The following is a 110,912-nucleotide window of genomic DNA, read 5'->3' on the forward strand; positions in this document are numbered from 1 at the left end:
TCGAGGGCGTGGACGTTTTGCGCCCACGCCTCTGCGCACCCCTTCGACATAAAACCCAGCCCCGCTCCCGTCCTCCCTCGGGACTCCTCCTCACTCCCTCGGGCTGAAACGGCGAAACACGAGTCTGGGAAAGGGAAAGGGTGAGGGACGTACGCCCTAGTCCCGGTCCGGCGCCCCGAGCGGGAAGTACTTCCGGAACGGCCGCGCCTCGTCCACGGCGCGCGCGACGGAGGGCCGCGCGAGCAGGCGCTTGCGGTAGGCGCGCACGTGCGGGAACTGCTCGCCGATGGGCTGGGTCCAGTCCGCGTAGAAGAGGAAGGGCGCGGCGGCGCAGTCGGCGAGGCTGAAGGTGCTGCCCGCGGCCCACTCGCGCTTGGCCATCACCTTCTCGAGCCACGCATAGGAAGTCTCCAGCATCGCGCGCGCTTCGGCCACGCCGTGCGGGTCGCGCACGGACTCGGGGCGCAGCCGGTCGAACACCACCTTCTGCTGCGGGGTGGAGACGTAGTTGTCGAAGAAGCGGTCCATCATCCGCACCTCGAGCGCCTCGCGCGGGTCCGGCGGCAGCAGGCGCACCGGGCCCGGGTGGTAGAGGTCGAGGTACTCGATGATGCAGGTGGCCTCGAGCACCGTGCGCTCTCCGTCCACGAGCACGGGGAAGCGCTTGTGGGGCGAGCGCGCCGCGAGCTCCTTCGCGTAGGGGGCGTCGGGCCCGCCCACCAGGAGCCGCTCGAAGGGCGTACCGTTCTCGTAGAGCGCGATGAGCGCCTTCTGGGAGTAGGACGAGAAGGGGTGGGCGAAGAGCTGCAGGGCCATGGGGGATTCTCCTGGAGGGGCAGACTACCGGTTACACAGCGGCGACGAACGGGCCCCGCGCAAATCGACAGCGCGCTACTCCGTGCCCCACCAGGCCTCCGCGAGTCCCTCCAGGGTGTCGCAGCCGGGAGGCGGCGGCACGGTCTCCAGGTACCAGCGCAGGTTGCTGTAGCGGTGCAGCAGTGCGAAGGCGAGCGCGCGCCGGCGCACGGCCCGAGGCAGCGCTCCGTCCGGCCACCCGTAGCCCTCGCAGAAGGCGCGCAGCAGCGCGGGCTCGCCGCCCGAGAGGAACACGCCCACCGAGGCGAGCTCGTAGTCGGGATGGCCCTGCATCGCGGGCTCGAAGTCGAAGAGCCCGCTGAGCGTCCAGCGCCCCGCTGCGTCCGCCTGGACCAGGGTGTGAGCGCGCATCACCTCGGTGTGCAGCAGCGCGGTGGGCGCCGCGCTCTCGGGTTGTGCGAGCGTGCGCTCGAGGAAGCCCGGAATCTGCAGCAGCCACGCGTCGGCGAGCCCGCGCGAGCGCTGGCGCTCCACGCACCCCTCGCGCTGTGTCCGCACGAAGCGCTCCCAGCTGCCGTGAGGCGGCGGCACGTCGAGAGGCGGCAGCGCGTGCAGGCGCGCGAGCGCCGCACCCAGTTGCGCGAGCAGCGCCTCGCGCTGGGCAACAGGGATGCGGGGCCACGCCTCCTCGAGCGACACGCCGGGCAGCTGGCTCATCACGAGATAGGGCCAGCCCTCCAGCGTCCCGCTCGCGCGCAGCGTCGGCGTGGGCACGCCGAGCCGTCCGTCCACGTGCGCGAGGACGCGCGCCTCGGTGTGCGCTCCCTCCGCAAACGGAGGCGCGAAGAGCTTCACCACGTGCGCCTCGCCCACCGCGAACACGATGGCGTTGCCCGCGGGGTACTTGCGGCGCGGAACGTCGAGCGGCAGGCCGTGGCGCGCACACAGCTCCGCGACGGCCGCCTCGTAGGGCGCCGCGTGGCGCAGGTGCTGGTAGTAGTGCGCGGCGCTCGGGACTTCGGGAAGCAGGGGCATGGCGGACCGCGCACAGCGTGCCCCCGGAGCCCGCGGTCGCACAACCCGCCCCCGCATTCCAGGGGGGATGAAGGTCCCCCCTCACCCCGCTCGCAGCGCCGCGCGCACTCCGGGCAGCAGCCGCTCCCGCGCGGTCGCGTCTTCCCCCTCCTGCAGCGCTACGTACAGCGACTGCAGGAAGCCGAGCACGTCATGCCGGCGCGCGAGCCCCGCGGAGGTCTTCAGCGCCTGCATCCCGCCAGGCAGCGCCGTGACGCGCGAGAGCCACGCGGTCCACTCCGCGGGTGTGTAGAGCCCCTTGCTCGCGATGGCGAAGACCGGGCGCGCAAGGCGCCCCGGCTCTCCGAACACGTAGGCGTGGCCTCCCGCCGGGGCCACCTGCACCGCGAGCGCCTCCAGCATCCGGTCGGCCTGCGAGCGCGTGAGGGCCGGGTGCATCGCGAGCTGCAGGAGAAGATCTGCCCCGTGCGCCACGCCGTGGCGCCAGCCGCTGCGCTCCTCGAAGCCCCGGTAGTCGCGCACGCGCGAGAGCGACTGCGCCGCCGCCTCCACCAGGCGCTCGCGCTCCTCCGGCGTGAGGAAGGGCTGCAGCCGGTCCACCCGCGCGACCTCCGAGAGCACGAGCGCGCTGAAGGGCTGGCGGAAGCCCACCGCATCCGTGCGCGAGAGCTCAGGCAGCAGCCGCACGTAGAGCGCGTGCACCGTGGGCACGGAGAGCAGCTTCCCGCGCATCCACGTGGAGAGCGCCTCGAAGGCCACCTCGTCGCGCAGCAGCGGGTCGGGTGAGCCGAGGCAGTCCACCAGCGCGAGCGCGAGCGCCTCGCGGCGTGCGGGCTCCTTCACCTCGAAGCCCGCGACCTTCAGCGCTTGCAGCGAGCTGCGTGTCTCGCCGCGCGGCGGGCACGCGGCGCGCGCACCGAGGGGAAGCAGGAGCAGGGCGGCGAGCAGGAGGGGCTTCGTCATGCGCGCCGCAACCGCCTGCCCCGGAGGCCATTCCCGCGGGGGTGAGCGCGGGCACGGTGCAGGACAGTGGCCTCGTCCCCGGGTCGTGCGCAGACTCGGCGGGAGGCGGGAGGCGCGCGCGATGTCCGAGCAGGTGCAGGAGGGGGAGCCCGGGCTGCTCGCGGTGGACCTGGGCCTGCGCGCGGGGCTCGCGCGCTACGGGCGAGACGGGCGGCTGCGCTGGTACCGCTCGCAGAACTTCGGCACGCAGACGCGGCTCAAGCGCGCGGTGCCGCAGGTGGTGCTCGCCGCGCAGCCGCTCGGCTTCATCGCCCTGGAGGGCGGCGGTGCGGTGGCGGACGTGTGGGAGCGCGAGGCGCTGCGCCAGGCGCTCCCGGTGCTGCGCGTACAGGCGCACGACTGGCGCCCGCGGCTGCTGCTGCCGCGCGAGCAGCGAGGCTCGGAGGTGGCGAAGCGCGCGGCGGACGGGCTCGCGCGCCGGGTCATCGAGTGGAGCGAGGCCCCGCGCCCCACCAGCCTGCGCCACGACGCCGCGGAGGCCATCCTCGTCGGGCTGTGGGCCGTGCTGGAGCTGGGCTGGCTCGCGGCGCTGCCCGCCCCGCTGCGACGGTGAGCTACCCTCGCGGCCAGCCGAGCAGCACCGCGCCGAGCACCACCAGCACCACGCCCGCGAGCTGGCGCGCCGAGAGTCGCTCTCCCTGCAGCGCCCCGAGGCCGACGGCAAACGCGATGGACGTGTTGCGCAGGGTGAGCACCGCGCCCGCGTTGCTGTGCACCAGGGCCATCAGCATGAGCGAGAAGGACAGCGTGCACACCGCGCCCGCCACGGCGACGAGCAGCGGGCGGGCCAGGAGCTTTCGCCAGAGCGGCGCCCAGCCTCCTCCCGCGCGCACGCGCAGCAGCACCATGGGCGGCAGGGCCACCGCCATGGAGACGGCGAAGACGGCGGGCGGCTGCGCCCCTTCGGAGAGCGCGCGCTTGTAGCCGAGGTTGTAGGCGGCGATGCACGCGCCGCTCGCCAGCGCCCACAGCACCCCGCGCGCCACGCCCGGAGCGGGCCTGCGCAGGTTCATCACGCCCAGGCCCAGCGCCACGCAGCCTGCGCCCAGCACGGCGCCCGGCCACAGCCGCTCGCCCAGCCACAGCACCGAGGCGGGCCACACCAACAGCAGCGCCCCGCCGCGCGCGACGGCGTACGCGAGCCCGAGCGGCGCGCTGCGCAGGGAGAGCGCGAGCGTCAGCAGGTAGGCGCAGTCGAGCAGCCCCGAGGCCAGCGTCCACGCGAGCGCGCGCGGCGTGGCGAAGGCCGCCCCGTGCAGCCCGAGTGCCCACAGTCCTCCGCACACCACCGCCACGGCGATGACGCCCACCAGCGCAGAGTCCGGGTCGCCGTGGTGCTTGAGCAGCGCATTCCACGTGGCGTGGAAGAGCGCGGAGGCGAGCACGAGGGCGAGGGCGAGGGGCTCCACGGCTGCTTCATCGCACGCGCGCGCACGGAATGGGGCGCCTGCGGGGGCGGGGCCTCCCCGCGGGTGCGCGGGGACCCGGTGGGCGGCCGCGGACCCGGGCCCCGCACGCGCAACCCCCGGTCGCCACGGCCGTGAGGGCGCTGGACCGCAACTTGAAAGAGGTTGCTGACATGAGCGCTCCCAAGGTGCTGATCGCGGACGACGACGAGGTGATGCTGCGCGCGCTGGAGCGTCAGGCGCTCAAGCACGGGCTGCGGCCTATCACCGCGAGCGAGGGCCAGGTGCTGGAGCTCGCGCTCGAGCACCGCCCGGCGGTGGTGGTGCTGGACATCCACCAGCGCGGCTTCGACGGGCGAGACGTGCTCGCGCAGCTCAAGCGCGCGCCGGAGATGCGGCGCACCGAGGTGGTGGTCATCAGCGGGCAGGAGGAGCCGAGCACGCAGGCGGAGTGCCTCATGCTCGGAGCGGCGGCCTTCCAGCGCAAGCCGGTGGAGTGGAGCTTCATGGAGGAGGTGGCGCGGCTCGCGCGGCAGGTGAGCGCGGGCGCGAGCGAGGCCTCCTGGCTGGAGGCCTTCGGCGGCGGAGGCGACCTCGCGCTGATCGAGATCGAAGAGTCCTCGCCGTCGTCGATCGAAGTGCTCCCCTGGGTCGCAGAGGAGTAGCGATAACGGCGAAGTGCAGCCCCCGGGCGAAGCTGTCCCCTCGCCCTTTGGGAGCGGGTCAGGGTGAGGGAAGGTCGAACGACTCAGCGCCCGCGATACACGTCCGTGCTCAGGTACTTGAGCCCCGAGTCACACACCAGCGTGGCGACTCGTGCACCTGGCCCCAGCTTCTCGGCGACGCGCAGCGCCGCGACCACGTTGGCGCCGGAGGAGGTCCCCGCGAACAGCGCCTCCTCGCGCGCGAGCCGCCGGGTCATCTCCTTCGCGTCTGCGGTGGAGACCGGAAGGAGCTCGTCCACGAGCGAGGGGTCCCACAGCGGCGGCGTGTAGCCGATGCCCACGCCCTCGATCTTGTGCGGCCCCGCCGCGCCGCCGCTCAGCACGGCAGACTCCGCGGGCTCCACGGCGACGATGCGCACGCGGGGGTTGTGGCGCTTGAGCACCGAGGCCACGCCGCGCAAGGAGGCCGCGGTGCCCACGCTGTGCACGAAGGCATCGACCTGGCCTCCGCTCTGCCGCCACAGCTCCTCGCCGAGCGCCGCGTAGCCCGCGATGCTGTCCGTGTTGTGCAGCTGGTCCGTCCAGTAGGTGTGGGGCTCCTGGCTGAGGCGGCGCGCGGTCTCGATCATGTCGAGGATGAGCTTCTTCGTGGTGAGCCCGCCCTCGCTCGGCACCAGCGTCAGCTCGGCGCCGAGCGCGACCATGTGGTCGCGCTTCTCCTGGCTGAAGGCATCCGAGGTGACGATGCGCAGCCGGTAGCCGCGCGCGGCGCACACCAGTGCGAGTGAGGTGCCGGTGCTGCCGCCGGTGTACTCGACGACGGTGCCTCCAGGCCGCAGGCGTCCGTCCTCCTCGGCCTGGCGGATGACCGCCTCCGCCATGCGGTCCTTCATGCTGCCGGTGGGATTCTCCCACTCGAGCTTCACGAGCACCTGTGCGCCTCCCGAGGGGACGACGCGGCGCAGCTGCACCAGGGACGTGTTTCCGATCGCTCCGAGGATGTCCATGCGCCCTCAGGTATCGAGGGCCGGAGACATTACGGCAAGTCCCCTCTCCCTCTGGGAGAGGGCCACGGTGAGGGACTGGCTTTCGGAGCTCTTACGGAAAGCGCACGAGCACGGAGGCGCTCGTGGGCCCGAGCAGGACCACGGGCTTTCCGGTGCGCGCACTGCGCGCGGAGTGCCGATCCGACCAGAGCAGGTAGCCGCCGCCCGCGAGCAGGCCCGCGCCCACGATGCCGCTCGCGAGCGAGAGGCGCTGGCGGGAGTCGGCGCGCTCGCGCAGCTGCGTGGCCTCCGCGAGGTCCGGTAGCTGGTAGCCGCGGTCGCCGTGCAGGGCATCGAGCGAGTCGAGGGCCTGGTTGGCCTGGTGCAGGAAGAGGCCCGAGGCGCCGAGCGCGAACGCACCGGCGACGACGCCGCCGATGCCCGTGGGCGTGCGCCACGAGCGCGGCGGCCCGGCGGGAGCGGGCGGGGTGACGGCGGCGACGGGAGCGCTCGCGGCGGGGGTGACGGTGGGGGCCGGAGGGGGCTCGGGCTTGGGGTCCTCGGCGACGAGCGGGGCGATCTCCACGGGGTTGAGGTCGACCTGGGCGAGCAGCTCCTCGACGCTGCGGCGCACGTAGGCGGCAGTGGACTCGCCGCGCTTGCGCTTCACGGGGAGCTCCTTCGAGGTGGCGGTGCCCATCCGCTCGACGATGAGCGCGCGCACGAACGGGGTGCGCGCGAAGGGGGCGAGCGTGATGAGCAGCGCGCGCGCGGCCTGGGTGGAGCGGGCGAGGCGGGTGAGGCACTGCTCGGGCTCGGCCTGGCCGGCGCAGGACTGCTCGGGCTCCTTGGCGAGGAACTCGCGCACGGCGGTGGAGCTGGTGAGCTCGACGTCGCGCTTGGCGACGACGGTGGCGCAGGTAGCAGCGAGGTTCTCGGCTTCGGCGCCGGCCTCGCCCACGATGACGCACGGGTGCAGCGCGATGGTCTCGGGCGTGGGGGCGGCAGCGGCGCTCGGCGCGGCGAGCGCGGCGCACAGCAGGGTGCAGACGAGGATGAAGCGCGAGGTGATCACGAGGTCTCGCCGGAGCAGGTGGTGAGCGAGTGCGGACCGTACTCGCGCGAGCGGAGCGCTGGAAGATTTCTCCGGCGCCCTCGGGTGCGTCGACGGTGTCGAAGCAAAATTACGGCAGCACGGGTGCACGTGCAGTGCGCAGCGGCCACGAACTTTCGGACGCCGCGAGCCGCGTGCTATGCGCGCAGGCTGCACGCTGGACCAACACAAGCGCGGAGCACTTCGATGCTGAGGAAGTTGCTGGGGGCAGGGGCGGTGCTGACGGTGTTGCTCGCGGGTTGCCGCGAGCCGCTGAGTGCCTGCAGCTCGCAGGAGGACTGCGACCAGGGGCAGACCTGCGATCCCAAGGCGAAGCTGTGCGTCGTGGTGGAGACGCCCGATGGGCTCGCATGCGAGACCGCCTGTGGTCAGTTCGAAGCCTGCAAGGACGCCGCGTGCACGGCGCGTTTCTCCGGATACTCGTTCGTCCTTCCACGCGAGAACGGCGGTGTGAAGAGCGGTGACGTGACGCTGAAGGTGCAGCTGGTGAAGCGCACGGACATCGTCGCCGAGCCCCACTATCCGGACAGCATCAACTTCACCATCACGCCGAAGAGCGGTGCGGCGGCGAGCAGTGGCACGCTTGCGCACCAGGGTCAGGGGCTCTACGCCGGCGTGTGGAAGGCGCCTGACGGAACCTCGAGCGACAAGTTCGACCTCGAGGTGCGCAGCGAGGCCCTCGCGGTTCCCGGCAAGACGACGTTCAGCCTCGACAACACGCCCCCTAGCTTCACGGTTGCTGTGACCACGCCGCTTCCGGGGCCGAACGTCGGTCAAACGATCTACGTAGACCCCGCTCCGCAGGGCCCTTACTACCGCCGCGATCAGGTCGTCACCGTGACCATCGCCTCCGATGAGGCGATTGACGAGAGCACCGTGCGTCTGACCGTGACGGGCATTGGTTCGGGAACGCAGATCGACCCGCTGACTGTGACCAACGCTGGCTCCGCTTGCGGCAAGGCCTACTGCGGCGAAGTCCAGGTGGACCTGTCCAAGCCGCCGATGAATGACTTCCGCGGCTCGTTCGGCTTGGTTGCGAGCGGAAACGATGCGGCTGGCAACCCGGGCACGAAGCCCGGCTCGATCAAGGTCACGCGATGGAAGTGGCGTAGGGCGACAACCTCCGTTGGATCTGTTGAAGCCTCGCCCGCAGTGGGTGCTACTGGCCTTATCTACGTAGGCTCAAACCTCGCTGGCAGCGATGGCCAATTTGTTGCCGTCCGGCCCGACGGCACAGAGGCGTGGAGCGCGCGAGGTGGCTCTATTCGCGCGAGCCCAGCGGTAGGTGAAACGGCATCCTCCAGCGAACGCGTCTATGTTGCCCAGAAGGTAGGAACGAAGTCGGCGGCTGGGTACTTCAACAGCACGTCGAACTCCTTCGTCGAGGTGTGCCAGCACTCGGAGGCGGGGGTTTCCGTTGAAGCCAGCCTTGCGTTTACCAAGGCAGTCCCCGGCACAACTTCGGAAACCGTTTACGGCTCCTATCGAGGGTGGAATGGCGGGACTCTCTTCGCGATCCGGCCCGAAGCCGCTAACACGTGTCCCACGAAGGGCGGTGTCGGCGACGTAATTTATCCGAGCAATATGGTGGTCTTCGGCGACTCAGTGGCATTTGCCGAGGCAGCGGGAACTCTCAAAACTCGCAGCCTAGACGCTGTCGGCGACTGGGGCTCGACGGGCTTGCTGAAGGCTGTGCCTCTTAAGGCGACGTCTTTGGCTCTAGCTGGAACTCAGTTCTGGGGAGGGAGCAATGACGGCAGCGCCAGTAAGGTCTACACGGTTGGTACTAGCGAGGCGGCGACGCCAGTACTCACAGCTGCGAGCGATGCCGCATGGAATGTGAGTGTTGGCACAAGCGGGACTGCAATCATCGGGCTGGCGGAAAAGAAGCTGCTTCGTCTATCGGCAGCTGGAGTTGCTGAACAGCCAGTCGTAGTCGACCCCGATGTTTTCAAGGGCGCTCCTGTCTGGGGGGAAGACGGGGTTGTCCATGTCGCGAGTTCTACGACGGGAGAGGTGCAGGCTCGGTTTGGTAGCAGCATCGTCTGGCACCTGACCGCACCCGATGGCGACGTCTTTGAGGCCTCGATGAACCTCGACTGCAGCCGTAACGCCGCAGGTGAGGTCGTCAAGGGCGCTCCCGGGGTTCTTTACGCCGCCAGTGCTTCGGGCAATCTCTACGCGCTGATTACCGACAGCCGCGGGCTGGATCCCAATTCACCCTGGCCCAAGTACCAGCACGACTCCCGGAACACGGGCAACCCAGCTACCCCCGTCACCAACTGCAAGTAGCCGTAATCCCTCACCCTAGCCCTCTCCCAGAGGGAGAGGGGACACGCCCTGCTGCCCTCCAGGCGGCGGGGCGTTTTCGTTCGTGGCAGCCCTGACAGCCTCGACTTGCACCAGAGACATCCTGTGCCTATTCTTTCCCAAGAAAGGGCACCCCATGTCCTCCCCGCAGCTGGTCGAACAGGCAGATGCCGAGGCCGTCCTGGCGAAGGCCTCGCTCCGCGCCGCGGAGCGCCTCGGCCTCAACCAGGGCTCCCTCGCGGAGATCCTCGGGGTCAGCCCGGCCTCCGTCTCACGCATGGCCCAGGGCCAGTCCGTGGACCTCCGGGGCAAGGGGCGCGAGTGCGCGCTCTTCCTGGTCCGCATCTTCCGCAGCCTCGATGCGCTGATGGGCGGCGACTCCGCGAAGGCGAGCGCCTGGTTCCATGCGAATAATCGCCACCTGCATGGCGTACCGGCGGAGCTGGTGCGGAGCATCGGGGGGCTGACGCGTGTCGCAGAGTATCTGGACGCAATGCGGGGGACCCACTAACTGCCGGCCGCTGCAGCTGCGCGTCTGGCGCACCGTCGAGGCGCAGCACGAGAGCGCCACCCGCAAGCTCGTGGACTCCGACGCGGAGCAGCTCCTGCTCGAGCAATTGCTCGAAGAAGTGAAGCCTCCCGTCCCCGGCAGCCACCGCTTCCGCGCGGGCCCGCTGCACTACCTGCTCTTCACCCCGTTCCGCTACCCGCCGCTGCGGGGCGGCTCGCGCTTCGGCACCCGCCTCGAGGCGAGCCTCTTCTACGCCTCCGAGCTGCTGCCCACCTCGCTCGCCGAGGTCGCCTACTACCGGCTCGTCTTCCTCGACGGCACGGACGCGGCGATCGACTTCCTCCAGACCGCGCACACCTGCTTCGACGTGGACCTCGACGCCGAGCGCGCCGTGGACCTCACCGAGCCCCCCTTCGACGCCTTCGAGGCGCGCATCTCCTCCCCCACGCAGTACGCGGACGCGCAGCAACTGGGCCGCGAGATGCGCGAAGCCGGAGTCGAGGCCTGCGTCTTCGTCTCCGCCCGGGCGAAGGACCGCGCCCGCAACGTGGGCCTCTTCGAGCCCTGCTTCGCCACCTCCCGCCCGCGCACCCTGCAGGGCTGGAGCTGCTACGCCACCCGCAAGCGCGTGGAGTTCACCCGCAGCAACACCTTCACCCCCACCTCGCACGCCTTCCTGCGCGCGCACTTCGAGGTGGAGGGCGTACTCCCCACGCCCGCCCTCTGACGGCCGCCTGCCAGGCACTGTGGCCGTGATTGAAGGCCCCCGGCCTTCCTGCTACGGACTCTCCCGCCATGAGTGACGAGAGCGCCGCCGCCCAGAAGGACTACAAGGACACCGTCAACCTGCCCAAGACCGAGTTCCCGATGAAGGGGAACCTCGCGAACCTCGAGCCGAAGATGCTCGCCTGGTGGGCAGAGCGGGGCATCTGGGGAAAGATTCTCGAGAAGAACGCGAAGGGGCCCAAGTTCGTCTTCCACGACGGGCCCCCGTACGCCAACGGCCACCTGCACGCCGGGCACGCGCTCAACAAGGTCCTCAAGGACATCGTGGTGAAGTACCGCAACATGTCCGGCCAGCTGTGTGACTTCGTGCCCGGCTGGGACACGCACGGCCTGCCCATCGAGCAGGCGGTGGAGAAGCGGCTCAAGGACAAGAAGATCGACAAGCGCACGCTGGGGCGCGACGAGTTCCTCGAGAAGTGCCGCGTCTACGCGCTCGAGTTCATCGACATCCAGCGCTCCGAGTTCCAGCGCATGGGCGTGTTCGCGTCCTGGGACAAGCCCTACGTCACGCTCGACTTCGCCTACGAGGCGCAGGAGATCCGCGAGCTCGCCACCTTCGCGCGCCGCGACAAGCTCTACCGCCGCAAGAAGCCCGTGTACTGGTGCCTCACCGACCAGACCGCGCTCGCCGAGGCCGAGGTCGAGTACGAGGACCACGAGAGCCCCAGCGTCTACGTGGCCTTCGACAGCACGAAGGACCTCGGGGACAAGGTGCCCGCGCTCAAGGGGAAGAAGGTCTCCTTCGTCATCTGGACCACCACGCCGTGGACCCTGCCGGCGAACCTCGCCATCGCGCTCAACGCGTCCTTCGAGTACGTGTTCTACGCGCTCGGCGAGCGCGTGGTGATGGTGGCCAAGGACCTGCTGCCGCGCTTCCTCTCCGAGGTGAAGCCGGACGAGCTCGCGGTGAAGGACGTGAAGCTGCAGGGCGGCGACGTGCAGACCGCGGCGCTCGCGGACCCCTCGCGCGTGCTCGGCTACGCGACGGGCGAGGAGCTCGAGGGGCTCGAGTACCAGCACCCCTTCTACGCGCGCACCGGCAAGCTCATCCTCGGCGAGCACGTGACGCTGGAGGCCGGCACCGGCCTCGTGCACACGGCGCCCGGCCACGGCCAGGAGGACTACGAGGTCGGCCTCAAGTACGGGCTCGACATCTACAACCCCCTCAAGCAGGACGGCCGCTACGACGACACCGTGGGCCCCGAGCTCGCGGGCAAGAAGGTGTTCGAGGCGAACCCCATCGTCATCCAGACGCTGGTGGACCGGGGCGCGCTGCTCAACGCGCCCACCGACCGCGTGAAGCACAGCTACCCGCACTGCTGGCGCTGCCGCAACCCGGTCATCCTCAGCGCGACGTACCAGTGGTTCATCAGCCTGGACAAGGACGGCTTCCGGCAGAAGGTGCTGGAAGAGGTCGACAAGGTGAAGTGGGTGCCGGCGTGGGGCCACAGCCGCATCCGCGGCATGCTGGAGAACCGCCCGGACTGGACCATCAGCCGCCAGCGGACCTGGGGCGTCCCCATCCCCATCGCGTACTGCCAGGGCTGCGAGCACCCGGTCATCTCGGGGCAGCTGATGGAGCGCGTGGCGGACGCGGTGGAGAAGAGTGGCGCGGGCATCTGGTACAGCACGCCGGTCGAGGCCTTCCTCGGCCAGGGCTACCAGTGCGAGAAGTGCGGCAAGACGAGCTTCCGCCGCGAGACGGACATCCTCGACGTGTGGTTCGACTCGGCTTGCTCCTTCGCGGCCGTGGCGGCCCGTCGCCCCACCATGGGCGTGCCGGTGGACCTGTACCTCGAGGGCAGCGACCAGCACCGCGGCTGGTTCCACTCCACGATGCTGGTGGGCGTGGGCACGCGCGACCACTCGCCCTACAAGACCTGCCTCACCCACGGCTTCGTGGTGGATGGCGCGGGCGAGAAGATGTCCAAGAGCCGCGGCAACGTGGTGCTGCCGGAGAAGATCATCACCCAGTACGGCGCCGAGGTCATGCGCCTGTGGGTGGCGGCGAGCGACTACCGCAACGACGTGCGGCTCTCGGACCAGATCCTCAAGGGCCTCAGCGAGGGCTACCGGAAGATCCGCAACACGCTGCGCTACGCGCTGAGCAACCTCTACGACTACGACCCCGCGACGAACGCGGTGCCGGCCGCGGAGCTGCTGCCGCTGGACCGCTGGGCGCGCGGCCGCCTCGCGGACCTGGTGCAGAAGGTGCGCGCGGCCTACGAGGCCTACGAGTTCCACCTCGTGTACCAGGCGGTGGTGGACTTCTGCGCGGGCGACCTCTCGGCGCTCTACTTCGACATCCTCAAGGACCGGCTCTACACGCTGAAGGCGGACGGCCGCTCGCGCCGCAGCGCGCAGACGGTGCTGCACGAGGTGGCGGTGACGCTGCTGCAGCTGCTCGCGCCGGTGATGAGCTTCACCGCGGAGGAGGCCTGGCAGCAGCTGCCCGGTCACAAGGAGGAGAGCATCTTCCTCTCCGGCTTCCCCGAGGTGCGCCACGGCGCGACGGACGCGGGGCTCGCGGACACGTACGCGAAGCTCTTCGCGGTGCGCAGCGAGGTGCAGGGCCTGCTCGAGGCCGCGCGCCGCGACAAACTCATCGGCTCGTCGCTCGAGGCGCGCATCGTGCTGAGCGCGCAGGGTGAGACGCGCGCGTTCCTCGAGCGCCACCTCGCGGAGCTGCCCGGGCTCTTCATCGTGAGCCAGGTGCAGCTTGCGGACAGCAAGGGCGAGAAGGCCCACGCGCTCTCGCTCGCTCAGACCTTCGGGGACGCCGTGCAGGTGAGCGCCGAGGTGCTGCCTGCACTCGGCGAGAAGTGCCCGCGCTGCTGGATGTACCAGACCGAGGTGGGGCATGGCGGCGACGTGTGCAACAAGTGCCGCGAGGCGCTGGGCTAGGTGGAGGTCGCCGAGGCCACGGAGACTACAGAGGCGCCGCTCTCCCGGGGGCGCCGCCTCGCCGTGGTCCTGGGCACGCTCCTGTGCCCCGCCGGGACGGGGCAGCTCTTGCTCGGACGGCCCCGCCGCGCAGTGAGCTGGACGTTGGCGCTGCTGGTGGTGAACCTGTCGCTGCTGTGGACGGGGGTGCCGGGCCTCGCGCTGGTCTTCGCGGTCGGCCTGCTGTCGATGCTCGACGTCGCGCGCCTGCTGCGTGGGCCCCAGCGCTGGGTCCCACCGCTGCGTTGGGTGCTGCCCGCGTTCCTCGCCTGGATGGTGCTGAACTATGGCGCGCGGGCGTACGTGCGCTACGGCCTCGTCGAGCCCTGGAAGGTGCCCGCCGGCTCCATGGAGCCCGCGCTGCGTGTCGGCGACCACTTCATCTCGGACCACCGGGTCGGCGGCGAGAGGCCACCGCTCGCGGGGCTGCTGTTCCCGGGGCGGCAACCCGAGCGCGGGGAGGTCATCGTCTTCCGCCATCCCGGGAACCCGAGCCAGGACTTGCTCAAGCGCGTGGTAGCGCTGCCTGGCGAAGTGGTCGCGCTCGATGCCGATGGGCTGCGCATCGACGGCCAGCCCGCTCGAGGAGAGAGCCTGGGGGCATGTGAGGAGACGCTCGCGGAGACAGTGGAAGACGCGGACTGCGAGCTGTACGAGGAGACGCTCGGGACGCACCACTACCGCGTGGCCTACTTCTTCCCGTCCGCAACTGGCGCGCGCCTGTCCTCCGCGAACTGCCCGGTCGGGACCGAGCCCGCGGATGGTGGCTGTCGGGTGCTCCCAGCGCACGTGTTCGTGCTCGGCGACAACCGGGACAACAGCTTCGACTCGCGCCACCTGGGTGCGGTGCCGCTGGCGAACGTGAAGGCCGCGGCGCGTTACATCCACTTCTCCATGGGACAGGACTGGGCGGTGAGGTGGGAGCGCATCGGCACGCAGGTGAACTGAGTTGCCCATAGGCTCTCAACGAGTCCCCTCGCCGCGCAGGAAGCCGCATGCCCCAGAGTCTCAGCTTGATCATGCCGCCCGAAGCGAGCCCGGAGCGGCTCGTCTCCTGCCTGCCGGACTCGCTGCGCTCATTTCTGACCTCTGGAGAATCGGACGTCGAAGGGTTCCAGCTACACGGGCCGGAGTACGACTGGTACGTGGAGCACCAGGACGCACCCGTCTCCGCTGGCGTAGGCCTGCGCAGACCGGGTGACGGGTACGTCCTCCCTCTCGGTCCGTCGAGCGCGGCAGAGCTGCAGCGGATGAGACGTGGCTCGCATATCTGGTACGTCCATGTCAGCGAGGCCAGCGAGCCCGAGCTGAGAGCCATCGCCGTCGAGGAGTACCAGGAGCACGAGGCGCTTCCTCCTGAGCTGCGCGCTTCGCTCGAGAGTTGCCACTTCTACGCCTGCAACTTCAGCGATGTGAATGTCGTGCGCTGGGTCCTGCTCGAGCTGTTTCCAGTGCTTCCGTTCGAGCTCCGCAGCCTCTGGGTGCATGACGACTACGGCCGCTTGCTCCGTGGGGATACCTTCCTCGCGCAGCTCCGCTCCGAGCAGTGGGACTGGCGCCACGCCTGACCCAAGGTCCCATGGCTGGCATCCCGTGACGCCGTTAGCCCCGAGCTGAACCCAGCTCAGGAGCGGTGGCACATGATCCTCGTCACGGGAGCGACTGGAACCATCGGTGGAGAGGTGGCACGGCAGCTGATAGCGGCAGGCGTCCGGCCGCGGCTGCTCGTGCGAGACCCGAAGAAGGCCCGCGAGTTCGAGGGCAAGGCGGAGCGGGTCCAGGGAGACCTCGCGAAGCCGGAGTCGCTCGATGCGGCCTTCAAGGGCGTGGAGAAGCTCTTCCTGGTGAGCGCGGGCGTGGACGGCCGCACGCTGGAGAAGAACGCCGCGGCGGCGGCGAAGCGCGCGGGCGTGAAGCACATCGTGAAGCTCTCGGTCATCGGGGCGGACCAGCCCGAGCTCGTCTTCTCGAAGTGGCATGCGGAGATGGAGCGCGCGGTGCGCGACTCGGGAGCCGCGTGGACCTTCCTGCGGCCCGGCAACTTCATGTCCAACGCGCTCTTCTGGGTGCAGAGCATCAAGGACCAGGGGGCCATCTACGAGCCCACGGGGCAGGGGCGCTACGCCTCCATCGACCCTGCGGACATCGGCGCCGTCGCCGTGAAGGCGCTCACGCAGAAGGGCCACGAGGGGCAGGCCTACACGATGACCGGCCCCGAGTCGCTCAGCGTGGGGCAGGTGGCCGAGAAGCTCTCGCGCGCGCTGGGCAAGCCGGTGAAGCACGTGGACGTGCCGCCCGAGGCCGCGCGCGAGGCGATGCTCAAGGCCGGGATGCCCGCGCCCTACGTGGAGGCGCTGCTGGACCTCTCCGCCTTCCTCAAGGCCGGCAAGGCGGACGTCGTTCTACCCACGGTGGAGCAGCTGCTCGGGCGCAAGGCGGGCACCTTCGACGACTGGGCGAAGCGAAACGCGGCGGCGTTCCGCTAGCCGGACACTTTGATCCACGCGCCGTCCGGCTCCCGGACGGCGTGTCTCGCGCCGCTGACGGGAGGGGCGCGCGCAAGTGCCTGATGTGACACGGGACGCGTCCCGGCACTGCGGCTGCACTGAGCCTCGGGTCCACCCGAACCGAGGTTCCCCATGTCCCAGGTCTCCTCCGCCTCCAGCTCCCGCGAGCCCGTTCCCGCCTGCTTCCCCGAAGACGGCGCTGCCGGTGCGCCTCCGTCCCCGGATGCGAAGCCCTCCGGCAGTGCCCCTCAGGCTGCGCCGCGCAGCGCGAGCACGCCTTCGGAGCCGAACCCCGGCGCGAACGCGCCCGGGTCCTCCGCACCTCAGCAAGCCGCAAGCTCCGCGCAGGGTGCACCGCGCGGCGCTGGCGCGCTTCCTTCGGAGGCGAGGGCCGCCGCAGGCACCGGCACGGCGCAGCCCTCGGCGGCGAATGCTGCCTCGGGCGCCGGCCGCACCCAGGCGGCGCAGGCCAGCACGGTGGAGACCTACCGCCGGGATGATTCCCAGCGGAGCGCGCTGGGCTCGGGGCTCGAGCGCGTCTACCGGGCCGCGCTCGAGCAGGTGCCGCCCGGCGCCACGCTGCGCTACGGCCTGGAGGCCACCGTGCGGGGCGAGCTCGCGGGTGAGCTCGCCGGCACGGTGACGGTGAAGCGCGCGCAGGACGGCCGCTACGAGGTCACGCTGCAGAACCGGCTCGGCGTGGGGGTGGGCGCTGGGGCGGGGAAGGAGAGCGTCGATGCGCTCATCGGGACGAAGGGCGCGCTGACCCTGCACTTCGCGAGCGCCGCGGAGGCGGCGGACCGGCTCGCCGCCCTGTACCAGGTGAATGCGATGACCAATCCCCTGGGCCAGGCGCTGCGGCTCGTCGGAGCGCTGGATGCGGATGCAACGTCCCGCGCCGGCGCCACCGCGGCCCACAACGTCCAGTCCTTCGAGCTGGGGGCCTACGGCGCGCTCAAGGGGAAGCTGGATGTGGAGGTTGCCAAGCTCGGCTTCAAGGCGGTGGGCGAGGCCCGCGTGCACGTGGACGTGGCGCGCGGCCGGGTGTCCTTCGAGGTCGCGCAGCAGGTGCAGGGCAAGCTCCCGGGGCTCGAGCTCGAGGGCTCCCTCGGCGGGCTCGAGGCCAAGGCGTCCCCGGGGCCGGGCGGCGAGCTGAAGCTGCAGAACACGCTGCGGATGGAGGTGACGCTGCGCCCCGGGGAGCTCGCCCTGGTGCGCGAGGGGAAGCTCGACCCCAGCGCCCTGCTCCAGCCCGACCGCGTGCGCACCCGCGTGCTGCAAGAGGTGAGCGGCGCACTGGGCGACGCGCAGGTGCACGCGCGCCGCGAGCTGCCGGTGAACGGGACGCTGCCGGAGGGGCTGCTGCATCCGGAGCAGGGGAGCTGGGAGGTGAGCGGCTCGCTCGATGACTCCACCGGCGGAGAGGTGAAGCTGGAGACGGGCGTCGTGGACCTCAAGGCGGAGCTGCACCTGTCGCGGCCGCTCTTCGACCACGGGGCCCGCATCCTCACGCTCGCCGAGATGAACGACGCGGTGCTGCGCGAGGTGCAGGAGCACCAGCGCGAGGAGGCGCTCGTGCGGGCGCAGCTCGCGATGGGGCGCCCGCACTGACGTCGCGCGCTCGCGTCGAAGCGCAGCAGGTGGGTGGCCCGCGCGTCGTGCGGGCCACCCACCGGCCTTTACGGAGTCAGCGCCGGCGCTTGGGCAGCAGGCGGTTCATCTCCCGCCCCCAGCGGCCGAACTGCTTCTCGCGCCGGTGCTGCTCCTGGCGCGCGAGCCCGTCCTGGCGCGCCGCCTGGTGCCGCTGCTCGCGGGCGAGCTTGTGCAGGCTCGCGAGGCGCCCCTCGTCGAGCGCGCCGCTCGCCACCGCTTCCTGCACCGCGCAGCCCGGCTCGTGGGCGTGCGTGCAGTCGCCGAAGCGGCAGCGGGCCGCGAGCGCCTCGATGTCGGAGAACACGCTGCCCAGCGCGCTCTCCTCGCTCCACAGCTGCAGCTCGCGCAGGCCCGGCGTGTCCACCAGCGTGGCGCGCGAGCCGTCCTCCAGGCTCACGGGCACCAGCTCGCGGCGGGTGGTGGTGTGGCGGCCGGTGTCGTCCGCCGCGCGCACCCCGCCGGTGGGCAGCCGCTCCTCGCCCAGAAGGCGGTTGATGAGCGTGGACTTGCCCACGCCCGAGGAGCCCACCACGGCCACCGTGAGGCCCGCACGGAGCCGGGTGCGCAGGCCCTCGAGCCCGCGGCCCTCGAGCGCGCTCACCGCGAGCACGGGGACGTTCGGGGCCACCGCCTCGAGCTCGGCGACGCGCGCGTCCAGGTCCGGGCAGAGGTCCGCCTTGCTGAGCACCACCACGGCCTGCGCGCCACCGGCCTGCACCGCCACGAGGTAGCGCTCGACGCGGCGGGGGCTGAAGTCCTGGCCCGCGGCAGTGACGACGAACACCGTGTCCACGTTGGCCGCGAGCACCTGGGCGTGGGTGCGCCGGCCGGCCGACTGGCGCACGAGCTGGGTGCGCCGGGGCAGCAGGTGGACGATGCGCGCGGGGGCACCGGGCTCCACCGCCACCCAGTCGCCCACGGCGGGGCGCTCGGGCGAGGTGAAGGCGAGCCTTCCGGCGAGCACGGCCTCGGCCTCGCCCGAGGCGCCGAGGGTGAGGTAGCGCGCGCCGTACTCCTGGGCGATGCGCGCGGGGACGAGGGAGGAGTCGCAGAGGGAGTCGAGGGACTGCTGGACGTCAGGGCCGAAGCCCAGGTCGAAGAGGGAGAGCAAGGCGCACTGCTCCTGCGGAGGGCGGTTCAGGACCCGAGGCCATCCGGTGCAGCGCCCTTCTTCGTCCGCAGGGGTGGAGCGTCAGCGGCCGGCGGCAGTGCCCGGAGAGGAGGCCTCGATGGAACGCAGCAGGCTGTGGGCATCCATGGGCACCTCCGGGGCAGGCCGCGCGGGCCTTCAGCGCGCGCGCTTGAGGATGTAGTCCAGGCCGCCCACGCGGTACCAGCGATATCCGTAGCCCTCCAGCTCCACGCGGTGCTGGCCGCGGCCGTCCGCCTGGCTGTGCTCGCCGGAGAGCAGGTTGGCGAGCGTGCCGCCATCCGCGCCCCCCGCGCCGAAGCTCACCGCGCGCGCCTTGGGGTCCAGGTTGTGCAGGAAGAGCACGCCGTTGTTGCGCCAGTCGTAGCGCATGGCGAGCACCTTGGGGCTGCTCGTCTTGAGGATGCGCCAGGTGCCCCAGCCCACCTCGGGGCACTCCTTGCGCGCGCGGATGATGCGCTCCATCCAGTTGAGCAGCGAGCTGGGGTCGCGCTTCTGCTCCGCCGCGTTCACGCGCGGGTAGCCGAAGGGCCCGTCCGAGATGACGGGCAGGATCGTCTTCTTCGCCGTGGAGAAGCCCGCCTGCGGCTCGGTGGACCACTGCATGGGCGTGCGCGCCGAGGCGCGCTCCTTGAGCGAGAGGTCCTCGCCCATGCCGAGCTCGTCCCCGTAGCGCAGCACCGGCGTGCCGGGCAGGGTGAACATCAGGCTGTAGGCGAGCTCGAGGCGGCGCCGGTCCCCCTCGAACATCGGCGCGAGCCGGCGGCGCAGGCCGCGGTCGTACAGCTGCATGCGCGGCTCGGGGCCGAACTCGTCGTACACGCGCTGGCGCTGCTCGTCGGTGAGGCGGCCCAGGTCCAGCTCGTCGTTGTTGCGCAGGAAGTGGGCCCACTGCGCCGTCTGCAGGTCGTGCCGGGTGCGCTCGAGCGCGCGCGCGAGCGGCCGCGCGTCCGCCGTGGCCAGCGAGGCGAAGAGGTTCTGGTTCACCAGGAAGTTGAACATCATGTGCATCCGGTCGCCGCGCTCGCCGAAGTAGTCCAGGTCGTTCTTGGGCAGCACGTTGGCCTCGGCGAGCAGGATGGCGTCCCCGGAGCGCCACTGCAGGAACTCGCGCAGGGAGCGCAGCATCTCGAAGTTCTCGGTGCTGGGGCCGCGCGCGTCCTCCTTCTGGATGACGAAGGGGACCGCGTCCACGCGGAAGCCGGAGACGCCCAGCTCCAGCCAGAAGCCCACGATGCGCTGGATCTCCTCGCGCACCTGCGGGTTGGACGTGTTGAGGTCCGGCTGGAAATCGTAGAAGCGGTGGAAGTAGTAAGCCTTCGCCTTGGGCTGGTAGCTCCAGGTGGACTTCTGCACCCCGGGGAACACCATCCCCTTGTTCGCCCCGCGCGGCTTCTTGTCCGCCCACACGTACCAGTCGCGGTAGGGCGACTTCGGGTCGCTCACGGCGGAGCGGAACCAGGGGTGGCGGTCGCTGGTGTGGTTGACCACCAGGTCCATCATCACGCGGATGCCGTGCTTCTTCGCCTCGTGCGAGAAGTCCACGAAGTCGCCCAGCGTGCCCAGGCGCGGGTCCACGCCGTAGTAGTCGGTGATGTCGTAGCCGTTGTCGCGCTGCGGGGAGGGGTTGAAGGGCAGCAGCCAGACGGCGTTGACGCCGAGGCCCGCCAGGTAGGGCAGCCGCCGCGTGAGCCCCTCGAAGTCGCCCACCCCGTCGCCGTTCGAGTCCATGAACGTCTTCACGTCGAGGCAGTAGACGGTGGCGTTCTTGTACCAAAGGTCGTCGATCACGTTCGTCCACTCCGGGGCGCGGCCTGCGGGAGCGCAGGCGGCAGGGCTAAGCCTGCGCGCAGGCCGCGGCAAGGCGCGCACCCCGGGAGCCGCACGGGAGGAGCACCGGGGCGTTGCTCGCCCCACACTCGCGCCCCGGCGCACGCGGGCGCCGGAGCACCCGGCCCCTTTTTTTCCTGCGCCCGCGTCCTGTGGAAAGGTCTGGTGACCATGTCCACCTCGCTCGCCCTGTCGCTCCTCGTCCTCGCCGGGCTCCTCCTCCTGCTGCGCTTCGGCAGGCGGCTGCTGCTCCGCGTCGCGGCGCGCGCGCTGGGCAGGGCGGTGGGGAAGGCGGGGCTGGACCGCACCCCGGCCACCCTCACCCTGGAGCCCGGCGGAGAGGCGGCGCTGGCCGCCGATGCGAAGGCCGTGCGCTGGACGCAGGAGCTGCGGGCCGAGGGCTTCGTCGATGCGGGCGCCCACACCGCGCACGAGATGCCGGGCGTGGCGCTGCGCCTCCTCACCCATCCGGCCGAGGGCTTCCTGGGCGTGGTCTACGTGCACCCGCGCGCGGGCAGCTGGTGCGACGTGGTGGTGCGCGCCGAGGACGGCTCCACCACCACCTGCGTCAACCGCGCACCCACCGGGCTGAACCCGCGCCCCGGCCACCCGAGGGTGAATCGCCCGGGGGCCTCCGCGCACGAGCTGGTGCAGGCGGCGCGCGAGAGCCTCGCGCCCGCGCTGCGCAGGCCGTATGCGCCGGACACCGCCGCGCGCGACATCATGGACGCGTACGCTCAGGAGCTCGCCTGGCGCCGCGGCCGGGGCGTGAGCGCCGAGGAGGTCGCGCGCGTCGCCGCCGCCCGCGGCACGCGCCGGCGCTGAGCCGGGTGTTCACTGCTGCTCAGAGGCGCGCGGCCCTCGCACCTGCGTGCGATGACAGCCACCGTCCAGCTGACTGAATCGGCGACAGGGGTGTCTGGATTTGGAGCGCCCGTGCGCCGCCGCCCAAACCACCGGGAAGGCGGTGCTTTGGACTTCAAGCGTCCTGAATCTTGACGATGCCCGGGCCCGAGGTGGAGCGCGCGTGCTCCACCTCGCCCGGCGCCCCTCCCTCTGCGGGCCCCGGTGGCCCGGCAGTTGCTCGGTGGCGAGGCGCGCTGTCCGCGGCTGACACGGCGTCAGGCGGCGCGCACCCCCCGAACAAGGACGAGGCAAATGCTCAAGAAGACCGCATTGATCGTGATGAGCTGTGGCGCTCTGCTGGCGGGCTGTGGCGGTAGCGAGGAGGCCGAGCAGCAGCAGATCATCTCCAACCTCGTCGAGGCCGGCTTCCCCGAGAGCGACATCCTGGTCGCTGACGGCAAGGTCATGGTCGGCGGCGACGCCGAGGCCACTCTCGAGTCCACGCGCGAGATGCTCCAGACGGACCGCAACGTCCAGGAGCAGTACCGCACCACCAACCTGGTGGGCACCAGCGTGACCAAGATCTGCATCAACCCCACCTCCACCTTCAACAGCTACAGCCGCCTCAGCCAGGGCCTCGACCTGGCGATCGCGAACTACAACGCGCTCGGCCTGCGCATCTTCTACGCGCGCGGCCCGACGACCGGCTGCACCTTCACCATGACCGCGCAGACCACCTCGGGCGCCGGTGGCTCCTCGGGCTTCCCCTCCGGCGGCAAGCCCTACGGCACCATCAACATCGGCACCGGCCTGCAGAGCTACAGCGTGGACGTGAACGAGCACGTCATCACGCACGAGATCGGCCACACCATCGGCTTCCGTCACTCGGACTACTACAACCGCGCCATCAGCTGCGGCGGCTCGGCGAGCAACGAGGGCGCGTCCACCGTGGGCGCCATCCTCATCCCCGGCACGCCGAGCACGGCCACCGTGGGCGGCTCGGTGATGAACAGCTGCTTCCGCTCCACCGAGACCGGTGAGTGGACCAGCACCGACAAGACGGCGCTCAACTACCTGTACTAATCTCGCGACATGGCGCGACGCCCCGCAAGTGCAGCACTGACTGAGTGGGGCTCGCTCCTCGCGGGCGCCGTCCTCCTGGGCCTCCTCGGCTGTGGGAAGGCGGCGCCTGCGCAAGCGCCGGATGCGCTGGTGTGTGGCCATCCGAAGCGCCAGCAGGCGCTGGGCGAGGTGCACGCGCAGACGCAGTGCGGCCCCACCCTCGACTTCACCCCCGTCAACAGCTACCAGGGCGACCTCTCGGACATCATGGACCGCGAGGATGCGGTGGCGCTGCTGGACGGGCGCTGCACCGGGACCCTCGTCCAGGCGGCGGCCGGGCCGGTGGTGCTCACGGCGGGCCACTGCACCGCGCTGGGGGACCGGGTGCTCGCGGTGTTCAACTTCGAGGACGCGCCGGACGGTGATCCGCTCATGACCGAGGGCACGGTCATCGAGCAGTCGATGGACCCCGACTACGCCCTCATCCAGCTCGACCAGCTGCCCCACGTCACGCCGCTGCAGCTGACCTCGCTGCCCACCGAGCGGCTGGCGATCATCCAGCACCCGCGCGGCCACCCCAAGGTCGTCGCCGAGGGCTGGTACGAGGACGCGTGCGACGACCTCGTCTACTACTCGGACCTGGACACGCTCGTGGGCAGCTCGGGCGCCGCCATCCTCAACCGCCACGGCTACGTGCTGGGCGTGCACACGGACGGCGACTGCGACGAGCAGGGCCACGGGACGAACCGCGGCTGGAGCGCGAAGACCGTCGTCGCGGCCTCGCCCTACCTGCAGGACTCCGACATCGCGGAGCGCTGAGCGCGTAGAGTGGGGGCAAGGAGCTCTCCCCGCATGCGCGTCCTCGGCCTCTGTCTCCTCGTCCTCCTGGGCCTCGTGCCCGCCGCCCACGCCGCCGAAGCGGCGCCGGAGGTCGTGCCGCCGCACCAGACCTTCACCCTGACGTCCAAGCGTCTGCACGAGGTGCGGCGCCTCAACGTCTACACCCCGCCCGGCTACGACGCGGCGAAGGGCGCGCGCTTCCCCGTGCTCTACATGCCGGACGGCGGGCTGCAGGAGGACTTCCCGCACGTGGCCCGGGACGTGGACGCGGCCATCCGCGCCGGCGAGCTGCGGCCGATGATCGTGGTGGGCATCGAGAACACCGAGCGCCGCCGCGACATGACCGGCCCCACCCAGGTGGCCGAGGATCGGAAGATCGCCCCGCACGTGGGAGGCTCCGCCGCGTTCCGCGCCTTCGTGCGCGACGAGCTCATCCCCGAGGTGCGCCGCCGCTACCGCACCACGGAGGCGCGCGGCATCATCGGCGAGTCGCTCGCCGGGCTCTTCGTGCTCGAGACCTTCCTCCAGGAGCCGGGCCTCTTCGACACCTGGATCTCGCTCAGCCCCAGCTTGTGGTGGAACGACGATGCGCTGGTGCGCAGCGCGCCGCAGAAGCTCGCGGGGCACCGCTCGCTGAAGGGCGCGCTCTACTTCGCCACCACGGGTGACGACACCATGGCGCCGCAGGCGACCCGGCTCGCCGAGGCGCTGCGTGCGCGCGGGGCAAAGGGCCTGCGCTGGAAGTACGAGCCGCTGCCGCAGCTGCGCCACGACAACATCTACCGCGAGGCCTCGCCGCGCGTGCTGCGCGAGTGGTTCCCGCCCGAGCCGAAGCGCGCGGGCGCCCCGGCCAAGGGCCCCGCTGCGCCTGCGGGCGGAGCCGCAACGCCCTCGCACTGAGCAGGGCCCCTCGCGCGCCGCAGGGGCTGCATGGCGCCGCGCGATGCCGACGCCGCACCTCCGCACGTCGCAAGCTCTTGAAGGATACGGAACGGGACGGGTGACTGTCGGCGCGGCCGAGCGCGGGCGGGCGTCTGCCTGCGCGGCGCTCCGGGGTGACGCGGACGAAGGCCGCTCCGGGGCATGCTCTCCGGACGACGCGGGAGGCCCCCTCCCGGACGCGACGTCGCGCGCAGCTGTTCTGGGATGTCGGGGGATTTCCGGAACAATCTACAGGGCTTAGGCCTCCCCTCCGCTCCCGCCTGGCCCGGAATGAAGCTTCCATCCAGGGCTCCGCCAAGGGCACCAGGCGGCGAGTGAGGCTTCATTCCAGGCCCCTCGAGCGGGGTCCACCCGGCGTGGAATGAAGCTTCCGCCCAGCCTTCCGCCGCGGGCGCTCGGGGGCTGGACGGAACACTTCGTCCAGCGCGGCCTCGCAGGCCTGGACCACGGCGCCGGGCGCAGCGATTGGTTCGCCCTTGGTTTACCCCGCTCGGGCGTACTGGGAGGCGTGGCGTGCCGGCAGCGCGTGGCGCCGTGCGGGGCACTGCAGCTTGCTCCCGTCCCTCCCGGTTCCCCATGAGCCTGGGCAGGGCGCGGGGGTGGCGCGCTGCCGCACGACCACCTCAGGTGCCGAACAGCGCGAGCGGGAAGGCCTCGCCCAGCACCGCGTAGCCCGCATCGTTCGGGTGCAGGTGGTCTCCGCTGTCGTACCTGGGCAGCAGGCGCGCGGGGTGCTCGGGGTCTCGCAGCAGCGCGTCGAAGTCCACCACCGCGTCGAAGCCGGTGTGCCCTCCGCGCAGCCACGCGTTGACCTGCACCCGCACGCGCTCTTTCTCCGGGCTGAAGTAGCCGGGCTTCGGGCCCACCGCGCCCTCGAAGGGGCTGAGCGTGGTGCCCACCAGCCGGATGCCGCGGCGGTGCGCGCGCGTCACCAGCTCGCGGAAGCCGGCGATGAGGGCCTCCGCGCTCACGCGCTCGGACTCCGGCGCGATGCAGCCGGGCAGGCCGATGTCGTTGATGCCCAGGCGCACGATGGCGTAGCGCACGCCGGGCTGCAGGAGCACGTCGCGCTCGAAGCGTGCGAGCGCGGCAGGGCCCAGGGCGGGCCCCACGGGGTGGCTCTGAGCGGATGGCCCGTCGCGCAGCAGGCGGTTGCCGATGAGCCCCGCGTTGAGTACACCGCGCGGTGCGCCTGGGGGACGCCGTCGCTGCAGGCGCTCGGCGAGCACGTCGGGCCAGCGCCGGTCCGTGTCCGCAGTGGAGCCATCGCCATCCACCTGCGAGTCGCCGAAGGCCACCAGCGCGGCCGCGCCGCGTGGGGCCTCGACGTCCACGCCACCCAAGAAGGGCCAGGAGTCCAGGGGCTGCGCGGCCGGCAGCTGCGCCGAGGCCACCGCGTTACCCGCGGCGGCGTAGCTGGTCCGCAGCGCGAGCAGGTGCGAGGTCCGCGCCTCGGTGGCTTCGGGAAGGTAGAGGCTCACGGCCAGCTCCGAGAGCGCGGGCACGGACAGCGGCACCGGGTCGCTCACCGCGGTGGCGCCCGCGGGCACGGTGACGCCTTCGCGTCCGGAGAAGGTGACGCGACGGTCCGTGGCGGAGTCGATGTCGGCGCCGCGGCTGCGCCGGGCCACGTGCACGGCGCCCAGGTGCAGCGGCACGGTGCCGTACGCGTTGGAGAAGCGAAGCCGCAGCTGTGCTCCGCCCGCGCTCACCCGCACGACGAGGCGCAGGGTCTGGTCCTCGTAGCGCTCCACGCTGCCCGCGGGCGGAGGCTGCGGCGTCGCCGCCCAGGTGCCGATCCACACCGTGCCCGCGGCCCGTGCCTCCGAGGTGCTCGCCCACGCGACTGCGAGCACCACGAGCAGCCGCAGCGAGGTGCTGCGCCGGGGGTGGAATTGGACGAGGTCCTGGCTCATGGGCCGCGCATCATGCGCGAGCCTCGCGCAGTGCAGTGGCAGGAACGCGCGCCCTCGCATCGCGGTCCAAGGGACGGGTGCTGCGCAGGGACCTGCACGTCAAGAGTCGCGGGTTGTGCAGACGCCTTCACGCTCCCGAGGCTCGCCGTTCATTCCTCCCATGAGACGGCCCGCTTGGCGCAGGGGCTGCAATGCCTGGACGCATGGGTCCTCATCGCGGCCTCCGAACGCTCCTGCTCTTCACGCTCCTCGCTGCGCGCGTCTCCCTGGCTCAGACCGCCGAGCCCGCCGTTGAAACGCCGCGGGAGAGGACGGCCGCGGAGAGCCCCTCGGAGCGCGATGCGGTACATCCGGAGCGGGTGGGGCTGGTTTTCGTGGGCGTTGCCGTCGGAGGGGCGCTCGGCGCAGTGACGGGCAAGGTCGTGGACCTGTCTCGCTGCATGCTCTGGTGCGACGAGGCGAAGCCGGGGAGCCACGTCCGGCTCGCCGCGCTCACCGGTGCCAGCCTCGGCGCGCTCCTGGGCGTGCTCGCCGCGTTCCCCTCGGCCGGGTCCGGCGAGCCCGCGGACCGCCGCACACTTTCTCCGCAGCTGCGGCTCGCGCCGGGAGAGGCTGGGGTGGGGCTCGCGGGACGTTTCTGAGCTGTCGCGCGCGCTACGGCGCGAGCTCGCGCAGCCGCTGCACCACCTGCTGCATGCGCGCGTGGTGGCTGCCCTCCCAGTACACGCGGCCGCAGCCGGCGCAGGCGTTGAAGCGCGGGTAGCTCGCGGCCACGCGCGGGGGCACGCGGCCCTGGACCTCCAGGGGCGTGGCGGGGGTGAGCGGCGTGTTGCACGCGAGGCAGCGGGTGAAGGGCTGCATGCGGCGCGCGAGCCGGTAGCGGCGCGCCACCTCCACCAGCTGGTGCGAGGGGTCGGTGGCGCGCGGGAAGTAGCCGAGCACCACCTCGCTGCGCTTGAGCAGGCCCAGGTCGCGCGTGAGCAGGATGCGCCCCTCGGCGGCGGAGGTGCGCGCGAGCGCGTCGTCCGGCGCGTCGTTGCGCCACAGCGCATCCAGCCCCAGCATGCGCAAGAGCCCCGCGAGCCTGCCCAGGCCCACGTCGAGCACGAAGCGCGGGCACTCCGGCAGCGGCGTCCCCACGCGCTCGGCGTCGGGCACTTCCAGGCTCTCGAAGGCGGGGTAGGCGGCGAGCCGGCCCCCGTCCTCCACGCGCGCGGCGAAGCCCACCGGCTGGCCGTCCAGCAGCAGCAGGTCCAGCTCGGGGTGCGGCACCCCGAGCGACTCGAGCAGGTCCTTCACCGAGGGGCTGCCCGTGAAGCGGTGGAGGAAGGGGGCGCCGCGGCGCGCGGGCGACACGAAGTCGTTGAGCGCGCCGTAGAGCCGCACCTCCACCTGCTTCACGCAGCCGCCTCGGCCGCAGCGGCGCGCTCGATGCGGTCGCGCCCCGCGGCCTTCGCGCGGTAGAGCGCGCGGTCGGCGGCCTCCACCAGCGCGAGGTCGGCCGCGCCCGCCGCGAGGCCGATGCTGAGGGTGAGCGCCACCCGCTCGCCGCCGCTGCCCACGCAGAAGGGCGCCTCGCGCATCCGCTCCACGATGCGCTCGGCCACGCGGCGCGCCCCCGCCTCGCTCTCGCCGGCGAGCACCACCAGGAATTCCTCGCCGCCGCTGCGCGCCACGCAGTCGCCTCCGCGCACGGACGCGAGCAGCCGCCCCGCCACCTCCTGCAGCGCGCGGTCGCCGCCCGGGTGGCCGAACGCGTCGTTCACGCGCTTGAAGTGATCCAGGTCCAGCGCGAGCACCGCCACCTGCCGCCCGGCGTGCCGCTCCAGGCAGCGCAGCAGCGCGCGGCGGTTGCCCAGCCCGGTGAGCGGATCCTGCAGCACCTCGGCGCCGAGCGCCGCGAGCCGCTGCTCCTGCTGGCGCATGCGGAACACCAGCGCCGCGATGGCGCTGTAGGCGAGCAGCGAGCTCACCACGTTGGCGAGCGGCTCCACCTCCACGGGCAGGCGCAGGCCGTGCTCCGCCACGCTCCAGCCGCTGACCGGCCCCAGCGCCACGCGCGCCAGCGTGGTGAGCACCACCAGCAGCGAGACCTCCAGGCGCTCGAGCCGGAACGCGGCGAGCGCGAGCGGCAGCCCGTACAGCAGGCTGAGCGAGAGCGGCGAGGCCACGGCCCAGTCGATTGCCACCACCCCCAGGAACAGACCCCACGCGAGCGCGCGGCCCACCGCCACGCGGTGGCGCGCCTCCGGGTCGGGGAGGTCGGGACAGACGGACGCGGGCGCCGTGCGCCAGAGCAGCGTCATCGGTGGCTCCCGGTGTGGCGCTCGAGAGACGGCGGCACGCAGGCCCACGGGCCCCCGCGCGAGGACGGCATCGGATGGTTCAAGGCTGGTACTCCCCCCGTGAAGCTGAGGTGAAGAGTACCAGGCCTGTTGAAGCGGCTGCGAGGGGGGAGGGCGTGCTCCGACCACTGGCGCACGGTGGGTGCAGGTCCCTGCTGCACCCGGGTCCAATGGAGCGCCGGGGAGGCGCGCTACGGGGCGCGCGCGCTGCGGGGCTTGCGGCGCAGGAGCCGGGCGAGCAGCGGGGTGAGGGCGAGCGCTACGGGGATGCGCACCAGCTGGGTGAGCTTGAGGATGACCCAGGCGCCCGCGAGCGTGCCGGCGGTGCCCGCGGTGCCCTCCACGTGCAGGCCGAAGCGCAGGGCGAGCGCGGCGCCGACGAAGACGAGCGCGGCGAGGCCCAGGTACACGCCGAGCAGCAGCGGCCCGTACTCCTCGAGCATCAGCTTGAAGCGCTCCTTCAGCGGGGGGCGGCCGGTGGCGGGCGGGGAGGAGGTGGGAGCGGTGTTCAGGTCGGTGCTCACGTCGTCGGGCTGCGGCATGGGCCCGCACTGTGCCCGATGTGGCGCGGGGGCGCGCGGGCCGTGTGTGCAGCGTGCAGGCGGCCGGGCGAGGGGAGGGCGGTTGAAGGGGCAGCCCCGCGCAGGCTAAGGACCGGGGCCCTGCGATGAAGACCCCTGCCCTCGGCCTCCTGCTCTCGCTCGTCCTCGCCACGCTCGCCGCCGACCAGGTGACGAAGTACCTCGCGGTGAGCCGCCTCACCACCGCGCTGGACGGGCGCGAGGGCGTGGCGGCGCGCCTCGAGGGCTTCGTCTCCGAGCGCAACCTGGACAACTACCCGCCCGAGCCCGGCGCCTTCAGCCGCGCCACGCGCCCCTACCTGGTGCTGCCGGACTACTGGCACTTCCGCTACGTGGAGAACCCGGGCGCGGCGTGGGGGATGCTCGGCACGCTGCCCGACTCGGTGCGCCGGCCCTTCTTCCACGGGGTCTCGCTCGCGGCCCTGGGCTTCATCTTCTGGATGTACGCGCGGCTGGGCGCAGGGCAGCGCTGGGTGCGCGCGGCGCTCGCGCTGGTGGCGGGCGGCGCGCTGGGCAACTTCGTGGACCGGCTGCTGCGCGGCTACGTCATCGACTTCATCGACTGGCACTGGCGCAACCAGCCCGGGATGCGCTGGCCCACCTTCAACGTGGCGGACGCGGCCATCTGCGTGGGCGTGGGGCTGCTGCTGGCGGACTCGCTGCGCGTGCGCCGGCCGGCGGCGGAGGGCGCGGGCGGCGCTGACCCCGTTGCCCCGCTCACCGACGGCACACTCGTCGAATGACGCCGGGGCGGCCCCTGGTGTAAGCCCCGGGCCGTGCCGCGCAAATACCTGCTCCTGCTCGCCGTCAGCCTCTCGGTCATCCTGCTCGACCAGTGGACGAAGTACGAGATCGTCGCCGAGCTCACCACCCGCTTCGAGGGCACGGCGAGCGTGGGCGAGCGCCTCGGCCGGCTCTACGGCGACGCGCCCCCGCCGGGCTACGACACGCTGCACTTCCGCCCCCGCCGGCACATCGAGGTCATCCCGGAGTACTTCCGCCTGCGCTACGCGGAGAACCCGGGCGCGGCCTGGGGCATGTTCGGCAAGCTGCCGCCGCACATCCGCGGGCCCCTCTTCCACCTGGTGAGCGTGGGCGCGGTGCTCCTCATCGCGCTGTACTTCAGCAAGCTGGGGCGCTCGCCGCAGGCGGAGCGCTGGGCGCTGTGGGGCCTGCCGCTGGTGCTCGGTGGGGCGCTGGGCAACTACATCGACCGACTCGCCCGCGGCTTCGTCATCGACTTCCTCGAGGCGCACTGGCACGACCAGATTGCGTGGCCCTCCTTCAACGTGGCCGACTCGGCCATCGTCGTGGGCGTGGGGCTGCTGCTGGTGGACGCCTTCGTGCGCAAGGAGGGCCGCGCCGCGAGTCCTACCCGCGCGCCCTCTGCGCGCTGAGTCCGTCCGGACCACGGGCAGGCGGGCGCCGCGGGGCGCCCGCCCCTCCCGCGACGCTCCCGGTTGATCCCACCGGCGCCCTCGGGGACACTGCGTCCTCCGCATGCCGCCGTCCGAGCCCGCCAAGGTGAAGAATCCCGAGAGCCTCCTCCACGAATGCGAGGAGCTCGAGGCAGAGCTCGCCGCGCTCAAGGCGGCCTACGAGCAGTACTTCCTGGGCGCCGAGCGCCACCCGCCGCTGCGCACGCACGAGGCGCTGAAGAAGCGGGTGAACAAGCTGCAGACGGGCTTCGTGCGCAACACGGCGATGAAGTTCCGCGTGCAGAGCCTGCAGGCCAAGTTCCTCACCTACGAGCGGCTCTGGGCGCGCACGATGCAGGAGATCGAGTCCGGCACCTACAAGCGCGACCTGATCAAGGCGCGCCGCCGCGCCGCCGTCCGCGAGAGCAACCCGCGGCCTCCCGCCCAGACCGACGCCCCGCGCGCGCCGGTGGAGCTGGAGGACGACTCGGACTTCGACGTGGACCAGGCGCTCGCCGCGCTCGAGGCCCCCATGGCCCCGCTGCCCCAGCCGGTGGCCCCGCTGGCTCCGCCCGCCGCGCGCCCCTCCACGTCCCCGCTCGCCGCCGCGGCGGCGAGCTCTGCGGTCAGCGTGCCGCCCGCGCCGGCCATCCCGTCCACCACCCGGCCCGGCACCGGCAGCGCGCCCCCGGGGCTGCGCGCGCCGGCCGCCGCCGCCTCGCCGCCGCTGCCCTCCACGCCCACCCCTCCGCCGATGCGCGCGGTGGCGCTGGGGCCGCCGCTGTCCCCGGCCTCGCCCGGCGTCGCTGCGCCGCGCGCCCCTGCGCCCGCCGCCGCGCGCCCCGCGGCCCCGGCCAGTGCCGGCGGCAGCGCCCCGGGCATCTCGGACGACAAGCTGCGCGCGGTCTACGACGCCTACGTCACGGCGAAGCGCCGCTGCCAGGAGGACACCTCCAAGCTCTCCTTCGAGTCGGTGGCCGGCACGCTGCGCCGCCAGGTGCCGGAGCTGATGCGCCAGCACAACGCGAAGGCCGTGGAGTTCAAGGTCGTGATCAAGGACGGCAAGGCCGTGCTCAAGGCGGTGCCGAAGTAGGCCCTTCCTGAGGCGCGCGGCCGGGCCCTCGAGCAGCGGGGAGCGCGGGCAGCGATGAACCAGGACCTGGAGAGCCTCAAGGCGCGCGTGGCGCGGCTGCAGGTGATGATCTTCGACATCGACGGCACGCTCACCGACGGGCGCATCTTCTGGGTGCCCAACAGCGGCTGGACGCAGCAGTACAGCGTGCGCGACGGGATGGGCATCAAGCGCCTGCAGGAGGCGGGGCTCACCTGCGCGGCCATCAGCGGCGGGGACAGCCTCAGCGCCCAGATGCGGATGCAGTCGCTGGGCATCAAGCACGTGCACTTCGGCAGCCAGGACAAGGTGGCCCACTTCGAGCGGCTGCTCGAGCTGCTGGGCGTCACGGCGGAGGCCTGCGGCTACATGGGCGACGAGACGGTGGACCTGCCGCTGCTGCAGGCCGTGGGCTTCAGCGCCGCGCCGCCCGAGGCCCCGGACGAGGTGCGCGCGCGCGTGCACTACGTCGCCCAGCGCCCGGCGGGCTTCGGCGCGGCGCGCGAGGTGTGCGAGTTCATCCTGCGCCACCGTCCGCCTGCCCCCGGGTCCTAGATCCGCTCCGGCCCCTCCCCGCGAGCGTCCGCTTGCGGGCAGTTGCCCCTCCACGCCCGGTTGTCCCCCCAGCGAGGGCTCCCTAGCTTGGCCTCCATCCGCGGGCGTCCGCCGCGGCCAACGGCCTTCGAGCGAGGTGGGTGATGGTGGGGAAAAGGGGGACGTTCATGGGCCGCGCACTCGCGCTCGCGCTGCTGGGGCTCGCGGCGAGCGGCTGCTCGGGCCGGACGGATGCGGAGTCCGAGGCGCGCCTCGCCGCGCTCACGGCCGAGGGCGAGCAGATGGACGCGGCGCTCGACTCGGTGGAGGACCGGCTCCTGGGGAACCAGGCCCAGCTGCAGCTGTGGGCCGAGCTGGGGCGGCGCCACAAGCAGGTGAGCGCCATCCACACGCAGCAGTCCGGCGCCCACCTGGAGGCGATGGTCGCCTACATGGACCGGATGCAGGAGAAGGCGCGCGGGCTGAAGCGGCGCCGGGTGGCGAGCGCCGACACGGTGCTCACCTCGGGCCGGCAGCGCCGCCACGGCGGCGAGGACTAGCGCCCGGGCGCCCTCCGGCGTGATGCCTGGAGGGCAGCCGGGAGGGCAGGCCTCCGCCCGGCCGTTTCAGTGACGCACCCCGCGAATGCGGGTAGAACTGCGCGCCGTGAGACTGCGGCAGCGCCCCCTTCAGACCCTGCTCGCGCCCGCCCTGCTGGGGCTCGGGCTGCTGGGTTGCAACGACCTCCAGGTCTGCGGCTCGCACACCGAGCCGGTGCTCGAGCCGGACGGCGGCTCCTTCCGCTGCATCCAGTCCGAGGACTGCCCGCGCGGCAGCCGCGTCTTCGTGTGCACCACGGACGTGAGCAGCGAGCGCGAGTGCGTGAAGTGCGAGGACTCCAACTGCGTGACGGTGGTGCCGGAGGCCTGCCAGTGAGGCGCGCGCTCGGGGCGGCCCTGCTGCTGCTGGTGGCGGCGCCCCTGGCGGGCTGCCGCGAGGGCGCCGAGGAGCACCTGGCGCGCGCGCGCGACGCCACCTTCGAGAAGCGCCCGGACGAGGCGCTGGTGGAGTACCGCAAGGCGATCGATGCGCTGCGCCGCGACGACTCCGAGCGCGCCAACGTGCTGCGGGCGCGCGCGCTCAAGGCCGCGGCGGACGTGTACTGGCTCGAGCAGCGCAAGGTGAAGGAGGCGGTGAGCGTCTACAAGGAGCTCATCCTCCAGGCGCCCGAGTCCCCCGAGGCGAACGAGGCGCGCGTGGTGCTGGCGGACCTGCTGCGCATGCACTACGGCGACCTGCGCGGCGCCATCGACCAGCTCACGGCGGCGCTCGCGCGCAACCCGCCGCAGGGCGCCGAGCTGCAGTACCAGGTGGCCAAGCTCTACTTCGAGCTGGGCAACTGGGCGCAGTGCGAGCTGGAGGCGCGCAAGGTGGCCGAGCGCTACGCGACGAGCGCGCTGGTGGACGACGCGCTGTTCCTGCAGGCGCAGGCGCTCTCGATGATGGACGGCAAGCGCCAGGAGGCGAGCCGCACCTTCGCGGACCTCATGGCCCGCTTCCCCGACTCCGAGCTCGCCCCGCACGCGGCCTTCGAGATGGGCAAGCTGCGCGCCGAGGCGGGGGAGAACGAGAAGGCGATCGAGATCTGGGTCGCCGCGCTCAAGACGCATCCCAAGCCCGCGGTGGTGCAGGACGCGATCGCGCGCGCCCGCCGCCGCATCGCCGCCACCACGGCGGAGGGCGTGGGCGACCGCAAGGCCGCCTTCGCCAAGCCGCCCGTGCGCGCCGCGCGCTCCTCGCTCGAGGCGGTGGGCGGCAACGCGTCCGAGGCGGCGAGCGACCACGGCGACTGAGCCGTGCCGCTCGCCCGCGTCTCCGGTCTTTCGCGATATGCCGCGTGCGCGCGCGCCGTTCCGCAAGCGGCCGCTCCGGCCGTGAGCGAGGGGGATCCACCATGACGAAGCGCCTCATCCGCACTGCAGGAGGCCTCGGCCTGCTGCTCACCGCCGCCGCGCCGCTCGCCTGTGGACACGGCGCCGGGGGCACGAAGGCGGAGCCGGTCGCGGCCGCCAGCACGAGCCGGCCGCTGCTCTACCCCGGCGCCGACGCGGAGCCCGCGGGCGAGCACGTGTACCTCTACCCGCTCGACGAGGCGCTCGCCGCGGCGCAGGAGGTGCTCGAGGCGCACGACTTCGACGTGGAGCCCTTCAAGGACGAGACGCAGCTGATGACGCGCTGGCGCGTCGTCGGCCGCCCCACCGGCGCGGGCGGGAGCTACGTGGGCAGCTACCAGCTGCGCCGCTACTACATCCAGGGCCAGGCGCTGGACGCGAAGCACAGCGTGGTGCGCCTCTTCCGCATCGACCGGGAGGAGGAGTACCGCCCCGGCCAGATGGACAACGACCTCATCCGCACGGCGCTGCGCGCGCCCGGGCCGCGCAGCGAGGGCAAGGGCCACGGCTCGGTGGCGGACTCGGCCGCGGGCGGCTGGCAGCAGTGGGTGGCCTCGGGGCTGGAGGCGGAGCGCCGCGGCGAGGAGCGCGAGTCGCAGCGCGAGCGCAGCACGCAGGAGGGGCGCATCTCGCCCACCTCGGCGCTGCTGCCCGCGGGCGCGAACCAGCGCGCGATGGACCGCGACCCGCGCTTCTCGAACCAGTACGGCATGCCGAGCCAGGACGAGCTGCGCGGGCGCAACGAGCGCGGCGTGCGCGACTTCGTCTTCGAGAAGGAGCTGGTGCAGCGGCTCGAGCAGTTCCCCTCGCTCGAGTTCACCGGCGGCGCCGCGGACCTGCCCCCGAAGCCCGCGGGCGAGGGCGCGGCGCCCCTCAGCCTCACGTGGGAGAGCGAGGCGGGCGGCATGCCCTTCTTCCACGGCCCCGGCTGCGGCGAGCCCGTGCGCGGGCTGGACGCGCTCGCGGGCGCCGGCACCACCGTGCTGGTGGGCGAGCCGCTGGGCACGCGCGAGGTGCCCAGCGCCGTGGGCAACATGGCCTGCCAGCTGCTCGAGCGCGGGCGCAGCGTGGTGCTCGCCGTGTCGCTGCCGCGCGAGGAGCAGGGCGCGCTGGACACCTTCCTCGCGAGCGACGGGAGCCGCGCCGCGCAGGACGCGCTGCGCTCGGAGGCCTCGTGGCGCCAGGTGCCGCGCGACGGGCGCAGCAGCCGCGCGCTGCTGGTGCTGCTCGAGCGCGCCCGGCACTGGCGCGCCGCGGGCAAGCCCGTGCAGGTGGTGGCCTACGACGCGCGCGGCCTCAAGGGCAACGCGCGCGAGGAGGCCGTGGCGCAGCTGCTGCTCGCGCAGCGCAAGGCGCACCCCGAGGCGACGCTGCTCGCGCTGGGCGGCAACTACCACGTGCGCGTGGACGCCTCCGGCGCGCCCTGGAGCCGCAGCTTCCAGCCCTTCGGCCACCGGCTCGCGAAGGCGGGCGTCGACGTGCGCGCGCTGGACACCGCGTTCTCGCGCGGCACCCGCTGGACCTGCGGCGTGAACCGCCACGGCGGCCCCGAGTGCCGCGTGTACGCCGCCGCCCCCACCGAGCAGAGCTACTCGGCGCCCGGCAAGGCGCTCAGCGTGGAGCTGTTCCCGCAGGCCTCCGGCGAGGGCTTCCACGGCCTGCTGCACGTGGGTGCGCTCACCGCGAGCGCCCCCGCGCTGCTGCCGCCCGAGCTGATGCCGCGCGCGAGCCGCTAGGCGCACGGCTGCACGGTGGGCAGCCCCGCCCGAGAGGGGAAATTGTCGCTCGCTTGAGCGCGGGTGGGGTGCGCGCTCCTCGTGCAGGAATGGAGCGGGGCCCGCGCGTGGTATGGCTCGGCGCCATGAACCACTCCCAGAGCAAGGCCCTCTTCGCGCGCGCCCAGGCGCGCATCCCGGGCGGGGTGAACTCGCCCGTGCGCGCGTTCCGCGGCGTGGGCGGCGACCCCGTCTTCTTCCGCCAGGGCGAGGGCGCCTGGCTCACCGACGTGGACGGCAACCGCTACGTGGACCTGGTGGGCAGCTGGGGCCCGCTCATCCTCGGCCACGCGTACCCGCCCATCGTGGACGCGCTGGTGAAGGCGGCGCGCCTGGGCACCTCCTTCGGCGCGCCCAGCCCGCTCGAGGTGGAGCTCGCCGAGCGCATCTGCGCCACCGTGCCCTCGGTGGAGAAGGTGCGCCTGGTGAGCAGCGGCACCGAGGCCACCGTGGCCGCCATCCGGCTCGCGCGCGGGCACACCGGCCGCGACTTCATCCTCAAGTTCGAGGGCTGCTTCCACGGCGCGGGCGACCCCTTCCTCGTGAAGGCCGGCAGCGGCGTGGAGACGCTGGGCCTGCCCGACTCGCCGGGCGTGCCCGCGGCGCTCGCGAAGCTCACCCTCACCGCCCCCTTCAACGACCTCCCCGCAGTGGAGCGGCTCTTCGCCGAGCGGGGCAGTGAGATTGCCTGCGCCATCATCGAGCCGGTGGTGGGCAACATGGGCGTGCTCATCCCGCGCGAGGGCTACCTCGAGGGGCTGCAGGCGCTCTGCCGCAAGCACGGCGTGCTCTTCGTGCTGGACGAGGTGATGACCGGCTTCCGGCTCGCGAAGGGCGGCGCGCAGGAGCGCTTCGGGCTCGCCCCGGACCTCACCACCTTCGCCAAGGTGCTGGGCGGCGGCATGCCGCTGGGCGCCTACGGCGGCAAGCGCGAGGTGATGGCGAAGATTGCGCCGGAGGGCCCCGTGTACCAGTCCGGTACCCTCTCCGGAAACCCGGTGGCGGTGGCTGCGGGGCTCGCAGCCCTCGAGGCGCTCGGCGCACCGGGCACCTACGAGAGGCTCGAGCGCGTGAGCGCGCAGCTGGGCGAGGGACTCGCCGCGGAGGCGAAGCGCGCGGGCGTGCCGGTGACGGTGAACCGCGTGGGCAGCATGCTCACCGTGTTCTTCACCCCCGAGCCCGTCTTCGACTACGCGAGCGCGAAGAAGGCGGACACGGCGAAGTTCGGCCGCTTCTTCCACGCGATGCTGGAGGCGGGCGTGTACCTGCCGCCGAGCCAGTTCGAGGCCGCGTTCGTCTCGCTCGCCATCGGCGACGCGGAGGTGGCGCACGTGCTCGCCGCCGCGCGCAAGGCCTTCGCCGCCGTCGCGTGAGCCGGCTGCTGCGCGCTCCCTCGCCGCGGCTCGCCCGCGCGCTGCTCGGCGCGGGCGTGCTGCTGCTCGCGCTGCACGCGTGGGGCTTCAAGGCGCAGGAGGACTTCCAGGTCTTCCACACCGCCGGGGCGCGCGCGCTCGCCGGCGAGGCGCTCTACCGCGCCTCCGACGGGCTGATGGCCTTCAAGTACGCGCCGCTCGTGGCGCTGGGCTTCGGGCCGCTGGGACTCTTGCCGCCCCGCGCCGCGAGCCTCGTGTGGCTGCTCATCTGCTGCGGGCTCGCCCTGCGCGTGCTCGCGCTCGGCGCGCGGCTGTACGGCGGCGGGCGCTCGATGGGGCGCGAGGCGCTCGCGCTGCTGTGCGTGCTGCCCTTCCTGCGCCACCACTTCGCGGTGGGGCAGTGCGAGCTGCTCCTGCTGTGGCTCGCGCTGGAGAGCGAGCGACTGCATGCGGAAGGGAGGGCGCTTCCCGCAGGGCTGCTGCTCGCGCTCGCGTGCCTCTTCAAGCCGCCCTTCCTCCTGCTCGCCGCCGCGGCGCTGCTGCTCGGGCAGGGGCGCAGGCTCGCGGGGCTCGCGCTGGGGCTCGTGGGCGGGCTGCTCGCCGGGGCGCTGCGCTATGGCTGGGCGGGGAACCTCGCCGAGCTCTCCGCGTGGCGCGCGCTGCTCTCCGGCTCCACGCCGGGGCTCCTGTGCGCGGTGGACAACGAGAGCGCGTGGGGCATGGCGTGTGACTGGGCGGGGGCGCCCGGCAGCGCGGGCTTCCTCGCCGTGGGGAGCGGCATCGCGCTGCTCGCGCTCGGGGCGCTCGCGTACGGCCTCGCGCGGCTGCGCGGCGCCGCGCAGGCGCAGCTGCTCACCGCGTCCGCCCTCTACCTCACCGCGCTGCTCAGCCCGCTCGGCTGGCGCACGGCGCTGCTCGGGCTGCTGCCGCTGCTCTTCCTGCTGCTGCGCACGCGCGCCGCGCTCGCGCCGCCCGCGTGGCTCCCGGGCCTCGCGCTCGCGCTGCCCGTGGGCGCTGCGCTCGTGGGCGCGCTCGTCTACGACGTCGCGGGCCGGGCGGCGTTCCTCTACTTCGTCGGGCACAAGCTGATGGGGCTGCTCGCGCTGCTCTGCGCGCTGTTGGCCGGTGGGGCTCAGGTGAGAGCGCACGTCCCTCACCCCGACCCTCTCCCAGAGGGAGAGGGAGGACGAGTTGACACATTGCGTTGAGGTCGCATGGCCCCGCGCCGCGCGTGATGCGTAGCGTCATCGAGCGCCCCTCATCCCGTCCTGGAGCCCTCCGGAGAGCGTGCGAGCAGCCTTCGTTGCACTGCGTTGGCGGCCCGCGTCAGCCCTTTTCTCTGTCTCCTACAAGGCAGAGCATGGCAATCGGAGCCTCTGATGACCGCCTACGAGAAGAAGCACGATTCCGAGGGCCGCAGCTGGTTGGAGACCTCGCTGCCCGGACACCTCGTCGCCCGTCACCCGCTCCTGAACAAGGGCACCTCCTTCACGCTGGAGGAACGCAAGGCGCTCGGCCTCATGGGCCTGCTGCCGCCGCGCGTGGAGACGCTCGAGGAGCAGCTCGCGCGCTGCTACGCCGCCTTCGAGACCAGCCCCACCGCGCTGCAGAAGCACGTGTACCTGCGCACCCTGCAGGACAGCTCCGAGGTGCTCTTCTACGCGCTGGTGGAGCGGCACATCGAGGAGATGATGCCGGTCATCTACACGCCCACCGTGGCGCAGGGCGTGGAGCAGTTCAGCCGCCTGTGGCGCACGCCGCGCGGGCTGGTGGTGAGCCCGGAGAACGTGGGCCAGCTGGACGCGATGCTCGCGGAGCTGCCGCAGCCCGAGGTGCAGCTGGTGGTGGCCACGGACAGCGAGGGCATCCTGGGCATCGGCGACCAGGGCTACGGCGGGCAGGCCATCTGCATCGGCAAGCTGAGCCTGTACACCGCGGCGGCCGGCATCGACCCGGCGCTCGCGCTGCCGGTGGTGCTGGACGTGGGGACGAACCGCACCGAGCTCATCGAGGACCCGCTGTACCTCGGCGTGCGCCGCGCGCGCATGGAGGGGCCCGAGTACGACGCGCTGGTGGATGCCTTCGTCGCCGCGCTGCGGCGCCGCTTCCCCAATGCGCTCCTGCAGTGGGAGGACTTCAGCAAGCAGAAGGCCTTCGACGTGCTGGAGCGCCACCGCGGCGCGCTGCCCTCCTTCAACGACGACATCCAGGGCACCGGCGCGGTGGTGCTCTCGGGGCTCATCGCCGCGGGCAAGCGCACGGGGCGCCGGCTCTCGGACGAGGTCGTGCTGGTGCACGGCGCGGGCGCGGGCGGGGTGGGCGTGGCGCGCCAGGTGGTGCGCGGGATGCAGCGCGAGGGGACGAGCGCGGAGGAGGCGCGCCGGCGCATCTTCCTCTTGGACTCCAAGGGGCTCATCCTCACGGACCGCAAGGGGCTCGAGCCCTACAAGCGCGAGTTCGCGCAGGACCCGGCGCGCGTGGCGGACTGGAAGCGCGCAGGTGCCATCCCCAGCCTGCTGGAGACGGTGCAGGGTGCGCGCGTGACGGTGCTGCTGGGCCTGAGCGGCCAGCGCGGCGCCTTCGGCGAGGACGTGGTGCGCGCGGCCGCGGCCCACACGCCGACGCCGCTCGTCTTCGCGCTCTCCAACCCCACGGCGAACACCGAGGCGCTGCCCGAGGACGTGCTGAAGTGGACCGAGGGGCGCGCGCTGGTAGCCACCGGCAGCCCCTTCCCCAACGTGCGGCTGGGGGACACCGAGCGCCCGGTGGGCCAGGGCAACAACGCGTTCATCTTCCCGGGCCTGGGCCAGGCGGTGCTGCTCAGCCGCGCGCGGCAGGTGACGGACGGGATGCTGGTGGCGGCAAGCGTGGCGCTCGCGGAGTTCCTGCCCCAGGACCGGCTGCAGCTCGGCGCGCTCTACCCGCGCATGAGCTCCCTGCGCGCGGCGAGCCGCAGCGTGGCGCTCGCGGTGCTGCGCCAGGCGCAGAAGGACGGCGTCACCGGGCGCAAGCTCCCGGATGACCTCGAGGGCTGGCTCGAGAAGGAGCGCTGGAAGCCGGAGTTCCTGCCGGTGCGGCGCGCGAAGTAGCCTCCTCGCAGACGCAATCGGGTTGCACCTGTCCCCTCTCCTGCTGGGAGAGGGGCGGGGTGAGGGAAGGGGTAGACATGGCGACGCTGGACCAGCGCTTCGACGCCTCGATCCCCGCGGTGTACGAGCGCGAGCTCGTGCCGCTCATCTTCCAGCCGTACGCCGAGGACCTGGCGAGGCGCGTGCTCCGGTCGCAGCCGTCGCGTGTCCTGGAGCTCGCGGCGGGCACGGGCGCGGTCACGCGCGTCCTCGCCACGCGCCTGCCGGCCTCGAGCACGCTCGTCGCCTCCGACCTCAACGCGCCGATGGTGGAGCAGGCGAAGTCCCGTGGCACCGCGCGCGCGGTGGACTGGCGTGTGGCAGACGCGATGTCGCTGCCCTTCGACGACGGCGCCTTCGATGCCGTGGTCTGCCAGTTCGGCGCGATGTTCTTCCCCGACAAGGCGCGCGCCTTCGCCGAGGCGCGGCGGGTGCTCGCGCCCGGTGGGCGCTTCCTCTTCAGCGTGTGGGACCGCATCGAGGACAACGGCTTCGCCGAGGCGGTCACGCTCGAGCTCGCCCGCGTGTTCCCGGCGGACCCACCAAGGTTCATGGCCCGTGCGCCCCATGGCTACTGCGACGCCGCGGCGATTCGTGCCCACCTCGCGGCGGCCGGCTTCGCGTCCACGCCGAGCATCGACGTGGTGACCTTCTCCAGCCGCGCGACCGGTCCGCGCTCCGTGGCCGTCGCCTTCTGCCAGGGAACGCCGCTGCGCAACGAGATCGACGCGCGCGACGCCACGGCGCTGGCCGCCGCGACCGACGCCGTCGCCGAGGGGCTTACCCGACGGTACGGCCCTGGCCCCGTCGAAGCCCGCATGCAGGCCCTGGTCGTCGAGGTGCCGCGCTAGGCGTCACCCCCTCACGAAGAACGCCACTTCCAGCAACTTCTGGTCGGCCTCCTCCAGGATGGCCTTGCTCGGCGTCAGGTCGTAGGCGGAGTAGTTCATGATCGACTCGGCCGGACCGTCGTAGAGGCCACCGAGAGTGCCCTCGGGGTGGACGTGGCCATTGCCGTGCACGATCTCGTGTGCGAGCGCGACCCAGTTCGCCTGGGTGATGTCCAGCAGGACGTAGGGCTGGACGAACGTGGGGACGCGCTTCTTGAACTGGCGGTAGGACCGGGCCTTCTCCGCGCTGAGCGCAGGCGTGTACTGCCCGATCGTCTCCTGATTGAGCAGCGAGTGCTGAGGCAGGCTCACGAACTTGCACAGCACGACCGGCAGCCTCGGCGCCTTCCTCCACGCGCGCTCGTACTTCTTCAGCGTCTTGTTGCTGGCGAAGCGCTGGGCGAGCGCCATCCGGACGTCGTGCTCCGCCGAGCTGTTGAAGCCCTCCCAGACGCGGGCCTGGACCTGTGCGTTCAGCGCCTTGCGCAGGGCCCGGAGCTCCACGCGCCGCGCGGCGCTCGTGTTGGGGTCGTCCTCCTCGGCGTCCAGGACCTTGTCGCGCGCGGTGTCCTCGTCCATGTGCTTCTTGAGCAGATCCATGCCGACGTCGGGCTCGATGCCGTCGTACTCGCGCAGGACGAACGCGTCCTTGTAGGCCAGGTAGTTGTAGGGGAACGGGAAGGTGTCGAGCCGCAGCTTGTACTTGCCGAAGAAGTCGTTCGCGGACTTGACCATCTCGTCGAGCCGCCGCTTCAGGCGCGTGAAGTCGAGCACGGACTGGTCCGTGTAGAAGAAGCTGATGCGGATCTCGCGCTTGGCCATGGCGCGCCCGTCCGGCCTATTCCTCGATCATCCGGCCGGTGCGCGGGTCGTAGCGCACCTCCACGGGCACGGTCTGATCGGTGGGGAGGATCTCGAGCCACTGGTCGAAGATCTCGTAGTCCTTGCCCACGTTGGCGCGAAAGCCCCCCTCGAGCGGGAAGAAGCCGTGCTCGTACACCCGGTCGACCGGAGTGGCGGTGACGGTGTTCTCGTCGTCCACCAGCGCCGGGTCCGAGACCTCCTGCGGCTTGGGGTAGGTGTCCGTCTTCATCGCCTCGGCGTGTTTCCTCGCGATCTTCTTCGCGAGGTCGCGCAGCACGTCGATCAGCTTCTGGCCCTCCAGCGGCTGCCCGTGCACGTCCACCTCGCCCTCGCTCGACGCGTGGTAGAGGACGTCGTCGGTGATGCCCTCCATCCCCTCCACGCCGCGCAGCCAGTTGATGGCGGCCTCCTCCTTGCCGGGGCGGATGGGAATCACCGCCTTCACCCACGGCGCGTTGAGGAAGGCGTTGCGGCGGTTGTCTCCGTCCAGCTGCAGCAGCCACCCGAGCGAGCTGCCCAGCCGGGCGGGCTCGGACTCGTCGGTGATGAAGTAGTTGTCGCGCGTGGCGTCCTCCACGCCGCCCCAGCCCACGGTGCTCGCGCTCAGCAGGCTGCTCGCGCCCGCGTTGAGGGCGCCGTGGCGCAGCCGCCGCATCAGGGCGCGCTGCGGGAAGGCGCCGACGGCGCCCGTGTCGAAGAGGGGGTCCCTGACCTCCTGCGGCGCTTCCTGCAGCTGCTGGCGGCTGCGGTGCAGGCGCGGCCGCCACCACTCGGGCGCGACGAAGTAGAGCATCTTGTCCACGTCGAAGATGGAGTCGAGCAGCTCGGCGACGACGTGGCGCGTGCGGTCGTCCGGCAGGTCCACCTTGTTGAGCAGCAGCTCCTGGATGAGCTTGCGGTACACGACGATGCGCTCCTCCTCGCGCAGGTCCTGGCTCGGGCGCGGCGAAATCTTGCTCGCCAGCGTCACGCGCTCCTTCACGGCCTCCACGTAGGCCTTCTCGTAGGCGGCCTTCTCCTTCGCCTGGAAGGCGGCGACGTTGGCCTTGTTCTGGGCGGCGATGGCGTCGTTGGCGCCGGGCTTGGGTGACCACTGCAGGATGAGCTTCACCTCCACGCTGTTCTGGCCCTGGAAGTCGGCCGAGTGCAGGTGCAGCACGAAGCTCGCGCGGTCGTTCGCGTTCTCGATGGGGCCCGTGCGCGTGAGGGACACCGGGCGGCCCTGCGCGTCGAACTCGACGTTGGTCAGCTCGTAGTCCGACTTCGGCGCGACGAAGGTCTGGGTGAAGTCCGACTGGATGTGCTCCTCGGTGCCCAGGCCCCACCACTCGGAGTCGTCCGCCTCGACGCCGTCGACGTAGACCTCGCCCTCGTTGTCCGCGTCGGTGCCGTCCACCGAGATGAAGGGGAGGGTCACCATCTTCGACTCCTGGAAGGGCTGCAGCATCGGAATCTCTTCCGGGTGCGGGATGGCGTCGAGCGCGGGGGGCGGCGCGATGTGGATGAGCTTGGCGAGGCCGAGCGCCTGGCCCGGGTCGTCCACGTAGGTCTGCCAGCAGAGGAAGGTGCCGATGTCCTGCACCTGCACGCCCACCTGGCGCATCTTGCGGCGCAGCTCGTAGTTCACGAGCTTGGAGGTGGTGTTGGCGAGCAGGTGCTTCGTGCTGGAGAGGTCGGTGAGCTCGGTCACCGTCTTGAAGGTGGACTTGTAGCTCTTGCGGATCTCCGAGGAGAGCTTCTCGGTCTGCTGGCGCATGCGCTTGTGGGTGGTCTCGCGGGCGCGCTTCTGGGAGGTGGCGTAGTCGAAGCTCGAGCTCGCCTCGATGGAGCCATACGAAGCGGTGACGCTCGCGCCGAACTTGATGTCCTGGCCGTTGTCCTCCTTCACTGCCTCGCTCAGCTCGTCCTGCTCGGTGACGGTCTTCTCCGAGCGGGCGGTGGTCTCGAGCAGGGTCTCCAGGGTCTTCTCGATGCTCACCCTGCGGGTGTGGACCTCGATCAGCTCCACGCTCGAGCCGGGGCTCAGCCACACGTGGCCCTCCGGGGTGCCGAGGAAGCTGTCCAGCTCGAAGAAGTACTGGCGGAAGAGGTGCACCACGCTGATGGGCGAGAGGGCCACGTTCTTGAGCTGCTCGCGGTCGGTGGGGTCGAGGTGCTCGAGGTCGAGGTAGGCCTCGGCGCTGTCCCCGGCGCTCAGCGCGTGCTGCAGGGCCTCGGCCTGCTCCGCGCTGTCGCGCACGCTGTAGAAGAGCGCCTCCAGCGCCGCGTGGTCCTTGTTTCGCACCAGGTAGAGCAGCGCGCCGGCGAGCGAGGACTCGTACTGGAGCTGGCGCTCGAGCGCCGCCGTGCCCACGCCGGCGCTGCCCGCGCTGCGGCTGCGGCCCGCGGCGTCGAACGCCGGGCTGTCCGCCTTGCGCAGCTCGGCGTAGGCGGCGGCGTAGAAGGCCGGCACGTCCTTCTTGAGGATGACGTCGATGCGGTCCGCGGTGATGGCCTGCGGCCACACGGCGGGCGTGTACTGGGCGTAAGGGGGAAGGGCGCTCCCGATGCGCTCGAGGACCACGCTGTCCGGGCGGCGCGGGCGGCCCCCCGTGAGGACACCAGGCGCCACCGTCACGTCGAGCTGGGCGCCATCGCGCAGGCGCAGGTCCACCACCGGCCCGAACGCGGAGGTGAGGGCCTGCAGCACGCGCTGCTTGTCGCGCTGCAGGCCCTGCGCGTAGCGCGCCTGGATGCGGGCGGAGCGCCAGCCCAGCAGCGGCTGGTAGATGCCGAAGAGCTCGCTCGCGTAGGGCAGGACGCTCGCGTAGCGCGTGAGATCGGTGATGCGCTTGACCGGCGGCATGGCGGACCTCCCAGAGTGGGTCGCGGAAGGCCTGCGTGCGCAGAAGGTGCGCACCCGCACGATTGTCCGGCGGGGTCAGGGCCCAGTGCAGGAAGGGGCACTGCCTGGCCGCTCGGGCCCGAGGCGACCCGCTCTCGACCTCCAGGGTGCCTCGCCTCCCATGGGGCGGTGCTTAGCTTCTCCAGGGGCCTGAGGCACGGGGAGCAGAGCGGGATGCTGCGTGCGCACGCGGTGGAGCAGGGCCTGCAGCAGCGCCCGCGGCAGCGGGGTGCGGCGCGCACGGCCGCGTACCTCCTCGAGCTGCTGGCGATTGCGGTGGGTTACGTGCTGCTGGGCTGGGCGGGGCACCTCCTCGGCCTCCACGGCCGGGTCGTCACCTTCTGGCCGGCGGCGGGCTTTGCCCTGGGGGTCCTGCTGCTGCGGGGGACCTCCCGCTGGCCTGCCATCCTGGCAGGCTCCGTCTTCGTCGCCTGGTTATTCGTGCTCGCCGACGGCGCCGTGGACACCCGGACCCCCTGGCTGCTCGTCGCCCTGCTCGCGGCAGCGGGCCGCGCGCTCTCGGCGGTGGGGTGCGCCTGGCTCCTGCGCCGAGTGACGGGCACGGCCCACTGGCCCTACAGCACCCGCGGCGTCATCCTCGCCACGCTCGTGCTGGGGCTCGTCGCTCCCGCCCTTTCGGCCGTCACCGTGCAGGCCATGGTGTGGCTGGCCGGGGCACCCAACGCGGGGCTCAGCTTCGCGGGGGAGCTGTGGCTCTGGTTCGTCGCGGACAGCACCGGGATGATCCTCGTCGTGCCCCTGATGCTGGTGCTCGCGGGAGGCCGGCGGGCAGGGCCCCCGCTCGCCCGTGGGGAGCTGCCGCTCGCGCTCGCGGCCTTCGTGGCCGCCATCGTCGCCTGCTTCCTGCTGGTGCGCGGGCCCGACCAGGCCACGTCCATGGCCTACCCGATGCTGCCGCTCATGGTCTGGGCCTGCCTGCGCCTGGGCTCGCGGGGCGCCGTGCTCAGCAACCTCTGCTGGGCGGTGGTGTTCATCGCGCTGGCGCTGCTGCGGCCGGCCCTGGCCACGCTGCCGCACGTGTTCACCGAGTTCCACGTGCGGCTGTCGCTCAGCAGCGCCATCTTCCTCGTCCTCGCGGCCGCCTACGAGGAGCGCTACCGGCTGCAGCACGCGCTGCAGGCGGAGCGCAGGAGCCTGGAGGAGCGGGTCACCGCGCGCACGCACGAGCTGGCGAGCTCGCTCTCGCTCCTGCACTCCTCGCTGGAGTCCACCGCCGACGGGCTGCTCGTCGTCGACCGGAACAATCGCATCACCCTCATCAACCAGCGCTTCGTCGAGCTGTGGCACATGCCGCCCGACATCGTGGCGAGTGGGGACAACGCGCGGGCGCTCGCCTGGGTGCAGGACCAACTGCTCTCGCCCGCGACCTTCAACGCGAAGGTGGCGTACCTCTATGCACACCCCGAGCTGGAGAGTGCGGACGAGGTCGAGCTCAAGAGCGGGTCCATCTTCGCGCAGTACTCGCGTCCCCAGCGGCTGGGGGAGGAGATCGTCGGGCGGGTGTGGAGCTTCCGCGACATCACGCTGCGGCGCCGCGTGGAGGCCGAGCGCAGCCGCCTGCTGGTGGAGGAGGCCCGGGCGCGCCAGGACGCGGAGCGGGCCGCCCGCGAGGCGCGCGAGGCGCTCGCGCTGCGCGAGGACTTCCTGCAGGTCGCGGCCCACGAGATGAAGACCCCGCTCACCGCGATGAAGATCCACCTCCAGCGCCTCAAGCGCCTGCTGGCGGGCGCGGCGGAGACGCCGGTGGAGGCAGAGCGGCTCCTGCCCGCGGTGGCCGCCGCGGAGCGCTCCCTGCGGCGCTCCGAGGAGCTGAGCAACCAGCTGCTCGACGTGAAGCAGCTGAGCGCCGGCGAGCTGCAGCCCCGCTACGCGCCGCTCGACTTCCGGGAGGCCGTGGCCGAGCAGCTCGAGGCCTTCCGCGAGAGCGCGGCGCGCGCGCACTGCGAGCTGAGCTTCGAGCCGGGAGAGGCGCTCCACGGTGAGAGCGACCCGCGGCAGCTCGCGCAGATCGTGAGCGCCCTGCTGTCCAACGGCATCAAGTTCGGAGCGGGGCAGCCGCTGCGCGTCCAGCTCGAGGGGAACCGCGAGCAGGTGTGGCTGCGGGTCATCGACCACGGCATCGGCATCGCTCCGCAGGACCAGGAGCGCATCCTCGAGCGCTTCTGCCGGGCGGTGGACTCGCGGCACTACGGCGGGCTGGGGCTGGGCCTGTGGCTCGCGCGCCGCAGCGCCGAGGCCCTGGGCGGGCGCATCGGCGTGCAGAGCGCGCTGGCGCGGGGCTCCACCTTCACCGTCGAGCTGCCGCGCTGGCGTCCCCGGCGCGCGCAGGCACAGGAGGTGGTGGAGCAGGCCTCCGCGCGCTCCTAGAAGGGCGCGGGCCACTCGAAGCCGAGCCGCTCGCCCGTTGCGGGATGCACGAAGCCGAGCCGCTCCGCGTGCAGGTAGAGCCGCTCGGCCGCGTGGCCGTAGAGCCGGTCTCCGGCGATGGGCGCGCCGAGCCCGAGCGGATGCGCGCAGTGCACGCGCAGCTGGTGGGTGCGGCCCGTGCGGGGAAACAGCGCCACGCGCGTGCGGGAGGGCTCGCGCGAGAGCACCTCCCACTCCGTCACCGCGGGCTTGCCGTGCACCGGGTCGTGGATCTGCCGGGGCCGGTCATCGAGGTCCACGCGCAGCGGGAGCTCGACCGTGCCGCGCTCGCCGCGCACGGGCCCCTGCACCCACGCCACGTAGCGCTTGTCCACCTCGCGCCCGGCGAACTGCCGCTGCAGGCTCACGTACGTGGGCTCGTCGCGCGCCGCCACCAGCAGCCCGGACGTATCCAGGTCCAGCCGGTGCGCGAGCCGGGCGCCCGGGTAGCGCGCCTGCAGCCGCGCGAGCGCGGAGTCCGTGAGCGAGAGGTCCTTCGCCGGCACCGAGAGCAGCCCCTCCGGCTTGCGCACCACCACGAGCCACGCGTCCTCGAACACCACCTCCAGCGAGGCGGGCGCGAGCGCGGGCGGCGCGAAGGCGCGCGGCGGGGAGACCTCCACTCCCGAGAGCATGAAGGGCAGCAGCGGCCCGCACTTGTCCCGGCACGCGCCGTAGTACGCGCCCGACGCGCGGCCTCCTGCCGCGGGCGGTGCGCCCCACCAGAACTCCGCGAGCGCGAGAGGCGTGAGGCCGTGCGCGAAGGCGAAGGCGAGCAGCTTCGGTGCCGCGCAGTCCGCCGCGCCGGAAGGGGGCTCCGCCGGAGCGTAGAGCGCGCGCAGGGGGCGCTGCTCGCCGCGTGCATTGCGGATGACGTAGGTCTCGTGGATGCGGCGCATGAAGCCGCGCGAGACGATGCGCCGCAGCCGCTCCAGCGCGCCCAGCCTGCGCTCGAGGCGCGCGCGCCGCGGCGCCACCTCGCGGCGCTCGGCCTCCTGCGCGGCCTCGAGCCGGCGGCGCTCCGCCTTGTCCCCGCGGCTCTCCTGGTCCAGCGCGTGGAGGGCCTCGCGCAGCGCCCCGGCCGAGCGCGCGTCCGACGCCGCGAGCTCCAGGCGGCGCGCGTGGCGCTGCTGCTTGCGCGCCTCGTGCGTGGCCCGCAGTGCGGCGAGCGCCTGGGCGTGGCGGCGCTGCTGGGCCTCGTCCTCCTCGCGCGCCTGCTGCAGCTCCGGGGAGCTGCGCAGCGCCTCGGCGCGGGCGAGCAGCGCCTTCACCGCGCGCTCGGCCCCGGGCTCCACGCGCTCGCGCGCCGCGCGGTCGAAGAGGGGAGGGACGTAGCCCTCCACGTCCCAGCGCCCCGCGAGCATCCCGGAGAAGGCGCGCAGGAAGCCGACGCGCCCCTCCGGCTCCCGCACCACGAGCACGCCGAACATCTTGCCGCCCTCGGGCGCGTCGAGCAGCGCTGCGCTCAGGCCGGGAGCGACGTCGCCTGCCCGCAGCTGCGCCTGCAGTTCCTCCGCCGCGCGGCGCGCGAGCGCGTGCGGACCCAGCGCGTCGAAGGGGCTGGGGAAGGGGCGCGGGAGCTCGCTCGCGTGCGGCTGCGGCTCCAGGGGCGTGAAGAGGGGCTCCACGCCCTCCCGGTACCACGGATTCAGGGCGTCAGCCGCAGCGCCTCGGCGGTGAACGGGCCGTCCGCGACGCCCGAGTGGCTCAGCTCCAGCTCGAAGGCCTGCTCTCCCGGCTTCAGCGCCGCGAGCTGATCGCAGAGAGAGGGGTCCACGCACCAGACGCGCACGGTGCTCACTCCGTCGCGCAGCTGCACCTCTTCGCCCACGCGCGCGAACTTCAGCTCCGTGGTGCCGGGCGGCGTCCGCGGAAAGCGCATCGTGACGCGAGTGCCCGCAGGGACGGGCCGCTCCTCGAGCACCCGCAGCACGCGCTTGCGGATGCCGGGGTCGTCCTGGACATCGCCGACGTCCACGCGCCGCGTCTCCATCTCGACCACCAGCTCCACTCCCTGACGGAAGCGGACGCGCTCGTTCGCGGTGCCGCTGAACGGCGGCCACTGCTGCTCATGGCCCTCGGTACCCGTGGGGACCGCCTCCATCATCAGGCCGAGGGGGCACTCGCCACAGGGGTCGGGATAGGCCGGGACCAGGTGGCCCGAGACGCGGTACGTCGCCACCTCGAGCACCTCGTCGCGACAGCCCGCGAGCGCGAGGAGGCCCAGCAGCGGAATCCACTTCGTTGCGTGCGTCATGGCCGCGCGGCAAAGCAAGACGCGGGCCTGGCAGCTCCGACGGAAGGTGGCGTTGCAAGGCCGTGGAAAGGCTCGCGGTATGACGGGCGTGTCGTGCCTCAGCGCCTCGGATTTTCGAGGGCGTGGCTCAGGACGCGAGCAGGTGCTGTGCGAGCGCCTGCGCCTGGGTGCGAATCTCCGGGATGGCGGTGGACTCCCACAGCTCGGGCCGCCGCACCCCGCCCAGCGCGAAGAGCACGGAGGAGGGCTTCCCCTGCGCATCCACCAGCGCGCCCTCGCGCGTGTCCAGCCCGAGGCGCAGCGCGTCCGCGCGCGCGAGCCCTCCCGCGAGCAGGTCTCCCACCAGCGTGCCCTTCGGCTGCGCGAGCGGCGAGGCCGGCCCCGTGCAGTTGAGCACGCGCTGCACGTGCAGGTGCTGCACGCCGGGGCCGCCACGCCGCCGCAGCGTCACCCGCACGCCGTCCGCCTCGAGCGCGAAGGCCTGCACGTGCGCCGCGTGGATGCGCAGCTGGCCGCCCGCGAGCAGCTCGGCGATGGCGCGGCCCACCTCGGGCGCCATGCGGTGGCGGTGCACCTCCCAGTAGGCGCGCAGGTGGCGCAGGAAGCGCCGCTTGTCCGCGGTCGCGAGCCGCTGCCACAGCGGCACCGTGTGCGGCCGCAGCGCGTCCACCACCGCGCGCCAGTCGCCGCCGGCGGCCTCCACGCGGCGCACCTCCGCGCGCACCTCGCGCAGCAGCGCCCGCGCGCGCAGCGCTCCGGGCGCGAAGGTGTGGGGCGCCACCCCCGCGCGGTGCACCTGGGGCAGCAGCCCGTGGCGCGAGAGCGCGTGCACCGGGCCCGTGTGCCCGCGCGCCTGCAGCGAGAGCGCCACGTCCACCGCCGTCAGCCCCGAGCCCAGGAGCAGCACCGACTCCTCGGGCGCCACCGCCTCGAGCCCGCCGCTCTCCCAGGGCAGCGCCACGTAGCGCTCACTCGCGTAGAGCCCGCCATCCGGCACCGCGAGCGCCGCGGGCGGGAAGTTGCCCAGCGCGAGCACCGCGCGCGCGGCCCGCACGCTGCCGCCCTCCTCGAGCTGCACCGTGACGCCACCGGCCCCGGGCTGCAGGCCGCGCACCTGCGCGTGGCGCTGGGTGAGCTGCACGCCGGGGGCCGCCTTCGCGCGCGCCTCGGCGAGCACTGCGTCCAGGTAGAGCGCGTAGCGCGCGCGGGGCACGAAGTCGGTGGGCCGGGTGTCCGGCGCCTGCGTGCGCAGCCAGCGCAGGAAGTGCTCCGGGTCATCCGCGAGCGCGCTCATCTTGCCCGCGGGCACGTTGAGCAGGTGCTGCAGCTCGGTGGTGCTGTAGGCGGGCCCGCGGCCGAAGCGCCCGCTCTGCTCCAGCAGCAGCACCTGGAGCGGCGTGCGCGCGGTGCGCAGCAGCGCCGCCGCGAGCAGGGTGCCGCTCGCACCGGCCCCGATGATGGCGAGGTCGAAGGCGGCGGGAGGGGAGAGGGGCTGGGACATGGTGCGCGCAAGGTAGCGCCTCGGGGGCCCGGAGGAAGCCTCCTTTGCGCCACCGGGGGGAGGTGCTGCACACGGCGCGCGCGAGCGGCGCCGAGCCTGGCCTCTCGGCAGCCGGCGCGCCGCGCACTGTCCGCGGGCGGACCCTGCATCCGCGCGAGAGCAGCGGCCCTGTGCCCTCCCCGCGCCGCCCCGCTCGCCGTGCGCCCGGGCTCGCGCGCCCGCACCGTGCGCGCTGCACACCCGCGCGCTCCGTGCGTAGGGTGATCCGCAGGGGCTGCCGAGGGGGGACGTGCGATGAGGGCGAGCGTGCGCGGCGCCGGCTGGCTGCTGGCGGTGATGCTGTGGAGTGCGTGCGGAGCGGGCCCGCTGGAGGACGAGGGGACGGAGGCGCCGTCTCCCGGGCTCGCGGCACCCGGAGAGGCACCGGAGAGCGAGCCGGCCATCGGGACGGAAGAGGCGGCGCTCACGACCACGCTGCGCACGCGCTGGGTGCGCACGCACGAGCGCGTGGAGTTCCGCCAGATGGCCTTCGACTCGAGCGGCAACCTCTACGTGGCCCTCTCCTACCACGGGCCGGCGACGCTCACGGGCGTGCCGCTGCCCTGGAACGGCGACCCGGACGACTACCACTCGGGCGTGGCGAAGTTCCGCCCCGACAACACGCTCGCCTGGGTGCGCGGCTGGGGACCGGCGCGCGTCTCGCGCGACATCGCCTACGCGAACATCACCGGCTTCGCGGTGACGCCGGGCGGCACCGTGTACGTGGGCGGCGAGGCGCAGCAGGACGGCCTGCGCATCGGCGGCCGCACGCTGGACAACGGCACCTTCCTCGTGCGCCTGAGCTCGGGGGGCACGCTGCAGTGGGCGCGCACCACGCGGCCCGAGCCCAACACCGACTTCACCTTCGTCTCCTTCGCGGCGCATCCAGCAGGCGGCTTCTACGCGCTCGGGAACTTCCGCCACTTCGGGCAGTACCCGTACCAGCTGATGCTCATCCGCTACCGCAGCGACGGCGCGGCTGCCTGGGGCAACATCTACGAGCAGGCGGAGGGCTCCTCCTCCGCGAACCCCATGCGGGTGGCGGCGGACGAGGCGGGCAACGCCTACGTGAGCGGCTACAGCTACGGCTCCGTGAGCTTCGGGGGGCCCACCGGGCCGACGGAGCTGTCCCCGTTCGTCTTCTCCACCACCAGCGCGGGCAGGCACCGCTGGACGCGCTTCCTCTCCGTGCCGGACGTGGGCTTCGCGGACGGGCTCGCGGTGCGCGACGGGCGCGTGGTGGTCGCCGTGGGGGCGAGCTTCGACGGCGCCTTCCTGCTCGGGCTCACCACCGGCCTGGGCACGGAGCGCTGGCGCGTGGCGCTGGGGAACGTGGGCAACGAGATGACCGTGTCCACGGGCGCGCGCAACGAGGTGCTGCTCAGCGTGGCCTCGGGAGACGCCTCGGCGCTCGGCGTGCCGCGCAGCCGCCCCACGAGCAACCTGTGGAACACCACCTCCTTCGTCGCCCGCGTGCGGCGCACGGACGGGCGGGTGCTGGGGGCGGCGAACCTCGAGTCCAGCCCGGACGACGACCGCAGCGGCGTCTATGCGACCAGCTGCGCCGTGAGCAACGCCGGCACGCTCGCGGTGGCGGGCCGCTTCGACGGCACGGTGGACTTCGGCATGGGGCCGCGCACCAACGCCAACGCGAGCTTCGTGCTGCGCGCGCTGCCCTAGAAGTTGAGCTGCAGGCGCCCGAGCACCAGCTGCTCGGCGGGGCGGTCCGCGCCTGCGGCCGCCCCACCGTCGAAGGTGGTGCGCTCCAGGTGCAGCGACACGCGGGTGAAGGCGTTGAGGTAGCCATTGAGCGCGAGCGCCGCGGCGCGCGCCGCCCTCGCCGAGGCCGCGGGGTCCGCGAAGAGGGGGAAGGCGTCCGCGTCCACGTCCAGCGCCGAGTAGCGCAGCGCCACCTCCAGCGCGCCCCACTCGCCGAGCGAGGGGCGGAAGGGGGCGCGCACCTTCACGCCCTCGTAGCCCGCGCTGCCGCCGTACACGACGAGGGAGCCGGTGGCGTTCCACGCGCTGTGCGTGAGGCGCACCGCTGCGCCGTCTCCCACCGCCACCTCCTGGCTGCTGCGCACGTACTCGCTCAGCAGGCCCAGGGGCCCCACGTACCAGTAGGCCTGCGGGCTGAGGCGCACGCGCTCGCCCTGCGCGACCGCCCCGGGCACGCCGCCGGCCGCGGCGGCGCGGTAGCGGAAGAAGACCTGCTGCCCGGCCGTGCGGTACTGCGGAAGGTTCGCGGCGCCGCCCGTGCGCCCGTAGCTCGCGGCGAGGCCCACGCCCAGGTTCTGCAGCGCGGGCACCCCGAGCGGCCGCAGTGGGTGGGCGAAGACGCGCGCCACCGCGTCCTTGCCGTCCTCGTCGTCGCCCTCGAGGTTCCCCCCGTCCGGTGCGCCGTTGAACACGCCCACCGCGTAGCTCAAGACGCCCGCCTGTGCTTCGCCGTGCAGCTGCAGGCCCACGTCGCGGCCGGGCACCAGGTTGGTGGGCAGCGCGCGCTCGGAGAAGGGGAGGAAGGCGTCGGACTGGAGGAACTCGAGGCCGAAGGGGGCCTTGTAGCGGCCGGCCCGCACGCGCAGCGCCTTGGAGGGATGCGCGTCCACGTACGCGTCCTGGATCTGCGCGCGCCCGCCGCCGAAGTCCGGCATGAAGCGGAAGTCGTAGAGCCCGAACACCGTGCCGTCCACGATGGGCCGCACGCGGCGCAAGAGCAGCGTGTTCGCGACCGCGCCCTCGCCACCGCCCACGAAGAAGCGCCCGTCTGCCTGAATCAGGCCGGAGAAGCGCAGGCGGAAGTCGCCGTCCGCGCTCTCCAACACGAAGCCCTTCTCGCCCAGCTTCACGGCCGGCGGCGCCGGGGGCGGTGCAGCGCTCGGCGCGGAGGACTGGGCGAAGGCCGGAAGTGCGAGCAGGGCGAGGAGCAGGGGGGCACGCATGGGGCCCACCACAGCCTGCCACTCGCCCGCGCCGCAACGGCGAAGTGAGGGGAGCGTTCCACGACGGAAACGGGCGAGCGGGCGTACGAGCCCTCGTGTGCCTTCCGCCTCACGCCCGCAATGAAGGTCCGGTGCTCAGCGTTCCAACTCGGCCCCATTGCTCAGAGGTCGGGGCTTCCTCTGGAGGTGCTCGCATGCAGGCGCTCGGAATGCGGGAAGACGGTCTGAGGGAAGTGGAGCCCGTGCTCCAGGTGGACCCCGCCGAGCTGTTCGGGGCGCGCCTCCCGGTGCTCAGTGGCGCGGGCGCTCCGGCGGGCCGGCAGCTGCGCGCGCTCGCCGAGTGGATGCGCCGCGCGCAGCCTCGCTGGCGCGTGCTCTCCCCCTTCGTGCGCTTCGACCCGCAGAGCTACGTGCGCGAGACCCTCTTCCGCTCGCCCGACTGGGAGCTGGTGCTCCTCTGCTGGGGCCCGGAGCACGCCTCGCGCATCCACGACCACGGCGGCTCGAGCGGCGTGGCGCGCGTGCTCTGGGGCGAGGCCCAGGAGCAGCGCTTCCTGCGCAGCGGCCCGGGCCACGCGGTGCCCAGCGCGCGCGTGAGCCTGCAGGAGGGCGGCGTGCTGGTGGAGGCGAGCGCCACGGTGCACCAGCTGCGCAACGTCTCGCGCGAGCCGGCCCTCACCCTGCACCTGTACAGCCCGCCGCTCGCGGGGATGCAGCAGTACCTGCCCGCGCCGCACTGAAGCCCGCGCGGGGGGCGCCTCAGGGCTTCGCCGCGCGCACCTCGTCCAGCAGGCTCGTGTCCACCATGCCCTGCAGGTCCTCGCCGGGCAGGAAGCCCAGCGCGTGCGCGTCCGCCGCGTCCTTCGCGAGCGCCTGCGGGAGCGGGTCCAGGCTGGGCTCGAGCCGGCTGAAGGCGTCCTGCAGGGTGGCGTCCGGCAGCGGCTTGCCGGCCAGCTGCGCGAAGGCGGTGTTCACGGCGCGCGCGAAGTTCTTCGGGTCCGTCTCCCAGCGGCCGCTCAAGGAGAGGTGCGCGCGCAGGAGCGCCTTGAGCTCGGCGCGCCGCGACTGCAGCACGCTCGCGGTGGTGACCAGCAGCGTGGTGGGGAAGCGCCCATTGGGCCACAGCGTGCGCTCGTCCAGGAGGATCTTCCCCTGCCCCTCGGCGACGAGGCGCGCGCCCCAGGGCTCCGGCACCCACGCGCCCTCCAGCTCGCCGCGCTGGAACTGCGCGAGGATGTCCGGGTTCGCGAGCGGCGTGACGCTCACCGCGTCCGGCCGCGTCTCGCCGCTGGGGGCGATGGCGATGCCCTGCTTGCCCAGCCACGCGCGCAGCGCGATGTCCTGTGTGTTGCCCAGCTGCGGCGTCGCCACCCGCTTGCCCTTGAGCTCCTGCGGGCCCTTCGCCGTGCGCGTCACCAGCACCGCGCCGCCGCTCACCGCGCCGGCGATGACGCGCAGCTGCCGGCCCCCCTTGAGGAAGGTGTTGATGGCGGGGCCCGGGCCCACGTAGCTCACGTCCAGCGAGCCCGCGCTCAGGGCCTCCATCGCCGCGGGGCCCGCGTTGAACTGCTTCACCTCCAGCTTCGTCTCCCCCAGCGCGCGCGCGAACTCGCCCTCCACGTGGCCCACCATCGCCTGGGCGTGGGTGATGTTGGGGAACAGCCCCAGGCGCAGAGGGCTGCCCGGCGCGCTCGCGCCTCCCTTCTTGCAACTGGATGGCAGGAGCAAGAGCAGCGCGAGCGGGACGAGTCGGAGGAGTCGGAGGGGGCTCATGGCGGGTCTCGGAGGCAGGGCTCGGAGTCAGGCGGTCGCGAGCAGGCCCCAGCGCCTGCGCACGCGCAGCTCCACGGTCTGGAAGAGGAGGCGGTCCACGGCGACGCCCACGACGATGATCGCCACCATCACCGCCATCACCTGGGGCACGTCCATCAGCTCGCGCCCCATGGACAGCAGCTGCCCGAGGCCGCCGCTGACGAAGAGCAGCTCGCCGGCCATCAGCGCGCGCCAGGCGAAGCTCCAGCCCAGCTTGAGGCCGGTGATGATGCCGGGCAGGGCCGCCGGCAGGAGCACCCCGCCGTAGAAGCGCCAGCCGCGGATGCCCAGGGTGCCGCTCACGCGCAGCAGCTGCGGGTCGATGCCCAGCACCCCGTCCTCCACCGCGATGGCGATGGCCAGCACCGAGCCCATCACCACCACGAAGAGGATGGCCGCGTCCGAGAGCCCGAACCACAGCAGCGCGAGCGGCAGCCAGCAGATGGAGGGCAGCGCCTGCAGTCCCGTCACCAGCGGCTTCACCGCGTGGCGGAAGAGGCGCAGCCGCGCGAGCGCGAGCCCCAGCGGCACGCCGATGGCGGCGCTCACCACGTAGCCGCGCGCGAGCCGCCCGAGCGAGCGCAGGGTGGCCGCCCCCAGGCGCCCGTCCTCGGCGAGCCCCGCGAGCGAGCGCGCCACGGTGAGGGGCTCCGGGAACAGGTGCGTGGGCCAGGGACCGAACCTAGCGAGGAGCTCCCATGACAGCAGGAGCAGGGCGGCCACGGCCAGCTTCTCGACCAGCAGACGGATGCGGCTCATCGGCTCCTCCCTCCAGCGCCTCCAGCGCAGGCGGCAGCTCCACGCGCCGCAGCAGCTCGCGGATGTGGCGCGCCATCTCCGCGAGCTCCGGCGAGTCCGGGCTGCGCGGCATGGGCAGCTGCACCTGCAGGTCCTGCAGCACGCGCCCCGGGCGCGGCGCCATCACCACCACGCGCGTGGCCAGCTGCAGCGCCTCGTGCACGTCGTGGGTGACGAACACCACCGTCTTGCGCGCCGAGAGCCACAGGTGCTGCAAGAGCTCGTGCATGTGCACCCGCGTCTGCGCGTCCAGCGAGCCGAAGGGCTCGTCCATCAGCAGCACGGCGGAGTCCATGGCGAGCGCGCGCGCGAGGCTGGTGCGCATCTTCATCCCGCCCGAGAGCTGGTGCGGCAGCGCGTTTTCGAAGCCGCTGAGGCCCACGCGGTCGATGAAGGTGCGCGCGCGTGTCTCGCGCTCCGCATGCGCCACCCCGCGCGCCGCGAGCGCGAAGGTGAGGTTGCCCTTCACCGTCATCCACGGGAACAGCGCGGCGTCCTGGAACATGAGCAGGCGGTCGGGGCCCGGGCCCTTCACCGGCTTGCCGTCGATGGACACCCGGCCGCCGCTCGGCGTCAGGTGCCCGGCGAGCGCGTAGAGCAGCGTGCTCTTGCCACAGCCCGAGGGACCCAGCAGGCAGACGAACTCCCCGGAGCGGATGTTGAGGTTCACGTCCTGCAGTGCCACCACCCGGTTCGGGTAGATGTGGCCCACGCGGTCCATGCCCAGCTTCGCGTCGGCGTCCGCCACCCGGGCTGCCGGGACCAGCAGCCGCCGCGGGGGCTTCATGCGCTGGAGCAGGGCGCGGAGCATCGGCAGAAAGTAGGTCCTGCCCCTACACGCCGCCCGGGCCGCCCTGCACGCTCGCCTGCTCGGCATGCGAGCAGTGTGCGGGGAGAGCGAGCGGGGCGTCCTCGAGGGCTGTAAGAGTGTCGGCCCCTTTCCGTGAGCCTCCGGGAAAGGACCTCTCCCCCATGCGCCTCGCCCCGCTCCTCCTCGGCCCCCTCGCCGCCGCGCTCCTCACGGCTCCCGCCGCGCACGCCCAGTCCGCTTCGCCTGCGCACGCGCACTCCGAGAGCGCCGCCCGCTACACCTGCCCGATGCACCCCGACGTCGCCGAGCCCGCCCCCGGGCGCTGCCCGCGCTGCGGCATGACCCTGCAGCAGGAGGCGGCTGTGCCCGGGGGGACGGAGCACGCGGAGCATGACCATGCTCCGCACGCCGCGCACGTGGGGCAGGACCCGGCGGCTCAGGACGCCGGGCACGCGGGCGACGACGCGGCCGCGCAGGACCCGGCCCACGCAGGCCACCCCGGCGCTCAGGGCTCTACCCTTGAAGGAGCCGACACACCCCAGAGCCCCGCACACGCGGGTCACGACAGTGCATCCCAGGATGCGGCACACGCAGGCCACGGGGTGGAGGCCTCCGCGCACGCGGAGCACGGCGCCGCCGCCATGGACATGCCGATGTCGCCGCTCGGGCTGGGCATGGAGCGCGAGGGCAGTGGCACCGCGTGGCAGCCGGACGCGACGCCCGTCTTCGGGCACCACTTCATGCCCGGCGCGGGCTGGATGCTGATGCTGCACTACAACGTGCACGCCGGGTACGACTGGCAGGGCGGCCCGCGCGGAGACCAGCAGCTCACCAGCGGCAACTGGGTGATGCTGATGGGCGAGCACGCGCTGGGCAGAGGCGTGTTCGCCGCGCGCCTGATGCTCTCGGCCGAGCCCCTCACCACCGGTGGCAAGGACGGCTACCCCCTGCTGCTGCAGAGCGGCGAGGAGGTGGGCGGCGTGCCGCTGCACGACCGGCAGCACCCGCACGACCTCTTCATGGAGGTGGCCGCGAGCTACCGCCACGCGCTCTCGCGCGACCTCGCCTTCGAGCTCTACCTCGCGCCCTCCGGTGAGCCTGCGCTTGGCCCCGTCGCCTTCCCGCACCGCTACAGCGCGAGTACCAACCCCTTCGCCGTGCTCGGTCACCACTGGCAGGACAGCACGCATATCGCCTTCGGCGTGGCCACCGCGGGGGTCTACGGCCGGGCGTGGAAGCTGGAGGGCAGCTGGTTCAACGGCCGCGAGCCGGACGAGGACCGCTACGACTTCGACCTGCGCACGCCCGACTCGTACTCCGGGCGCCTCACCGTGAACCCCACCCGCGAGCTGAGCCTGCAGGTGTCCGGCGGCTACTTGAAGAGCCCCGAGGGCCACGCCCCCGACGAGGACCAGGTGCGCCTCACCGCGAGCGTCCAGTACACGCGCGAGCTCTCGAACGGTGCGTGGGCCACCACGGCGGTGTGGGGCCAGAATCGCGGCCACGGCCCGGCGAGCAACGCGGTGCTGCTCGAGAGCCTGCTGGAGCGCGGGCCTCACGCCGTCTTCGGGCGCGTGGAGGTGGTGCAGAAGGGGCAGGAGGACCTCACGCTCCCGGACGAGGTGCTCGGCGGCGACCACCACCGCCTCTTCACCGTGGGCACGCTGCAGCTCGGCTACGTGCACCACCTGAAGCCGGTGGGCGGCGTGCAGCTGGGCCTGGGCGCGCTGGGCGCGCTGAACCCTGTCCCCGCTGCGCTCGAGGGCCTCTACGGCAGCCGCCTGCCGCTCTCTGGCATGGTGTTCCTGCAGCTGCGCCCGGCGCCCGCCTGGGCGCAGCGCTGACGCCCGCCACTCAGCGAGCGACGGCTGCATCGGACGAAGCAGCGCCGTGGCGTTGGCGATCCCCGCCGAGCTCTGCACCGCGGATGTGGCCGCGCGCGCCGCCTCGTGTGCGTGCGCTGGCGTGCCGGTGGAGGCGTCAGGACCGGAAGGGTGGCGGGGCGCTGCGGCCGCTCGCGGTGGGGCGTCGCCGGCTCCGCAGCGCTCAGGGGTGACACGCTGGCAGTCCTCGCGTCTCCCTCGCGGCCGTCGCCTGGAACGACGCTTCCTTCTGCGCACCTGCCGCGCTGCCTGCCGAGGGGCTTCGCATGGAGCGAAACGTCCATTCCACGCGCGAGCCCTCCGGCTCCAAGGCGCGCTTCACTCTGCGTGTGTCCCCGCTCGGGGGCGGCGGCCCGCGTCGCGCAAAAACGTAAAATAGGATTTTACCTTTTTGCATCGCGCGTCCGTCCGCGCCCGGGAGGGGCGTCTCCTTTCGGGACAGCCGTCCCGCGCGCGCGTGGACGGCCTTCCACCCGGAGAAGCCCCGTTCCCTCCCCGGCCTCTCCTTCTCGAGGCCGTGCGCCCCGCGCCACTCTCGCGTGTCCCGGTCGAGCGGGGCGCAACGCCCGAGCTCGCTGCCTCCTCCGCTCTCGCGAGCAACCTGGAGGTATCAGGCGGAAGGCAGAGGCAGCAGGTCCGGCGGCACCCAGCCCGAGCGCGCTTCTGCCGAGCCGAGGGTCTCCGCGCGGTAGTGGCGCTCGAGCCACGCTGATCCGAGCAACTCCGGGTGCAGGGAGAGGAAGCGCTCGAAGTCGTCGCCGCGCTCCTGCTGCATCGCGGCCCAGACGTGCGCGGCCCAGGCGCGGGTGAGGGTGGCGTGGAACTTGTGCGCCGCGCCCTTCGCCGCGCTGAAGCTGCGCAGGCGCGCGGCCACCTGCGCCGCGCCCTCCTCGGCGCCGTGGCGGCGCAGCAGCAGCCAGGTGAGGCGCAGGTGCGCGCGGTGGTCGAACCGTTCGCCCGGCAGCGAGCCGTCCTCGAGCGAGCGCAGGAAGGCCTCGTCCGTCATGGCCGCCTCCGGGGGCTGCGCGTGTCGCTCTTCGGCGTCTCTTCGGCCTCCCCGGCGGCGAGCAGCGCGGCGAGCACCGCGTGGAAGCCCTGCACGTCGCGCGGGCCCACCTCGGCGAGCGCCCGGGCCTCCAGCGACCCGAGGTGCCGGTGCACGCGGGTGGCGAGCGCGCGGCCCTCGCGGGTGAGCGCCACCTCGAAGGCGCGCCGGTCCTCGGCGCTCGGCGTGCGCGTGGCGAGCCCGCGCGCCTCGAGCCGGTCCAGGTAGCTGGTGAGGGTGGAGCGCTTGTGCGCGAACGCCGCGTGCAGCGCCTTGAGGGGGCTGGGGCCTGCCGCCTCGGCCAGGTGCGCGAGCAGGTGGGCCTCGCCCTGGGTGAGCCCCAGCGGGGGCTCTGCGCCCTCCAGGTAGAGGGCGAGGCGGTGGGTGGCCCGGTGGATGTCGGGGACGAGCTTCAGGTTCAGGGTGCACCTCGCTTGTTCCGAATTCGAATATTTCGAAATCGGAACGAAAGCAAGGAGCCGCCTCAGGGGCCCCGGGTCGCGAGCACGAGCACCAGCCGGCCGAAGGGCTCGGGGAAGAGCCCGCGGCGCACCTCGAGCGAGAAGCCGCGCGCCTCCAGCAGGGCGCGGGCGCGCGGGAGCAGGAAGGTGAGGTAGTACATGACGAAGGGCGGGCTCCACACGGCGTTGCGCACGCGCATGGCGGCGTTGAAGCCGCGCGCGACCCAGGTCGCGGGGCGCCATGGGGAGGGCGGCTCGCCGGTGACGAAGAGGAAGATTCCTCCGGGCCGCAGCGCCTGCGCCACCGCGTCCACCAGCCGCGGCTCGTCCGCCTCCAGCACGTGCCCGAAGGCGCCGAAGGAGGTGACGGCGTCGAACTGGCCGTGCAGCCCGGCAGGAAGCTGCAGCATGTCCGCCTGCACGAGCTCCAGGGCGGCCGTGCCCGGAACTTCCGCGAGCTGGCGCCGCGCCTCGGCGAGCATGCCCGCGCTCAGGTCCACCCCCACGGCGCGCTCGCGGCAGCGCGGGCGCAGGTGGCGCAGCGCCGCACCCGTGCCGCAGCCCAGGTCCAGCGCGCTGCCGAGGCTCGCTGCGGGGCCCAGCGCGGCGATCGCCGGGGCGAGCACCGCCTCCGGCGTGCGGAAGGGGGTGTGCTCGAACTTGGGCGCGAGCAGGTCGTAGCCGCGCGGCACGGACGAGAGCGCCTGGCGCGCGAGCTCCCGCAGCGTGGGACCCTGGGGACCGAACATGCCCCTGGCCTACCACGCGCAGACCCTTGGAGGACCGAGCGTCCGTACGCGCCCTGTACTACTTGTGTACAGTCACCCGCGCTTCTCCTCTCGCTCCCCGCTCCTCCACGTGTTCCTGCGCCCCGCCTCCGTGCAGCCGCTGCGCCTCCACCTGCTGCGCCTGGTGGTGGGCGTGCTGTTGCCGGCGGTGGCCTTCGCGGGGCTGCTCGTCTTCCAGCTGGCGGGTGCGGAGCGCGCGGCGGTGGAGCGCCGGGTGCAGGGCTCGGCGCGCGCGCTCACCGAGGCCTTCGACCGCGAGATGAGCGGCTCCATCCGCACCCTGCAGGCGCTCGCGCAGTCCTCGCACCTCGAGCGCGGCGAGCTGGAGGCCTTCCACGCCGAGTGCCAGCGCGTGCTTCGCACCCAGCCCACCTGGCGCTCGGTGGCGCTCGCCACGCCGGATGCGCGCACGCTCGCGCACACGGCGGCCGCGTGGGGGGAGCCGATGCCGCCGGTGGTGGAGCGAGAGAGCTTCGAGCGCGCGGTGGCCGCGGGCGCGCCGCTGGTGGGCAGCCTCGCGCGCGGCCCGAAGAGCGGCCTCGCCTTCCCCATCCGCGTGCCCGTGCTGCACGAGGGGCGCGTGCGCTTCGTGCTCACCGCGGTGGTCACGCCCGAGACGCTCACGGACGTGGCCTCGCGCCAGGTGGACGCGAACGTGGAGTGGACGCGCACCCTGGTGGACCTGCACGGCACGGTGGCCGCCCGCACGCGCGACCCGCAGCGCTACGTGGGCCACCCCGCCTCGCCGCAGTTCCTCCAGAACACGCGCCAGGGCCGCGAGGGCGTGTACGCGGGCACCTCCCTGGACGGCGAGCCGGTGTACGTGGCCTACAGCCGCGCGAGCCCCTCGGGCTGGACGGCGGCCGTGGTCGTGCCGCGCGCCGTGATGGAGGGCCCGCTGCGCAACTCGCTGCTCGCGCTCGGCGGGCTGGGGCTCTCGCTGCTCGTGCTGAGCGGGGCGGCCGCGTGGCTCATCTCGCGGCGGCTCGAGCGCTCGCTGCTGGGCGCGGCGGCGGCCGCCGAGGCGCTCGCGCAGGGAAGCGCGCCGGTGCTGGGCCGCACGCGCGTGCTCGAGGTGCAGCGCCTGGGCGCCGCGCTGCAGCACTCGGCGCGCCTGCTCGAGCAGCGCGAGCGCGAGCGCGACGCGCACCTGCAGGCCGCGGAGGCGGCGCGCGCGGAGGCGGTGGCGGCGACGCAGGCGAAGGACGCCTTCCTCGCGATGCTCGGCCACGAGCTGCGAAACCCGCTCGCCCCCATCGTGAGCTCGCTCGAGGCGCTGCGGCTGCGCGGCCTCGGCGGCTCGCCCGAGCACGAGGTCATCTCGCGCCAGCTGCGCCACGTGGTGCGCATGGTGGACGACCTGCTGGACGTGGCGCGCATCCGCCGCGGGCAGCTGTCCCTGTCGATGCACAAGCAGCCCCTGGAGCTCGCGAGCGCGGTGGCCAAGGCCTGCGAGAGCGCAGCGCCGCTGGTGGAGCAGCGCCACCACGCGCTCGAGGTGCAGGTGCCTGCCCAGGGCCTGCGCGTGCTGGGAGACCCCGTGCGCCTCACCCAGGTGGTGGCGAACCTGCTCGTCAACGCCGCGCGCTACACGCCGCCCGGAGGGCACCTGCGCGTGCGCGCCGAGGCGCAGGGGGACGAGGTGCTGCTCGAGGTGCAGGACGACGGGCAGGGGCTCTCGGAGGAGCTCGCCGCGCGCGTCTTCGAGCCCTTCGTGCAGGGAGCGCGCGGCTTCGACCAGAGCGCGGGGGGCCTCGGCATCGGGCTCGCGCTGGTGCGCAGCCTGGTGCAGGCGCACGGCGGGCGCGTGCAGGCGCAGAGCGCGGGGCCCGGCAGGGGCAGCACCTTCCGGGTGTGGCTGCCGCGGCTCGCGGCCGGAGGCGAGCCCGCGGCGGCACCTGCCCCCGCTCGCGACGAGACCGGCGCGCCGCGCCTGCGCATCCTGGTGGTGGACGACAACGTGGATGCGGCGAGCGCGCTCGGGGACCTGCTGGAACTGGGCGGGCACCAGGTGCGCGTGGCGCACGATGCACAGGGCGCCCTCCGGGCGGTGGAGGGCTTCAGCCCGCAGGTGGCCATCCTGGACGTCGGCCTGCCGGAGGTGGACGGCTACGCGCTGGCGCGGCGGCTGCGCGAGCACCTGGGCGCAGCACCTCCCGCCTTCGCGGCCCTCACCGGCTTCGGGCAGGGCGAGGACCGCCGCCGCAGCACGGCCGAGGGCTTCCAGCGCCACTTCGTGAAGCCGGTGCGGCTGCAGGAGCTGGAGGCCTTCTTCCGCGAGCTGCGCGCAGCCGCCTGAGGCTTGTCCAGCGCGCGTCCGCAGCGTGTGTGAGGCGGACCAGACCCACGGTGGAACTGGCGGAGAAAGCCCACATTCCGCGCGCGCGTCGCGAAGCGCTATGGGGAGTGTCACCGTGACAGATCCCACGAGCGAGTTCGTCGTCCGCATCCACACGCGCGAGAACATCCTGGAGGTGGTGTACCCGCAGGCGCCCACGCGCGCGTCCTTCGAGCGCTACGACCGCGCCGTGCGCGACGCCGTGTCCCGCATGCCCAAGCCCTACCGCTGTCTCACCGACGTGCGCGCGGTGGGCCTCGTCCCCGCGGAGCTGCAGGGCGCGGCGCAGGCGCTCACGCAGTGGGCGAGCGCCCAGGGGCTGGAGCGGCTCGCGCGCGTCATCAACAGCAGCACGCTCGCCGGGATGCAGGCCCAGCGCGCCTTCCGCAGCGCGGGCGTGCAGGCGAGCGCGGGCGTCTTCCACTCCCGCGAGGAGGCCTGGGAGCACCTGGTGGGCACGCCCGCGCGCTGAAGGCGCGAGCGGGGATTGCCGGACGCCCGCTTCACGCGAGGCCTTGCGGCACGTGCGGCGGCCGCGCTCTGCTGGGCGCCCGATGCCGCGTGACTACCGCACCTACGCGCAGGCGCTCGCCGGACGCCGCCTGCCCGCGGCGCTGGTGGACCTGGAGCTGTTCGACGCGAACGCCGCGGCCCTGGTGCGGCGCGCGGGCGGCAAGCCGCTGCGCCTCGCGACGAAGTCGGTGCGCTGCACCGCGCTGCTGCGCCGCGTGCTGCGCGCCGAAGCAGGCTTCCGCGGCCTGATGGCCTACCACCCGCGCGAGGCGGCCTTCCTCGCCGCGCAGGGCTTCGAGGACCTGCTCGTGGCCTACCCCACGCTGGATGCCGGGGCGCTCGCCGAGGTGGCGCGCGCGGTGGCCGGGGGCGCGAGCGTGACGCTCACCGTGGACGCGCCCGAGCACGTGGAGGCGGCGGCGCGCGCGGCGCGAGCGGCGGGCACCGCGCTGCCCCTGTGCATCGACGTGGACCTCTCGCTGCGGCTGCCCGGGCTGCACTTCGGCGTGCACCGCTCGCCGCTCACCACGCCGCGCGCCGCGCTCGCGCTCGCCGAGCGGGTGCGCGCCACGCCCGGGGTGAGGCTGGAGGGGCTGCTCGGCTACGAGGCGCAGATCGCCGGCGTGCCGGACCGCTCGCCCGGCGCGCCCCTGCAGTCGGCCGCGCTGCGGCTGCTCAAGCGCCGCTCGCTGCCCCGCCTCGCCGCGCGCCGCGCCGCCGTGCTGCGCGCGCTCGAGGAGGCGGGCTTCGCCTTGCGCTTCGTGAACGCCGGCGGCACGGGCAGCCTGGAGAGCAGCGCCGCGGAGGCCGGCGTCACCGAGCTCGCGGCGGGCAGCGGCCTCTTCGCGCCCACGCTCTTCGACGGCTACGCGCGCTTTCGTCACCAGCCCGCGGCCCTCTTCGCGCTGCCCATCACGCGCCGGCCCGCGCCGGACCTCTACACCTGCCACGGCGGGGGCTACGTCGCCTCGGGCGCGGGCGGGGCGAGCCGGCTGCCCACGCCCTTCCTGCCCGAGGGGTGCGAGCTCGTCGCGCACGAGGGGGCAGGGGAGGTGCAGACGCCCGTTCGCTACACGGGACCCGAGCCGCTCGCGCTCGGAGCCCCCCTCTTCTTCCGGCATGCGAAGGCCGGCGAGCTGTGCGAACACTTCGCCACCCTGCTGCTGGTGTCCGGCGGCCGGGTGGTGGACGAGGTGCCCACCTACCGCGGGGAGGGACAGTGCTTTCTCGGGTGAGTCACGGACGTGCGCCCTGGCGCAACTGGTCGGGCAGCGTGGTGGCGCACCCCGCGGAGGTGCACCGGCCGGACTCGCTCGAGGCGCTGCAGCAGGTGGTGCGCGGCGCCGCGGCGCGGGGGCTCTGCGTGCGGGTGGCGGGCAGCGGCCACTCCTTCACGCCGCTCGTCGCCACGGACGCGGTGCTGCTCTCGCTCGAGCGCCTCACCGGCCTCGAGCGCGTGGACCGCGAGCGCTGCGAGGCCACCGTCTGGGCGGGCACGCCCCTGCACGTGCTCGGGCGTCTGCTCGCGGCCGAGGGGCTCGCGATGGAGAACCTCGGGGACATCGACCGCCAGTCGCTCGCGGGCGCGCTGAGCACCGGCACGCACGGCACGGGCCTGGGCTTCGGCTCGCTCTCCACCCAGGTGGTGGGGCTCACCCTCGTCACCGCGCAGGGCGAGCTCGTGGAGTGCTCCGGGCAGGAGCGCCCCGAGCTCTTCAAGGCGGCCGCCGTGTCGCTCGGAAGCCTCGGCGTCATTGCGCGCGTGCGGCTGCGGCTGGTGCCCGCGTTCCGGCTCCAGTGCGCGCGGCGCACCGAGTCGCTCGAGCGCTGCCTGGACACCCTGCTGGAGACGGCGCGCGCGCACCGCCACTTCGAGTTCTTCTGGTTCCCGCACACCGACCGGGTGAGCGTGAAGGCGCTGGACGTCACAGAGGCCCCGGCGCGCGGCCACGGCGTGGGCCACCGGGTGAAGGACCTGGTGCTGGAGAACGCCGCCTTCTGGCTCTTGAGCGAGGCGGTGCGCCGCAAGCCCGCGCGCGCCGCGGGGGCGAGCCGGCTGTGCGCGCGGCTCGCCGCCGAGGACCGCTCGGTGGGCGCGAGCCACCGCGTGTTCGCGACGCCGCGCCACGTGCGCTTCCAGGAGATGGAGTACGCGCTGCCGCTCGAGGCCGGCCCCGCGGCGCTGCGCGAGCTGAGCGAGCTGGTCCTGCGCGAGCGGGTGCCCGTGCACTTCCCGGTGGAGTTCCGGCTCGTGAAGGGCGACGACCTCTGGCTCAGCCCGATGCACGGGCGCGACAGCGCGCTCGTCGCCGTGCACCAGTACCGGGGCATGCCCTACGGCGACTACTTCGAGCAGGCCGAGGCGCTGCTGCGCCGCCATGGCGGCCGGCCGCACTGGGGCAAGCTGCACACGCTGGAGGCACACTCGCTCGCGCCGCTCTACCCGCGCTGGGAGGACTTCCAGCGCGTGCGCCGCGAGCTGGACCCCGCGGGCACCTTCCTCAACGCGCACCTGCGCCGGCTCTTCGGCACGCTCAGCGGATGAAGGGCAGCGCCTCCGCGGCCCAGGCGCGCTTGCCGCCCGGGTAGCTGAGCACGCGCGTGTAGCCGAGCGCCGCGAGCGTCTCGCGCGCCTCCCGCAGCGCCGTGCACCCGCGGCCGCTGCCGTAGACGATGACGGTGGCCTCGCGATCCGGGAGCAACTGCGGCGCGAGCCGGTGCAGGCGGTGGGCCGGGGCGCTGAGCGCGCCCGGCAGGTGGCCCAGGGCGAAGAGCGCCGTGGGGAGCACCTCCAGCAGCGTGAAGCTCAGCGGCTCCTCGAGCAGCAGGATGCACAGCGCCAGCGTGTCCAGCTCGCCCGGGAGCGGGGGCGACAGCGGGGCGAGGGAGATGACGGAGGCCTCGGGGTGAGCCATGCCGCAAGGTTGGGGCCCGGACCTCGCGCTGCCTTGAACGGACTTGCGCTCCAAACGAGGCGGGCGGACGGGAGGCGAAGGGGTTATAGCGGCCATCATGCCGAGTTCACCGTGATCGCCCCGCAGCCGCTCGTGTCGCCCGCGGACGCCCGCAGCGCCCTGCTGCTCGTGGACGACATCGATGCGAACCTCGTCGCACTGGAGGCGGTGCTCGAGCCGCTCGGGGCGCGGCTGGTGAAGGTGAGCTCCGGCGAGGACGCGCTCCGGGCGCTGCTGCAGGAGGACTTCGCCTGCATCCTGCTGGACGTGCAGATGCCCGGGCTGGACGGCCTCGAGACCGCCACCCTCATCAAGGCGCGCGAGCGCAGCCGCCACATCCCCATCCTCTTCGTCACGGCCCACCCCCGCGCGGAGGCGGAGATCGTCCGCGCCTACTCGGCGGGGGCGGTGGACTACCTGCAGAAGCCCTTCAGCCCGGACCTGGTGCGCTCCAAGGTGCAGGTGTTCCTCGACCTCTCCAGGCACGAGCACGCGCTGCAGGCGGCCGAGCGCCAGCTCACGGAGCGCGCGCGCGCCGAGGGTGAGCAGCGCTTCCGCCACCTGCTGGACTCCACCAACGAGGGCATCTGGGGCCTCGACCTGCAGGGCCGCTGCATCTTCGCCAACCCGGCCTGCGTGCGGCTGCTGGGCTACGCCGAGGCAGGCGAGCTGCTCGGCCAGGACATGCACGCGGCCGTGCACCACTCGCGTGCCGACGGCAATCCCTACCCCGTGGAGGACTGCCGCATCCAGGCCGCCCCCCGGGACCGGCGCGCGGTGAGCGTGGAGGACGAGGTGTTCTTCCGAAAGGACGGCCAGCCCCTGTCCGTCTACTACCTCGCCTCGCCCCTCTACGAGGGCGGGCAGGTCTCCGGCGCGGTGGTCGCCTTCTCCGACCGCACCGAGGGGCAGCGCCTGCAGGCCGCGCTGGAGGAGGCGGTGCGCCAGCGCGACGACTTCCTCTCGGCCGCCGCGCACGAGCTGCGCACGCCGCTCACGTCGCTCAAGGTGCAGCTCGAGCTCACGGCGCGGGCGCTGGGGACGTCGGCGCCGCCGGCCGCGAGCGCCCGGCTGAAGGCCGCCGGGACGCAGGTGGCCCGCCTCACCCACCTCGTGGAGGGCCTGCTCGTGGTGAGCCAGCTCAAATCGGGCGGCGTGCCGCTCGAGCTCGCCGCCGTGGACCTGGTGGAGGTGGCGCGCGAGGCGATCGCGCGCGTGGAGGAGCGCTTCGAGCAGACCGGCAGCCCCGTGACGCTGCAGGCGCCCGAGCCGGTGCTCGGGCGCTGGGACGCGCTGCGGCTCCACCAGGTGGTGGTGAACCTGCTCTTGAACGCGGTGAAGTACGGCGCGGGCGCTCCGGTGCAGGTGCGCGTCTGGAGGGACGCGGACGAGGCGCACGTGAGCGTGCAGGACGCGGGCCTGGGCATCGCCGCCGGCCTGCTCTCGCGCATCTTCGGCGGCTTCGAGCAGGGGCCGTCCGGACGCGAGCAGGGAGGGCTGGGGCTGGGGCTCTCCATCGCCCAGCAGATCGTGCAGGCGCACGGAGGCCGCCTGCGCGTCGAGAGCATGCTGGGCAAGGGCTCCACCTTCACCGCCACGCTGCCGCTCGCGGGCCCGGGCGACTGAGGGCCTCCCCTCACATGGCACCCGGGTCCAGGGTCGCGCGCGCAACTTCCTTCAAGCACTCCAGCGGCGCGCGCGCCCACCTTCGGCGGCACCTACCCCGAAGGAGTCGCGCCATGCCCCTGGAGCCCACCACGCAGAAGTTCATCGACAGCCTCGCCGGCGCCCCGCCGCTCTGGACGCTGCCCGCCGACGTCGCCCACAAGGTGCTCACCGACCTGCAGTCCAAGCCGGTCGCGATGCGCCCCGCGGACATCGAGGACTGCACCTGGCCGGTGGGCCCCACGGGCAGCACGCGCATCCGCATCGTGCGGCCCCAGGGCGCGAAGGAGGTGCTGCCCCTGCTGATGTACTTCCACGGTGGCGGCTGGGTGCTGGGCGACAAGGTGACGCACGAGCGGCTGGTGCGCGAGATTGCGGACGGCGTGCGCGCGACCGTGGTCTTCGTGGACTACATCAACTCGCCCGAGGCGAAGTACCCCACCCAGAACGAGCAGGCGTACGCGTCCCTGGTGTACGCCGTGGAGCACGCGAAGGAGCTGCGGGTGGACGCCTCGCGCCTGGCCATCATGGGTGACAGCGTGGGGGGCAACATGTCCGCGGTCGTCACGCTGATGGCCAAGAAGCGCGGGGGGCCGAAGATCCTCTACCAGGTGCTGCTCTACCCGTTGACGGACTACCTCTCGGACGACAGCTCGTACAAGAAGTTCGAGGACGGGCCCTGGCTCAGCCGCAAGACGATGAAGTGGATGTTCGACCTGCAGGGGCTCACCGGGAAGGAGAAGGAGAGCACCGCGTTCCCGCTGCGCGCCTCGGTGGAGGAGCTGCGGGGGCTGCCGGACGCGCTCATCATCACGGACGACGACATCCTCCAGGACGAGGGCGAGGCGTACGCCGAGAAGCTCGCGCAGGCGGGCGTGCGCGTGACGTCCGTGCGCTACAACGAGACCATCCACGACTTCTGCCTCCTCAACCCGCTCGCGGACACGCCTCCCGTGCGGGGGGCCGTCGCGCAGTCCATCGACGCGCTGCGCAGGGTGCTGCACCCGTAACAACTTCCTCCAAGCGCCGGCGGCGCGGCGTCCACAGCCTCCTCGCGTAGGTCCCCTTCGCGAGGAGCGCTGCCATGCCCATCACCACCGAACCCACCTCCACGGGCACCGTGCCCGCCGCCGTCGCCCTCAATGCGCGCGGACCTCAGGCGCGTCCCACGTCTGCCCTCCCCGTGGTGCACTACCGCACCGCGAGCGTGTACGGCGTGGAGCTCTTCTACCGGGAGGCGGGCCCGGAGAACGGCGAGGTGGTCGTGCTCCTGCACGGCTTCCCCACCTCCAGCCACATGTTCCGCAACCTCATCCCCGCGCTCGCGGACCGCTACCGCGTCATCGCGCCCGACTACCCGGGCTTCGGCCTGAGCGCGATGCCGGACCGCAAGCGCTTCGCGTACACCTTCGCGAAGTACACCGAGCTGGTGGACGGGCTGCTCGAGCAGCTCGGGGCCATGCGCTACGCGCTCTACGTCATGGACTACGGCGCGCCGGTGGGCTTCCGGCTCGCGCTGCGGCACCCGGAGCGCATCACGGCGCTCGTCATCCAGAACGGCAACGCGTACGAGGAGGGGCTCGAGAAGTTCTGGGACCCCATCAAGGCGCTGTGGCGCGAGGACACGCCGAAGAACCGCGACGCGCTGCGCTTCCTCGTCACGCCCGAGACCACCCGCTTCCAGTACACGGACGGCGTGCGAGACGTGTCGCGCATCGACCCGTCGAACTGGGTGCACGACCAGGTGCTGCTCGACCGGCCCGGCAACGCGGACATCCAGCTGGACCTCTTCAAGGACTACGGCACCAACGTCACGCTGTACCCACAGTTCCAGGCCTTCTTCCGCGACTACCGCCCGCCCACGCTCATCATGTGGGGCGCGAACGACACCATCTTCCCGCCCTCCGGCGCGCACCCGTACCTGCGCGACCTGCCAGACGCCGAGCTGCACCTGCTGGACACCGGCCACTTCGCGCTCGAGGACAAGGCGGACGAGATGATCCCCCGGATGCGCGACTTCCTCGACCGCCGCTTCGCGCCCACGCACTGACAACTTCGTCCAAGCGCCCGCCGCCGCTCCTGACCACGTTCGAATCGAGCCGCGCGTGACGCGTCGGTGCCTCGAAGGTGACGACCAGGAGCCCTCTCATGAACAACCATCGGTTTCCCCCTGCTCCCCGGAGGGCAGCCGCCCTGCACGGGGCGTGGCTGTGCGCAGCCCTCCTCGCGCTCGGCGGCACGGCGCTCGCCCAGCAGGCGCAGCCCACGGCCGCGCACCCCACGGCAGCGCACCCCACCGTCGTGCTGGTGCACGGCGCCTTCGCGGAGAGCTCCAGCTGGGACGGCGTCATCACCCCGCTGCTGCGCGAGGGCTACCCGGTGCGGGCGATCGCCCTGCCGCTGCGGGGCCTCGCCTCCGACGTGCAGTACGTGGCCAGCACGCTGCGGTCCATTCCCGGCCCCCTCGTGCTCGTGGGCCACTCCTTCGGTGGCATGGTGGTGAGCGGCGCTGCGCAGGGCAACGCACAGGTGAAGGCGCTCGTCTTCGTCAACGCCTTCGCGCCCGAGCAGGGCGAGACCGCCTCGGACCTCGCCGGCCGCTTCCCCGGCGCGACGCTCGGCCCCACCCTCACCTCGGTGACGCTGCCGGACGGGGGCAAGGACCTCTACATCCAGCCGGCGAAGTACCACGCGCAGTTCTGCGCGGACGTGCCGGCGGCGCAGGCCGCGCAGATGGCCGCCACCCAGCGACCCATCCTCGAGTCCGCGTTCAGCGAGAAGGCCGGGGCGCCGGCCTGGAAGCAGGTGCCCTCCTGGTTCTTCTTCGGGAGCGCGGACAAGAACATCCCTGTCGCCGCCCACCGCTTCATGGCCCAGCGCGCAGGTGCCCGGCAGACCATCGAGGTGAAGGGCGCCTCGCACGTCGCGGGCATCACCCACGCGGCCCAGCTCGCGCGGCTCATCGAGGACGCCGCGAAGGCGACCGCCGGTGCGCCCTCCGCCGAGCGCCAGGGCCGCAGCGCGGGCGCGCCCTGAGCCCTGTCAGATCTGGGCCTGGCCGCCGTCCACGAACAGCTCGGTGCCGGTGATGAAGCTCGCCTCGTCGCTGGCGAGGAAGGACATGGCGGCCGCAATCTCCTCCGGCTGCCCCGTCCTGCCCAGGGCGGTGGAGGCGGCCGCCTGCTCCACGAAGCCCGCCAGCTGCGCGTCGTCCAGGCCGAGCTCCGAGCGGTAGGCGGGGGTGACCACGGTGCCGGGGGCCACCACGTTCACCCGGATGTCGCGGCCCTTGAGGTCCGTGGCCCAGCTGCGCGCGAACGAGCGCAGGGCCGCCTTGGACGCCGCGTACACGCTGAAGGCCGGCAGCCCCTTGGAGGCGGCGATGGAGCCGGTGATCACGATGGCCGAGCCCGCGCGCATCAGGGGCAGCGCCTTCTGCACCGTGAACAGCGTCCCCTTCACGTTGATGTCGAAGTACTTGTCGAACTGCTCCTCGGTGATCTGCCCGAGCGGAACGAGCTGGCCGCCGCCTGCGTTCGCGAACAGCAGGTCGAGGTGGTCGTGTGACCGGCGGATCTGCGCGTAGATGCGATCGAGGTCCTCGAGCCGGGAGATGTCGCCCCGGATGCCCGTCACGTTGCGGCCGATCAGCCCCACCGCGGCGTCGAGCTCGGGCTGCCTCCTTCCGGTGACGTAGACGTACGCGCCCTCCTCCACGAGCCGCCGTGCCGTGGCGAGCCCGATGCCGGAGGTTCCGCCGGTGACGAGCGCCACCTTGCCTTGATGCCGCGTGGGATGGACCGGGTGCATGGCGTTCGCTCCTGGGTGGGGGAGACCGAATGGATCTCACCCCCGGAGATGCACCCCCTTTCGCCAGAGGCTTGAAGGATCGTGCGAATCGGCGCGGGCGAGCGGACGCGCTGCCCGGGTGCATGCCCGTCGTCGAGCCGGGCGAAGCGCTCGTGCGCAGGCACGCCCTCAGGCGCGGAGGACTACCGTGAGGCTCGCCGCCCCGCAGCAGCTACGCGGCGCGGGCGCCCTCGCCGTGCACGAGCGCCACGCGCGCCTGCACCAGCGCGCGCAGCTGCGGCAGGTCGAAGGGCTTCTCCAGCAGCGGGCAGTCCACCTGCTCGAGGAACTCGCGGGCGCCGGGCGTGAAGGCGCCGCCGCTGATGAAGACGAAGCGGCGCGCTCGCGCCGGGTGGCTCGCGCGCACCTCGGCGTAGAGCTCCATGCCGGTCATCTCCGGCATCATCAGGTCGCAGAGCACCACGTCGTAGGCGTCCGCGTCCGCGCTCAGCAGCTCGAGCGCGCGGCGCGAGCTGGAGACGCCCTCCACCTCGTGCTGGCGGCCCAGCGCGCGGCGCATCGCGCCCAGCACCAGCGGCTCGTCGTCCACCACCAGCACGCGTCCGCGCGGCGCCTCGCTGCTCGCGGCGGCCTCGCTGCTCGCGGGCGCCTGGGCGGCGGCGCGCGCGGCCGGCAGCACCACGCGGAAGGTGCTGCCCCGGCCGAGGCTGCTCTCCACCTGGATGCGCCCGCCCATCGCGGTGACGAAGGCGTGGCAGAGCGAGAGCCCGAGGCCCGTGCCCACGCCCACCGGCTTGGTGGTGAAGAAGGGGTCGAAGATGCGCCCCAGCACCTCGGGGGCGATGCCCGCGCCGGTGTCCTGCACCTCGGCCACCACGTTGCCGTCCGCGTCCACCGAGGTGGCGAGGCGGATCTCGTGCTCGCCCACGCGCCCCTCGGGCAGCGCCTGCGCGGCGTTGATGAGCAGGTTGAGGAACACCTGGCCCAGGCGCGCCTCGTTGCCCTGCACGAAGGGCACCTCCCCGTAGCGCTTCACCAGGCGGGCGCGGTGGCGCACCTCGGTGGAGGCCATCTTCGCCGCCGAGTCGAGCACCGCGTGCAGGTCCACGCTGCCGCTCTCGTCCTGGTCCGCGCGGCTGAAGGTCTTCAGGTCGCGCACGATGCGCCGCACGCGCTCGGCGCCGTGCAGCGCCTCGCGCAGGGACTGCTCCATCTCCGCGAGCCGCTCGCCCGCGCGCTCCGCCTCGAGCGCCGGCACGTCCCGCCCCCCGCCCAGCGTGCGCTGCAGGCGGCTCACCTCGAGGCAGGCGAAGTCCAGGTTGGAGAGGATGTACGCGAGCGGGTTGTTCACCTCGTGGCCCACGCCGGCCGCGAGCGTGCCCACGGCCGCCATGCGGCCCGCCTGCACCAGCTGCGCCTGGGTCTCGCGCAGCACGCGCAGGTTCTCGTCCAGCACGCCGTTGGCGCGCGCGAGCTCGCGGGTGCGCTCCTCCACGCGCGCCTCCAGCCAGCTCTCGCGCTCGCGCATGCGGCGCACGCGCAGGCGCAGCACCCAGGCGAGCGCCGCCGCGAGCGAGAGCCCCAGCGCCACCCAGAACCAGGTCGTCTCCCACACGTGGGGGCGGAAGCGCACGGCGAGCGGCGCCTCCATCTCGCGCCACTCGCCGCCCTCGGCGCGCACGCGCAGCTCGAAGCGGTAGGGCCCCGGGGGCAGGTGCACGTAGCGCGCGGTGTGCTGCGGGTCCGCCTCGCGCCAGCCCTCCTCGAGCCCGGTGAGGCGGTACGCGTACTCGAGCCGGTCCGCGCCCGAGAGGTTCACCGCGCCGAAGCGCACGTCCAGGTCGCGCGGGCCGGGGGGCACCTCGAGCGGCGCGTGGGCGGCCTGCGCGAGCGGCACGGGGCGGCCGTTGATGCGCAGCGCGCTCACCTGCGGCTCGGGGGTGAGGGTCTTGTGCACGCGCGCCGGGTCCAGCGACACGAGGCCCGCGATGGTGGGGAACCACAGCCGCCCGTCGCGCGTGCGGTTGCCCGAGGGCTGGCTGGTGCCGTTGCACTCGGCGCTGCGCATGCCGTCCGTCTGGTCCACCAGCGTGTAGCTGACCTGCCGCCGCTTCCCCTCCGCCACCTCCTCCAGCTCCTGGCGGCTCACCCGGTAGATGCCCTTGTTGCAGGAGATCCAGAAGCCGCCGCGGTCGTCCTGCAGGATGCGGAAGACGGCGTCGTCGAAGAGCCCCTGCTCCATGGTGAAGCGGGTGAAGCGCCCGTCCGCGTAGCGGTAGCGGGTGAGGCCGTAGCCGGAGCCGATCCACAGCGCGCCGCTGCCGTCGTCGTGCAGCTCCACCACCTGGTCCGCCGCGAGCCCGTCCTTCTGCGTGAAGTGGGTGAAGGACTGCGTGGCCGGGTCGTAGCGCAAGAGGCCGCGCAGCATGGTGCCCACCCAGATGCGCCCCTCGGCGTCCTCGAGCAGCGCGGGCAGGGGGCCCGCGGGCACGCCCTCGGCGGGGCCGAAGGTGCGGAAGGTGCCGCCGGAGAGGCGGGTGAGGCCCCGCGAGGTGGCGAACCACACGTCGCCGCGCGAGTCCGCGAGCACCGTCCACACCTCGTCGCTCGGCAGGCCGGTGGTGCGGGTGTGGTGCACCACGTAGTCGCCGTCGATCTGGAAGGCGCCGTCGCGCAGCGTGCCCACCCAGAGCACGCCGTCCTTGCCCTCGGCGAGCGAGCGCACGCTCTCGGCGGTGAGCCCGCGCTCCCGCCCGAAGTGCTGCACGCTGCCCGAGCGCAGCACCCGGTCCAGGCCGCCGCGGCTGCCCACCCACAGCGTCCCGTGCGAGTCCTCGAGCACCGGGCCCACCACGTCGCTCGAGAGCCCCTCCTGCGTGCCCACCACCAGCACGTCGCCGTTGCGCAGCCGGTGCAGGCCGGAGGTGTCCGTGCCCACCCAGAGGTTGCCCTCGTGGTCCTCGAGCAGCGCGTTGACGGTGTCGTCCGCGCTGCCGCCCGCGATGCGCAGGGTGGTGAAGCGCCCTGCGCCCAGCCGGCTGAGGCCGCCCAGGCGCGTGCCCACCCAGAGGTTGCCGTCGCGGTCCTCGAGCAGGCTCGTGATGCGCCCGGTGGGCAGCCCGTCCGCCTGCGTGTACACGCGCTGCGGCTGGGCGGGGCCGCGCAGCTGGTAGAGCCCGCCCCAGGTTCCCACCCAGAGGCTGCCGTCGCGCCCCGCGTGCAGCGCCGTCACGCCGGCGCGCTCTCCGGGAGCCAGCGCGAGCGCGGGCTTGAGCGCCACCGGCTGCAGGCGCGGCCCCTCGATGCGGAAGAGCCCCGGCCAGCCGCCCGCCCACAGCCCGCCGCGCCGGTCCGGCAGCAGCGCCACGAGGCCGCGGTGCGGGGCCTCGGCCTCGCCCTCGAGCAGCTCGAAGCGCTCACCGGAGAGCCAGAGCCGCCCCAGGCCCTCGCTCGTGGCGACGTAGAGCGCGCCGTGGCCGCCCGGCTCCTCCGCGAGCGCCGTGATGCTCGCGTGCGCGAGCGGGCCCTCGCTCGCCACGCGGCGGAAGGCGCCGTTCTCGTACGCCACCAGCCCCTGCTCGGTGCCCACCCACAGCACCCCGCGCGCATCCTCGAGCAGCGCGCGCGCCGCGTGGCTGTGCAGCTCCGGCACGCTGCGCTTGTCGAACACGGTGAAGTGGCTGCCATCGAAGCGCACCAGCCCCTCGGCGGTGCTCACCCACAGGGGCCCGCCGCCGCGCACCTGCGCGAGCGCGAGCACGGTGTTCTGCGGCAGCCCGTCCGCGTTGCTCCAGCTCGCGCGCGCGTACTGCGTCACCCGGCGCGCCGGGTCCAGCGCGTGCGCAGGAAGCGCGGTGAGGCCTGCGAGCGCCGCCAGCGCCAGCAGCAGGGCGCGCGCCGTGGAGAGCCGGGCGCGCGCGCGTGCGCCGCCCTCCTGCTGCGGATTCCTCGGCTGCGGGACCATGTTCCCGCCAGTTTAGACGGTCCGATCCTCGACAGCGAACTCCCCTCCCTTTTCCGCTGGAGGTGGAAGGCGGGGCCCCTCGCGGGCGGGGAGGTGCTCGGTGAAGAGGGGCGCGGTGCGGGGCGGGGTGCGCCCGGGGCGCAGCTCGCGGCAGGGGGCCTGGAAGTAGGAGACGGTGGCGGCCGCCCCCTGCAGCTCGAGCAGGGCCCAGGCGTGGAAGTCCAGCAGCCCGTCGTCCGAGAGGCGGGTGTGGGGCAGCACCGAGGGCGGGGCGCGCTCGCCCTCGGGCAGCCTCAGGCCGGGCAGGGGGGAGCGGCGCTGCGGGTGCACGAGCCGGGGCACCGCGCCCGCGCCGATGCAGCGGCCGCGCGCGAGGCCCGCGTAGGGGGCGAAGACGAGCAGGTCGTGCTCGTGGCCCCAGAGCCACAGCGCCACGCGCTCGAGCAGCTCCCCGAGCCCTGCGCGCAGGTGGGGGTTCACCGCCACGCTGCGCCCCTCGGCGTCCTGCCCCACGCCGCTGAAGGACAGGTAGGGGTGGTGGCTGAGGAGCACGCTGCGGCGCCCGCCCGCGTTCAGCAGCTTGTCGCGGTGCCAGGCCAGCTCGCTCCTCTCCAGGGTGGTGAGCGTGTGGCCCGCCTCGCGCGGGGAGGGGTCGTGCAGGCCGGTGTCCAGGGCGAGCAGCTGCCAGTGCGCGTTGCGCAGGCAGAAGTAGCTCGCGGGCTGGCCCAGCGCCGCGAGCAGCTGGCGGTAGCCCTCGCCGCCCGAGTAGCGGTCGTGGTTGCCGGCGAGCGCGAAGACGGGTGGGCGCCCCTGCGGGAAGGCGCGCGCGAAGAGGTCCAGGAAGTGGGCGCGCACCTCGTGCGGCGTGCCCGCGTAGTAGATGTCCCCCAGGTGCAGCACCACGTCGGGGCGCGCCTGGGCCACCTGCTCCAGCAGCCCCTCGGCGTCCGGCATGCCGGTGCCCCAGTCCGCGAGCAGCGCCACGCGCGCGGGGTCCGGCAGCACGCCGTCCAGCACGAAGTCGGAGAGCTGCCGGTGGCGCACGTAGGCGGGGGGGCCGCCGCGCTCGAGCGCCCGCTCGTAGGCGACCAGCGCCTCCAGCCACAGCGGGTCGCAGCTGAGGTAGCGCACCTCGCTGCGCAGCAGCGCCACACCCGCGGCGTCCCGGCGCGCGTGCGCGAGCGCGAGTTGCACGAAGAGGCGCGCGCACTGCAGCGCCTCGCGGCGCAGGGGCAGTCCGTCCGGGTGCGGCGCGGGCGGCTGCGGCAGGCCCGGCTGCAGCGCCTCGCGCGCGGCCGCGTGCGTGGCCCGCATCGCCTCGTGCTCCGCGCTCAGGTGCAGCCCCTCGCCCGGCATGCCCGCGAGCCCCGCGCGGCGCGCGAGGGTCTCGTGCAGGGCGGCCTGCCAGAGCGAGAGGGCCGGATGGCGGAAGGTGGCGTCGTGCCGCAGCATGCAGGGGGAGGGTAGGTCCGCCCGCCGCCACGCGCCGCTGCGAGCGTTCAGCCGTGGGCGCTCGGGGCGCTGCGGCTGGCTGCCCTCGCTGTCGCGCGTCCGATAGAGAGGGGGCCCGCGAGGGACAGCTCCGGGGCTGATCGCCCAGGCCCCCGGCCGTGCGCCGCGAGCGCGGCGTCCGCTCCCACCCCGGTGGTCCCCACGCCCCTGTTGGAAATCCCTCGGATTCCGGAGGGTTGGGAAGGCCGGGGAATGGGGCCGGCCCACCGGGCGCCCGGGCCGCCTGCTGCCCCCCGGCCGGAGGAGGAGCCCACGCCCTTGGCCCAGGCATTCCGCACACTTCTGGCTCCAGATGGGGCATGAGCCGAGCCGGTTGCACCGTGCGCGACTTCAGTGCTAGGAGCCGCGCGCGCGCAGGGTGTCGGAAGGGCGGGGCAGGGCGGCGAGGGCGCACAAACCCACCGTGTTGTCGGGGAGTTGGATGGCGGAGCGGCCGCAGGACGAGCGCAAGCAGGAGGGCGCTGACCGCGAGGGCGAGGAGCTCAGTCCGGTGGCGCGGCAGATGCGCACCTCGGAGCCGTACATCTCCGCGGTGTGGCAGCTGGTGAATGGGGCGATCTTCGGAGTGGTCGGGGGCTACCTGCTCGACCGGTGGTTGGGGACGGGCCCCTGGTTCCTCCTGGGGCTGAGCGTGGCGGGCATCGGGGTGGGCTTCTACGCCTTCCTGCGGACCATGCTGCGGCTGGGGAAGAAGAAGTGACGGTGCAGGAGCAGGGCGCGGGCCGCTTCGGCGTGCACGCGGGGGCGGCGGCGGGCGTGGTGGTGGGAGCGGCCCTGGCCGCGTGGCTGCTCGCGCAGCCGGGTGGGACGCGCGAGAGCGCGCTGGTGGGCGTGGGGCTCGCGGGGGCGAGCAGCGCGGTGGCGCTGCTGCTCAAGCGGCGGGCGGTGCAGGGCGACCTGAAGGCCGCGCTGAAGGTGATGGGGATGGTGTTCGGCCTGCGGGCCGTGCTGGTGGCGGTGGGGCTCGCGGTGGCGGTGAAGCAGGGCGGGTCGGCGGTGGCGTTCGTACTGGGCTTCTTCGGCGCGTACTTCGCGCTGCAGTGTATCGAGTTGAGCTACGTGGTGGCGGCGGCCCGCAGGGGCCCCGACGGAGACGCGCGATGAAGAAGGCAATGGTCCTGCTCGCAGTGCTGATGACGGGTGCCGCGTTCGGCCAGGAGCCCGAGCACGGTGCGGCCGCCGAGCACGGCACGGCTGCGCACGGCGCGAGCGCCGCTGGCGGCGAGCACGCCGAGAGCTACGGCGAGAGGGTCGAGGAGCACGAGGAGAACACGGCGGAGTACATCCTCCACCACGTCTCCGACTCCAACGAGTACGAGTTCGAGGTCCCGCTCAGCCGCACCCGCCACGTGGTGCACCTGCCCCGCATCCTCATCCCCACCCGCGAGGGCGGCTGCGCGGTGGATGCGCACGGCAACGCGGGCCCGGGCTGCATCGACCTCTCCATCACCAAGCACACGGTGATGATGTGGCTCGCCGCGGTGCTCCTCCTCCTCGCGATGCTGCTGGGCACCAACCGCAACAAGAACAAGCTGGTCCCGCGCGGCACCAGCCAGAACCTGTTCGAGATGCTGGTGCTCTTCGTGCGCGACGAGCTGGCGATCAAGAACATCGGCAAGGAGGACGGCCCCCGCTACACGCCGTACCTGCTCACCGCGTTCTTCTTCATCCTCTTCATGAACCTGCTGGGCCTCTTCCCCTGGATGGCCAGCGCCACGGGCAACATCGCGGTGACCTGCGGGCTCGCGCTCTGCACCTTCTTCGTGACGCAGGCGGCGAGCATCCGCGCGGCCGGCCTCAAGGGCTACCTCGCGCACCTCACCGGCGGCGTGCACTGGGCGCTCTGGCCCATCATGATCCCGGTGGAGTTCCTGGGCCTCTTCACCAAGCCCTTCGCGCTCACCATCCGCCTCTTCGCCAACATGCTGGCGGGGCACATCGTCATCTTCTTCCTGCTCGGCCTCATCTTCATGCTCGGCCACCCCGCGGTGGCGCTGGTGAGCGTGCCCTTCGCGCTGGGCATCTACCTGCTCGAGCTCTTCGTGGCCTTCGTGCAGGCGTACGTGTTCACCATGCTCTCGGCGCTCTTCATCGGCATGGGCGTGGCCATGGGCCACCACGGCCACGGCGACCACCACGACCACGGCGATGCCGATGCCGGCCACGTCGAGGGCGCCCACAGCCACGACCACGGCGCCGGGCACCACATCTAGAGTTTCGGGCAGCCGCCCGAGTGAAGGCACCCGCCGGGCGAGAGTCCGGCGGAGGTAGTCCAAAAGGGCCCTAACGACCCCCCCACAAGCGGGTCCGCAGCACGAAAGAGAAGAACCCCCATGACCTCCGTCGCTCTTGCATTCCTCGCCGCCGGTATCGGCGCCGGCCTCTCCATCATCGGTGCCGCGCTCGGCATCGGTAAGCTCGCCGCCGCCGCCATGGACGCGACCGGCCGCCAGCCCGCCGCCGCCGGCGACGTGCGCACCACCATGATCATCGCCGCGGCGCTCATCGAAGGCGCGACCCTGTTCGCGCTGGTGGTCTGCATCCTCCTCGCGATCAAGGCTTAAGGCCCCGCGAGGCAGGTCCCGGGCTCCGGCGCTCCCGCGGTGGGGGCGCCGGACTCTGGGGACCCTGGAAGCACCGAGTCATCGAAGCACCCACGGCCTCACCCGCCCACCACCGCACCCCTTCCTTCCTCACCCCACGAGAGCAACCGACCATGGTCCTGCCCTACGTCCTCGCCAGCAGCTTCACGGAGGTCCGCCCGGGCCTCATCTTCTGGACGATCGTCACCTTCCTCATCGTCTTCTTCGTTCTGCGCGCCAAGGCGTGGGGCCCCATCCTCAGCATCGTCTCGGAGCGCGAGCGCCAGATCGAGAACTCGATCGAGAGCGCCAAGAAGGAGCGCGCCGAGGCGGAGCGCCTGCTCGCCGAGCAGAAGACGGCCGTGGCCGAGGCCCGCCGCGAGGCGGCCGAGAGCCTGCGCCGCAACCAGGCGGAGATGGAGCGCTTCCGCGAGGAGCTGATGGCCAAGAGCCGCAAGGAGGCCGAGGAGCTCAAGCTCAGCGCCCGCCGCGAGATCGACGAGCAGAAGACCAAGGCCATCGCCGAGGTGCGCGCCATGGCGGTGGACCTGGCCATGGAAGTGGCCGGCAAGCTGCTCAACGAGCGCATGGACGACACCCGCCAGCGCGCGCTGGCCGAGCAGTTCGTCGCCGGGCTCCCCGTCGCCGGCCACACCGCTCCGGGCGCGCAGCCCGAGAAGCGCATCTAGGAGTCACACCGTGGCGCTTTCCATCGGCATCGTGGGCCTGCCCAACGTGGGCAAGAGCACCCTCTTCAACGCGCTCAGCGCGGCGGGCGCTCAGGCGGCCAACTACCCCTTCTGCACCATCGAGCCCAACGTGGGCGTGGTGCCGGTGCCGGACGAGCGCTTGGAGAAGCTCACCGCGCTGGTGAAGCCTCTCAAGAAGATCCCCACCAGCCTCGAGTTCGTGGACATCGCGGGCCTGGTGCGCGGCGCCTCCAAGGGCGAGGGCCTGGGCAACCAGTTCCTCGCGAACATCCGCCAGGTGGACGCGGTGCTGCACGTGCTGCGCTGCTTCGAGGACGACAACGTCACGCACGTGGAGGGTGGGGTGAACCCGCTGCGTGACCGCGACGTGGTGGACACGGAGCTGTGCCTCAAGGACCTGGAGACGGTGGACAAGCGCCGCGAGCGCACGAGCAAGAACCTCAAGGTGGGCGGGAAGGCCGCCGAGGAGGCCAAGGCCGAGATGGCCCTGCTCGACCGCATCAAGGCGGGGCTCGACAACGCCGTCACCATCCGCGCGCAGAAGCTCACCGCGGACGAGCGCGCCGTCATCCGCGACCTCTTCCTGCTCACCGACAAGCCCGTGCTCTACGTGGCGAACATCGGCGAGAGCCAGATGGGCAAGGAGGACTCGGACCCGCGCGTGATGGCGGTGCGCGAGATGGCCGCGAAGGAGGGCGCTGAGGTCGTGGTGCTCGCCGCGGGCATCGAGAGCGAGATCCAGCAGCTGCCCGAGGGCGAGCGCGCCGGCTTCCTGGAGAGCGTGGGGCTCACCGAGCCGGGCCTGCACAAGGTGGTGCGCGCCGGCTACAAGCTGCTGGGCCTGTGGACCTACTTCACCGTGGGCGAGCAGGAGTGCCGCGCGTGGACCATCCACCAGGGCTACAAGGCCCCCCAGGCCGCCGGCGTCATCCACTCGGACTTCGAGCGCGGCTTCATCAAGGCGGAGGTCCTGCGCTGGGAGGACCTCATCAAGTACGGCAGCGAGGCGGCCGTGCGCGAGAAGGGCCTGCTGCGCATCGAGGGCAAGGAGTACGTCGTCCAGGACGGCGACTGCATGCACTTCCGCTTCAACGTGTAGCGGCCTCCCGCTGCCCGTGCGCCTGCGCCTCCGTGACCCCGGGTCACGGGGGCGCTGTGCTTTTCAGCCCTGCGCGGGCAGCCCGCGCACCGCCGTCACCACCCAGAAGCCCGCGGCGAGCAGCGTGACCACGGTGTAGAGCACCGCGCGCCGGCGCGCCGCCCGGCCCTCCTCGCCCTCCTGGCGCAGCGCGAGCAGCCACATGCCGCCCACGCGCAGGAGGAAGAAGAGCGCGATGCACACCGCGCCCATCACCTGCCACTGCGCGGGCTGCTTGAAGGCGAGCAGCCAGGCGCCGAGGTAGGCGAGGTTGCCGACGAGGAAGAGGCCCTGGAAGGTGGCGGGAGGGATGGAGGCGGTGCGCACGGGCCGCGAGTCTCCACCCCCTGGGCCCCGCGTCAACCGCTGCGTCAGTGGGCGTAGCCGGGAGTGACCAGGCTCTGGTCCGAGACCGTCCAGCTCACGGGGCGCTGCACGCCCATGTAGCGGCGCTCCAGGTGCGGCGAGAGCGTGAGCGCGAGCAGCGCGGCCTGCTGGCCGAGGGGCTTCTCGGTGAGCTCCTCCGAGAAGGCGAGCTCCGAGTCGCGCTGGCGCGCACCGCCGCACGCCGTGGGCCCGCGGAAGCCGCCCTTCACGCGGAACAGCGCGTAGTGGCACTCGCCCACGCGCCCCGAGAGCCCGCCCTTCTCGATGACCAGGTCCACCGGCATGCCGGCGAAGGAGCCCAGCAGCCGCGTGTCGTCACCCTGCGCGAGCTCGAGGCGGGTGAGCTGTCCGCCCACCACCCCCTTGAGGTACTGGCCGTTCCAGGAGAGGTCCACCGGCACCTCGCGGAAGCGGCCGCGCATGCTGCTCTCGCTCACGCGCAGGTCGGTGGTGCGGCCCACCACGCCGCGCGCTCCCACCACGAGGTCCTCGCTGCTCGTCGCACCGATGCGCGGCGCGTCCGCCTCCGCGCGCACGCCGCTGCCCGTGCCCGAACACGCGCTCGCACCCACTGCCAGCACTGCGATTGCCCATGCCTTCATGTCGCGCTCCTCTGCGGTCGTCGCGCTCGCGCGCCCAGGTGGGCTCGCCGCGCTTCGTCCGGGGAACGCGCGCGTTTTTCCGCGCATATCGTTGCGTTTCCGAGGCGTGCGGAAGGCCGCTCGCGCGAGCGCGCGCGCAACGCGGAGGTGCTCGCGCCATATCGCCGGTGTCCTTCTGCCGCGCACCGCGCGAGACTGGGCGCGCCATGTCCCGCCTCCTCGAAACGCTGCAGTCCCTCAAGCTCGTGCGCGACGCCGCAGCGGCGCGCGCGCTCGTCCCCGCGGGCGAGCGCCCGGAGGTCTCGCTCCTGCGCCTGTGCGACGGCGGGCAGCTGGTGGGCGGGCTCTCGGTGTCGCTCGGCGTGCGGCCCGACGAGCTGGTGGGCCCGCTCACGCTCGCGATGGGCGGCGCGGCGCGCGGCCTGCGCGTGCTCGACGTGCGCGAGCGCCCGGTGCTCGAGCTGCAGGTGATGGCGGGCACGCTCACCGAGCGCTGGGAGGTGGAGGACCTCTACGCGCTGGTGCACAACCTCAACGACCTGTACCGCGACGCCGCGGACACCGCGCGCATCGCGGTGCTGAGCGAGTGGGAGGACGCGCTGCAGCTGTGGTGCGTGCCGCGCACGGCGCTCGCGCGCCTGCTGCAGGAGCCCTTCTTCCAGCCGCAGAACCGCCGCGCCCTCCTGCCCGCGGCCGCGCGATGACGCCGGGACGGAGGCTCGCCCCGGGGAGCGGCCTGGGCGATGCTCGGAGCGGACCGGAGGCTGCTGCGCCATGGGACTGAGAGAGCTCGACGACACGCCGGCGAAGCCCACGGAGCCCGAGGCCGGTGCCTCGGGCTGTGGCTCGATGTCCCTCGCCTTCCTCTCCGCGTTCGCCGGGCTGAGCGGCCTCCTCGCGGGCGTCGTGGGAGTCGTGGCCGGCTTCTTCTTCGCGGCACTGGGGGCCTTCAGCGTGTTCGCCCTCGTGTACGAGGCGAAGCAGCACGACCGTTGGGGCCGGGTCGTCGTGGCGGCGCTGATGGGCGCTCTCGCGGGGGTCCTGCTGCTCGCGGGACTGCGCTCGCTCCTCACGCCCTGGCCCTTCGGCTGACCCGTTGGCTGTAGAGCAGGGGAGCAGGCGCGGGGGAGGCCGGCGGGCGCCGCCGTGCATACCGTGCGCGGTATGCCCAAGCCCTTGAAGATCGCCGTGTTGCACTACCAGCCTCAGGGTGAAGAGGTGGACCCGGTGGTGCTGCAGGTGCAGGACGCGCTGCAGAAGAACGGTCACGAGGCCAGCCTCATCGGCGTGGACGACCGGGTGACGGACGTGCTGCAGCAGATCGAGCGCGCCAAGTGCGACCTCGTCTTCAACGTGTGCGAGACCTTCGCGGACGACTACCGCATGGAGGTGAACATCGCCGCGCTGATGGAGATGGCGGGCGTGAAGTTCACCGGCTCGGGCACCGCGGGGCTGCTGCTCGCGCAGGACAAGATCCTCACCAAGCAGCTGCTCGAGTTCCACCACGTGCTCAGCCCGCGCTTCGCCATGTTCGACGAGCACAGCTTCGCGACCAGCGGGGACATCGCCTTCCCGCTCATCGTGAAGCCCGCCAAGAGCGATGCGTCCATCGGCATCGGCAAGAAGGCGGTGGTGAAGGACATGAAGGAGCTGTCCGCGCGCGTGGCGGAGATCCGCGAGCAGCTGGACGACGACGCGCTCGCCGAGGAGTTCATCGAGGGGCGCGAGATGTACGTCGCGGTGCTCGGCCCCCCGAGCGCCCCCGAGGTGCTGCCCATCGTGGAGCTGGACTTCGGCAAGTGGGACGCGAGCAAGCCCAAGGTGGCCAACCGCGACGTGAAGTTCGGCCCCGAGACGAAGGACAGCCCGCGCCTGCTCATCGCGCGCGACGTGTCCGACGAGCTGCAGGAGCGCATCGAGCGCGCCGCCACCAGCGCCTACCGTGCGCTCAAGCTGCGCGACTACGCGCGCATCGACTTCCGGGTGAGCGCGCGCAGCAACGCGCCCTACCTGCTCGAGGTGAACCCCAACCCCTACCTCGAGAACCGTTGCGAGGTGGCGCTCGCGGCGATGGCCGCAGGCCTCAGCTACGAGCGCCTCGTGGGCCGCATCGTGGACAGCGCGGTGCAGCGCTACAAGCTGCTGCGCCCGCCGCGCGGCCCCGCTGCGCAGACGGCGGCGCCCGCGAAGCTCGAGGTGCTCGAGGGCGCGAAGAGCTAGCGCGCGCCGCTACTCGTCCCCGCCCAGCAGCGCGCCCAGCCCCACGCCGCCCAGCACGCTGCCCTCCTCGCGCTGACCGAGCGGCCCCGCGGCCGCGATGATGCGGCCCGAGAGCCGGCTGAGCGGCAGGGACTGCAGCCACACCTTGCCGGGGCCGCGCAGGGTGGCGAAGAAGAGCCCCTCGCCGCCGAAGAAGGTGCTCTTGATGCCGCCCACCATCTGGATGTCGTAGGCCACGCTGGGCTGGAACGCGACGATGCAGCCGGTGTCCACGCGCAGGAGCTCCCCGGGCGCGAGCGTGCGCTCGTGCAGGGTGCCGCCCGCGTGGATGAAGGCGAGCCCGTCTCCCTGCAGCCGCTGCATGATGAAGCCCTCGCCGCCGAAGAGCCCGGCGCCCAGGCGCTTCTGGAAGGCGATGCCCACGCTCACGCCCTTCGCGGCCGCGAGGAAGCTGTCCTTCTGGGTGATGAGCTCGCCGCCCAGCTCGCCCAGGTGGATGGGGAGGATCTTCCCCGGGTAGGGCGCCGCGAAGGCGACGCGGCGCTTGCCCTGGCCCTGGTTGAGGAACACCGTCATGAAGAGGCTCTCGCCGGTGAGCAGCCGCTTGCCCGCGCCCATCAGCGCGCCGAGGAAGCCGCTCTGCTTCTTGGAGCCATCCCCGAAGATGGTCTCCATGGCGATGCCGTCCTCCATGAACATCATCCCGCCGGCCTCGGCCACCGCCGCCTCGCCGGGGTCCAGCTCCACCTCCACGAACTGCATCTCGGAGCCGTGAATCTCGTAGTCCACCTCGTGCATCTGCGACATGCGCGTGACCTCGGGGCGAAGGAGTAAAGCTGCCCCGGGGATACGCAGGAGCGGGGCGGACTATTGCCGCCGCACGCCCGCTCGCTCCCGCCTGCACTAAACTGTCCGCCCATGACCTTCCTGCGCTCTGTCCTCTCCTTCGCGCTGTGTGCTGCTGCCCTCGCGCCGGTGCTCGCCCATGCCGCGTCCCCCGACGACGCCGCCGCGCGCCTCGAGCGCGCGCGCAAGCTGCTGCGCGAGGTGCCCCTCGTCGACGGCCACAACGACCTGCCCTGGCAGGTGCGCGAGCGCGAGGGCAACCGGCTCTCCCAGCTGGACCTGATGGCCGACGGGCGGAAGCTGACGCCGCCCCTGCACACCGACCTGCCGCGGCTGCGCGAGGGCGGGGTGGGCGGCGTGTTCTGGAGCGTGTACGTGCCCGCGGACCTGCCCGGCTCGGACGCGGTGCTCGCCACGCTGGACCAGATGGACGTGGTGCACCGCCTGGTGGAGCGCTACCCGAAGCAGCTCTCGCTCGCGCTCACCGCGGCGGACGTGGAGCGCGCGCACCACGAGGGCAAGGTGGCCTCGCTCATCGGCATGGAGGGAGGCCACAGCATCGGCGGCTCCGTGGGCGCGCTGCGCCAGCTCTACCGCGCGGGCGCCCGCTACATGACCCTCACCCACTCGAAGAACGTGGGCTGGGCCGAGTCCGCCACGGACGCGCCCCAGGCCGAGCCCCTCACCGAGCAGGGCCGCCTCGTGGTGCGCGAGATGAACCGGCTCGGCATGCTCGTGGACCTCTCGCACGTCTCCGCGCGCGTGATGCACAAGGTGCTCGACGTGGCGCAGGCCCCCGTCATCTTCTCGCACTCGGCCACCTTCGCCCTCACGCCCCACCCGCGCAACGTGCCGGACGACGTGCTCGAGCGGCTCCCGCAGAACGGCGGCGTGGTGATGGTCGCCTTCGTGCCCGACTTCGTCTCGGACGCCGTGCGCCTGCACAACGCCGAGGTCGCCGCCAGCGCCGAGCGCTTCAAGGCGCTCAACACCGGCAACCCCGACGCCGGCAAGGCCGCCTTCGAGGCCTGGCTGAAGGCGCACCCGTACCCCGCCGCCACGCTCGCGCAGGTGGCGGACCACATCGACCACGTGCGCAAGCTCGCCGGCATCGACCACGTGGGGCTCGGCTCCGACTTCGACGGCATCACCCGCACGGTGGAGGGGCTCGGCGGCGTGGAGGCCTACCCCGCGCTGATGGCCGAGCTGCTGCGCCGCGGGTACTCGGACGAGGACGTGCGCAAGGTCGCCGGCAAGAACCTGCTGCGCGTGATGCGGCAGGTGGAGGCCACGGCGCAGCGGCTGCAGAAGGCCGGGCCCGCCGAGGACCCGCTGCCCGGCAGCATCAAGGTGGAGAAGGAGGGGCACTGACCTGGGTCAGCTCGCCTCGCTGCGCAGGGGCGCCAGGAGCGTGGCGCCGTCCTGCAGCGGCACCCAGCTCACGAAGCCCGGGTAGGCCCAGTCCATGAGGTGGTCTCCGGCCGCCGCGCGCTCCACCTCCAGCTGCTGCTGCTGCTGCTTCGGGCAGCGGTGCGGGCCCAGCGGGCGCGCCTCACCGCCGAGCGAGGCCACGTGGCGCGCGACGATGGCTCGCGGGGTGACGGCGCTCTCGGTGTGCGCGAGCAGGGGGAGCAGCCCCAGGCTGGTGACGAGCAGCGCGACGGCGGGACGGGCGAACATGCAGGGCCTCCTGGGCACAGGGTGTGGCAGGTGCACCTTGGCCATCGCGCGGCGCCCGTGCGCGCAGCCTTCAGGCAACGGGCGCACCGGTGCAGCGGAAGGTGCGGGCGCTGCAGCGAGTGGGCCTCGCGGGCGGCCTCAGGAGAGGTGCTGGAACTTCTCGCGGTAGCTGCGCGCGACCCGCAGCACTGCACCGCAGGACAGGACCGCCATCAGGTCGCGCCGCCCCTCGCTGCGCAGCTCGCGGATGCGCCCCTGGTTCACGATGGCCGAGCGGTGGATGCGCATGAAGCACGCCGGGTCCAGCCGCTCCTCCAGGCTCTGCATCGTCTCGCGGTGCAGGTAGGTGTGGGGGCCTGCGTGGATCTGCACGTAGTAGTCCGCCGCCTCGATCCAGTCGATCTCCGCCACGTCGAGGAACACCACCCGGCCCACGTCCTTGATGGCGAGCCGGGTGAGGTAGGTGGGCTGCTGCGGCTGCGGGGCGGGGGGATTGGCCGCGCCCGCCTCGGCGCCCTGGTAGGTGGCGAGCGCGCTGAGCAGCTGCGCCTTGAGGTCCTGCACGTGGTGCAGCCGCAGCTGGTCCTTCGCGCGGCGCAGCGCCTCGTAGAAGCGGTCGTCGTCGTAGGGCTTGAGCAGGTAGTCCATCGCGTGGATCTCGAAGGCCCGCAGCGCGTAGCGGTCGTACGCGGTGACGAAGATGACGGCCGGCAGGGGCTCGGGGGCCAGGCGGGCGAGCACCTCGAAGCCGTTGAGCTCGGGCATCTGCACGTCGAGCATCACCAGCTCCGGGCGCAGGCGCCGCAGCGCTTCGAGCGCCTCGCGGCCGTTGGCCGCCTCGCCCACGATGTCCACCTCGGGGTCCTGGGCGAGCAGCATGCGCACCCCCTCGCGCGCGAGCGGCTCGTCGTCCACCACCAGGGTGCGGATGCGCTCGTGGGTGCTCATGGGGCGCGCTCCGCAGGGGCGAAGGGGATCTCGAGCCAGGCGCGCACGCCCCCGTCCGGGTGGTTCTCCAGCGTGAAGCGGTGCGCGTCCCCGTAGAGCTGGCGCAGGCGCGCGCGCACGTTCGCGAGCCCGATGCCGCTGCCCTCCTGCCAGTCCGCGCGCAGCCCCGGGCCGTCGTCGCGCACCTCGAGCTGCAGCCAGTCCCCGCGCCGCGCCGCCGAGAGCTCCAGCGTGCAGGCCGAGCTGCAGCGCGCGATGCCGTGCTTCAGCGCGTTCTCCACCAGCGGCTGCAGGAGGAGGTTGGGCACCTGGGCGTCCAGGGTCGCGGCCTCGATGCGCCGGTGCACGTTGAGCCGGTCGTGGAAGCGCGCCTGCTCGAGGTCGAGGTAGCGCTCGAGGAAGTCCAGCTCCTCCTTCAGCGGCACGTGCTGGCGCCCGGTGTTGTGCAGCGCCATGCGCAGCAGCTCGCTCACCCCGGTGAGCATGCGCACGGCCGCCCCCGTGTCCTGCTTGCGCACCAGCACGCTGATGGCGTTGAGCGTGTTGAAGAGGAAGTGCGGGTGCAGCTGCATCTTCAGCGCGTCCAGCTGCGCCTGGGCGAGCTGCGTGGCGAGCTGCGCCTGGGCGAGCTCGCCCTCGCGGAAGCGCCGGTGGTAGTCGAGCGCGGAGCCCACCGCGAGCACCCCCAGGTAGCTGACCAGCTCGAAGGGCAGGCTCTTGAGCACGCTGAGCGGCAGCATCTGCGCGAGCGTGTTCTGCAGGTACCAGGGCCGCCCGGCGAGCTGCCCGCAGTAGAGCGCCGCGGCGGTGTGCGCGGTGCTCACCGCGAAGAGGGCCGCCAGGTGCACGGGGACCGCGTTGCGCAGCGTGCCCGGCTCCAGCCGGAAGCGCCGGCCCAGCGCGAGGATGGGCAGGGTGACCAGCGCCCAGAAGAGCCAGGGCGGGTACTGCCAGATGAGCGCCGTGCGGAAGCGCAGCCCCGGCTCCTCGTGCTGGATGACGAAGTAGAGCGCGGTGGCGGAGAGCAGCCCCGGCACGCTCCAGAGCAGCAGCATCGGGACGAGCCGGTGCAGCAGCCAGTGCCCCGCAGCCCGCACGGCCGCGGCCTCCGCGTGCCGCCGGGGGGCGACCGGGAAGGGCAGGGTGGCGGAGGGGCGTGGATCCACGGCCCCTCAAGCTAAGGATGGACGGCTCCGGTGGGGCAGCACCCTGCAGTCGCAGGCGCCTGCGGTGCAGCGAGCGGCGCGCCGCCTGCAGCGAACGGGCGGAGGCTCGCCCCGCTCCACGCCGCTCCCGGGAAGCGAAGCCCACAGGCCCGCGCGGCGTGCTCAGGGCCACAGCCGCACCGTCCCGTCGTAGGAGGCGCTGGCGAGCCGGCCGTCGCGGAGGGTCGCGAGGCTGCGGACGAAGGCGCCGTGCGGGTGTGTGCCGCGCGGCGTGAGCTGCGCGGCGTCGAGCAGTCGCAAGAGGTCGTCCTCTCCGCCGCTCGCCAGCGTGCCATCCGCGCGCAGGGCGAGCGCGCACACCGCGCCGCTGTGGACGGCCGCGCGCTGCGCCGGCGTGCCCCGGAGCAGCCGGGTGATGCGCCCCTCGGCGTCTCCCGCGTAGAGCGCTCCGTCCGCGGCGGCCGCGAGCGCGCGCAGCGGGGGTCCGGCCTCGACGGGGCGCGCCTCCTCGCGCCGTCGCGCGAGGTCCCACACCCGCAGCGTGCCGTCCTCGGAGGCCGAGGCGAGGCGGCCGCCCGGCAAGCCCGCCAGCGACCACACCCAGCCCGCGTGGCCCTCGAGGACCCCTGCGGCCTTGCCCTCCTCCGACCACAGCCGGATGAGGCCGTCCGCGCCGCCGCTGGCCAGCAGCCCGGGCGCCACCCTCGCGAGGCAGAGCACGGCCCCCGCGTGCCGGCCCACCTCGCGCGGGCGGCCCCCCTCCCAGCAGAGGACGCGCCGGTCTCGCGAGCCGCTCCACAGCCGCCCGCCCGCGTCCTGCGCGAGCGCCACCACCGAGGCCGTGTGCCCGCGCAGCTCGCCGTCCGGCTGCCAGCCTTCGCCCGCGCGGCGCCACAGGCGCACCGTGCAGTCGCGGGAGCCCGTGGCGAGCCGGCCGTCCTGCAGCGCGAGCACGCTCCACACGTAGCCCTCGTGGGCGCCGAGGACGTGGGGCTCGTGGTGTGGCGCCGCGTCCTCGCAGGTGTAGAGCACGTCGGTGCGCATCACGTACTTCGTGCCCTGCGTGACGGCCTCTCCGTCGTGCCAGAGCGCGTGGTCGAAGACGATGGCGGTGCCGGCCTCGGGCTGCACCGTGCCGAGCAGCGCCGAGTCCGCACCCCGCTCGGCGTAGTAGCGGGTGTGGCCTCCTCGGAAGTCGCGCGCATCGTTCAGGTAGAGCATCAGGGTGAGCTGCGAGCGCACCCCAGGCCGCGGCGACCAGGCCCCGTCCTGGTGGATGCAGAAGCGCTGGCCCTCGCGGTAGCGGCAGTAGCGAAAACGCGGGTTGAGCCCGTGCAGCCGCCAGTGGCGGCCCTGCGCGTCCTCGAGCTGCGCGGGCAGCAGGGGACGCAGCCGCGCGAAGAGCCGCTCGGCGAGGCCTGCGTCGTCCCGCACGAGCCGATCGTTGTCCCGGTACGAGGGCGGGTAGTCGCGGCCCGTGGCCGAGAAGTGCGCGGCCTCGGCCTCGGAGATGACCTCTGCGCACTCCGCCCGGGACAGCGCCTCCCGCACGAGGAAGCAGGGAAGGCCGGTCTGCACGTCCGCACTTGCGTAATTTGGGTGCATGACCAAATAATGCGCAGGTGCTCGGGATGGTGCAAGGTGACCTGGAGGGAGAGCGCCGGATGGGAAGACCGTCGAACAGCGAGGAGCGCCGGGGGCAGATCGTGGACGGGCTGCTCGAGGTGATGGCGCGCCAGGGCTACGCGCAGGCCACCATCGCGGCCATCGGCAAGGCGGCGGGGCTCACGCCCGGGCTGCTGCACTACCACTTCGAGACGAAGCAGGACATCCTCGTCGCGCTCGTGGAGCGGCTCACCGGCGCGCTCGCGCTGCGCGTACAGCGAAGGCTCGAGGCCGCGGGCGATGCGCCGCGCGCGCGCCTGCACGCCTTCCTGGATGCCTACGTGGCGATGGGCGAGGACGCAGACCCTCGCGCGGTGGCCGCCTGGGTGGTGGTGGGCGCGGAGGCGGTACGCGAGCCGCAAGTGCGCGCGCTCTACACGCAGGCAGTGGGGGAGACGCTGCGGCAGCTGCGCGAGCTGCTCGGCGAGTGCCTTCGCGACGAGGGCCGCGGCACGCGGCAGGTGGGGCGCATGGCCGCGGGGCTGCTCAGCGCCATCGAGGGCGCCTACCGCGTGAGCGCCGCGGCACCCGGCGTGCTGCCCGAGGGCTTCGCTGCGCCCACGCTGCGGCGCATGGCGGACGGGATGCTGGATGCAGAGGAGCGGACATGAACGTGCCCTTCGAAGTGCCCTTTCCCATTCCCGAGCCGCTGATGGGCGCCGTGCTTGCGGCCTACGCCGAGCCGCAGCGCGCGTATCACGATGTGCGGCACCTCGCGGACGTGGTGGCGCGCTGGGCCGAGGTGGCGGAGGAGAACGGCTGGACGCATCCGCGCGAGGTGTACCTGGCGCTGCTCTTCCACGACGCCGTGTACGTGCCCGGCGCGCACGACAACGAGGAGGCGAGCGCGCAGCTCGCGCTGCGCATGCTGGGCGCGGAGATGCCGGAGGTGGACGCCGAGCACGTCGCGCACCTGGTGCGGCTCACTGCGCGCCACGGGCACCTGTCGCCGTCCGACGTCACGGGCGAGGAAGCGCTGTTCCTCGACTGCGACATGGCGGTGCTGGGCGCAGCGCCCGACGCCTATGACACGTACGAGCGGGACATCGCTCGGGAGTACGCGGCCGTTCCTCCGGAGATGTTCGCCGCGGGGAGGCGGCGCTTCCTCGAGGGGCTGCTCGAGCAGGAGCGCATCTTCCTCTCGCAGCGCTTCCACGCGCGGCTCGACGAAGCGGCGCGCGAGAACCTGGAGCGCGCGCTCGGCCTGCATGGCTGAGCTGCCCGCTGGGCCGCTCGTGTGGGATTGCGACTACCGGCCTTCCGGAGGAGGCGCGTCGCGCTCGAGCCCACAGTTCGCGCACTTCTCAGGGTCCGACCTCGCGCGCAGGAAGAAGCGGTCACAGCGTGGGCATCGCGCGGAGGCCAGCTGGATATTCGAAGTGACGCCGATGGCGGCCGCCGCGAAGATCAGCCACGCGAGGTACCTGACCAGGTCCAGGCCCAGGAAGCCCAGCACGAGGGCGAGGACCCATATGCCCAGTGCGCTGCCCATGCCCAGCGCCATGCGACGCTCCAGCCTGGAGAGCTCCTCCCAGGCCTCCGCGTAGCGCTGCGCTTCATTCGACTCGGCCATCGCGGCACAGTCTCCATCGCTCCAGAGCTGGGTGCCACCGCTACCGGAGCGCGTGGGTATCGCCGCGTTCAGGTGCACTGCTTGCCGGAAGGGGCGTCGGGACTGGAAGGATGACGGAGCGCTGCGGCCGCTCGCGGTGGGGCGTTGTCGACTCCGCAGCGCTCAGGGGTGACACGCTGGCGTCCATGGGTTCGCGTCCCCAGCGCTGCGCGGGATGAAGCTTCCGTCCTCGCTTGCACCCGCGCCGTCGGCCCTCCTCCGCGTGGAACGAAACGTCCGTTCTACGCGAGAGCCCTCCGGCTCCGGGGCGCGCTTCACTCTGCGTGCGTCCCCCCTCGGGAGCGGCGGCCCGCGTCGCGCAAAAACGTAAAATAGGATTTTACGTTTTTGCATCGCGCGCCCGTCCGCGCCCGGGAGGGGCGTCTCCTTTCGGGACAGCCGTCCCGTGCGTCGTGGACGGCTTCACCCACCTGGAGAAGCCCCGTCCCCTCCCGGCCTCTCCTTCTCGAGGCCGTGGGCCGCGCGCCACTCTCGCGTGTCATCGAAGCGGGCCAGGTGAGTGCGTGCCGTTGGGAACGAATCATCCGGAAGCGTGGCATCCACTCGCTGGTGCATCGACTGCACGGCGGCCCTGCTCCGTCGCTGCTGTGCGCGGAACGTCCGCTATCGCGCGCGCAAGGGAACGAGGCACAACCGCTCAGGCTGGGCCCGAAGGTCTGCCGCATTGCTCAGTCGCCGAGTGTGGTCCTCGTATCCAACCTTCGAGAAGCGCAGGGTCCCCGGCCACCCGTGCGAAGCGATGAGGTCCAGCTCATACGCGCCGTCCTCGGCTGAAGTGGTCCCCTGGCGGCGGGTGTGGTCCCCCTGCTCGACGACGAGAAGGACCGACACGCCGTCGAGAGGCCCCGAGGTAGCGCAGTCGAGCACGTGCCCCTGGAAGTTCCATACAGGGTCGCCGATGCACCCGGCGAAGGCAGGCAGCAGCAGCACGAGGGGGACGCGCATGCAGGTGGCAGTGTGCGGCATGCGACCGCCGCTGCACAAGAAGGGGCTCTGCGTGCCGCAGCCGTTGCAAGCACTGTCCGCTCGCCTGTAGGTGCCAGGGCCACGAAGGCCGCGGATGTGGCGCACGCGTGAGCCTTGCCCGCGCACCCGCACAGCGGCGACGCTTCGCCTCCCGTGCAACCCGCTGTGCTCCTGTCGCTGCTGCTGCTCGTCCTGGTCTGCGCTGCGTTCGCGGCGCGCTGGGCGCTGCGCCGGCGCAGGCAGGTGCGCGCGGTGCGCCGCGCGGCGCGGCCGCTGCGCCATCCCATCGTGCTCGCGCACGGCGTGCTGGGCTTCGACGCGCTGGAGCTCGGCGGCAAGCGCCACGAGTACTTCCGCGGCATCCCCGCGCACCTGCGCACGCTGGGCTGCGACGTGCACCTCGTGCAGGTGCCGCCGGTCGGCTCCGTCGCCGAGCGCGCCGAGGCGCTCTCGCGCGCCGTGCGCTCGCTCGATGCGGAGCGCGTGCACATCATCGCGCACAGCATGGGCGGGCTGGATGCGCGCTACGCCATCAGCCGGCTCGGGCTCGCCTCGCGGGTGGCCTCGCTCACCACCATCGGGACGCCGCACCACGGCACGCCGCTCGCGGACCTGGGCACCGACCTGCTCGGAGAGAAGCTCGGCCTGAGGCGGCTCGCGGGCGCGCTGCGCGTGGGCACGGATGCCTTCTACGCGCTCACCACCGCGCGGATGCTCGCCTTCAACGCCGAGGTCCCCGACGTGCGCGGCGTGGCCTACGGCTCCTACGTCGCGGCGTTCGAGTCCGCGAGCCGCGCGCTGCACCCGCTGCTCGCGCCCGGCTACCTCTACCTCTCGCGCCGCGCAGGGCCCAACGACGGCCTCGTGCCCGCCTCCTCGCAGCGCTGGGGCGAGGTGCTCGGCACGGTGGAGGCGGACCACTGGGCGCAAGTCGGCTGGGGCTCGCGCTTCGATGCGCCCGCGCTCTACGCCGCGCTCTTCGCACAGCTGCAGCAACGCCGCGAGTAGTGCGCGTACGCACGCGCCGTCCGCACTTCCGCCGAGCCTGAAGAAATGCACGCGCACATGTGTGTGCCCTGCGCCCTTCACTCGCGCGCATCCGGCATTAAGTTGCGCGCTCTCACGCATCCGCTCTGGAGGAGCCCACCCATGAAGCCGCTGCTCACTGCCCTCGCGCTGCTCACCGCCCTCACGGGCTGCGTCTCGCAGGGCACCTACGATGCGCTGCGCACCGAGCACGAGACCACGCAAGGCCTGCTCGAGGAGCGCAACCTCGCCCTCAAGAAGCGCGAGGAGGAGCTCGCGGCGGGGCAGAAGCGCGAGCAGGACCTGCAGGCGGCGCTGGCCTCGGAGAAGGACAACGTGAAGGAGCTCAACGAGCGCATCTACGCGCTGGAGGCCGAGCGCGCGCGCGTGCTCAAGGACCGCAGCGCGATGGAGGCCTCGGTGGCGGAGATGACCACCGCGCTCAACGAGCTGCAGCAGCGCAAGGAGGAGGCAGAGGCGCGCATGGGCGAGTACCGCGCGCTGCTCGCGAAGTTCCGCGGCCTCATCGACGCCGGCAAGCTCAAGGTGCGCATCGTGGAGGGGCGCATGGTGGTGGTGCTCGCCTCGGACGTGCTCTTCCCCTCGGGCAGCGCGAGCCTCAGCAAGGAGGGCAAGGCGGCGGTGGGCGAGGTGGCCACGCTGCTCGCCTCCATCCCGCGCCGGCAGTTCCAGGTGGAGGGCCACACGGACAACGTGCCCATCGCCACCGCGCAGTACCCGAGCAACTGGGAGCTCGCGGCGGCGCGTGCGCTCACCGTGGTGAAGACGATGCGCGAGGTGGGGATGCCCCCGGACCGCATCAGCGCGGCCTCCTTCGGCGACAGCAAGCCGGCCGTGCCGAACGACTCCGCGGAGGGCCGCGCGCAGAACCGGCGCATCGAGATCACCATCGTCCCGGACCTCTCCACGCTGCCCGGCTTCGACGAGCTGCAGCGGGTCGAGAAGGAGTCCTGAGCCGCGCGCGGAAACGGCCCGGTTCCGTTCCCGCACAACTTCTCTCGCAGTGCGAGTGGCAGGCAGGCGCGAAACCGCGCCTGCGCAGCAGCCGGGCAAGCGCGATGCCTACCCCGTGCCTTGTTGTCCTACGCGCCCGCATTGCCCTCTACGCCTCCGAAACCGGGAACTCCGCGTGAAGAGCGCGGCACAAACCTTCCCCCGGTGCAGGGAGTGCGATGAAGGCTTCGAGACTGAGCGTGTGGGCGCTGGGAGTGCTGCTGGCCGGTTGCGGCGCGGCACCGGACGACGGCAGCGCGGACACCGAGCCCACCGCGGAAGTGCAGGGTGAGCTCGCGAGCAACTCTCCCGTCTTCACCGACGCGCTGGGCACGGGCTGGCAGGACTGGTCCTGGGCGAGCCACTCGCTCACCAACGCCTCGCCCGTGGGCAGCGGCACGCGCTCCATCGCGGTCACCTTCGGCGCCTGGCAGGGCCTGTACTTCCACCACTCGCCGCTCACCACCGCGGCGGGCGACGCGCTCGAGCTGATGGTGAACGGCGGCGCCACGAGCAACCCGGCGCTCAACGCCTACGTGACGGTGAACGGCGCGGCGCGCACGCAGCTCGCCATCAACGCCTTCTGCACCGGCGCGCGCATCCCCGCGAACGCGTGGACCACCTGCCGCATCCCGCTCTCCAACCTCGGCGCCGCGGCGGCGCAGGTGGACGGCGTGGTGCTCATCGAGGGCGCGGGCAAGAGCCTGCCGCCGCTGTACGTGGACGGCGTGCGCCTCGTGGCGGCGACCCCGGCCCCGACGCCCACCCCGACCCCGACCCCGACTCCGGCCGTCAGCGTGGCCCTCACGCCCGCGAGCACCACGCTCGCGCCGGGCGCTTCCCAGGCCTTCACGGCCACGGTGAGCGGTACCACCAACACCGCCGTCACCTGGAGCGTGCAGGAGGGCAGCGCGGGCGGCACCATCAACAGCTCGGGCGCGTACATCGCGCCGGGCGCGGCCGGGACCTACCACGTGGTCGCCAAGAGCAGCGCGGACGCGACGAAGGTGGCGAGCGCCACCGTCACCGTGACCTCGGGCACCACCCCCCCGCCGCCTCCCACGTCCACGAGCGGCAAGTGGGTGTCCGCCTACTACGTGGGCTACCAGCAGGACCTCTACCCGGTGGACAAGGTGGACATGAGCGCCATCACCCACCTGATGGTGAGTCGCGTCATCCCCAACGCGGACGCCTCGCTGAACACCGGCTTCGACACCTACCAGGGCGAGGCCATGGCGACGAAGCTCACGGCGCGCGCGCACGCGGCCGGCAAGAAGGCGATCATGATGGTGGGCGGCGCGGGTGAGCACGGCGGCTGGGTGGGCGCCTCGAGCGACGCGAACCGCACCCGCTTCGTGCAGAACCTGCTCGCGACCATGGACCGCCTCGGCTTCGACGGCATCGACCTCGACTGGGAGCCGGTGGACACCGCGGACAAGCCGCTGCTGCTCGCGCTCGCGCGCCAGCTGCGCAGCACCCGCCCCAACGTCATCCTCACCTTCCCCATCCGCTGGCTCAACAGCAACGCGGGCAGCGCGGACGCCTGGTACGCCACGCTGGCGCAGTCGCTGGACCAGGTGAACGTGATGGCCTACGAGATGGCGGGCGCGTACTCCGGGTGGGTGAGCTGGCACAGCTCCGCGCTCACCGGCGAGGGCGCGGACCACCCCTCGAGCAACGCCTCCAGCCTGCGCATGCTCGCCGCCGCGGGCATCCCCAAGTCGAAGCTGGGCATGGGCATCGGCTTCTACGGCATGGCGTGGCGCAACGAGACCGGCCCGCTGCAGCGCATCGCGAGCGGCAGCGACCTCAAGGGCAGCGACAACTACGTCACCTACGCGTACGTGATGCGCTACTACTCGGACGCCGCCTACCGCTGGGACGCGAACGCGCAGGCCGGCTACCTCACCTTCACGAGCCCCGTGGACGGTGACGTGAAGTTCATCTCCTACGAGAGCCCCCAGGCCATCGCGGCGAAGGGCAAGTTCACCAAGGACAACGGCTATGGCGGCACCATCATCTGGACGGTGAACCAGGGCTGCACCAACGCGAGCACCGGCGCGAATCCGCCACTGGACGCCGTGAAGGCCGCCTTCCTGCAGTAAGGGCAGCCGGGCGCACCTTGTTCTTGCGGACGGGGCAGGGACCTATAGGGTTCCCGCCCCGTCCCGCAGACAAGGAGCTCCCTTGAAGAAGAGCCTTCTCCTCCTCGGTGCGACCGCGGCCTGTGCCGCCGGTTGTGCCACCAGCAAGTCCCCCGCGCCGCAGCCCGCGGCTCCCGTCCAGCAGCAGGCCGCTGCCCCCGCTCCGGCTCCGGCCCCTGCTCCGGAGCAGAAGCCCGAGCTGGGCAGCTTCGGCTTCGACGTGGCCGGCATGGACCGTCAGCAGCAGCCCGGCGTGAGCTGGACGGGCTACGCGAACGGCACGTGGACGAAGACCACGGAGATCCCCGCGGACCGCGCGCGCTACGGCATGTTCAACGTGCTGGACGACCGCGCCCGCGAGCAGAACCGCGCCCTCATCGAGGAGGCCGCGAAGGCCCACGCCGCACAGGGCACGGACGCGCAGCGGGTGGGTGACTACTTCGCGTCCTTCATGGACGAGCAGGCCATCGAGCAGAAGGGCGCCGAGCCGCTCAAGCCCGCGCTCGCGCGCATCGCTGGCATCAAGACGAAGGCGGACCTCGCGCGCGTGCTCGGCGAGCACCTGCGCCAGACCAACCCCACGCCCTTCGGCGTGTACGTGAACCAGGACGCGAAGAACCCGGACCGCTACATCCCCATCTTCGTGCAGAGCGGCCTGGGGCTGCCGGACCGCGACTACTACCTGCAGGACAACCCCAAGTTCGCCGAGGTGCGCCAGAAGTACCAGGAGCACATGGCGCGCATGCTGGTGCTCGCCGGCGTCCAGCAGGCCCAGGCGGCCGCGAAGGCCAAGGGCATCTACGGGCTGGAGGAGAAGCTCGCCCGCGCGCACTGGAGCCGGGTCGAGAGCCGCGACGACGACAAGACCTACAACAAGTGGATGAAGGCGGACTTCGCGAAGAAGGCGCCCGGCTTCGACTGGGGCACCTTCCTCAAGACGGCGGGCCTGGACGCGCAGGGCGAGTTCATCGTCTCGCAGCCCAGCGCGCTCACCGGCACGGCGAAGCTGCTGGGCAGCCAGCCGCTCGCGGTGTGGAAGGACTGGCTCACCCTGCACACGACGAAGGACTACGCGCCGCTGCTCAGCCGCGCCTTCGTGGACGAGGACTTCGCCTTCGACGGCACGGTGCTCAGCGGCCAGCCGCAGAACCAGGAGCGCTGGAAGCGCGGCGTGGACCACGTGAGCCACGCCATGGGTGAGGCCGTGGGCAAGCTGTACGTGGAGAAGCACTTCCCGCCCGAGGCCAAGGCCGAGGCCGACCGGCTGGTGAAGAACGTCATCGCCGCCATGGACGCGCGGCTCGCGAAGCTGCCCTGGATGGCGCCCGAGACGCGCGAGAAGGCGCGCCAGAAGCTCGCCTCCTTCAAGCCGAAGATCGGCTACCCGGTGAAGTGGCGCGACTACTCGGCGCTCGAGGTGAAGCGCGACGACCTGGTGGGCAACGCCGAGCGCGCGGCCGCCTTCGAGTACAACCGTAACCTCGCGAAGCTGGGCAAGCCGGTGGACCGCGACGAGTGGTTCATGCCGCCCATGCAGGTGAACGCCTACGCGAACCCCACCATGAACGAGGTGGTGTTCCCGGCCGCCATCCTGCAGCCCCCCTTCTTCGACAAGAACGCGGACCCCGCGGTGAACTACGGCGCCATCGGCGCGGTGATCGGCCACGAGATTTCGCACCACTTCGACGACCAGGGCCGCAAGTACGACCCCCAGGGCCGCCTCACCGACTGGTGGAAGCCCGAGGACGTGCAGCGCTTCAAGACGTACACCGACCAGCTGGTGGCCCAGTACAACCAGTACGAGCCGCTGCCCGGCGCGCACGTGAACGGCGCGCTCACCCTGGGCGAGAACATCGCGGACCTGGCCGGCCTGCTCGTGGCCTATGACGCGTACCAGCTGTCGCTCGGCGGCAAGCCCGACCGCGTGCTCGAGGGCTTCACCGGCGACCAGCGCTTCTTCCTCGGCCACGCGCAGGTGTGGCGCAGCAAGTACCGCGAGGAGGCCCTGCGCCAGCAGCTGGTGGTGGATCCGCACACCGCGGGCCACTTCCGCCCCAACGTCAGCCGCAACATCGACGCCTGGTACACCGCCTTCGACGTGAAGCCGGGCCAGCCGCTGTTCCTCGCGCCCGAGCAGCGCGTGCGCATCTGGTAGCGCAGCGGAAACGCTGAAGCAGGGGAGGGGCCGGCGGGTGACTGCCGGCCCCTTCTGCGTTCCGGAGCCTGTTCAGCGCGACACGTTTCGCAACCGCGTTGCATTCACTCCGCGTGGGACCCGGCGCCACAGTGCGCGGCGTGCGCGTCCCGGGCTGAAGTCGGCGGGAGCGCCGTCCACGCAGCGCTCTCACGCCGGAGTGAATCCCATGAGGTCTCTCACGCTCGTCCTCGCCCTTCTCGCCGCAGGCCAAGCCTCGGCCACGAACTACTCGCTGTGGATCCACGGCAAGAACGGCGGCGGCACCCAGCCCGGCAACTACGCGGACTTCAGCAACTGGGGCCCCGCCACGGTCTCCGCCGGCGTGAACAAGAAGGCGGTGAACTGGGACGGGCGTCAGCGCATCGGCGGGCAGAACTACCGCATCCGCGACGCCCTGGACTGCTTCTGCACCGGCAGCAACTGGTGCTACATCGCCGTGCACTCGGCGGGTGACCTGCAGATCGGCTACGCGCTGTCGCTCTATGGCACCAGCGCCCGCTACAAGAAGAACGCGGTGCCCAACTCGAGCGGCGTGTGTGGCAACACGGATGGCACCACGCAGACGGGCTGGAACATCAAGTGGGTGGACGTGGCGAGCGGCGCGGGCGGCGGCAGCGAGCTCGCGGACAACGGGGCCTGGGCGACGAGCGACGCCATCGTCGATGACCTGAAGACCACCACCGCGCGCGCCATGTACAACCACAACACCACGCAGGCGCACTGGTTCTACATGTTCGCGGGTGCCAAGGGCACGGCCTACTCCGGCATCCTCCCCGGCCAGGACGACGAGGCGGTGGCCTACCACTCCACCGGCGGCGTGGCGGGCAGCAGCGGCGGCGCGTACTGCAACCCGAGCGACTGGCTCTGCAACGACCTCACGCTCGGCACCAACGCGTGCGAGGGCAACCACGCGAAGTGGAGCTACCACACGGTGGACTTCCGCGACGACGCCGAGGCCTACAGCCACTCGGGCAACGGCAACTGGGAGGGCATCGTGTCCAAGGTGCGCGCGGACATGGCCGCGTACGCGCTCTGAGTCAGCGGCCTCGCGGAATGCGCGCCCGCACGGCCGCGGGCAGCGGGACCCCGAGGCTGCGGCACAGCTGCGCCAGCGTTGTGTCGTCCACCCCGGCAAGCTGGGCGAGCTCGAGCGCCCGCTCCGGGGAGGCGCGGCTGATCCAGCCCCACCGGTAGGAGAGGAACATCCCCGCGGTGCACAGCGCCGCCACGGCGCCGGGCCCCATTGCCGCATGGGGGCCCGAGCCGGCGTAGGCCGAGACGACCCCGAGCCAGGCCACGACGCCGACGATCACGAAGGCCGCGCGCGCCCACGCCACCAGCACGGACTTGCCGCTCATGGGGATGACCCGCCCCGTCCACCCCTCGCGGCCCTCGCTCGCCACGAGCCATCCCTCGCGCGGGAGCAGCGGCACGAAGTTGAGGTGGCTGAACTTGGTGGCCACGTGGCCCACGCCAGGCACCTCGTCGACCTTCCCGTACAACCGCGAGCCGTAGATGAGCACGAGCCTCTCCCGGAGAAATCGGTGGGGCCACCATGCTGCGCGAGGGCGGGCGGAGGGCGCAACCCTACCTCCGGCGGGCCGGGCCCGACCCCGGGGCTCGCGCTGACGGTTCTCCGGACACGCCTGTCCTGAAACGCGTCACGTATGCGCGGGTGGGAAAGCCTCGTGGTCGCGAGCACTTCGTTTGTGTACCAACGCTCGGGCGTCGCCCAGGGGACAGAGGGCTGGAGCACGGACGCTCCACTCCGGCGCGCGCCCACCTCTGGAGGCCGTGTGGCCCGGGTGTTGCTGCACACCGCCCCTGCCGTCCGCATCGGGCGCGGTGGTCACGTGGCGGCGTCACCCAAAGAGAGAGGGATCGATCATGCTCAAGAAGGCGGCAGTCCTCGTGGCGAGCTGCGGTGCACTGATGGTCGGCTGTGGCGGCTCCGAGAAGGAGGCCGAGCAGCAGCAGATCATCAGCAACCTGATCGAAGCCGGCTTCCCCGAGAGCGACATCCGGGTCGCCGACGGCCAGGTCATCGTGGGCAACGACGCCGTGGCGGACCTCGAGTCGTCCAGCGAGATGCTGCAGACGGGCAAGAACATCCCGGAGCAGTACCGGACGACGAACCTGGTCGGCACGAGCGTGACCCGCATCTGCGTGAACCCCACCGCCGACTTCAACACCTACAGCCGCCTGAGCGCGGGCCTCGACCTCGCCATCGAGAACTACAACCAGCAGAACCTGCGCATCACCTTCGTGCGCGGGCCGGCCACCGGCTGCACCGCGAACATCACCGCGAAGACCACCTCCGGCGTGGGCGGTTCCTCGGGCTTCCCCAAGGGCGGCAAGCCCTACGGCACCATCAACATCGGCGTCGGCCTGCAGAGCTACAGCGTGGACGTGAACGAGCACGTCATCACCCACGAGATCGGCCACACCATCGGCTTCCGCCACTCGGACTACTACGACCGCAGCATCAGCTGCGGCGGCGCGGCGAGCAACGAGGGCGCGAGCAACGTGGGCGCCATCCTCATCCCCGGCACCCCGAGCACCGCCACCGTGGGCGGCTCGGTGATGAACAGCTGCTTCCGCTCGAACGAGACCGGCGAGTGGACGAACACGGACAAGACGGCGCTCAACTACCTGTACTGATCCGTCCCGGGCCGTGAAGAAACGCCGCGCCGCCCTCCGGGGCTGCGCGGCGTTCGTCGTTTTCGGGCACACTGCGGCCCCCCCATGCTCCCGCCCGGCTTCCGCTCTCCGCTCCCGCCCCGACCGCTGCCGCTGGACCCCACGGCGCTCGGCGCGCGGCGGCGCAGCCGCTGGCTGCAGACCACCGGCGCGGTGCTCCTGCAACTCCTCGCGCTCGCCGGCGCCCTCTGGCTGAGCGTGCGCGCGGTGGACGCGGTGGGCACCTGGCGCGAGGGCGTGCGTGCCGAGGTGCTGGGCAACACGGTGGAAGCCCAGGTGGAGGACTTCTACGGCCTCGAGCTCGCGGCCGTCTACGACGTGGCCGCCACCTTCCGGGAGGAGGGCGGCCGGCCGCACTACGGCCACCGCCACTTCGTCTACGTCTGGAGCCTGCTCGACGAGGACGAGCCGCTCGAGGTCCGCTACCGGGAGGGCGACCCCGAGCACTTCGCGCTCTCGTGGGAGGTGCGCGGCGCGAGACCGTGGATCGGCCTCGTGGCCTGCTGGCTGCTGACCATCGGCTGGGCGTGGGTGCTGCGCGACCACCTCCGCGACCTGCACATGGTGCAGGTGCTGCCGCAGCGCTGCGCCGAGGACGGGCGCGAGGTGCTGCTGGAGCTCTTCTCCTGCCGCGAGGTGAAGGAGCGCTTCGAGGTAACGTACCGGCTGCCCCGCCGCCGGCGCTGGCGCAGCGCGACGCTGGGCGCCGAGCCCTACCGCGTGCAGCACGAGGGGCGCGAGTGGGTGCTGGCGCTCGAGTCGCCCCGTGCATCGGGGCACTACCTGGTGCTGGAGGAGACGCTGGCCCCGCTCTCGCTCGCCGCGGTGGAGGGTGGCACCGCCGTGGTGCTCGACCCCGCCGACCGCTCCAACGTCTTCAGCCTCGGGCGCGGCTGACGCCCGAGGGTACGGCTTCCACGCCACGCGGCGTTCTCCGTTTCGAGGCCTCCCCCCAGCTCACAGCGGCCCTGCGCAGTTGACGGTGCAGCTGTTGGTGCAGGCGTCGGTGTTGACGAAGTTGCCGTCGTCGCACTGCTCCCCCGCGCTCGTGATGCTGTCGCCGCAGAAGGGGATCGTGCACCTGTTGGTGCAGGCATCCGTGTTCACGTTGTTGCCGTCGTCGCACGGCTCGCTCTCCACGTCCCGGAAGCCGTCTCCGCAGCGGTTGGCCACGCAGGTATTGAGGCAGGCGTCGCTGTTGGTGGTGTTGCCGTCGTCGCACTGCTCGCCGGCCGCTGAGTCGACGATGCCGTTGCCGCAGGTCTCCAGGGAGTGACAGTCCGACGAGCAGCCGTCGCCGCTCTGGGTGTTGCCGTCGTCGCACACCTCGCCGCGCGTGCGGTCCACCACCCCGTTGCCGCAGTACTCGAGGGAGCGACAGTCCGCGGAGCAGCCGTCCCCGCTCACCGTGTTGCCGTCGTCGCACACCTCGCCCCGGTTCGGCTCCACGCGGCCGTTGCCGCAGCGCTCGGGCGGAGCGGCCCAGGCATGCAGCGAGCAGAGCACGCCGGCGAGGGCGAAGAGCCGAAGCGGCAGTCCTCGCGGACGAGAGGGGGAGACGCGGACGGCCGGGAGCAGGGCAGGGGACATGGCATACCTCCAGTCCCGCTCCTGTGCGTCGTGCCGGTGGCTGCGGACAGGGAGCGCCGGCGCTGCGCCGCTCGCGCTGGACATGCGGGCCGTACCGCAGGCGCAGGGGGCGTCGAGCGCTCGACGAACGACGCCCGCGCCAGGGGCAGCCGGCCGGGGTATAGGCCTTGGGCCATGACCTTCACCTCGCTCGGCCTCTCGGAGCCGCTCGCCCGCGCCGTCGCGGAGCTGGGCTACGCCGCGCCCACCCCGGTGCAGCGCGCCGCCCTCCCCGCGGTGCTGCGGGGGGGAGACGTGTGGGCCTCGGCGCAGACGGGCTCGGGCAAGACGGCCGCCTTCCTCCTGCCCCTGCTTCAGCGCCTCGCCGCGCACGCGCCCCGCTCGCCGCGCCCCGTGCGCGCGCTGGTGCTGGTGCCCACGCGCGAGCTGGCGGCCCAGGTGCTGGAGGCGGCGGGACAGTACGCGCGCCACCTGCCGCGGCCGCCCAAGACTGTGCTCGCGGTGGGCGGCGTCTCGGCCAACCCGCAGATGCTCGCGCTGCGCGGCGGCGCGGACCTGGTGGTGGCCACGCCCGGGCGCGCGCTGGACCTCGCCGAGCAGAACGCGCTGCGCCTGGGCGCCGTGGAGACGCTGGTGCTGGACGAGGCGGACCGCCTGCTCTCGCTCGGCTTCGCGGAGGAGCTCGGCCGCGTGCTCGCGCTGCTGCCCGCGCAGCGGCAGAACCTGCTCTTCAGCGCCACCTTCCCCCCCGGGGTGCAGGCGCTCGCGGCGCGGCTGCTGCGCGAGCCCACGCGCATCCAGGTGGAGGCGAGCGAGGCGGCCCCCGCGCCCGACATCCACCAGCGCGCCCTCGCGGTGGACACCGACAAGCGCACGCCGCTGCTGCGCCACCTGCTCGCCACGCACCCCTGGCCCCAGGTGCTCGTCTTCGTGGCGAGCCGCTACGCCGCGGACCACGTGACGCTGAAGCTGCAGCGCGCGGGGCTCTCGGCGTCCGCGCTGCACGGCGAGCTGAGCCAGGGCGCGCGCACCGCCGCGCTCGAGGACTTCAAGGCGAAGCGCGTGCGGGTACTCGTGGCCACCGACGTCGCCGCGCGCGGCCTGGACGTCGCGCAGCTGGCCGCGGTGGTGAACTACGAGCTGCCCCGCTCGCCCACGGACTACCTGCACCGCATCGGGCGCACGGGGCGCGCGGGCGAGCGCGGCACGGCGGTGAGCTTCGTGACGGCGGACACCGAGGCCCACTTCCGCCTCATCGAGCGGCGCCACGGGCTGCGCCTCGAGCGCGAGCGGCTGCCGGGCTTCGAGCCCACCGAGGCCGCCGCGCCGGTGCTCGACCCGCAGGGCGGCGTGAAGGGCAAGCGCAAGAGCAAGAAGGACAAGCTGCGCGAGGCGGCCGCCGCCAAGCCTTCCGGACCCAAGCGCTGAGCAGGCCGCCCGGGCCCCTGGGCCGCTCGGCCTCGCCTTTCGACCGCTCGCGCCGGTGCAGCCCGCGCGCTGCACCCTGCTGCGCTACCTCTCTCTCACCCGGCACTCCCGCCGGGCGAGGGGTGCGACGATGGTGATGCACGGTGACAGGGCAGCGGCAGGAGAGGGACGCGGCAATCGCTGGAGGCCCGCCCTCTGGGGCAGCGCGGCGCTCCTCCTGCTGCTGCCGCTGGTGGCGATGCGCTTTACCCACGAGGTCCACTGGACGCCGTTCGACTTCGCCGTGATGGGCACGATGCTCGCGGTCGCCTGCGGCGGCTACGAGCTCGCGGCGCGGATGAAGGGCAGCACCGCGTACCGGGCGGGCGCGGGCCTCGCGATCCTCGCGGCCTTCTGCATGCTCTGGGTGAACCTCGCGGTGGGCATCATCGGCAGCGAGGACAACCCGGCGAACGGTCTCTTCGTCGCCGTGCTCGCCGTCGGCGTGGCGGGCGCCATCGTCGCGCGCGGCGAGGCGCAGGGGATGGTGCGCGCGCTGACCGTGACCGCGGCGGCGCAAGCCCTGGTCGCGCTCGTCGCCCTGCGCCACGGGTCGCCCGAGGGCACGGCGTTCAGCGTGCTGCTGTGCGCCGCGTGGCTCGCCTCCGCGGGGCTGTTCCACCGGGCAGCGCGGGAGCGCACGGGCACAGCGCCCTAGACGGCGAGCCCCTCTGTCCCCACGCGCGCCTGCGCCTCCCAGCGCGGCGCGTTCACGCCGACCACGAGGAGCCAGAGGATCATCGCGAGCGCTCCCGCGAGGCCGACGGCCGCGACCGCCGGGAACAGCCGGACGCCCAGCGTGGGGGAGAGGAACGTGAGCAGGCCCAGGCCTGCCACGGCCGAGACAACGCCGAAGATGCGCGGCAGGAACGTGGACCGGAAGATGAGGTAGCCCTTGAGCAGCCCGTGGAAGCCGAAGAAGGCGAGGGCCATTCCGGCGCCCTGCTCGTTCACCTGGAGGGAGAGCAGCGCGAGCGACTGCAGCTGCGCCGGGCCGAAGGCGCTCGAGGCGTGCCCACCGTCCAGCAGGAAGAGCGGGGCGATGTAGAAGACGCGGCTGAAGGTCTCGATGGCGCAGCCGACGAGCCCGAGCAGCGCCGAGAGCAGCGCGACCCTCCGGTTCACGGGCAGGAGCAGCTCGTAGAAGAGCGAGGTGATGGCGACGTTGCAGGCCATCTCGACGAGGTAGACGGCGAAGCCCAGCTCGAACAGGCCCCGGTGGGTGAGGATGTTCGCCGCGGTCGCCGCCGCGTCGCCGGAGACGACGAGCCTGCCGCTGACGAAGCCCTGCGCGAAGAGCCCCGTCAGCACGGTGAGGAGGTAGAGAGCGCCGGTCGTCCGGGCGAGGGCGAGCGGTGAGGAGGAGGGGGAGCGGCTTGCGTTCATGGGGAGGACCTCGGGCGGATCAGGGGGGCACGGGACGAGGATGAGCAGGCCGCGGCACGCCCGCCACGCGCTTGCGACGGGCGACGGTTCGGGCGGGACCGGCCACGGCCCGCGCCGACGGACGGCGCACCACGGGTGAGGGGCCGGCCTGCACCTGCCGCCGGGATGCCGCGCGCACGGTGGACGCCTATCCTCTGGGCATGCGCGCCATGGCCTCCTCGCAGAAGCCCCAGGGCCTCGCCCGCGTGCTCGGTCTGCGGCGCCTGGGCATCACGCTGCTGTTCTCGGGCGTGCTCGGGGCGCTGGTGGGCCTGCACTGGACCACCGGGCCGGGCTCGGCGGCGGTGCGCGCCCTGCTCGTGGGGCTCGTCGCGCTGGGGGTCTTCGGCCTCTTCGAGCGCTGGCCCCGCCGGCTCCCGCGCTGGCTCGCCCGCTGGGTGCTGCAGGTGCTCGGGGTGGCGGCGGCCGTCCCCGTGACGACCTTCGCCCTCTTCGCGCTCTCCACCCCGGCGGGTGCTCCGCCCTTCTGGCGGGTGGCGGAGCGTGTGAACGGCTTCCTCATGCTCAGCGTCGTGGGGCTGCTGTTCGCGCCGTGGGTGGCGCTGGCAGCGCTGGTGCGGCAAAAGGACGCGCTGGCGCGGCACCAGGCACTCGCCTTCGACCTCGAGCGCAGCGAGCTGGAGCGGCGGGCCCTCGATGCGCGGCTGCGCCTGCTGCAGGCGCAGGTCTCCCCGCACTTCCTCTTCAACACGCTGGCGAACGTGCGCGAGCTCGTGGACGCGGGCGCGCCCCAGGCCTCGCAGGTGCTGGGCAGCCTCATCGCCTACCTGCGCGCCGCGGTGCCCCGCCTGCAGGAGCCCGCCACGACGCTGGGCCAGGAGCTCGAGTTGGTGCGCGCCTACCTGGAGCTCATGCACATGCGCATGCCGGACCGCCTGCAGTACGCCCTGCACGCGGACGAGGCCGCCCTGGCGCTGCCCTGCCCGCCGATGACGCTGCTCACGCTCGTGGAGAACGCGGTGCGACACGGCATCGACCCGAGCGAGGAGGGCGGCCACATCGAGGTGCGCGTGACGGAGGCCGGCGGGCGCTGCCGCGTGCAGGTGAGCGACACCGGCGTGGGGCTCGGGCGCGCGGAAGCGGGATTGGGGACGGGCCTGTCCACCCTGCGCGAGCGGCTGCAGCTCGTGTTCGGTCCCGAGGCCCAGCTGCAGCTCGCCCCGCTCGCCCCGCACGGCGTGCGCGCCGAGGTGCAGTTCCCCTCGCGCGGGAGTGGCCGATGACGGAGCGCACCCCGACGGCCCTCATCGCCGACGACGAGCCGCTGCTGCGCCAGTCGCTCGCGCGCCTGCTCGCGCAGGCCTGGCCCGAGCTGCGCATCGTCGCCGAGGCCCGCAACGGCCGCGAGGCGGTAGAGCAGTTCGAGGACCTGCAGCCCGACGTCTGCTTCCTCGACGTTCACATGCCGGGGTTGTCGGGGGTGGATGCGGCGGGCCACATCGGGCGGCGCGCGCACCTGGTGTTCGTCACCGCGTTCGACCAGTACGCGGTGCAGGCCTTCGAGCACGGCGCGCTCGACTACCTGGTGAAGCCCGTGGAGCCGGCGCGCCTCGCGGAGACGGTCTCGCGCCTGCAGGAGCGGCTGCGCGCGGGCGAGCCGCGGGAGGCGGGCGCGGCGCTGCTCGAGCAGCTGGCCACGAAGCTGCGCCAGGGCCGTGCGCCCGCGCCCCTGCGGTGGATCCGCGCCTCGGTGGGACCCAAGCTGCGCTTCATCGCGGTGGAGGACATCGACTTCCTGCGCTCGGAGGAGAAGTACACGCGCATCGCCTGGCGCAGCGAGCAGGGCGCCCCCGCCGACGCGCTCGTGCGCACGCCCCTGAAGGAGCTGCTCGCGCAGCTCGACCCCGCGGACTTCGTGCAGGTCCACCGCGCGGTGGTGGTGAACCTGCGCTCGGTCAGCCACCTGCTGCGAGGGGAGAACGAGACCGGCGAGCTGCACCTGAAGGGCCGCAGCGAGGTGCTGCCGGTCAGCCGCAGCTACCTGCACCTGTTCCGGCAGATGTGAGGCCGCTGCGGCGCGGCGCTTTCGCAGGTGCGCGGGGCGCCCGCCGGGCCTAGCCTCCGGTCAT

General features: G+C 72.8%; 101 protein-coding genes and 2 pseudogenes. 63 read left to right on the forward strand and 40 right to left on the reverse strand.

Annotation, left to right across the window (positions count from 1 at the left end; genetic code table 11):
* Positions 1–156: 156 nt before the first annotated feature.
* The 3 genes from FGE12_RS25415 to FGE12_RS25425 form a co-directional block, all read right to left on the reverse strand.
* Entirely contained in the window at positions 157–816 is a 660-nt protein-coding gene (locus FGE12_RS25415) for a glutathione S-transferase family protein (RefSeq protein ID WP_153869204.1), read from the reverse strand.
* A gap of 75 nt (positions 817–891) precedes the next feature.
* Complete coding sequence (locus FGE12_RS25420; RefSeq protein ID WP_153869205.1) at positions 892–1,851, reverse strand: phosphotransferase family protein; 960 nt, start codon at positions 1,849–1,851, stop codon at positions 892–894.
* Positions 1,852–1,932: 81 nt separating this feature from the next.
* A complete protein-coding gene (locus FGE12_RS25425; protein WP_153869206.1) occupies positions 1,933–2,814 on the reverse strand; it encodes a DUF2785 domain-containing protein in 882 nt (293 codons plus the stop codon).
* Positions 2,815–2,935: 121 nt separating this feature from the next.
* On the opposite strand from FGE12_RS25425, the gene FGE12_RS25430 reads away from it, so the two are divergent.
* Positions 2,936–3,427 (forward strand): hypothetical protein, encoded by a 492-nt coding sequence (locus FGE12_RS25430; RefSeq protein ID WP_153869207.1) that lies wholly within the window; start codon positions 2,936–2,938, stop codon positions 3,425–3,427.
* Position 3,428: 1 nt separating this feature from the next.
* Here the strand turns inward: FGE12_RS25430 and FGE12_RS25435 are convergent, their stop codons facing one another.
* Positions 3,429–4,283, reverse strand: coding sequence for a DMT family transporter (locus tag FGE12_RS25435; RefSeq protein WP_194798269.1), 855 nt, complete (start codon positions 4,281–4,283; stop codon positions 3,429–3,431).
* 170 nt (positions 4,284–4,453) lie between these two features.
* Between FGE12_RS25435 and FGE12_RS25440 the strand changes: the two genes are divergently transcribed.
* Positions 4,454–4,945, forward strand: a complete 492-nt coding sequence (locus FGE12_RS25440; RefSeq protein ID WP_194798270.1) for a PleD family two-component system response regulator — start codon at positions 4,454–4,456, stop codon at positions 4,943–4,945.
* A gap of 83 nt (positions 4,946–5,028) precedes the next feature.
* Here the strand turns inward: FGE12_RS25440 and FGE12_RS25445 are convergent, their stop codons facing one another.
* The gene (locus FGE12_RS25445) at positions 5,029–5,952 is read right to left on the reverse strand and encodes a PLP-dependent cysteine synthase family protein (protein ID WP_153869209.1); all 924 of its coding nucleotides are present in this window, start codon (positions 5,950–5,952) and stop codon (positions 5,029–5,031) included.
* A gap of 91 nt (positions 5,953–6,043) precedes the next feature.
* Positions 6,044–7,006: a hypothetical protein gene (locus FGE12_RS25450; protein ID WP_153869210.1), complete on the reverse strand. Its 963-nt coding sequence runs from the start codon at positions 7,004–7,006 to the stop codon at positions 6,044–6,046.
* 225 nt (positions 7,007–7,231) lie between these two features.
* Here FGE12_RS25450 and FGE12_RS25455 point away from each other — a divergent pair, with 225 nt between their 5' ends.
* From FGE12_RS25455 to FGE12_RS25490, 8 genes are all read left to right on the forward strand, one after another.
* On the forward strand, positions 7,232–9,337 hold the full coding sequence (locus tag FGE12_RS25455; RefSeq protein WP_153869211.1) for a hypothetical protein: 2,106 nt from the start codon (positions 7,232–7,234) through the stop codon (positions 9,335–9,337).
* A 154-nt stretch (positions 9,338–9,491) separates the two neighbouring features.
* The gene (locus FGE12_RS25460) at positions 9,492–9,866 is read left to right on the forward strand and encodes an antitoxin Xre/MbcA/ParS toxin-binding domain-containing protein (RefSeq protein ID WP_228531099.1); all 375 of its coding nucleotides are present in this window, start codon (positions 9,492–9,494) and stop codon (positions 9,864–9,866) included.
* Entirely contained in the window at positions 9,826–10,593 is a 768-nt protein-coding gene (locus FGE12_RS25465) for an RES family NAD+ phosphorylase (protein WP_153869212.1), read from the forward strand. The genes FGE12_RS25460 and FGE12_RS25465 overlap by 41 nt, the downstream gene beginning before the upstream one ends.
* A gap of 68 nt (positions 10,594–10,661) precedes the next feature.
* A complete protein-coding gene (ileS, locus tag FGE12_RS25470) occupies positions 10,662–13,556 on the forward strand; it encodes an isoleucine--tRNA ligase (protein ID WP_153869213.1) in 2,895 nt (964 codons plus the stop codon).
* The gene (lepB, locus tag FGE12_RS25475; RefSeq protein ID WP_153869214.1) at positions 13,557–14,543 is read left to right on the forward strand and encodes a signal peptidase I; all 987 of its coding nucleotides are present in this window, start codon (positions 13,557–13,559) and stop codon (positions 14,541–14,543) included.
* 47 nt (positions 14,544–14,590) lie between these two features.
* Complete coding sequence (locus FGE12_RS25480; protein ID WP_153869215.1) at positions 14,591–15,163, forward strand: hypothetical protein; 573 nt, start codon at positions 14,591–14,593, stop codon at positions 15,161–15,163.
* A gap of 72 nt (positions 15,164–15,235) precedes the next feature.
* Positions 15,236–16,081: an SDR family oxidoreductase gene (locus tag FGE12_RS25485; protein WP_153869216.1), complete on the forward strand. Its 846-nt coding sequence runs from the start codon at positions 15,236–15,238 to the stop codon at positions 16,079–16,081.
* A 498-nt stretch (positions 16,082–16,579) separates the two neighbouring features.
* Positions 16,580–17,713, forward strand: coding sequence for a hypothetical protein (locus FGE12_RS25490; protein ID WP_153869217.1), 1,134 nt, complete (start codon positions 16,580–16,582; stop codon positions 17,711–17,713).
* 76 nt (positions 17,714–17,789) lie between these two features.
* On the opposite strand, the gene rsgA is transcribed toward FGE12_RS25490, so the two are convergent.
* Both rsgA and FGE12_RS25500 read right to left on the reverse strand, forming a co-directional pair.
* On the reverse strand, positions 17,790–18,866 hold the full coding sequence (rsgA, locus tag FGE12_RS25495) for a ribosome small subunit-dependent GTPase A (protein ID WP_194798271.1): 1,077 nt from the start codon (positions 18,864–18,866) through the stop codon (positions 17,790–17,792).
* Positions 18,867–19,043: 177 nt separating this feature from the next.
* Positions 19,044–20,696 carry an alpha-amylase family protein gene (locus FGE12_RS25500; protein WP_194798272.1) on the reverse strand — a complete coding sequence of 551 codons (1,653 nt, stop codon included), beginning with the start codon at positions 20,694–20,696 and terminating at the stop codon, positions 19,044–19,046.
* 210 nt (positions 20,697–20,906) lie between these two features.
* On the opposite strand from FGE12_RS25500, the gene FGE12_RS25505 reads away from it, so the two are divergent.
* The 4 genes from FGE12_RS25505 (at position 20,907) to FGE12_RS25520 (ending at position 24,383) form a co-directional block, all read left to right on the forward strand.
* The gene (locus tag FGE12_RS25505; protein ID WP_153869219.1) at positions 20,907–21,560 is read left to right on the forward strand and encodes a hypothetical protein; all 654 of its coding nucleotides are present in this window, start codon (positions 20,907–20,909) and stop codon (positions 21,558–21,560) included.
* A 333-nt stretch (positions 21,561–21,893) separates the two neighbouring features.
* On the forward strand, positions 21,894–22,664 hold the full coding sequence (locus FGE12_RS25510) for a zinc-dependent metalloprotease (protein WP_153869220.1): 771 nt from the start codon (positions 21,894–21,896) through the stop codon (positions 22,662–22,664).
* Positions 22,665–22,673: 9 nt separating this feature from the next.
* The gene (locus FGE12_RS25515) at positions 22,674–23,462 is read left to right on the forward strand and encodes a serine protease (RefSeq protein ID WP_153869221.1); all 789 of its coding nucleotides are present in this window, start codon (positions 22,674–22,676) and stop codon (positions 23,460–23,462) included.
* 33 nt (positions 23,463–23,495) lie between these two features.
* Positions 23,496–24,383 carry an alpha/beta hydrolase gene (locus FGE12_RS25520; RefSeq protein WP_153869222.1) on the forward strand — a complete coding sequence of 296 codons (888 nt, stop codon included), beginning with the start codon at positions 23,496–23,498 and terminating at the stop codon, positions 24,381–24,383.
* Between the two features lie 665 nt (positions 24,384–25,048).
* Here FGE12_RS25520 and FGE12_RS25525 read toward each other — a convergent pair.
* Complete coding sequence (locus FGE12_RS25525) at positions 25,049–26,341, reverse strand: SGNH/GDSL hydrolase family protein (protein WP_194798273.1); 1,293 nt, start codon at positions 26,339–26,341, stop codon at positions 25,049–25,051.
* A 359-nt stretch (positions 26,342–26,700) separates the two neighbouring features.
* Here FGE12_RS25525 and FGE12_RS25530 point away from each other — a divergent pair, with 359 nt between their 5' ends.
* Complete coding sequence (locus FGE12_RS25530; protein WP_153869224.1) at positions 26,701–26,982, forward strand: hypothetical protein; 282 nt, start codon at positions 26,701–26,703, stop codon at positions 26,980–26,982.
* A 13-nt stretch (positions 26,983–26,995) separates the two neighbouring features.
* Here FGE12_RS25530 and FGE12_RS25535 read toward each other — a convergent pair whose 3' ends face one another.
* The 3 genes from FGE12_RS25535 to FGE12_RS25545 form a co-directional block, all read right to left on the reverse strand.
* Complete coding sequence (locus FGE12_RS25535; RefSeq protein WP_194798274.1) at positions 26,996–27,742, reverse strand: Mut7-C RNAse domain-containing protein; 747 nt, start codon at positions 27,740–27,742, stop codon at positions 26,996–26,998.
* Positions 27,739–28,647, reverse strand: a complete 909-nt coding sequence (locus FGE12_RS25540; RefSeq protein ID WP_153869225.1) for a GGDEF domain-containing protein — start codon at positions 28,645–28,647, stop codon at positions 27,739–27,741. The genes FGE12_RS25535 and FGE12_RS25540 overlap by 4 nt, the downstream gene beginning before the upstream one ends.
* Positions 28,648–28,877: 230 nt before the next feature.
* Positions 28,878–29,228: a hypothetical protein gene (locus FGE12_RS25545; protein WP_153869226.1), complete on the reverse strand. Its 351-nt coding sequence runs from the start codon at positions 29,226–29,228 to the stop codon at positions 28,878–28,880.
* 125 nt (positions 29,229–29,353) lie between these two features.
* Here FGE12_RS25545 and lspA (FGE12_RS25550) point away from each other — a divergent pair, with 125 nt between their 5' ends.
* The 12 genes from lspA (FGE12_RS25550) (at position 29,354) to FGE12_RS25605 (ending at position 41,409) form a co-directional block, all read left to right on the forward strand.
* Positions 29,354–30,010 carry a signal peptidase II gene (gene lspA, locus FGE12_RS25550; RefSeq protein ID WP_153869227.1) on the forward strand — a complete coding sequence of 219 codons (657 nt, stop codon included), beginning with the start codon at positions 29,354–29,356 and terminating at the stop codon, positions 30,008–30,010.
* A 33-nt stretch (positions 30,011–30,043) separates the two neighbouring features.
* The gene (gene lspA / locus FGE12_RS25555; RefSeq protein WP_194798275.1) at positions 30,044–30,664 is read left to right on the forward strand and encodes a signal peptidase II; all 621 of its coding nucleotides are present in this window, start codon (positions 30,044–30,046) and stop codon (positions 30,662–30,664) included.
* 103 nt (positions 30,665–30,767) lie between these two features.
* Entirely contained in the window at positions 30,768–31,778 is a 1,011-nt protein-coding gene (locus FGE12_RS25560) for an MXAN_5187 C-terminal domain-containing protein (protein WP_194941164.1), read from the forward strand.
* 54 nt (positions 31,779–31,832) lie between these two features.
* A complete protein-coding gene (locus FGE12_RS25565; RefSeq protein WP_153869228.1) occupies positions 31,833–32,351 on the forward strand; it encodes an HAD family hydrolase in 519 nt (172 codons plus the stop codon).
* A gap of 167 nt (positions 32,352–32,518) precedes the next feature.
* Positions 32,519–32,890 (forward strand): hypothetical protein, encoded by a 372-nt coding sequence (locus tag FGE12_RS25570; RefSeq protein WP_228531100.1) that lies wholly within the window; start codon positions 32,519–32,521, stop codon positions 32,888–32,890.
* 106 nt (positions 32,891–32,996) lie between these two features.
* A complete protein-coding gene (locus tag FGE12_RS25575) occupies positions 32,997–33,266 on the forward strand; it encodes a hypothetical protein (protein WP_370459148.1) in 270 nt (89 codons plus the stop codon).
* Positions 33,263–34,183 carry a tetratricopeptide repeat protein gene (locus FGE12_RS25580; protein WP_194798277.1) on the forward strand — a complete coding sequence of 307 codons (921 nt, stop codon included), beginning with the start codon at positions 33,263–33,265 and terminating at the stop codon, positions 34,181–34,183. The genes FGE12_RS25575 and FGE12_RS25580 overlap by 4 nt, the downstream gene beginning before the upstream one ends.
* A 101-nt stretch (positions 34,184–34,284) precedes the next feature.
* Positions 34,285–36,018 (forward strand): hypothetical protein, encoded by a 1,734-nt coding sequence (locus tag FGE12_RS25585; protein WP_153869230.1) that lies wholly within the window; start codon positions 34,285–34,287, stop codon positions 36,016–36,018.
* A 125-nt stretch (positions 36,019–36,143) separates the two neighbouring features.
* Positions 36,144–37,430, forward strand: a complete 1,287-nt coding sequence (hemL, locus tag FGE12_RS25590; protein WP_153869231.1) for a glutamate-1-semialdehyde 2,1-aminomutase — start codon at positions 36,144–36,146, stop codon at positions 37,428–37,430.
* Positions 37,427–38,638 carry a glycosyltransferase 87 family protein gene (locus FGE12_RS25595; protein ID WP_153869232.1) on the forward strand — a complete coding sequence of 404 codons (1,212 nt, stop codon included), beginning with the start codon at positions 37,427–37,429 and terminating at the stop codon, positions 38,636–38,638. Before hemL ends, FGE12_RS25595 begins: the two co-directional genes overlap by 4 nt.
* Before the next feature lie 171 nt (positions 38,639–38,809).
* Positions 38,810–40,519, forward strand: a complete 1,710-nt coding sequence (locus FGE12_RS25600) for an NAD-dependent malic enzyme (RefSeq protein ID WP_153869233.1) — start codon at positions 38,810–38,812, stop codon at positions 40,517–40,519.
* 77 nt (positions 40,520–40,596) lie between these two features.
* Positions 40,597–41,409: a class I SAM-dependent methyltransferase gene (locus FGE12_RS25605; RefSeq protein WP_153869234.1), complete on the forward strand. Its 813-nt coding sequence runs from the start codon at positions 40,597–40,599 to the stop codon at positions 41,407–41,409.
* A gap of 3 nt (positions 41,410–41,412) precedes the next feature.
* Here the strand turns inward: FGE12_RS25605 and FGE12_RS25610 are convergent, their stop codons facing one another.
* Together FGE12_RS25610 and FGE12_RS25615 are read right to left on the reverse strand one after the other, a co-directional pair.
* Positions 41,413–42,270, reverse strand: coding sequence for a hypothetical protein (locus FGE12_RS25610; RefSeq protein ID WP_153869235.1), 858 nt, complete (start codon positions 42,268–42,270; stop codon positions 41,413–41,415).
* Positions 42,271–42,286: 16 nt separating this feature from the next.
* Positions 42,287–45,157, reverse strand: coding sequence for a hypothetical protein (locus FGE12_RS25615; RefSeq protein ID WP_153869236.1), 2,871 nt, complete (start codon positions 45,155–45,157; stop codon positions 42,287–42,289).
* Between the two features lie 213 nt (positions 45,158–45,370).
* On the opposite strand from FGE12_RS25615, the gene FGE12_RS25620 reads away from it, so the two are divergent.
* A complete protein-coding gene (locus tag FGE12_RS25620) occupies positions 45,371–47,584 on the forward strand; it encodes an ATP-binding protein (protein ID WP_153869237.1) in 2,214 nt (737 codons plus the stop codon).
* Here FGE12_RS25620 and FGE12_RS25625 read toward each other — a convergent pair.
* The 3 genes from FGE12_RS25625 to FGE12_RS25635 all read right to left on the reverse strand — a co-directional run bounded on the left by FGE12_RS25625 (position 47,581) and on the right by FGE12_RS25635 (position 51,381).
* On the reverse strand, positions 47,581–49,251 hold the full coding sequence (locus tag FGE12_RS25625) for an RluA family pseudouridine synthase (protein ID WP_194798278.1): 1,671 nt from the start codon (positions 49,249–49,251) through the stop codon (positions 47,581–47,583). The genes FGE12_RS25620 and FGE12_RS25625 overlap by 4 nt on opposite strands.
* A gap of 20 nt (positions 49,252–49,271) precedes the next feature.
* A complete protein-coding gene (locus FGE12_RS25630; protein ID WP_153869238.1) occupies positions 49,272–49,880 on the reverse strand; it encodes a hypothetical protein in 609 nt (202 codons plus the stop codon).
* A gap of 127 nt (positions 49,881–50,007) precedes the next feature.
* On the reverse strand, positions 50,008–51,381 hold the full coding sequence (locus tag FGE12_RS25635) for an FAD/NAD(P)-binding protein (protein ID WP_153869239.1): 1,374 nt from the start codon (positions 51,379–51,381) through the stop codon (positions 50,008–50,010).
* Positions 51,382–51,675: 294 nt separating this feature from the next.
* Between FGE12_RS25635 and FGE12_RS25640 the strand changes: the two genes are divergently transcribed.
* Positions 51,676–53,100: a hypothetical protein gene (locus FGE12_RS25640; RefSeq protein WP_153869240.1), complete on the forward strand. Its 1,425-nt coding sequence runs from the start codon at positions 51,676–51,678 to the stop codon at positions 53,098–53,100.
* Here FGE12_RS25640 and FGE12_RS25645 read toward each other — a convergent pair.
* Positions 53,097–54,362 carry an OprO/OprP family phosphate-selective porin gene (locus FGE12_RS25645; protein WP_153869241.1) on the reverse strand — a complete coding sequence of 422 codons (1,266 nt, stop codon included), beginning with the start codon at positions 54,360–54,362 and terminating at the stop codon, positions 53,097–53,099. The two genes, FGE12_RS25640 and FGE12_RS25645, sit on opposite strands and share 4 nt — an antisense overlap.
* Before the next feature lie 209 nt (positions 54,363–54,571).
* Here FGE12_RS25645 and FGE12_RS25650 point away from each other — a divergent pair, with 209 nt between their 5' ends.
* Positions 54,572–55,102, forward strand: coding sequence for a cysteine dioxygenase family protein (locus tag FGE12_RS25650; protein WP_194798279.1), 531 nt, complete (start codon positions 54,572–54,574; stop codon positions 55,100–55,102).
* Positions 55,103–55,121: 19 nt separating this feature from the next.
* Here the strand turns inward: FGE12_RS25650 and FGE12_RS25655 are convergent, their stop codons facing one another.
* From FGE12_RS25655 to FGE12_RS25665, 3 genes are read right to left on the reverse strand one after another with little or no spacing between them, the layout of a single operon-like run.
* Positions 55,122–56,135, reverse strand: coding sequence for an ABC transporter substrate-binding protein (locus FGE12_RS25655; protein WP_153869243.1), 1,014 nt, complete (start codon positions 56,133–56,135; stop codon positions 55,122–55,124).
* Positions 56,136–56,162: 27 nt separating this feature from the next.
* A complete protein-coding gene (locus FGE12_RS25660; protein WP_153869244.1) occupies positions 56,163–56,933 on the reverse strand; it encodes an ABC transporter permease in 771 nt (256 codons plus the stop codon).
* Positions 56,857–57,783, reverse strand: coding sequence for an ABC transporter ATP-binding protein (locus FGE12_RS25665; RefSeq protein WP_153869245.1), 927 nt, complete (start codon positions 57,781–57,783; stop codon positions 56,857–56,859). Before FGE12_RS25665 ends, FGE12_RS25660 begins: the two co-directional genes overlap by 77 nt.
* Positions 57,784–58,070: 287 nt before the next feature.
* Between FGE12_RS25665 and FGE12_RS31065 the strand changes: the two are divergent.
* Together FGE12_RS31065 and FGE12_RS25670 are read left to right on the forward strand one after the other, a co-directional pair.
* Positions 58,071–58,124 (forward strand): annotated as a pseudogene (locus FGE12_RS31065) (heavy metal-binding domain-containing protein); the annotation flags it as partial.
* Between the two features lie 261 nt (positions 58,125–58,385).
* The gene (locus tag FGE12_RS25670) at positions 58,386–59,627 is read left to right on the forward strand and encodes a hypothetical protein (RefSeq protein WP_153869246.1); all 1,242 of its coding nucleotides are present in this window, start codon (positions 58,386–58,388) and stop codon (positions 59,625–59,627) included.
* Positions 59,628–60,276: 649 nt separating this feature from the next.
* Here FGE12_RS25670 and FGE12_RS25675 read toward each other — a convergent pair.
* The 4 genes and pseudogenes from FGE12_RS25675 to FGE12_RS25685 all read right to left on the reverse strand — a co-directional run bounded on the left by FGE12_RS25675 (position 60,277) and on the right by FGE12_RS25685 (position 61,921).
* Complete coding sequence (locus tag FGE12_RS25675; protein ID WP_153869247.1) at positions 60,277–60,672, reverse strand: hypothetical protein; 396 nt, start codon at positions 60,670–60,672, stop codon at positions 60,277–60,279.
* Positions 60,669–60,866, reverse strand: coding sequence for a hypothetical protein (locus FGE12_RS30115; RefSeq protein ID WP_194798291.1), 198 nt, complete (start codon positions 60,864–60,866; stop codon positions 60,669–60,671). Before FGE12_RS30115 ends, FGE12_RS25675 begins: the two co-directional genes overlap by 4 nt.
* Positions 60,867–60,884: 18 nt before the next feature.
* Positions 60,885–61,199 (reverse strand): annotated as a pseudogene (locus FGE12_RS31070) (MarR family transcriptional regulator); the annotation flags it as partial.
* Positions 61,196–61,921 (reverse strand): class I SAM-dependent methyltransferase, encoded by a 726-nt coding sequence (locus tag FGE12_RS25685; RefSeq protein WP_153869249.1) that lies wholly within the window; start codon positions 61,919–61,921, stop codon positions 61,196–61,198. The gene FGE12_RS25685 and the pseudogene FGE12_RS31070, both read right to left, overlap by 4 nt.
* Positions 61,922–62,030: 109 nt before the next feature.
* On the opposite strand from FGE12_RS25685, the gene FGE12_RS25690 reads away from it, so the two are divergent.
* The 4 genes from FGE12_RS25690 to FGE12_RS25705 all read left to right on the forward strand — a co-directional run bounded on the left by FGE12_RS25690 (position 62,031) and on the right by FGE12_RS25705 (position 67,356).
* Positions 62,031–64,259 (forward strand): ATP-binding protein, encoded by a 2,229-nt coding sequence (locus tag FGE12_RS25690; RefSeq protein ID WP_370459150.1) that lies wholly within the window; start codon positions 62,031–62,033, stop codon positions 64,257–64,259.
* Positions 64,260–64,374: 115 nt separating this feature from the next.
* A complete protein-coding gene (locus tag FGE12_RS25695; RefSeq protein WP_153869251.1) occupies positions 64,375–64,770 on the forward strand; it encodes a hypothetical protein in 396 nt (131 codons plus the stop codon).
* Positions 64,771–64,852: 82 nt separating this feature from the next.
* Positions 64,853–66,046, forward strand: a complete 1,194-nt coding sequence (locus FGE12_RS30495; RefSeq protein ID WP_153869252.1) for an amino acid deaminase/aldolase — start codon at positions 64,853–64,855, stop codon at positions 66,044–66,046.
* A complete protein-coding gene (locus FGE12_RS25705; RefSeq protein ID WP_194798280.1) occupies positions 66,043–67,356 on the forward strand; it encodes a D-arabinono-1,4-lactone oxidase in 1,314 nt (437 codons plus the stop codon). The genes FGE12_RS30495 and FGE12_RS25705 overlap by 4 nt, the downstream gene beginning before the upstream one ends.
* Here FGE12_RS25705 and FGE12_RS30120 read toward each other — a convergent pair.
* Positions 67,346–67,726 (reverse strand): rhodanese-like domain-containing protein, encoded by a 381-nt coding sequence (locus tag FGE12_RS30120; RefSeq protein ID WP_194798281.1) that lies wholly within the window; start codon positions 67,724–67,726, stop codon positions 67,346–67,348. The genes FGE12_RS25705 and FGE12_RS30120 overlap by 11 nt on opposite strands.
* Positions 67,727–67,837: 111 nt before the next feature.
* Here FGE12_RS30120 and FGE12_RS25710 point away from each other — a divergent pair, with 111 nt between their 5' ends.
* The 4 genes from FGE12_RS25710 (at position 67,838) to FGE12_RS25725 (ending at position 72,466) form a co-directional block, all read left to right on the forward strand.
* Positions 67,838–69,391, forward strand: a complete 1,554-nt coding sequence (locus FGE12_RS25710) for an ATP-binding protein (protein ID WP_194798282.1) — start codon at positions 67,838–67,840, stop codon at positions 69,389–69,391.
* Between the two features lie 113 nt (positions 69,392–69,504).
* Positions 69,505–70,440: an alpha/beta hydrolase gene (locus tag FGE12_RS25715; protein WP_153869254.1), complete on the forward strand. Its 936-nt coding sequence runs from the start codon at positions 69,505–69,507 to the stop codon at positions 70,438–70,440.
* Between the two features lie 74 nt (positions 70,441–70,514).
* A complete protein-coding gene (locus tag FGE12_RS25720) occupies positions 70,515–71,480 on the forward strand; it encodes an alpha/beta fold hydrolase (protein ID WP_153869255.1) in 966 nt (321 codons plus the stop codon).
* A gap of 98 nt (positions 71,481–71,578) precedes the next feature.
* Positions 71,579–72,466: an alpha/beta fold hydrolase gene (locus FGE12_RS25725; RefSeq protein ID WP_153869256.1), complete on the forward strand. Its 888-nt coding sequence runs from the start codon at positions 71,579–71,581 to the stop codon at positions 72,464–72,466.
* A gap of 6 nt (positions 72,467–72,472) precedes the next feature.
* Here FGE12_RS25725 and FGE12_RS25730 read toward each other — a convergent pair whose 3' ends face one another.
* The 3 genes from FGE12_RS25730 to FGE12_RS25740 form a co-directional block, all read right to left on the reverse strand.
* Entirely contained in the window at positions 72,473–73,240 is a 768-nt protein-coding gene (locus tag FGE12_RS25730) for an SDR family NAD(P)-dependent oxidoreductase (RefSeq protein WP_153869257.1), read from the reverse strand.
* A gap of 211 nt (positions 73,241–73,451) precedes the next feature.
* On the reverse strand, positions 73,452–77,204 hold the full coding sequence (locus tag FGE12_RS25735; RefSeq protein WP_153869258.1) for a two-component regulator propeller domain-containing protein: 3,753 nt from the start codon (positions 77,202–77,204) through the stop codon (positions 73,452–73,454).
* 12 nt (positions 77,205–77,216) lie between these two features.
* Positions 77,217–78,656: a metallophosphoesterase gene (locus FGE12_RS25740; protein WP_153869259.1), complete on the reverse strand. Its 1,440-nt coding sequence runs from the start codon at positions 78,654–78,656 to the stop codon at positions 77,217–77,219.
* A gap of 481 nt (positions 78,657–79,137) precedes the next feature.
* On the opposite strand from FGE12_RS25740, the gene FGE12_RS25745 reads away from it, so the two are divergent.
* From FGE12_RS25745 to ychF, 6 genes are all read left to right on the forward strand, one after another.
* Positions 79,138–79,416, forward strand: a complete 279-nt coding sequence (locus tag FGE12_RS25745) for an AtpZ/AtpI family protein (RefSeq protein ID WP_153869260.1) — start codon at positions 79,138–79,140, stop codon at positions 79,414–79,416.
* Positions 79,413–79,820 carry a hypothetical protein gene (locus FGE12_RS25750; protein WP_370459151.1) on the forward strand — a complete coding sequence of 136 codons (408 nt, stop codon included), beginning with the start codon at positions 79,413–79,415 and terminating at the stop codon, positions 79,818–79,820. Before FGE12_RS25745 ends, FGE12_RS25750 begins: the two co-directional genes overlap by 4 nt.
* Positions 79,817–80,929 (forward strand): F0F1 ATP synthase subunit A, encoded by a 1,113-nt coding sequence (gene atpB, locus FGE12_RS25755; protein ID WP_153869261.1) that lies wholly within the window; start codon positions 79,817–79,819, stop codon positions 80,927–80,929. Before FGE12_RS25750 ends, atpB begins: the two co-directional genes overlap by 4 nt.
* Positions 80,930–81,049: 120 nt before the next feature.
* Entirely contained in the window at positions 81,050–81,280 is a 231-nt protein-coding gene (locus FGE12_RS25760; RefSeq protein WP_153869262.1) for an ATP synthase F0 subunit C, read from the forward strand.
* A gap of 152 nt (positions 81,281–81,432) precedes the next feature.
* Positions 81,433–81,987: a F0F1 ATP synthase subunit B gene (atpF, locus tag FGE12_RS25765; RefSeq protein ID WP_153869263.1), complete on the forward strand. Its 555-nt coding sequence runs from the start codon at positions 81,433–81,435 to the stop codon at positions 81,985–81,987.
* A gap of 10 nt (positions 81,988–81,997) precedes the next feature.
* On the forward strand, positions 81,998–83,107 hold the full coding sequence (gene ychF, locus FGE12_RS25770; RefSeq protein WP_194798283.1) for a redox-regulated ATPase YchF: 1,110 nt from the start codon (positions 81,998–82,000) through the stop codon (positions 83,105–83,107).
* A gap of 63 nt (positions 83,108–83,170) precedes the next feature.
* On the opposite strand, the gene FGE12_RS25775 is transcribed toward ychF, so the two are convergent.
* Both FGE12_RS25775 and FGE12_RS25780 read right to left on the reverse strand, forming a co-directional pair.
* Positions 83,171–83,473, reverse strand: coding sequence for a hypothetical protein (locus tag FGE12_RS25775; RefSeq protein WP_153869264.1), 303 nt, complete (start codon positions 83,471–83,473; stop codon positions 83,171–83,173).
* Positions 83,474–83,517: 44 nt separating this feature from the next.
* Positions 83,518–84,135 (reverse strand): hypothetical protein, encoded by a 618-nt coding sequence (locus FGE12_RS25780; RefSeq protein WP_153869265.1) that lies wholly within the window; start codon positions 84,133–84,135, stop codon positions 83,518–83,520.
* 206 nt (positions 84,136–84,341) lie between these two features.
* On the opposite strand from FGE12_RS25780, the gene FGE12_RS25785 reads away from it, so the two are divergent.
* From FGE12_RS25785 to FGE12_RS25795, 3 genes are all read left to right on the forward strand, one after another.
* On the forward strand, positions 84,342–84,839 hold the full coding sequence (locus FGE12_RS25785; RefSeq protein WP_153869266.1) for a hypothetical protein: 498 nt from the start codon (positions 84,342–84,344) through the stop codon (positions 84,837–84,839).
* Positions 84,840–84,909: 70 nt separating this feature from the next.
* On the forward strand, positions 84,910–85,227 hold the full coding sequence (locus FGE12_RS25790; RefSeq protein ID WP_153869267.1) for a hypothetical protein: 318 nt from the start codon (positions 84,910–84,912) through the stop codon (positions 85,225–85,227).
* Between the two features lie 72 nt (positions 85,228–85,299).
* Positions 85,300–86,355 carry an ATP-grasp domain-containing protein gene (locus FGE12_RS25795; RefSeq protein WP_153869268.1) on the forward strand — a complete coding sequence of 352 codons (1,056 nt, stop codon included), beginning with the start codon at positions 85,300–85,302 and terminating at the stop codon, positions 86,353–86,355.
* Between the two features lie 9 nt (positions 86,356–86,364).
* Here FGE12_RS25795 and FGE12_RS25800 read toward each other — a convergent pair whose 3' ends face one another.
* Positions 86,365–87,162, reverse strand: coding sequence for a TIGR00266 family protein (locus tag FGE12_RS25800; protein WP_153869269.1), 798 nt, complete (start codon positions 87,160–87,162; stop codon positions 86,365–86,367).
* Positions 87,163–87,273: 111 nt separating this feature from the next.
* On the opposite strand from FGE12_RS25800, the gene FGE12_RS25805 reads away from it, so the two are divergent.
* Positions 87,274–88,572, forward strand: a complete 1,299-nt coding sequence (locus tag FGE12_RS25805) for a dipeptidase (RefSeq protein ID WP_153869270.1) — start codon at positions 87,274–87,276, stop codon at positions 88,570–88,572.
* Positions 88,573–88,578: 6 nt separating this feature from the next.
* On the opposite strand, the gene FGE12_RS25810 is transcribed toward FGE12_RS25805, so the two are convergent.
* The 4 genes from FGE12_RS25810 to FGE12_RS25825 all read right to left on the reverse strand — a co-directional run bounded on the left by FGE12_RS25810 (position 88,579) and on the right by FGE12_RS25825 (position 92,573).
* The gene (locus tag FGE12_RS25810) at positions 88,579–88,881 is read right to left on the reverse strand and encodes a hypothetical protein (protein WP_153869271.1); all 303 of its coding nucleotides are present in this window, start codon (positions 88,879–88,881) and stop codon (positions 88,579–88,581) included.
* A gap of 138 nt (positions 88,882–89,019) precedes the next feature.
* Positions 89,020–89,829 (reverse strand): LytTR family DNA-binding domain-containing protein, encoded by an 810-nt coding sequence (locus tag FGE12_RS25815; protein ID WP_153869272.1) that lies wholly within the window; start codon positions 89,827–89,829, stop codon positions 89,020–89,022.
* Positions 89,826–90,995, reverse strand: a complete 1,170-nt coding sequence (locus tag FGE12_RS31075) for a histidine kinase (RefSeq protein WP_153869273.1) — start codon at positions 90,993–90,995, stop codon at positions 89,826–89,828. The genes FGE12_RS25815 and FGE12_RS31075 overlap by 4 nt, the downstream gene beginning before the upstream one ends.
* Before the next feature lie 162 nt (positions 90,996–91,157).
* The gene (locus tag FGE12_RS25825) at positions 91,158–92,573 is read right to left on the reverse strand and encodes a 2OG-Fe(II) oxygenase (RefSeq protein ID WP_194798284.1); all 1,416 of its coding nucleotides are present in this window, start codon (positions 92,571–92,573) and stop codon (positions 91,158–91,160) included.
* A gap of 86 nt (positions 92,574–92,659) precedes the next feature.
* On the opposite strand from FGE12_RS25825, the gene FGE12_RS25830 reads away from it, so the two are divergent.
* Together FGE12_RS25830 and FGE12_RS25835 are read left to right on the forward strand one after the other, a co-directional pair.
* Positions 92,660–93,271 carry a TetR/AcrR family transcriptional regulator gene (locus tag FGE12_RS25830; protein ID WP_153869275.1) on the forward strand — a complete coding sequence of 204 codons (612 nt, stop codon included), beginning with the start codon at positions 92,660–92,662 and terminating at the stop codon, positions 93,269–93,271.
* Positions 93,268–93,876, forward strand: coding sequence for a hypothetical protein (locus tag FGE12_RS25835; RefSeq protein ID WP_228531102.1), 609 nt, complete (start codon positions 93,268–93,270; stop codon positions 93,874–93,876). The genes FGE12_RS25830 and FGE12_RS25835 overlap by 4 nt, the downstream gene beginning before the upstream one ends.
* Before the next feature lie 33 nt (positions 93,877–93,909).
* Here FGE12_RS25835 and FGE12_RS25840 read toward each other — a convergent pair whose 3' ends face one another.
* Positions 93,910–94,233 (reverse strand): hypothetical protein, encoded by a 324-nt coding sequence (locus FGE12_RS25840; protein WP_153869276.1) that lies wholly within the window; start codon positions 94,231–94,233, stop codon positions 93,910–93,912.
* Between the two features lie 1,179 nt (positions 94,234–95,412).
* On the opposite strand from FGE12_RS25840, the gene FGE12_RS25845 reads away from it, so the two are divergent.
* The 5 genes from FGE12_RS25845 (at position 95,413) to FGE12_RS25865 (ending at position 102,676) form a co-directional block, all read left to right on the forward strand.
* Positions 95,413–96,267, forward strand: coding sequence for an alpha/beta fold hydrolase (locus tag FGE12_RS25845; protein WP_153869277.1), 855 nt, complete (start codon positions 95,413–95,415; stop codon positions 96,265–96,267).
* Positions 96,268–96,408: 141 nt separating this feature from the next.
* Positions 96,409–97,260: an OmpA family protein gene (locus FGE12_RS25850; RefSeq protein WP_228531104.1), complete on the forward strand. Its 852-nt coding sequence runs from the start codon at positions 96,409–96,411 to the stop codon at positions 97,258–97,260.
* Positions 97,261–97,478: 218 nt separating this feature from the next.
* Complete coding sequence (locus FGE12_RS25855; RefSeq protein WP_153869278.1) at positions 97,479–99,404, forward strand: glycosyl hydrolase family 18 protein; 1,926 nt, start codon at positions 97,479–97,481, stop codon at positions 99,402–99,404.
* Between the two features lie 82 nt (positions 99,405–99,486).
* Complete coding sequence (locus FGE12_RS25860; RefSeq protein ID WP_153869279.1) at positions 99,487–101,598, forward strand: M13 family metallopeptidase; 2,112 nt, start codon at positions 99,487–99,489, stop codon at positions 101,596–101,598.
* A 208-nt stretch (positions 101,599–101,806) separates the two neighbouring features.
* The gene (locus FGE12_RS25865) at positions 101,807–102,676 is read left to right on the forward strand and encodes a hypothetical protein (RefSeq protein WP_153869280.1); all 870 of its coding nucleotides are present in this window, start codon (positions 101,807–101,809) and stop codon (positions 102,674–102,676) included.
* A 1-nt stretch (position 102,677) separates the two neighbouring features.
* On the opposite strand, the gene FGE12_RS25870 is transcribed toward FGE12_RS25865, so the two are convergent.
* Positions 102,678–103,163 (reverse strand): hypothetical protein, encoded by a 486-nt coding sequence (locus tag FGE12_RS25870; RefSeq protein ID WP_153869281.1) that lies wholly within the window; start codon positions 103,161–103,163, stop codon positions 102,678–102,680.
* Between the two features lie 364 nt (positions 103,164–103,527).
* On the opposite strand from FGE12_RS25870, the gene FGE12_RS25875 reads away from it, so the two are divergent.
* On the forward strand, positions 103,528–104,301 hold the full coding sequence (locus FGE12_RS25875; protein ID WP_153869282.1) for a zinc-dependent metalloprotease: 774 nt from the start codon (positions 103,528–103,530) through the stop codon (positions 104,299–104,301).
* Between the two features lie 84 nt (positions 104,302–104,385).
* Positions 104,386–105,237 (forward strand): hypothetical protein, encoded by an 852-nt coding sequence (locus tag FGE12_RS25880; RefSeq protein WP_153869283.1) that lies wholly within the window; start codon positions 104,386–104,388, stop codon positions 105,235–105,237.
* 60 nt (positions 105,238–105,297) lie between these two features.
* Here FGE12_RS25880 and FGE12_RS25885 read toward each other — a convergent pair whose 3' ends face one another.
* Entirely contained in the window at positions 105,298–105,930 is a 633-nt protein-coding gene (locus FGE12_RS25885; protein ID WP_194798285.1) for a DUF4215 domain-containing protein, read from the reverse strand.
* Positions 105,931–106,104: 174 nt separating this feature from the next.
* On the opposite strand from FGE12_RS25885, the gene FGE12_RS25890 reads away from it, so the two are divergent.
* Positions 106,105–107,358, forward strand: coding sequence for a DEAD/DEAH box helicase (locus FGE12_RS25890; RefSeq protein WP_153869285.1), 1,254 nt, complete (start codon positions 106,105–106,107; stop codon positions 107,356–107,358).
* A 130-nt stretch (positions 107,359–107,488) separates the two neighbouring features.
* Positions 107,489–108,055: a hypothetical protein gene (locus FGE12_RS25895; RefSeq protein WP_228531105.1), complete on the forward strand. Its 567-nt coding sequence runs from the start codon at positions 107,489–107,491 to the stop codon at positions 108,053–108,055.
* On the opposite strand, the gene FGE12_RS25900 is transcribed toward FGE12_RS25895, so the two are convergent.
* Positions 108,052–108,783 (reverse strand): DUF4386 domain-containing protein, encoded by a 732-nt coding sequence (locus FGE12_RS25900; protein WP_153869286.1) that lies wholly within the window; start codon positions 108,781–108,783, stop codon positions 108,052–108,054. The two genes, FGE12_RS25895 and FGE12_RS25900, sit on opposite strands and share 4 nt — an antisense overlap.
* A gap of 179 nt (positions 108,784–108,962) precedes the next feature.
* Between FGE12_RS25900 and FGE12_RS25905 the strand changes: the two genes are divergently transcribed.
* On the forward strand, positions 108,963–110,066 hold the full coding sequence (locus FGE12_RS25905) for a sensor histidine kinase (RefSeq protein ID WP_370459152.1): 1,104 nt from the start codon (positions 108,963–108,965) through the stop codon (positions 110,064–110,066).
* Positions 110,063–110,848 (forward strand): LytTR family DNA-binding domain-containing protein, encoded by a 786-nt coding sequence (locus tag FGE12_RS25910; RefSeq protein WP_153869287.1) that lies wholly within the window; start codon positions 110,063–110,065, stop codon positions 110,846–110,848. The genes FGE12_RS25905 and FGE12_RS25910 overlap by 4 nt, the downstream gene beginning before the upstream one ends.
* Positions 110,849–110,912: the final 64 nt, after the last annotated feature.

The organism is Aggregicoccus sp. 17bor-14, assembly GCF_009659535.1.
Classification (GTDB): domain Bacteria; phylum Myxococcota; class Myxococcia; order Myxococcales; family Myxococcaceae; genus Aggregicoccus.

What these genes read in the sequence shown, in the direction of transcription:
- FGE12_RS25415 (WP_153869204.1), bottom strand. Translation starts at nt 816, where the DNA reads ATGGCCCTGCAGCTCTTCGCCCACCCCTTCTCGTCCTACTCCCAGAAG.
- FGE12_RS25420 (WP_153869205.1), bottom strand. Translation starts at nt 1,851, where the DNA reads ATGCCCCTGCTTCCCGAAGTCCCGAGCGCCGCGCACTACTACCAGCAC.
- FGE12_RS25425 (WP_153869206.1), bottom strand. Translation starts at nt 2,814, where the DNA reads ATGACGAAGCCCCTCCTGCTCGCCGCCCTGCTCCTGCTTCCCCTCGGT.
- FGE12_RS25430 (WP_153869207.1), top strand. Translation starts at nt 2,936, where the DNA reads ATGTCCGAGCAGGTGCAGGAGGGGGAGCCCGGGCTGCTCGCGGTGGAC.
- FGE12_RS25440 (WP_194798270.1), top strand. Translation starts at nt 4,454, where the DNA reads ATGAGCGCTCCCAAGGTGCTGATCGCGGACGACGACGAGGTGATGCTG.
- FGE12_RS25445 (WP_153869209.1), bottom strand. Translation starts at nt 5,952, where the DNA reads ATGGACATCCTCGGAGCGATCGGAAACACGTCCCTGGTGCAGCTGCGC.
- FGE12_RS25455 (WP_153869211.1), top strand. Translation starts at nt 7,232, where the DNA reads ATGCTGAGGAAGTTGCTGGGGGCAGGGGCGGTGCTGACGGTGTTGCTC.
- FGE12_RS25460 (WP_228531099.1), top strand. Translation starts at nt 9,492, where the DNA reads ATGTCCTCCCCGCAGCTGGTCGAACAGGCAGATGCCGAGGCCGTCCTG.
- ileS (WP_153869213.1), top strand. Translation starts at nt 10,662, where the DNA reads ATGAGTGACGAGAGCGCCGCCGCCCAGAAGGACTACAAGGACACCGTC.
- FGE12_RS25480 (WP_153869215.1), top strand. Translation starts at nt 14,591, where the DNA reads ATGCCCCAGAGTCTCAGCTTGATCATGCCGCCCGAAGCGAGCCCGGAG.
- FGE12_RS25485 (WP_153869216.1), top strand. Translation starts at nt 15,236, where the DNA reads ATGATCCTCGTCACGGGAGCGACTGGAACCATCGGTGGAGAGGTGGCA.
- FGE12_RS25505 (WP_153869219.1), top strand. Translation starts at nt 20,907, where the DNA reads ATGTCCACCTCGCTCGCCCTGTCGCTCCTCGTCCTCGCCGGGCTCCTC.
- FGE12_RS25510 (WP_153869220.1), top strand. Translation starts at nt 21,894, where the DNA reads ATGCTCAAGAAGACCGCATTGATCGTGATGAGCTGTGGCGCTCTGCTG.
- FGE12_RS25515 (WP_153869221.1), top strand. Translation starts at nt 22,674, where the DNA reads ATGGCGCGACGCCCCGCAAGTGCAGCACTGACTGAGTGGGGCTCGCTC.
- FGE12_RS25520 (WP_153869222.1), top strand. Translation starts at nt 23,496, where the DNA reads ATGCGCGTCCTCGGCCTCTGTCTCCTCGTCCTCCTGGGCCTCGTGCCC.
- FGE12_RS25525 (WP_194798273.1), bottom strand. Translation starts at nt 26,341, where the DNA reads ATGAGCCAGGACCTCGTCCAATTCCACCCCCGGCGCAGCACCTCGCTG.
- FGE12_RS25540 (WP_153869225.1), bottom strand. Translation starts at nt 28,647, where the DNA reads ATGACGCTGCTCTGGCGCACGGCGCCCGCGTCCGTCTGTCCCGACCTC.
- FGE12_RS25545 (WP_153869226.1), bottom strand. Translation starts at nt 29,228, where the DNA reads ATGCCGCAGCCCGACGACGTGAGCACCGACCTGAACACCGCTCCCACC.
- lspA (WP_153869227.1), top strand. Translation starts at nt 29,354, where the DNA reads ATGAAGACCCCTGCCCTCGGCCTCCTGCTCTCGCTCGTCCTCGCCACG.
- FGE12_RS25560 (WP_194941164.1), top strand. Translation starts at nt 30,768, where the DNA reads ATGCCGCCGTCCGAGCCCGCCAAGGTGAAGAATCCCGAGAGCCTCCTC.
- FGE12_RS25565 (WP_153869228.1), top strand. Translation starts at nt 31,833, where the DNA reads ATGAACCAGGACCTGGAGAGCCTCAAGGCGCGCGTGGCGCGGCTGCAG.
- FGE12_RS25570 (WP_228531100.1), top strand. Translation starts at nt 32,519, where the DNA reads ATGGGCCGCGCACTCGCGCTCGCGCTGCTGGGGCTCGCGGCGAGCGGC.
- FGE12_RS25585 (WP_153869230.1), top strand. Translation starts at nt 34,285, where the DNA reads ATGACGAAGCGCCTCATCCGCACTGCAGGAGGCCTCGGCCTGCTGCTC.
- hemL (WP_153869231.1), top strand. Translation starts at nt 36,144, where the DNA reads ATGAACCACTCCCAGAGCAAGGCCCTCTTCGCGCGCGCCCAGGCGCGC.
- FGE12_RS25600 (WP_153869233.1), top strand. Translation starts at nt 38,810, where the DNA reads ATGACCGCCTACGAGAAGAAGCACGATTCCGAGGGCCGCAGCTGGTTG.
- FGE12_RS25605 (WP_153869234.1), top strand. Translation starts at nt 40,597, where the DNA reads ATGGCGACGCTGGACCAGCGCTTCGACGCCTCGATCCCCGCGGTGTAC.
- FGE12_RS25610 (WP_153869235.1), bottom strand. Translation starts at nt 42,270, where the DNA reads ATGGCCAAGCGCGAGATCCGCATCAGCTTCTTCTACACGGACCAGTCC.
- FGE12_RS25615 (WP_153869236.1), bottom strand. Translation starts at nt 45,157, where the DNA reads ATGCCGCCGGTCAAGCGCATCACCGATCTCACGCGCTACGCGAGCGTC.
- FGE12_RS25620 (WP_153869237.1), top strand. Translation starts at nt 45,371, where the DNA reads ATGCTGCGTGCGCACGCGGTGGAGCAGGGCCTGCAGCAGCGCCCGCGG.
- FGE12_RS25630 (WP_153869238.1), bottom strand. Translation starts at nt 49,880, where the DNA reads ATGACGCACGCAACGAAGTGGATTCCGCTGCTGGGCCTCCTCGCGCTC.
- FGE12_RS25635 (WP_153869239.1), bottom strand. Translation starts at nt 51,381, where the DNA reads ATGTCCCAGCCCCTCTCCCCTCCCGCCGCCTTCGACCTCGCCATCATC.
- FGE12_RS25640 (WP_153869240.1), top strand. Translation starts at nt 51,676, where the DNA reads ATGAGGGCGAGCGTGCGCGGCGCCGGCTGGCTGCTGGCGGTGATGCTG.
- FGE12_RS25645 (WP_153869241.1), bottom strand. Translation starts at nt 54,362, where the DNA reads ATGCGTGCCCCCCTGCTCCTCGCCCTGCTCGCACTTCCGGCCTTCGCC.
- FGE12_RS25650 (WP_194798279.1), top strand. Translation starts at nt 54,572, where the DNA reads ATGCGGGAAGACGGTCTGAGGGAAGTGGAGCCCGTGCTCCAGGTGGAC.
- FGE12_RS25655 (WP_153869243.1), bottom strand. Translation starts at nt 56,135, where the DNA reads ATGAGCCCCCTCCGACTCCTCCGACTCGTCCCGCTCGCGCTGCTCTTG.
- FGE12_RS25660 (WP_153869244.1), bottom strand. Translation starts at nt 56,933, where the DNA reads ATGAGCCGCATCCGTCTGCTGGTCGAGAAGCTGGCCGTGGCCGCCCTG.
- FGE12_RS25665 (WP_153869245.1), bottom strand. Translation starts at nt 57,783, where the DNA reads ATGCTCCGCGCCCTGCTCCAGCGCATGAAGCCCCCGCGGCGGCTGCTG.
- FGE12_RS25675 (WP_153869247.1), bottom strand. Translation starts at nt 60,672, where the DNA reads ATGACGGACGAGGCCTTCCTGCGCTCGCTCGAGGACGGCTCGCTGCCG.
- FGE12_RS25685 (WP_153869249.1), bottom strand. Translation starts at nt 61,921, where the DNA reads ATGTTCGGTCCCCAGGGTCCCACGCTGCGGGAGCTCGCGCGCCAGGCG.
- FGE12_RS30495 (WP_153869252.1), top strand. Translation starts at nt 64,853, where the DNA reads ATGCCGCGTGACTACCGCACCTACGCGCAGGCGCTCGCCGGACGCCGC.
- FGE12_RS30120 (WP_194798281.1), bottom strand. Translation starts at nt 67,726, where the DNA reads ATGGCTCACCCCGAGGCCTCCGTCATCTCCCTCGCCCCGCTGTCGCCC.
- FGE12_RS25715 (WP_153869254.1), top strand. Translation starts at nt 69,505, where the DNA reads ATGCCCCTGGAGCCCACCACGCAGAAGTTCATCGACAGCCTCGCCGGC.
- FGE12_RS25720 (WP_153869255.1), top strand. Translation starts at nt 70,515, where the DNA reads ATGCCCATCACCACCGAACCCACCTCCACGGGCACCGTGCCCGCCGCC.
- FGE12_RS25725 (WP_153869256.1), top strand. Translation starts at nt 71,579, where the DNA reads ATGAACAACCATCGGTTTCCCCCTGCTCCCCGGAGGGCAGCCGCCCTG.
- FGE12_RS25730 (WP_153869257.1), bottom strand. Translation starts at nt 73,240, where the DNA reads ATGCACCCGGTCCATCCCACGCGGCATCAAGGCAAGGTGGCGCTCGTC.
- FGE12_RS25735 (WP_153869258.1), bottom strand. Translation starts at nt 77,204, where the DNA reads ATGGTCCCGCAGCCGAGGAATCCGCAGCAGGAGGGCGGCGCACGCGCG.
- FGE12_RS25740 (WP_153869259.1), bottom strand. Translation starts at nt 78,656, where the DNA reads ATGCTGCGGCACGACGCCACCTTCCGCCATCCGGCCCTCTCGCTCTGG.
- FGE12_RS25745 (WP_153869260.1), top strand. Translation starts at nt 79,138, where the DNA reads ATGGCGGAGCGGCCGCAGGACGAGCGCAAGCAGGAGGGCGCTGACCGC.
- atpB (WP_153869261.1), top strand. Translation starts at nt 79,817, where the DNA reads ATGAAGAAGGCAATGGTCCTGCTCGCAGTGCTGATGACGGGTGCCGCG.
- FGE12_RS25760 (WP_153869262.1), top strand. Translation starts at nt 81,050, where the DNA reads ATGACCTCCGTCGCTCTTGCATTCCTCGCCGCCGGTATCGGCGCCGGC.
- atpF (WP_153869263.1), top strand. Translation starts at nt 81,433, where the DNA reads ATGGTCCTGCCCTACGTCCTCGCCAGCAGCTTCACGGAGGTCCGCCCG.
- FGE12_RS25780 (WP_153869265.1), bottom strand. Translation starts at nt 84,135, where the DNA reads ATGAAGGCATGGGCAATCGCAGTGCTGGCAGTGGGTGCGAGCGCGTGT.
- FGE12_RS25785 (WP_153869266.1), top strand. Translation starts at nt 84,342, where the DNA reads ATGTCCCGCCTCCTCGAAACGCTGCAGTCCCTCAAGCTCGTGCGCGAC.
- FGE12_RS25790 (WP_153869267.1), top strand. Translation starts at nt 84,910, where the DNA reads ATGGGACTGAGAGAGCTCGACGACACGCCGGCGAAGCCCACGGAGCCC.
- FGE12_RS25795 (WP_153869268.1), top strand. Translation starts at nt 85,300, where the DNA reads ATGCCCAAGCCCTTGAAGATCGCCGTGTTGCACTACCAGCCTCAGGGT.
- FGE12_RS25800 (WP_153869269.1), bottom strand. Translation starts at nt 87,162, where the DNA reads ATGTCGCAGATGCACGAGGTGGACTACGAGATTCACGGCTCCGAGATG.
- FGE12_RS25805 (WP_153869270.1), top strand. Translation starts at nt 87,274, where the DNA reads ATGACCTTCCTGCGCTCTGTCCTCTCCTTCGCGCTGTGTGCTGCTGCC.
- FGE12_RS25810 (WP_153869271.1), bottom strand. Translation starts at nt 88,881, where the DNA reads ATGTTCGCCCGTCCCGCCGTCGCGCTGCTCGTCACCAGCCTGGGGCTG.
- FGE12_RS25815 (WP_153869272.1), bottom strand. Translation starts at nt 89,829, where the DNA reads ATGAGCACCCACGAGCGCATCCGCACCCTGGTGGTGGACGACGAGCCG.
- FGE12_RS25830 (WP_153869275.1), top strand. Translation starts at nt 92,660, where the DNA reads ATGGGAAGACCGTCGAACAGCGAGGAGCGCCGGGGGCAGATCGTGGAC.
- FGE12_RS25835 (WP_228531102.1), top strand. Translation starts at nt 93,268, where the DNA reads ATGAACGTGCCCTTCGAAGTGCCCTTTCCCATTCCCGAGCCGCTGATG.
- FGE12_RS25840 (WP_153869276.1), bottom strand. Translation starts at nt 94,233, where the DNA reads ATGGCCGAGTCGAATGAAGCGCAGCGCTACGCGGAGGCCTGGGAGGAG.
- FGE12_RS25850 (WP_228531104.1), top strand. Translation starts at nt 96,409, where the DNA reads ATGAAGCCGCTGCTCACTGCCCTCGCGCTGCTCACCGCCCTCACGGGC.
- FGE12_RS25855 (WP_153869278.1), top strand. Translation starts at nt 97,479, where the DNA reads ATGAAGGCTTCGAGACTGAGCGTGTGGGCGCTGGGAGTGCTGCTGGCC.
- FGE12_RS25865 (WP_153869280.1), top strand. Translation starts at nt 101,807, where the DNA reads ATGAGGTCTCTCACGCTCGTCCTCGCCCTTCTCGCCGCAGGCCAAGCC.
- FGE12_RS25875 (WP_153869282.1), top strand. Translation starts at nt 103,528, where the DNA reads ATGCTCAAGAAGGCGGCAGTCCTCGTGGCGAGCTGCGGTGCACTGATG.
- FGE12_RS25880 (WP_153869283.1), top strand. Translation starts at nt 104,386, where the DNA reads ATGCTCCCGCCCGGCTTCCGCTCTCCGCTCCCGCCCCGACCGCTGCCG.
- FGE12_RS25885 (WP_194798285.1), bottom strand. Translation starts at nt 105,930, where the DNA reads ATGTCCCCTGCCCTGCTCCCGGCCGTCCGCGTCTCCCCCTCTCGTCCG.
- FGE12_RS25890 (WP_153869285.1), top strand. Translation starts at nt 106,105, where the DNA reads ATGACCTTCACCTCGCTCGGCCTCTCGGAGCCGCTCGCCCGCGCCGTC.
- FGE12_RS25895 (WP_228531105.1), top strand. Translation starts at nt 107,489, where the DNA reads ATGGTGATGCACGGTGACAGGGCAGCGGCAGGAGAGGGACGCGGCAAT.
- FGE12_RS25900 (WP_153869286.1), bottom strand. Translation starts at nt 108,783, where the DNA reads ATGAACGCAAGCCGCTCCCCCTCCTCCTCACCGCTCGCCCTCGCCCGG.
- FGE12_RS25910 (WP_153869287.1), top strand. Translation starts at nt 110,063, where the DNA reads ATGACGGAGCGCACCCCGACGGCCCTCATCGCCGACGACGAGCCGCTG.